Genomic DNA, 114,794 nt, shown 5'->3' on the forward strand with positions numbered 1-114,794 from the left:
AGCCGCCTGGCGCCGGCCTCGAGATGCTGTTCAGCGGTGGCGCGGTCCTTGAAGCTACCCGAACACTCCAGCACCAGGTCGATCTCAAGCGCTCGCCAGGGCAGGCGGGACGGGTCGGCTTCGCTGAGTACCTGAATGCGCCGCCCGCCCACCACCAGCGCCTCGCCGTCGCTCTCTACTGAGGCAGGAAAACGGCCATGCGTGGTATCGAAGCGGGTGAGATACGCAATCGTATCCAGATCCGACAGCTCGTTGATCGCGACGATCTCGAGGTCGGGGTCGTCGCGCTCGATGAGCGCGCGCAGCACGCACTGGCCGACGCGGCCATAGCCGTTGATGGCGATACGAAATGCAGGTGTGGACTCGGCCATAAGCGGCAGCTCTTTAGCGGGCGGTGGCGGCCAGGCGGCCGTAAACTCGCGTGATTCTAGCGTATTTCATGGCTTGGCTCCTACCAGGTGCCAGGCAAGCGGCAGCAAAAGCGCGGTGAAAATACCCGTAAGGCTCATGCCGAGCGACGCGAAGGCGCCGGCGGTGGGGCTTATTTCGAACGCCCGCACGGTGCCGATCGCGTGGCCGTTGAGTCCCAGGGTAAAGCCGATGACGCGCTCGTCCTCGATCTTCAAAAGTTTCGCCGCCGGGCCGGTGAACGCCGCCGTGGCCACGCCGGTCACCAGCAGCGCGCCGAGCATCAGCGCCACCGAGCCGCCAATTTGCTCGGTGATGCCGATGGCGATCGGCGCGGTGACCGATTTGGCGGCAAGCGAGGCGAGAATGTCCGGTGGCGCGCCCAGAAGCCAGGCAATGCCCAAGGCATAGCAGGCGGCCAGGGTGGCGGCGATGGGTAGGCAAACGGCCAGCTCGCGCCACAACGCGCGGATGTGCGGTAGCTGCTGATAAAGCGGCATGCCCAGCGCCACCGTGGCCGGGCCCAGCAGCAGGGTCAGCCACAGCGCCCCTTCGCGATAGCGCGGGTAGGGCAGATCGATCAGCGCAAGCGTGGCGGCGAGCAGGAGCGCGGCGATCAGCACCGCCGGCAGCCAGGCGGGCCGTTTCAGACGCACGAACAGGGCGTTGGCGACGATGAACGCCGCAAGCGTTAGAGCCACGGCGAACAGCGGCGACGCGGCGAGCGTCTCGAGCAAACCGTCAGCGTTCATGGCGACCTTCCATCATGATCTGTCCATCAGAGCCTTGAGCAGCCAGAGAGTGCTCGCCACGCTTGCCAGCGTGCCGAGCACCAGCGCGGCAAGAATTACCGACCACTGACCCTGGAGGTCGTCGATGATGAAGAACACCCCAACGACGCCGGGCATGATCAGCATCGCTAAAAGCGCGATCAGCGGCTGGGCCGCGGCGGCCAAAGGGGCCGGGACGCGGCGAAGAAGCATCAGCGTGGCGGTGAGCAACAGCATTCCCACCACGCCGGAGGAGACGGGCAGACCGGAGAGGCGAATGACCGCCTCCCCGATCAGGTAGTAGCCGACCAGCCACAAGAAACCGGTTAGTGCGGGCATCCGGGCGGCGGCTCCTTGCTGCGCGCGACGGGATCAGCCCAGCAGTTCACGGGCTTGGTCGACGATGTTGTCCACAGTGAAACCGAAGTGCTTGAACAGATCGCCGGCTGGCGCAGACTCACCAAAGGTGGTCATGCCGATCACGCGGCCATCGAGGCCCACGTACTTGTACCAGTAATCAGCGTGGGCGGCTTCGATCGCGATGCGCTTGCTCACCGCGCGTGGCAGGACGTGCTCCTTGTACTCGGCGTCCTGCTCGTCGAAGCGGTCGGTCGAGGGCATCGATACCACGCGCACCGCGCGGCCCTGGCCTTCGAGCGCGGCGGCCGCGTCCATGGCCAGCGCCACTTCCGAGCCGGTGGCGATCAGAATCAGCTCCGGAGTGCCCTCGGCATCCTTCAACACGTAGCCGCCGCGCTGAATCTCGGCAAGCTGCGACTGAGCGCGGGCCTGGTGCGGTAGGTTCTGGCGCGAGAGCACCAGCGCCGTGGGCCCTGAGCGGCGCTTGAGCGCGGCATCCCAGGACGCCATGGTCTCGACGGCATCGCAAGGGCGCCAGGTCGAGAGGTTCGGCGTGGTACGCAGGTTCGTGAGCTGCTCGATCGGCTGGTGGGTCGGGCCGTCTTCGCCAAGGCCAATGGAGTCGTGGGTGAAGACGTAGATCGCCTGATTACCGATCAGAGCGGCCATGCGTACGGCGTTGCGCATGTACTCCATGAAGATCAGGAACGTGGCGCCGTAGGGGACGAAGCCGCCGTGCAGAGCAATGCCGTTCATCACCGCGCCCATACCGAACTCGCGCACGCCGTAGTGCAGGTAGCTGCCGCTCGGGTCTTCTGCAGTGATTGCCTGGGTGCCTTCCCAGTAGGTCAGGTTCGACGGGGCCAGGTCGGCGCTGCCGCCCAGAAGCTCCGGCATCTGCGGGCCGATGGCGTTGAGCGCGGCAAGCGATGCCTTGCGCGAGGCGATGCTTTCGCCTTTCTCCTGCGCCTTTTCGATCAGCGCTTCGGTGCCGAGCTCGGCGGGCAGTTCGCCCTTCATGCGGCGCTTGAACTCGCGGGCGAGTTCCGGGTGGGCGTCAGCGTAGCGCGCGAAGCGCTCGTTCCAGGCATCCTGCTGCTTTTTACCCGCCTCACGGGCGTCCCAGGCGGTGTAGATCGGCTCGGGGATATAAAACGGCGCGTGCTCCCAGCCGAGCTGCTTGCGCGTTGCCGCCACTTCGTCGTCGCCGAGCGCGGCGCCGTGGGACTCTTCCTTGCCCTGCTTGTTGGGCGCGCCGAAGCCGATGATGGTCTTGCAGATGATCAAACTCGGCTTGTCACTCTGTTTGGCGAGTTCGATGGCGGCCTTGATCTCTTCCGGCTTGTGGCCGTCGACGTTGGGCACCACGTGCCAGCCGTAGGACTCGAAGCGCTTGGCGGTGTCGTCGGTGAACCAGCCCTCGACTTCGCCGTCGATGGAGATGCCGTTATCGTCATACAGCGCGATCAGCTTGCCAAGCTGCTGGGTGCCGGCAAACGAGGCCGCTTCGTGAGAGACGCCTTCCATCAGGCAGCCGTCGCCGAGGAAACACCAGGTGTGGTGGTCGACCACGGTGTGGCCCGGGCGGTTGAACTGTGCGGCCAACGTGCGCTCGGCCAGGGCAAAGCCCACGGCGTTGGCAAACCCCTGACCGAGCGGGCCGGTCGTGGTTTCGATGCCCGGCGCGTAGCCGAATTCCGGATGGCCGGCGGTGGGCGAGTGGAGCTTGCGAAATGACTGCAGGTGCTCGAGGCTCACGTCGTAGCCGGTGAGGTGCAACAGCGAATAGAGCAGCATCGAGCCGTGCCCGTTGGAGAGCACGAAGCGGTCGCGGTCGGCCCACTTCGGATCCTCGGGGTTGTGCTTCAAGTAGTCGTTCCACAGCACCTCGGCGATATCCGCCATGCCCATGGGGGCGCCGGGGTGGCCGGAATTGGCCTTCTGGACGGCATCCATGGAAAGGGCGCGAATGGCGTTGGCCAGCTCAAAACGGGACGGCATGGGGGGCTCCTCGCCTGAAGACGGAAAACAGGGATCAGAAAACATCGATATAACAGCGAGAATATCGATGCGAAAACCAGAAAGGGGGCTATTGTCGCTGACTTCAAGGGCCTCGGCAAATTATAGGCACGCCTTATGGGAACGCGCCTTGCTTGCGTGTAAACTCCACCGTTTGCGGCGGCGTCGCCGCGTTACCACTCCGGCAGGGTGCCTCCTGCCGCGATTTTTTTGATGCTGTCAGCCGGCAGCCGTCGTACGAGGGCCGAGCGCGTAATGAGCGAATATTCCCTGTTTACCTCCGAATCCGTTTCCGAGGGGCATCCCGATAAAATTGCCGACCAGATTTCCGATGCGGTGCTGGATGCGATCATCGCCCGGGACAAGCAGGCGCGCGTGGCCTGCGAAACCCTGGTCAAGACCGGTGTCGCGATCATCGCCGGCGAGATCACGACCTCCGCCTGGGTCGACCTGGAAACCCTGGTACGCGACGTGATCACCGATATCGGCTATACCTCGTCACAAGTGGGCTTCGACGGCGCGACCTGTGGCGTGGTGAACCTGATCGGCAAGCAGAGCGTGGAGATCGCTCAGGGCGTCGATCGCACCAAGCCCGAAGATCAGGGTGCCGGCGACCAGGGCCTGATGTTCGGCTACGCCACCAACGAAACCGACTCCTACATGCCGGCGCCGATTCATTACTCGCACCGCCTGGTGGAGCGCCAGGCGGAGCTGCGTAAAAACGGCATGCTGCCCTGGCTTCGCCCGGACGCCAAGAGTCAGGTGACCTTCCGCTACGACGCGCAGGGTCAGCCCTGCGGCGTCGATGCGGTGGTGCTCTCGACCCAGCACGACCCGGAGATCGCCCAGGAAGACCTGCGCCACATGGTGCTGCGCGAGATCATCGAAGAAGTGCTGCCCGCCGAGTGGCTCGACGAGAACACCCAATACCACATCAACCCGACGGGCAAGTTCGTCATCGGTGGCCCGGTGGGCGACTGCGGGTTGACCGGGCGTAAGATCATCGTCGACACCTACGGCGGCATGGCCCGCCACGGCGGCGGCGCGTTCTCGGGCAAGGACCCCTCAAAAGTGGACCGCAGTGCGGCCTACGCCGGTCGCTACGTGGCCAAGAACGTGGTCGCGGCGGGACTTGCCGACAAGTGCGAAATCCAGGTGTCGTATGCCATCGGCGTGGCCGAGCCGACCTCGGTCTCGATCGACACCTTCGGCACCGGCAAGATCGATGACGCTCGCATCGTCGAGCTGGTACGCGAGCACTTCGACCTGCGCCCCTACGCGATCACCACAATGCTCGATTTGCTGCACCCGATGTATCAGCTCACCGCCGCCTACGGCCACTTCGGCCGCGAGCCCTTCGAGCACCGCTATGAGTGGGTGGACGACAAGGGCGAGACGCAGGTCGAGACCTTCACCGCCTTCCCCTGGGAGAAGATCGACAAGGCGGACGCGCTCAAAAGCGCCGCCGGCCTCTAGGCCCGCCCCGCGTTCGATCCAGCGCCCTCGGCTTTGCCGGGGGCGTTTTTTTATGGGCGAAAGTCCCACGGCTGCCCTAGGCTTTTGATGAATAGTGAGCCTCGGGGCCGAGTCATGACGATCAAAAGGCGTACGCTTTCCTCTTTGTTGACGCTAGCCGTACTGTTCCTGCTGGCCTTTGGGGTTCGCGCCGATGACTGCCCGCCCTGGCCCGATGAGCGGCTCACACTCGAAACCCAGGCCCTGGCCGAGCAGATCGCGCTGTGGGATTTGAGCTACCACGGCGAAGGCGTGGCGCTGGTCAGCGATACGCTGTACGACCAGGCCGCGGCGCGTTTGGCGCAGTGGCAGCGCTGTCTTGGGCAAACGCCGCAGCACCGGCCGCTCGAAAACGTTCTGGAAACCGACGCTACACACGCTACTACCGCTCGTCCTGATTCCGCTCGCCCTGATTCCACTCGGACGAGCTCCACGCGTACCACGCCCACTCGCACGGTTTCCCCGCCTGCTCTGCCTGCGTCCGCTGAGCGTACCATTTCCACCCGCGCCCACCCGGCGGCGCAGACCGGGCTCGAAAAAACCGACGAGGAGGGCGTGCGCCGCTTCACTACCCGCCGCGACAATCTCTGGATTCAGCCCAAGGTCGACGGGGTGGCGGTCACGCTCCACTATGAGGCCGGCGAGCTGATCGATGCGGTCAGCCGCGGCGATGGCGAGCGCGGCCAGAACTGGACCCCGCGCGCGCTGGAGCTGCCCGCGGTGCCCAACCGGCTGCCCCGGCCCATCGACGCGATCCTCCAGGGGGAGCTCTATTGGCGCCTGAGTGACCACGTTCAGGCCCAGGCGCCGGAGAGCGGTGCCCGGGGGCGGGTGGCCGGCGTCATGGCCCAGCGCGCGCCGAGCGCGGAGACGCTCGAGCGTATCGGGCTCTTCGTCTGGGACTGGCCGGACGGCCCGACGGACATGGCCACTCGGCTTGACGCGCTTCGAGCGCTCGGCTTCGACACCGCGGCCTATACCCACCGCCTCGATGAGCAGCACGATGCCGCCTACTGGCGCGAGACCTGGTTCAACGCACCGCTGCCATTTGCCACCGACGGCGTGGTGATCAAGCAGGCCGAGCGCCCGGGCATCCAGAGCTGGTCGAGCTCGCCGCCGAGCTGGGCGGTGGCCTGGAAGTATCCGCCAAGCCAGGCGCTGGCGCAGGTGCGCGGCGTCGAGTTTCGCGTCGGCCGCACCGGGCGGGTGACGCCGCTTCTGCACCTCTACCCGGTCGAGCTCGACGGGCGGCGCATTGGCCGGGTGTCGCTGGGCTCGCTCGATCGCTGGCGCGAGTGGGACGTGCGCCCCGGCGACCAGGTCGCCGTCGAGCTCGCCGGGCTCACCATCCCTCAGGCGCGCGAGGTGGTCTGGCACACCCGCGAGCGCGCCGAGCTCACCCCGCCGGCGCCCGAGCGCTATCATCTCTTGAGCTGCTTTTCGCTGACGCCGGGCTGTTTCGACCAGCTGCTGGCACGGCTGACGTATCTTGGCGAGCGGCTCAACATGCGTGGGGTGGGTGAGGGCACCTGGCGCGCGCTGTTGGAGGCGGGGGCGGTGAACGAGCTTTTGGGCTGGCAGCAACTGAGCCGCGAGGCGCTCCTGCAGGTCTCCGGCATCGGGGAGGCGCGCGCCGAAGCGCTCTTGAGCGCGTTTCGCCAGGCGCGCGGCGCCTCCTTCGCGACGTGGCTGGACGCTCTCGGCGTGCCGCCGGGGGCAAACGCGCGCCTGCAGAATTGGGAAACGCTCAAGGCGTTGAGTGCCGACGAGTGGCAGGCCCGGCCCGGCGTCGGCCCCGTGCGCGGTGAGGCGCTGGCGGCGTTTTTCAGCCATCCCGAGCTTGCGCGCATGGCGATTCAGCTGCGCGCCGTCGGCGTAGCGGGTTTTTGAGCAGCGCCTTTCTAGCCGAGCCCGGTGAGTGACAGCATCACGCCCAGATAAAGCGGTATCAAAAGTGGGGCCAGCAGCGTGCTCGTCAGCACCGCAAGCGCCCCCTTTTGCGGCTCGATCCCAAGCTCCATGGCGACCACCACCACGTTGGAGGCCATCGGCACCACGCTCAACAGCAATAGCGCCAACGCCAGCGTCGGCGAAAGCCCCAGGAGCGCATCGAGTACCAGTACCCCAATGAGCATCAGCGTCGGCCACAGCACGTAGCGAAGACCCAGGCACGCCAGCACGAAGCGCGTATCCCAGGCCGCAAGCCGCGCCTGGCTCAAGGTCATGCCGATGATCATCATGCCCAGCAGCGTGTAGCTTGCCGGGAACACCGAAAGCGACTCCATCACCGGCGCGGGCAGGCGTATCGAGAGCGCGCCGAGCAAAAGCGCCAGGGCGAAGGCGTAAAGAAGCGGCAGGCGGCTGATCTTGATGAGGCTCTGGCGCACCGAGAACTGGCCGCGCGCGCTCAGGTAAAAGCCCACGGTGAACTCGTAAAGATTGATGCCCAACATGCAGAAGAGATAGAGCGTCACTCCCTCTGGCGGTAACAAAATCAACGCGATGGGCAGACCGAAGTAGCCGGTATTGCCGGTGCCCGAGGAGAACGCCAAAAGCGCCGCTTCATGAGCGCCGAAAACGCGCCGGCCAAGCGCGTTGACCGCCAGCGCCAGGGTGCTGGTGAAGAGAAAAAGCGCCAGCGTCAGCGTCAAATACTCGGCGGTCGGGTCACCGTTCATCAGCGCTCGAAAGACGGTGAACGGCGCGATCACGTAGACCAGCAGCGTGGCGATGGGCTGCGGATTCACCTTGAGCCGTTTGGCCGCAACGAAACCGAGTGCCACGAAGCTCAGAAGTGTCAGTAAAGGGCCCGCAAGCGTTGCAAAGGAGAGGTCCATGAGGTTTTCCAAAGGTTAAAGGCCGCGACTATGAATCAAATTAACGTAGCGCCGTGGAATCTTTCATTAGCCGCCCCCCGGCTCAGCGGCGACAATAGGCCACATTATCACCTTTATAGCCCCCGCGAGGCCCGTCATGAGCAGCCAGGAACATCCGTTAGGTATCAGCTTCGAGTTCTTTCCGCCGAGCACCGAGGCCGGGCGCGAGAAGCTGATTCACGTGCGCGATGCGCTGGCCGCCACCAACCCGCGCTTTTTCTCGGTCACCTACGGCGCCGGTGGCTCTACCCAGGCGCGCACCCAGGACATCGTTCGCCGGGTGAGCGAAAGCGGTATCACTACCGCGCCCCACCTCTCCTGCATCGGCAGTGAAAAGGCGCAGCTGCGCGATCTGCTGGCGCAGTACCGCGAAGAGGGCGTTGAGAGCCTGGTGGCGCTGCGCGGCGATCTGCCCTCGGGCATGGCGAGTATCGGCGAGCTGCGCTACGCCAACGAACTGGTCGAGTTCATCCGCGCGGAAACCGGCGATCACTTCAACATCGCCGTGGCCGCCTACCCGGAGTCGCATCCTCAGGCGGCCAACCTCGAGCGCGACGTGGAGAATTTCGCGCGCAAGATGAACGCTGGCGCCGACATGGCGATCACCCAGTACTTCTTCACCGCCGACGCCTACTTCCACTTCGTCGAGCGCGCCCGCGCCCACGGCGTCACCCAGCCGATCATTCCGGGCATCATGCCGATCACCAACTACACCAAGCTGGCGCGCTTTTCCGATGCCTGCGGCGCCGAGATCCCGCGCTGGATTCGCAAGCAGCTCGAATCCTTTGGTGACGACCACGAATCGATCGCCGCTTTCGGCACCGATGTCGTTACCCGGTTGTCGCAACGCCTGCTCGACGGCGGTGCGCCGGGCCTTCATTTCTACACCCTGAACCAATCCGCTCCGGTGCTGAAGGTCGTGAATAATCTGGTCGGCTAACGCGTATCGGAGAATATGTTGAGCAGGGGGGCGCCGTATCGAGTAACCCTCCGCGGGGCGCTATGAATACCTCCCTGTACGCTACTTTCGCCATCCCTGGCGAAAAACCCCCGCTACGGGTCACTCGATACGGCTACTCATAAAAAACGCCCGTCTGGCGAACCAGGCGGGCGTTGTCGTTTTACGCGATTCACTTTCTATGACGAAGCGCTGGTCGACGGTGTGTTGGCCCTCTGGCGCCGCTGCATCAAAAACAGCGCCGCGGCGATGGCAAGGCCCAACGCATCGGTATAGATGCCGCCGTAGATCAGAAAAATCGCCCCCACCAGCATCACCACCCGCGCCGCGCCGTTGACCGGCCCGAAGAACCACTTCTGCACCATGCCCGAGAGCAGCACGATACCGAGCGTGGCGGTCACGCCGACGCGCAGGATCTGTAGCGCCGAGCCTTCCATCAGCATCGCCGGGCTGTAGAAGAACATGAACGGCACGATAAACGCCGCCAGCCCGATCTTGAACGACGCCACCGAGGTACCCATCGGGTTATCGCCGGAGATGCCCGCCGCCGCGTAGGAGGCCAGCGCCACCGGCGGGGTGATTGCCGAGACCACCGCGAAGTAGAACACGAAGAAGTGTGCCACCAGCGGCTGGATGCCGATATTGATCAACCCGGGCGCCACCACGGACGCCGCGACCGCGTAGGCGGCGGTGGTCGGCATGCCCATGCCCAGCAAAATGCTGATCAGCATGGCGAACACCAGCGCCAAAAGCTGGCTGACGCCGGCAAGCCCCAATAAGAGCGAAGAGAAGCGCGCGCCGACGCCGGTCAGCGAAATGACGCCGACGATCAGCCCGGCGCAGGCGCACACGGCGATGATCTGGATCGACATGGTGCCGGCGAGCTGCAGCGCTTTCAAAATCGCTTTCGGCCCCATCTTGTTCGGTGAAATCCAGCTCACTACCGCCGCCGAGGCGGTCGCAAGCGTGCCCGCGCGAATCACCGAGTAGCCCATGAACAGCGCTGCGATCAAAATGATGATCGGCGCGAACAGGTACACCTGCTTTACCAGACGCGAGAAGCGCGGAATTTCGTCCTTACGCATGCCGCGCATGCCCTTGCGCGCCGCCTCGAAATCGACCATGAAGTAGATCGACGCGAAGTAGAGCACCGCGGGAATGATCGCGGCGATGGCGATCTCGGTATAGGGAATGCCGGTCACTTCCGCCATGATAAAGGCGCCCGCGCCCATGATCGGCGGCATGATCTGCCCGCCGGTAGAGGCCGCCGCCTCGATGGCGCCGGCGCTGCGCGCGGGATAACCCACTTTCTTCATCAGCGGAATGGTTAGCGAGCCCGTGGAGACCACGTTACCCGCCGAGGTGCCGTTGATCATGCCCATCAGGCCCGAGGCGAAGATCGAGACCTTGGCCGGGCCGCCGCGCGCGCGCCCGGCGGCGGCGAAAGCGAAGTTGACGAAGTAGTCGCCCACTTTGGAGGCCTGCAAAAACGCCGCGAAAATGATGAACAGGATGATGTAGGTCGAGGAGACCGCGGTGGTCGGGCCGAGAATCCCGGCGTCGGTGTAGACCTGGCTGAAAAAGCGCTGCACCGATAGCCCCGGATAGCCCAGAAAGCCCGGTAGATAGGGCCCGGCGAAAACGTAGACCAAAAAGACGGCGGAGATCACCACCAGCGCCAGGCCCGCCACACGCCGGGTCAGCTCCAGAATCAACAGCGAGCCGGCGATTGCCGCCCAGGAGATGCCGATTGGCGCAAAGGAGGTGCCGGTCGAGGCGCGCATGGGCGAGTTGTACATCAGCAGTAAATAGCCGGCGCTTGCCAGCGCGCACACCATCAGGACCAGATCCGCCGGGTTGAAGCGATCACGCTCCAGGCGAAAGCCCCAGGAGAGCACGATGGCAACGGCGGTGGTCGCCATCAGCGGATAGCCAAAGTGCCAGTTCTCCACGCCGGGGTCGATGCGCATGGCGCCGCCGGCCAGCGTCTGCTGCATCAAGAATACCTGCACCAGCGTATAGGCCGCCGGAATCAGCAGCGCGAACCCCAGCGCCTTGAGCCACGCGGGCGAGGCGTGGGTCCCGGCCTCGGCAAAGCGGGCGCCGGCGAAAAGCCCGTACCCGAGAATCAGGGCGCCGGCGATGTGGATGATACGAAACGACCAGGTTTCGATCGGGTAGACGTTCAGCGAGAACAGGTGAAAGCCCGAGTAGAGAATCGCGAGCGTCGCAAAGAGCAAAAACTGCCAGCCGGTAAAGACGCGCCGGTTGGCTTCGACCACTTCCTCGTCGACACCATCGGCGATCGTCGCGCTTGAGGCCGCGGTGACGTGACCTTCATCCTTGGCATCAAATGGGGGGGAGTCGGCGTTATGACTCATGCAAGGTCACCTTCAGTCATCGGTAAAAGGGAGAGGCAAAACGGCCCCGCGCGGCATCGCCGGCGGGGCAAAAAGCGAGCGGGTCGGCTTACTTGATCAGGCTGTCGTCGATCTCATAGCCGTTCTCTTCGAACCAGCGCGCCGCCCCCGGGTGGAAGGGCAGCACGGTGTTGTGCACGACGTTTTCCGGCACGGTGGTTTCGGCGCTACGGTGAATCGAGCGCATGCGGTCGTTGTTCTCCATGGTCACCTTGGTGACTTCGTAGATGAAGTCCTCGGGCAAATCGCAGCCCGCCATGGCGAAGTTCCACATGGAGACGACTGGGGAGTCCTCCTCGAGCGTGGTGTAGGTGCTCGCCGGAATGTCGTACTCCGCGACCGGGTAGTTGTCGAGCACGGTAGCGCGCTCTTCATCGGTGAAGGAGATGATGTTGACGTCGGTCTGCACTTCGAGCTGGCTCACCGCCGGAATCGGGATGCCTGCGGCGAAGGCGATGACGTCCAGCAGGCCGTCCTGGAGCTGGCCACCGAGATCCGACCAGCCGCCGTTACGGCGCTCGAAGTTCACGCCCAGGGTTTCCAGCATCGCCGGGAAGTAGGTGTCCGAGGTGGAGGCCGCCGGGCCAAAGCCGATGCGCGCGCCGTCGGGAATGTCGGAGATCGACTCGATGCCGGAGCTTGAAAGCGCGGTAATCGAGAACGGCGTTTCGTACATCGGGAACAGTGCGCAGACGTTATCCATCTTGAGCCCCGGCGCCAGCGGGCTTTCGCCGTTCACCGCATCAGCGGCCGGGCCCATGGTGGTCAGTCCGAAGGCCATGTCGCCGGAGTGCACCAGCGCCAGGTTTTGAGTCGGACCGCCGGTCACTTCGCCGCCGCCGGAAAGGCCCAGCTCATCGGCGATGAAGTTGGCCCAGCCGGAGCCGTAGACGAAGTAAGTGCCGCCCTGACTTGCGGTACCAACGGTGAAGTTGTCCGGCCAGCCGGCGCGGTCTTCCTCGGCGCTGGCGCTACCGGCAGCGGCAACGAGGGTGGCGCTTGCGAGCATAAGCGCGGTTTTGGGCATGAGTTGGCGCATGGCGAGAATTCCCTGGCGGTTATTGAGGTTTTTGTAAAACGGCTTTTGAAACAAGGCAGCAATGGCCCGGTTAAACAGCCTGTTTAGAGCGATCCTCGTGCCAGGTAATGTCCCTTTATTTGTTTTCAGTTAGTTACGACGTTTTCCTGCAACTTTGGTCGAAACCGAAGAAGCGGGATGTGGCTGGATATTCGCACAGACGCCGGGTTCAGACGTGCGAAAAGCCGCACACTCGGGTGCGAGGCCACTCGAATGCGAGGCCACTCGGATGCGAGGCGCGGTCGTCAAGGCGTTACTGGATGGCGTAAGCGCCAGTCAGGCAGGCTGGCGTCAGACAAAAGCTCGGGTCAGGATTTTCTTTTGGGGTCGAGAATCCGCACCGGCTGGACGTCCTGGCTCTTTTGCTCCTCGCGTACCTGGTTGACCCGGGTGGTCAGCTCCGAGGAGTTTTCGTCTTCAATGGGGAGCTGCTCGAAAAAATCGCAGCTCACGCACTCGCGATAGCGAATGCCGTTCTGCTCCCAGGCGCGGATGCGGTCCATGGCCGCGCAGCGCGGGCAGGTGACGCCAGCGATAAAGCGTTTCACACTCGACATGGTCTCTCCCGAGCGCGGCGGCTTGCCGCGCTCATTAGTCGTTGAAAAGAGGTCGTTGAAAAGAGGTCGTTGAAAGGGCGCGTCAGGCGGCGCGGATACCGCTATGGCGCAAAAGCGGCTCGACGCTTGGCTCGCGTCCGCGAAACGCCTCGAACAGTTCGGCGGCATCCACCGCGCCACCTTGTTCGAGAATCTGCTGGCGAAAGCGGGTGCCGGTGGCCGGATCGAAAATGCCCGCTTCCTCGAACGCACTCCAGGCGTCCGCCGAGAGCACTTCTGCCCACTTGTAGCTGTAGTAGCCCGCCGCGTAGCCGCCGGCGAAAATGTGGCTAAAGCTGTTCTGGAAGCGGTTAAAGTCGACCGTGGGTACGACCGAGGTTTGGCGGCGTACCTCGTCCAGAAGCGTCTGCACGTCATCGGCACTCGGCGCTTTGAGTTCGTGATGCAGGCGCAGGTCAAAAAGCGAGAACTCGAGCTGGCGCATCATGCCCATGGCGGACTGGAAGTTTTTCGCCGCCAACAGGCGCTCGAACAGCGTCTCGGGCAGCGGCTCGCCGCTCTCGACGTGGCCGGAAAGCAGGTCGATGCCCTCGCGCTCCCAGCAGTAGTTCTCCATGAACTGGCTGGGCAGCTCCACCGCGTCCCAGGCCACGCCGTTGATGCCGGAGATATCGGCGATCGACTGGCGGGTGAGCATGTGGTGCAGGCCGTGGCCAAACTCGTGAAACAGCGTGGTGACTTCGTCGTGGGTCAAAAGGGCGGGCTTGTCGCCGACCGGGGCGGTGAAGTTGCAGGTCAAAAACGCCACCGGCAGCTGCAGGCCGTCGGCGCCTTCGCGACGAACGCGGCAGTCGGCCATCCAGGCACCGCCGCGCTTGCCTTCGCGGGCGTAGAGGTCGAGATAGAAGCCGGCGATCGGCGTGCCGTTTTCCAGAATGTTGAAAAAGCGCACGTCCGGGTGATAGCGCGGCGCCTGCGTGTCCTCCTCGACCTGCAGGCCGTAAAGACGCTCGAGCACCTGGAAGAGCCCGTCGACCACGCGCGGGGCGGGGAAGTAGGGGCGAAGCTGCTCCTGGTTGATCGCATAGCGCGCCTCGCGAAGCTTTTCACTGGCGTAGCCGACATCCCAGGGCTTCAAGGTGTCGATGCCGAGCTCCTCGCGGGCAAAGCGGCCAAGCTCCTCGAACTCCTCCTCGGCCTGGGGTTTGGCACGGCGGGCCAGGTCGTTGAGAAATTCTTCTACCTGGGCCGGCGAGTCCGCCATTTTGGTCGCCAGCGACAGATCGGCGTAGGTATCGAAGCCGAGCAGCTGGGCCAGCTCCTGGCGCAGCGCGAGAATTTCCTCGATCAGCGCGGCGTTGTCGAAGCGTCCCGCGTTCGGGCCCTGGTTTGAGGCGCGGGTGACGAAGGCGGTGTACACCTCTTCGCGAAGCTCGCGGCGGTCGGCATAGCTGACCACCGGGAAAAAGCTCGGGAAATCGAGGGTGATGCGGTAGCCCTCGACGCCCTTCGCCTCAGCGATGGCTTTCAGCGTCTCGCGGGCGCTTTCCGGCACGCCGGCCAGTTCATCAACGCTTTCGATATCCTTGTGCCAGGCCTGAGTAGCGTCCAGCACGTGGTTGGAGTACTGGTTGGAAAGCTGTGAGAGCCGCGCCTGGATCTCGCCGTAGCGCGCCTTTTTATCCGCGGGCAGATCAACGCCTGCCAGGCGGAAATCGCGCAGGGCGTTGTCCACGGCGCGCTGTTGGCCGGCATCGAGGTTCGACCAGGTGGGCTCCTGCTTGAGCGCTTGCCAGGCGTGAAAGAGGCCTTCGTGCTGGCCTACCCACGTACCAAAGGCGGAGAGCTTTTCGATGCACGCCTCATAGGCCTCTCGAAGTTCCGGCGAGTTCATGGTGCTGTTGAGCTGGCTGACCGGCGACCACGCGCGGGAAAGGCGGTCGTTGACCTCCTCCAAGGGGGCTGCGAAGTTCGCCCAGGTCGGCGGCGTGTGACGTGCCTGGTCGACGAGGGACTCGATGGCCGCACGGCTTTCGTCCAAAAGCGTGTCGATCGCCGGGAGTACGTGCTCGGCGCGAATATCGGCGAAAGGGGGGAGCGTTTGTGTCTCAAGCAGGGGATTTTGGGACATGGACACCTCGTTGAAAATGAAAGGGCGCGATCAGAAAGCGATCATGACACAGTGCGGGCGATGCCCCGCGCTTTCAATGGCGGCGGCGCTATTAAGCGGCGGCTGCGCGGGCGCTCACAAAGCGCTCGAGGCGCTTCATGGCGGGTTTGACTGACCATTGGCCTTTACGTAGGCGCCTGCTAGGCTTGCCGACTTTCACTACGATCTTCGATACCCATTTTTCGAGTCCGCCAGGAGCAGGTGATGAACGACACGCTAGAGCGCTGGGGGTCCAAACGCGCCTTTATCCTCGCAATGACCGGGGCGGCGGTGGGACTTGGCAATATCTGGCGCTTTCCCTATATCGCCGGGGAAAACGGCGGCGCGGCGTTTTTATTGCTGTATATCGCCTTCGTGCTGCTGCTGGGCATTCCGGTGATGATGGCGGAAATTCTGATCGGCCGCGGCGGGCGCCAAAGCCCGATGCGCTCGCTGGCCACGCTCGCCAGGGCAAGCCAGGCGAGTCCGCGCTGGCGTTATCTGGGGCTTTTTGGCGCGCTGACCGTCTTCTGCATTCTGTCGTTTTACTCGGTGGTGTCCGGCTGGTCGATCGAATTTCTGGTGGCCTCGATCAACGGCACCTTCGAGGGCCAGTCGCCGCAGGCGATTGGCGCCGGCTTCGAGGCCTTTCTGGCCAACCCCTGGCTTCTGGTTTTCAACCACTCGCTGTTTCTGTTCATCACCATGACCGTGGTCGCCGCCGGCGTGGCCAAGGGTTTGGAGCGGCTGAACAACTTTCTGATGCCGCTTTTGTATCTCCTGCTGCTGGTGCTGGCGGGCTACGGGGCGAGCACCGACGGTTTCGGCCCGGCGCTTGGCTGGCTCTTTTTGCCCTCTTTTGAAGCAATCACGCCGACGGTGGTGTTTCACGCCATGGGCCACGCCTTCTTCACCCTGGCGGTGGGCGCCTGCGCGCTGATGGCCTATGGCGCTTACATGCCCGAAGAGCAGAGTCTGACCCGGGCGGCCTTCGCGGTGGCGCTGCTCGATATCTGCGTGGCGCTATTGGCCGGTATCGCGATTTTCTCCGTCGTGTTCGCCCAGGGGCTCGACCCGGCCCAGGGGCCGGGGCTGATGTTCGTCACCCTGCCCATCGCCTTCGCCGAGCTGCCTTTTGGCAGCCTCTGGCTCAGTGGCTTTTTCCTGCTGTTGCTGCTGGCGACCTGGACATCGGCGATCAATCTGGCCGAACCGATGGTCGCCACGCTCACCGGCATGGGCTGGCGGCGGAGTATCAGTACCGCGGCGGTGGCTGTGAGCGTCTGGCTACTCGGCGTGCTGGCCGCGCTCTCCTTCTCCACGCTTGGCGAGTTCCGCCCGCTTTGGGGGCGCAACGTGTTCGAGCTTTTAAGCTCGATTCCGCCGGATGTCTTTTTGCCGCTGGGCGGGCTCTTGATCGCCATCTTCGCGGCCTGGGTGTTGCCGGAATCCCTGGCGGTCGAGTCGCTGGGGGCGGGTAGTCGTGGCTACCGGCTCTGGCGTGCTACGCTTCGCTATATATCGATTCCGTTAACGTTGGTGGTGCTGGTCGGTGGCGTGCTGGCGCTGGGCTGACCGACCAGCTTGAAGGAGCACACATGAGCAAGGCGTTGAGAGCGTTCAAGGGGCAGAGCCCGCGGTTGGGTGAGCGGGTCTTCATCGACCCGGCGAGCGTCGTGATCGGCGATGTCGTGCTGGGTGATGACTGCTCGGTCTGGCCGATGACGGTGATTCGCGGCGATATGCACCGTATCCGTATCGGCGCGCGGGTCAGTATCCAGGATGGCAGCGTGCTGCATATCACCCATGCCAGCGACTTCAATCCGGACGGCTTTGCGCTCACCGTGGGCGATGACGTGACCATCGGCCACAAGGCGCTTTTGCACGGCGCCACCCTCGGCAGCCGCATTCTGGTGGGGATGGGCGCGATCGTCATGGACGGCGTGGTGGTCGAAGACGAAGTGATCATCGCCGCCGGCGCCGTGGTGACCCCGGGCAAAACGCTCGAAAGCGGTCATGTCTACGGCGGCAACCCGGCGAAGGCGCTGCGCCCGCTCAAGGAGAAGGAGCGGGCGTTTTTTACCTATACGGCAGGCAATTACGTGAAGCTGAAGGATCAGTTTTTGGCCGAACCGGATAACGAATCTGCCTAAACGGTTGCCCTGACACTCTTTTTTCTATTCTCAGCGTGTCGCGCGGGTCTATAATCTGTTAATTTATACAGTTTTATAGGGTGCCGCGGTATGGCGAATTTTCGCACGCACATTACGGTGGCGGCGGCGGGCGGCACGCTTTTCGCGTACGGGGGCTACCACGCGCAGTGGTGGTCGCCTTCCCAGGCGCTTTTGATGATTGCGCTGGTCGCCTTTGGCGGCATTTTGCCGGATATCGACGCCGACCGCTCCAAGTCCATCCGTTTGATTTTCAACCTGCTTTCGGTGCCCTCGCTGGTGCTCGGCGTACTGCTTTTGCAGCCGTGGCTGGCGCCGGGCATGCTGCTCGTTGCCTGCGGCGGCATCTATTTTGGCGTGCGCTATCTGGCGAGTATTCTGTTTTCCAAACTCACCGTGCACCGCGGTATCTGGCACTCCTTAATGGCCGCGGCGCTCTGCGCCGGCGCCACCGCCGCGCTCAGCTTTAATGCGCTGATGCAGCCGCCCTGGATCGCCTGGTCCCACGGCGCCTCGGTGCTGCTGGGGTTTCTCATCCATTTGGGGCTCGACGAGCTGTTTAGCGTCGATTTGGAAGGGGCGCGGCTCAAGCGCTCCTTCGGCACGGCGCTAAAACTCGGCGATAGCCGCCGGCCGGTCTCCAATCTGTTGATGCTGATCGCGCTGTTGACTCTGATGCCCTGGGTGCCGCCCTGGGGGGTGCTGGGCGAGCTTTTGCATCAGGGGTCGCTTTTGTGGCGGTAATCCTCGGCGCTCAGGCCGTGCTTTTTCAGCTTGTCGTAAAAGGTCTTGCGCGGCAGGCCCAGGTGCGTGCACACGTCGATGACGCGGCCCTGGTGGCGGGCCAAAGACTGGCTGATCAGGCTCTTTTCGAACAGCTCGACCTGGCGAGGTAGCGTGGGCTCTTCGACGCTTGCGGTTTCACCGGCGAGTAGCACATCGAGGCGGTAGTCGAAGGCCGCGCCGAGCAGCACGTAGCGCTCGGCGAGGTTTCTAAGCTCGCGCACGTTGCCCGGCCAGTCGTGGGCCAACAGCGTGGCCACGGCGTGGTTATCCAGCGTCGGCGCTTCCAGGCCGCTTCTGTTGGCGGCGACCACGGCGAAGTGCTGGAATAGAAGCGGGATGTCCTCACGGCGCTCGCGCAGAGCGGGCAGCGGCAGCGTCACCACGTTGAGCCGGTAGTAGAGATCCTCGCGAAAGCGGCCTTCGTCGGCGGCGACCTTGAGATCCACCTTGGTGGCGGCGATGACGCGGATGTCCAGCGCCACCGTCTCGTTGGCGCCCAAGCGCTCGACGCTGCGCTCCTGGAGCACGCGCAAGAGCTTCACCTGCAGCGCCGGCGGCATGGATTCGATCTCATCCAAAAACACCGTGCCGCCGTTGGCGTGCTCGAACTTGCCGATTCGTCGCTCCACCGCGCCGGTGAAGGCGCCTTTCTCGTGGCCGAAAAGCTCGGATTCGATGGTGTGCTCCGGCACCGCCCCGCAGTTGATCGCCATGAACGGATGGGCGCGCCGGGCGCTGCGCTCGTGGATCGCGCGGGCGACCAGATCCTTGCCCGTCCCGGTTTCGCCCAGCAGCAGCACATCGGCTTCGACCTGACTGATGCGCTGAATCATCGCCGCCAGGTGCGAGATCACCGGGGTGCGGCCGACCAGGCGCGGGCCGAGCGCGGCCTGCTGCGCCTCGAGCTCCGCCTTGAGGTGGGTGTTCTCCAGACTCAGCTGGCGCTTTTCGATGCCGCGGCGCACCACGTCGACGAGCTGCTCGCCGGCGAAGGGTTTCTCCAGAAAATCCCAGGCGCCGGCGCGCATGGCTTCCACGGCGGTAGAGATGTCGCCGTGACCGGTAATGAGAATGATCGGCAGCGTCGGGTCGCGCTTTTTTAACGCGTGTAGAAGCGCCATGCCGTCCATGCCCGGCATGCGCATGTCGCTGACGATGACGCCGGGAAAGTGCGGCGGAAGCTCAGCCAGCGCCTGCTCGGCAGAGGCGAAACAGTGCGGCGTGTAGCCGGCGAGTTCCAGCGTTTGGCTGGCCGTGATGCGCAGATGCGCCTCGTCGTCGATGACGATCACGGGCAGCGTCTCGGGCTCATGCATGGCGGCTCTCCAACGGTTGAGCGGGCGGTTCGACGGGCGGCTCACCGGCGGCGAGGGTAAGCGTAAAACACGCGCCGCGGTCGGTATTGCTGGCCACGAGGCTGCCGCCTAAATCCTTCATGATACGCGAAGAGATCGAAAGGCCGAGTCCCAAGCCACTGCCCGGCGCCCGGGTGGTGAAAAAGGGCTCGAAGATGTGCGTTAGGTGCTCTTCGTCGATACCGGGGCCGTTATCCTCGACGCGAATCTGCACGACGTCGCCTTCACTCCCGGCGCTGAGTATCAGCCTGGGCGCTGGCTGGCCGCTGGTGGCCTGCAGGGCGTTGCCGATCAGGTTGACCAGCACCTGCTCCAGACGTACCAGGTCTCCAACGACCCAGAGCGGTTCGGCGGGCATCGTCTGGATCACCTCGGTGTGGCTTTCGCGCAGGCGGTTTTGAAACAGGCGAAGCGCGTACTCGGCGCAGGTTTGAACGGCGATGCTTTCATGGCGCTCGCTGCTCTTGCGCGAGAACTGGCGCAACTGAGCGCTGATCTCCGCCATGCGCTCGGTCAGCTCGACGATCTGACCAAGGTTGGCATCGGCCTGCTCGGTGCGGGCCAGCTCGATGAAGCGCCGGGCGTTTTCGGCGTAGGCACGAATCGCCGCCAGCGGCTGGTTGAGTTCGTGGTTGATGCCGGCCGCCAGCTGGCCCAGAACGGCCAGCTTCGCGGCCTGCACCAGCTCGTCCTGAGTCTGGCGCAGGCTCGCTTCGGCGCGCAGACGCTCGTCGATCTCGCTGGAGAGGCGCTGGTTACTAGCCACCAGGTCGCGGGTACGCCGCGCCACGCTGACCTCGAGCTCGTCGCGCACCCGGGCAAGCGTCTGTCGCTCACGCTCGGCGAACGCCTCGCGCTCCCGGCGCAGCCGCCAGCGCTGCCAGCCCACGCCGCCGCCAAGCACCAGTAATCCATACAGCCCGCCCGCCATCAGCGCGGCGATCCACTGCGCGCGTGCAACCGGGGTCAGCGGTTTGAGGATATGCATCTGCCAGCCGAATTCGGCGATGGTGTGGGTCAGGCTCAGGTAGTGCTCGCCCGTCAGCGGGCCTTGCTCGAAGCTGACTTGCCGGCCGTTGGCGTTATCGTCAGCGTCCACGCGAATGCCAGAGTAGTTCAATGGCTCCATGGCGTAGCGTCGGGTGCGTCTTAGCATGCCTCGCTCGGCAACATCGAGCGGATAGAGCGCGCTCATGCGAAGCTCCGGGCGGCTGGCCATGAAGATGATGTCGTCGCCATCGGTGACGAAAAGCTCGGCATCCTGCTCCGCCCAGCTCTGCTCGACCTCGTCGAGCAGTACCTTGATCACGATCACTCCATCCGGGGTGGCGTCCGGGGCGGTATCGTCCAGCCAAACCGGCGCTGAAAAGAAGTAGCCGCGCTCGAGCGACTGGGTGCCCAGCCCGAAAAAGCGTCCGGGCTGGCCATTCATGGCTTGGGTGTAGTAGCTACGAAACGAATAGTTGTGGCCGATGAAGGTGTTGGGGCGGTGCCAGTTGCTGGCGGCCAGGGTGGTGCCTTCTCTATCCAGCAGATAGACGTCGGATACCCCCGCGGTAAAGCGAAACCGATCCAGCAGCATGTTGAGCGGCATGGGGTTCTGGCTTTGCGGCGAGGCGAGAAAGCGGCGCACGGCTTCACGGGTGGCCAGCATTGGAGGCAAATAGTCAAAGCGCAGCAGATAGCCTTGGAGGTTGGCTGCCGACAGGCGCAGCTCGTTTTCGGCGTCTTCTTCCAGCTCGCCGAGCGCGCGCACCCGGGCAAACTCGGCGGCCTGCCACATACCGACCACCAGCCCCAGCAGAAGCGCCAGAATCCAAACGAGGCGCCTGCGGCTCGAAGAAAAAAGCGGTGAGTGAGTCATGAGCCTCGCCTTTAACGGGAGAGCGCCAAGGTTATGGGGTTTAACCAGAGCGCTCAATACCATAAAGGTGGATACCGTTTGAGGGTGTAGAAGGGGGAAGTTGACGTCGTTTTCACCTGCAGTCGAAAAACCGCTTGCACTCGCCCCGGCAAATCCGTAAAGTACGCATCCGCTGCCGGGGACGCCAAGCGTTTCCAGCGGTGGATAAAGGTGAAAACCTTCGGTTTGTCAGGAAGTTAGAGCACTGTTCGGCAGGTTTGAATGGCTCGCTTCACTCGCTGAAATCAGCGGTTGACAAATTCACCGGAATGCGTAGAATACGCCTTCCTCGACGGGCAAGCGGTTCAGGTCATCGAACGGTTCGTCGAACAGCTCTTTAACAATTTGATCAGGCAATTCATGTGGGCGTTTGCCGATGAGGGTGACAAGTCACCTTATATCAAGGCAGACGAACACAGCGATACCTTTCGAGGTATCACGGTAAATTCGTTTGAACCTTGAGCCAGGATTGATTCGCCTCTGCGTCATGTCTTCGTATGTGGGGCAGGCAAGAATCACACTGATTTTAAACTGAAGAGTTTGATCATGGCTCAGATTGAACGCTGGCGGCAGGCTTAACACATGCAAGTCGAGCGGCAGCACGGGAAGCTTGCTTCCTGGTGGCGAGCGGCGGACGGGTGAGTAATGCATGGGAATCCACCCGATAGTGGGGGATAACCTGGGGAAACCCAGGCTAATACCGCATACGTCCTACGGGAGAAAGGGGGCTTCGGCTCCCGCTATCGGACGAGCCCATGTCGGATTAGCTAGCTGGTGAGGTAACGGCTCACCAGGGCGACGATCCGTAGCTGGTCTGAGAGGATGATCAGCCACATCGGGACTGAGACACGGCCCGAACTCCTACGGGAGGCAGCAGTGGGGAATATTGGACAATGGGCGCAAGCCTGATCCAGCCATGCCGCGTGTGTGAAGAAGGCCCTCGGGTTGTAAAGCACTTTCAGTGGGGAAGAAGGCCTGCCGGTTAATACCCGTCAGGAAGGACATCACCCACAGAAGAAGCACCGGCTAACTCCGTGCCAGCAGCCGCGGTAATACGGAGGGTGCAAGCGTTAATCGGAATTACTGGGCGTAAAGCGCGCGTAGGTGGCTTGACAAGCCGGTTGTGAAAGCCCCGGGCTCAACCTGGGAACGGCATCCGGAACTGTCAGGCTAGAGTGCAGGAGAGGAAGGTGGAATTCCCGGTGTAGCGGTGAAATGCGTAGAGATCGGGAGGAATACCAGTGGCGAAGGCGGCCTTCTGGACTGACACTGACACTGAGGTGCGAAAGCGTGGGTAGCAAACAGGATTAGATACCCTGGTAGTCCACGCCGTAAACGATGTCGACCAGCCGTTGGGTGCCTTGTGCACCTTGTGGCGAAGTTAACGCGATAAGTCGACCGCCTGGGGAGTACGGCCGCAAGGTTAAAACTCAAATGAATTGACGGGGGCCCGCACAAGCGGTGGAGCATGTGGTTTAATTCGATGCAACGCGAAGAACCTTACCTGCTCTTGACATCCTGCGAACCCGGAAGAGATTCCGGGGTGCCTTCGGGAACGCAGAGACAGGTGCTGCATGGCTGTCGTCAGCTCGTGTTGTGAAATGTTGGGTTAAGTCCCGTAACGAGCGCAACCCTTGTCCCTATTTGCCAGCGCGTAATGGCGGGAACTCTAGGGAGACTGCCGGTGACAAACCGGAGGAAGGTGGGGACGACGTCAAGTCATCATGGCCCTTACGAGCAGGGCTACACACGTGCTACAATGGCCGGTACAAAGGGCAGCGAACTCGCGAGAGCAAGCGAATCCCGAAAAGCCGGTCTCAGTCCGGATCGGAGTCTGCAACTCGACTCCGTGAAGTCGGAATCGCTAGTAATCGTGGATCAGAATGCCACGGTGAATACGTTCCCGGGCCTTGTACACACCGCCCGTCACACCATGGGAGTGGACTGCACCAGAAGTGGTTAGCTTAACCCTCGGGAAAGCGATCACCACGGTGTGGTTCATGACTGGGGTGAAGTCGTAACAAGGTAGCCGTAGGGGAACCTGCGGCTGGATCACCTCCTTAAACGATGCGTCATCCTCGCGGTAAACGTCCACAATGAATTGCCTGATCAGATGCTGTTGATGAGCAGTGACAAGCCAGACGCCACGCGTTGTCTTGTCACTGCTTATGGCAGTCGCTCTTTAACAATGTATATCATGCTGACAGTATCGAATGACGATACGGTGACATGAGCTTCGGCTCCTGTAATCGTGACGTGATCTCGATACGCAATTGTTTTGTGATACGTCTCAAGCGTATCCGGCAATCGTTGTCATTGCGGGCCCGGACTCCTTCGGGTTATAGGGTCAAGCAATGAAGCGCACACGGTGGATGCCTAGGCAGCCAGAGGCGATGAAAGACGTGGAAGCCTGCGATAAGGTTCGGTGAGGTGGCAAACGACCTGCGACCCGAACATCTCTGAATGGGGAAACCCACCGACCACAAGGTCGGTATCGTATCCTGAATACATAGGGATACGAGGCGAACCGGGGGAACTGAAACATCTAAGTACCCCGAGGAAAAGAAATCAACCGAGATTCCCCCAGTAGCGGCGAGCGAACGGGGACCAGCCCTTAAGTTGTGCAATCGATAGGCGAACAGTCTGGGAAGTCTGACCATAGCGGGTGATAGTCCCGTAGCCGAAATCCGAGCACAGTGAAATCGAGTAGGTCGGGGCACGAGAAACCCTGATTGAAGACGGGGGGACCATCCTCCAAGGCTAAATACTCCTGGCTGACCGATAGTGAACCAGTACCGTGAGGGAAAGGCGAAAAGAACCCCGGCGAGGGGAGTGAAATAGATCCTGAAACCGTGTGCGTACAAGCAGTGGGAGCAGACTTGTTCTGTGACTGCGTACCTTTTGTATAATGGGTCAGCGACTTATATTCAGTGGCGAGCTTAACCGAATAGGGGAGGCGTAGAGAAATCGAGTCTTAACTGGGCGACCAGTCGCTGGATATAGACCCGAAACCGGGCGATCTATCCATGAGCAGGGTGAAGGTTGAGTAACATCAACTGGAGGCCCGAACCAGGATCTGTTGAAAAAGATTTGGATGACTTGTGGATCGGAGTGAAAGGCTAATCAAGCCCGGAGATAGCTGGTTCTCCTCGAAAGCTATTTAGGTAGCGCCTCACGTATCACCACCGGGGGTAGAGCACTGTTTCGGCTAGGGGGTCATCCCGACTTACCAACCCGAGGCAAACTCCGAATACCGGTGAGTGCAGCGTGGGAGACACACGGCGGGTGCTAACGTCCGTCGTGAAAAGGGAAACAACCCGGACCGTCAGCTAAGGTCCCCAAATCCTGGTTAAGTGGGAAACGATGTGGGAAGGCTCAGACAGCCAGGAGGTTGGCTTAGAAGCAGCCATCCTTTAAAGAAAGCGTAATAGCTCACTGGTCGAGTCGGCCTGCGCGGAAGATGTAACGGGGCTAAACCAGGTACCGAAGCTACGGGTTCATCCTCTGGATGAGCGGTAGAGGAGCGTCGTGTACGCCGACGAAGGTGGATCGAGAGGTCTGCTGGAGGTATCACGAGTGCGAATGCTGACATGAGTAACGATAAGGGGAGTGAAAAACTCCCCCGCCGGAAGACCAAGGGTTTCTGTTCGATGCTAATCAGAGCAGAGTGAGTCGGCCCCTAAGGCGAGGCCGAAAGGCGTAGTCGATGGGAAACGGGTCAATATTCCCGTACCGGACATGATTGCGATGGGGGGACGGAGAAGGCTAGGTGAGCCGGGCGCTGGTTGTCCCGGTGAAAGCAGGTAGGCTGAATGCTCAGGCAAATCCGGGCGTTCAAGGCCGAGATGCGAGACGAACTGACCACGGTCAGGAAGTCACTGATGCCACGCTTCCAGGAAAAGCCTCTAAGCTTCAGATCATGTGCGACCGTACCCCAAACCGACACAGGTGGTCAGGGTGAGAATCCCAAGGCGCTTGAGAGAACTCGGGTGAAGGAACTAGGCAAAATGGTGCCGTAACTTCGGGAGAAGGCACGCCGGCGTAGGGTAGAGGGACTTGCTCCCCGAGCCCGAACCGGCCGAAGATACCAGGTGGCTGCAACTGTTTAGTAAAAACACAGCACTCTGCCAACGCGCAAGCGGACGTATAGGGTGTGACGCCTGCCCGGTGCCGGAAGGTTAAGTGATGGTGTTAGCCCTCGGGCGAAGCTCCTGATCGAAGCCCCGGTAAACGGCGGCCGTAACTATAACGGTCCTAAGGTAGCGAAATTCCTTGTCGGGTAAGTTCCGACCTGCACGAATGGCGTAATGATGGCCACGCTGTCTCCACCCGAGACTCAGTGAAATTGAAATCGCCGTGAAGATGCGGTGTACCCGCGGCTAGACGGAAAGACCCCGTGAACCTTTACTATAGCTTCACACTGGATACTGATGTTGCCTGTGTAGGATAGCCGGGAGGCTAGGAACTCCGGACGCCAGTTCGGAGGGAGCCACCCTTGAAATACCGGCCTGGCATCATTGGTGTTCTCACTCCGACCCGTCATCCGGGTCGAGGACAGTGTGTGGTGGGTAGTTTGACTGGGGCGGTCTCCTCCCAAAGAGTAACGGAGGAGCACGAAGGTACCCTCAGCACGGTCGGACATCGTGCAATGAGTGCAAGAGCATAAGGGTGCTTGACTGCGAGACAGACACGTCGAGCAGGTGCGAAAGCAGGTTCTAGTGATCCGGTGGTTCTGTATGGAAGGGCCATCGCTCAACGGATAAAAGGTACTCCGGGGATAACAGGCTGATACCGCCCAAGAGTTCACATCGACGGCGGTGTTTGGCACCTCGATGTCGGCTCATCACATCCTGGGGCTGAAGTCGGTCCCAAGGGTATGGCTGTTCGCCATTTAAAGTGGTACGCGAGCTGGGTTTAGAACGTCGTGAGACAGTTCGGTCCCTATCTGCCGTGGGCGTTGGATGTTTGAGAAGGGCTGCTCCTAGTACGAGAGGACCGGAGTGGACGCACCTCTGGTGTTCCGGTTGTCACGCCAGTGGCATTGCCGGGTAGCTATGTGCGGACGGGATAACCGCTGAAAGCATCTAAGCGGGAAGCCCCCTTCAAGATGAGACATCCCCGAGGCCTTGAGCCTCCTGAAGGGCCCAGCGAGACCAGCTGGTTGATAGGCACGGTGTGGACGCACCGCAAGGTGTTGAGCTAACGTGTACTAATGGCCCGTGAGGCTTGACCCTATAACACCCAAGGGGTTCGGCCCGCAGTGACAACGAAGCAAGAACCGGATACGCACGAGCATGAAGCGAAAGGCTTCATGTCGAACGGGACGATCACGAAACCGTCAGCCGATATACATTGAAAGTTACGCCTGACGACCATGGCTTGCGTGAACCACCCGATCCCTTGCCGAACTCGGAAGTGAAACCGCAACGCGCCGATGGTAGTGTGGGGTCTCCCCATGCGAGAGTAGGTTATCGTCAGGCACCTATTGTGCAGAGAACCCGGCCCCTGGCCGGGTTTTTTGTGTGCGCGAGAAAAGGGCAGCGGCGTATGAGGACCCCCGTGCGAGAGTACCGGGACGCCGGTCGCCGGGGCGCCGGTCGCCGGGACGCCGGTCGGGTTATCGTCAGGCACCCATCCCGAAACATCCCCCGTCTCCCCGAGGCGGGGGATTTTTTTATGCGCGAGAAAAATAAACCAGCCGATGGCGAGCAGTGGGACTCGTTGACTACCCTGGCGGCGTGGGTGCGCCGCATTGCTGGCTGACGCCTGCTTCTGCTGGAGGTAAGGCATACCATGCAGATTTCAGTCCTGCCATTGATTTTTCCCCTACTACCACTCGATGGGCTTTCCAGCCCAATCCCAAAAGCTGCCGGTGTCTTGGGGCGTGCGCTGATCGATGACCTTCAAAAGGCTTTCGGCGACGAAAGTGGGCGTAAAGAGTTTATCCTCGGGTACGCGTGCCTGAAATGGCTCGGAAAGCGACGTATCGGTCGTGCCAGGGTGCAGGCAGAGAACGATGGCCTGCTTGTTGAGCCGGCCCAGTTCGATGGAGGCGGTTTTCATCAGCATATTGTGCGCGGCCTTGCTGGCACGATAGCTGTACCAACCGCCGAAACCATTGTCGCTGATCGAGCCGACGCGTGCCGACAGGCTGGCCACGATGGTGGGGTGTGAGCCCTTGAGTGAATCGTTGAGTACCGACAACAGTCGGAGCGGGGTCGCGGCGTTGACGTGCATGACGTGAGCGAAGGCCTCGGCATCGAACTGCTCCAGCCGCTTTTCCGGCTGAACGCCGTGCTCATCATCGTGCAGTACGCCAACCGTATTGAAGAGAAGATGAAGCGGGCGCCCTTCGATCTCGGCGGCCAGCGCATCGAGTCCTGATTGAGTCGTGATATCGGCAGCGAGTGAGGTAACGCGCACATCGTCGATATCGGTATCGCGGCGGCTAACGGCAATGATGCTACCAACATGGGTCGAATCGAGAAGCGCTTTGATCAGCGCGTGACCGATCCCGCCATTGGCGCCGGTGATGACCGCAGTAAACTTTTCAGGTAGATGATCGAGCATTCGACACTTCCTTGTAGAATGTGAGCATTCTCATTGAAGCGTCTTGTACAGGATTTGTCTATTGACGGGCGCGTAGAGAAGGAGGGCTTGAAAACAGGAGCGTAGGAAAAAGTATCAGGCAGAGGTGTTGAGGCGACTCGACTGTGCCTGGTTGCGCCCATTGGGCTGGTAAAGCGTTTTCTCGGCAATTTGCTGAATGTAGTTCAACATGTCCTGGTTGTGCTTCATGCGTACCGTGAGCATCTGGCCCGTCAGCGCGTTCATGCGCCCGGCGCGCTCGCTTTTGTCCAGAAAGCGCTCCCAGCTGTCCTGACAGCCGGCATCCGACGCGGCCTTGAAGGCGCCGTTAGCATCATCGTCGTAACCCAAACGGTTCTGAGTCGTGCGACGCAGAGTTTCCATGCGCTCCAACGCACCCAACACCGTTTGCTTGGACTCGGCGAGCGTGGCAAGCGCTTCACCGTCGATATCCCCTTGTGTCAGCAGCTGCTGCTCTTTGGCGAGTAGCTCCAGAAGCTCGTCCAGACGCTGATGCTGATCGAAAAGCAAACGGGAAAGACTCATAAGCGATTACTCTTTGAGCTGAGCGATCAGGCCATCGGCAATACGGTCGGCGCGAATCTCGAGACGCCCTTCGCGAATAGCGTCGCGAATTTCATCCACTCGAGCCATATCGATGTCCTGGGAGTCGTCCATGTGCATCTGGCTTAAGCGCGTGGACTCGCGAGTGGTACTGCCTTCCGGCGACGACTGTGTGCCGCCGACTTTTTGCGTGTCGTCACGCTGCTGCGTCTGATTGGTGCGCAGCAGCGGATTCAGGTTATCAATTTTCACGTTGTGTGGCCCTCATCGTCAACGTTGAAGCGCTCTAAACGCCATCGCTCTATGCCGTTATAAAGAGTATCGGCGCGCTTGGAGAGGACTTTAGACATTGACTCAAAAATCTACGGTGACAGTGCCATCGCCGGTAATGCGGGCGGTCACGAGTTCGCGCGTATCGAAGCGCACACGTATCCGAGCATTCAGGGCGCCGCCTTCGAGCGCCTCGCCTTCACGTGAAATACGAAACCCCGAGCCCTGCGCTATGACCGTGACGCGCTCGCCGCGTTCCACCATTTCCGGTGCCTTTAACGCGTGCGCCTGAAAGGCGTCGCCGCTTCGGATAGGGCGCTGCGTTACCATGCCAATGATAGCATTTTCGTCGGTCAGTGCGTTGCCTGCAAGATCGCCCAGGCTGCCCTGGCGCTGAGTCACCATGGCGGGCGTGATCATGGTATTGCGCGCGATATCCTGAGCGGCCACCGTGTAGCTTCCCATGACGTCGACCTGAGCCTGCATGTAGCGTACCTGCCGGCGCGCTTCGCCGCAGCGCACCCCCACCGACACGCGCCCTAAAGGCGCCTGGCCTGCATTGGGCAGAAAGGGCTCTGGCGCAATGCAGGTCGCCAAGTGGGGCGAGGGTGGGGCCACATCGATCACCACTTCCTGGCCAAGCGTTTGCGCCTGCTGATAGAGAAAGTTCTGCACCGTTTCGACCAGCGCCTGGTCCTGCGCTCTGGCCAATCCTCCCCAAACGATGGAAAGAACGGCGATCAAGCAAAGCGCTAACGCGCGGGCCCACCGTGGGCGCGCCAGAGACGGCGAATAGGGCATGTGAGTCATCGCTCGAGCAGGAGAGTGGCTGGGCCTTCAGACAGTAGCCGGTAACCAAAAGCTTAATTCAAATGCTTTTCTCGAATCATGCGAAATGATGGGGTAAACGGCATTTGTTCCATGCTTTAGGCTGATGCTGCCTTCCCTATTATTCACCCTCAGAAATGTCCGAATTATCTTTGCCTCGCCAATGGGGGATGCATGTTCGATCACCTGGAGTCCGCCTTCAACTTTCACCAGCGCGCGCTTAGCCTTCGCCAGGCGCGCCACGACGTGCTGGCGGCCAACATCGCCAATGCCGACACGCCCAACTTCAAGGCGCGTGATATCGACTTCGCCAGCGAGCTAAAAAAGGCGGTCAGCACCGGAGCATCCGCCCAGCAAGGCGGTGGGGTAGCGCTTGCACGCACCTCCGAGCGCCATATCGAGGCGCAGGGGCGCGCTTGGCAAAGTACCAGTACGGACCTTCTTTACCGGGTGCCCGATCAGCCGAGCCTTGATGGTAACACCGTCGATATGGACCGGGAGCGTTCACAGTTCACCGACAATGCCCTTCGCTATCAGGCGGGGCTGACGATCATGAACCGCCGCATTCAGGGCCTCAAAAACGCGATGCAGCCGGAATAATCCGGCGCAAGGAGAGATAACCCCCGATGTCGATGTTCTCAGCCTTTGATATCGCAAGCTCAGCGCTTAGCGCCCAAGCGCAGCGGATGAACGTGACCGCCAGCAACATGGCCAACGCCGACAGTATCGCCGGCCCCGACGGTGAAACCTACCGCGCCAAGCAGGTGATGTTCGAAACCCAGGCCCAAAACAACCGTTATGGTGTCGGCGGTGTACGCGTCACCGAGGTCGTCGAAGACGAGTCGCCGCTGCCACTTGAGTATATGCCGAACCATCCGGCTGCCGACGAAGATGGATACGTTGCCAAGCCTAACGTCGAGCCGGTGCACGAAATGGTCAACATGATCTCCGCCTCGCGTTCGTATCAGGCCAATGTCGAAGTCTTCAACACGACCAAACAGATGATGGTTCAAACACTCTCGCTCGGTGAGGGCTAAACATGAATATCGATTCAAGCGTGATCAATAGCATCAACGGCGCTAACGGCAGCAGACCCAATCTCTCCGCCAGTCAGTCCCAGGAGATGCGCGACAGCTTCATGACGCTGTTGATTACTCAGCTGCAAAACCAGGACCCGATGAATCCGATGGATAACTCGGAGATGACCTCCCAGCTGGCCCAGATCAATACCGTCAGCGGAATCGAGCAGCTCAACGATACGTTGAACGGCATTACCCAACAGATGGACGCCGGGCGCGCGCTGCAGGCGGCGGGGCTGATCGACAAGGCGGTACTGGTGCCCGGCAATAACGTCATGGTCAGTGCCGATGCGGAAAACGGCAGCTATGCCACACCCTTTGGGATCGAGCTCGACAAACCCGCCGAGCAGGTAGTGGCTACCGTCACCGGCCAGTCTGGCGAGGTTGTATATACCCGCGAGCTGGGTCCGGTGAAAGCCGGCGTCGAGTCCTTTAGTTGGGGTGGTCTGACCAACGAGGGCGTGGCGGTTCCCGATGGCGCTTACAAGGTGAATTTCAGAGCGACCGATGCCGATGGTGAGCTTCTCGAGTCGCGCGCGCTGAATTACGCGCTGGTGCAGGGCGTGTCACCCGGTAACGGCGGCAGTGACGTTCGTCTGGATCTGGGCGCTATCTACGGCCAGGTAGGACTCGACCAGGTCAAGCAGATTCTTTGATCGTTCGCTTAACATTCATATTAGCAGGAGAGCATCATGAGCTTTTCTCAAGCACTTAGCGGTTTGAACGCCCAGCGCGAAAAACTCAGCGCTATTGGTAACAACATCGCCAACTCGCAAACCGTCGGATTCAAGAGCACTGACGTGCGGTTCGCTGACGTTTACGCTCAGTCGCGGATTGGCCTTGGGGTACGTACCGCAAGCGTATTACAGAACTTCAGTCAGGGCAGTATCGAGTCCTCATCGCGTAATCTCGACCTGGCGATTTCCGGTGACGGCTTTTTCCGTTTTCAGCAGTCCAATGGCAGCATCGGTTACTCGCGAAACGGTCAGCTCACCATGACGCCGACGGGTGAACTGGTGAACGCTCAGGGTGCGCAGATCATGGGCTATCCGGCTGATGCTGCTGGCAATGTTTTGTCTGGCGGTAATGTGGCGCCTTTGAGCGTGGACCCAGGCGACCTGGAAGCCAGCGCAACCAGCCAGCTCAACATGACGTTGAACCTGAATAGTGGCCAGCCCGCTATCACGGGCGCCGCTCCAACGGCAGCAGAGCTTGAAGAGGGCATTGGCGCCGATCGCTATACCTTCTCTTCCAATCCGACGATTTTCGACTCTCAGGGTAACGCGCGCAATTTAACGCTTTATTTCACAAAAACCGGCGATAACGCTTGGCGCGTAGATGGGCGCTTGTCCGGTGGCCCTGGCGATGCACAAACCTACGGTCTGCCGGGTCTAACGACGCTCACGTTCAACCAGAACGGTACGCTTCAGGGCGGCGGCGAAGCAGCGCTTGCCATCAACGGCGGTGAGTTCAACAACACCATTCTGGCTAATTTGGATATCGATCTCAATTTCGCGGGTACTACTCAGTTTGCCAATACTTCCACGGTAAATGATATCGCCCAGAACGGTTACACCTCGGGCTCGCTGGTGGGTATCAGCATCCAGCAGGACGGTACCGTACAACGTAACTACTCCAACGAGCAGTCGCGTGCGGCAGGCCAGGTATCGCTGGTGAGCTTTCGTAACCCGGAGGGCTTGCAACCCATCGGCGACAACCTCTGGAGTGCCACGTCATCTTCGGGCCAGGAGCTAATCGGCGCGCCAGGAACGGGTCAGCGTGGCTTGCTCCAACCAGGGGCGACTGAGAACTCCAATGTCGATCTGGCGCAGGAACTGGTCGACATGATCGTCTCCCAGCGCGCCTACCAGGCGAACTCGCAGACCATCAGTACTCAGGACGAGCTCCTGCAGACCATCATCAACCTGTAAGTGCGGGGCCGAGTAGAGGAGTAGCGCGTGGATAGAATGCTGTATACCGCCATGAGCGGTGCCAAAAACGCGATGGATCAGCAGTCGGTGATGAGCAACAACCTCTCGAACGTTGCCACCACCGGGTTTCGCGCGCAGCTTCAGGCCGCGCGTTCGGTACCCGTATTGGGCGCGGGCGCGCTCGACACCCGCGTTTCAGCGATGGCCACGACGCCGGGTAGCGACTTTTCCCAAGGGCCTGTCGAGCAAACCGGGCGTACCCTGGATGTCGCCATGCAAGATGGCGCCTGGCTTGCGGTATTGACCGACGATGGCACCGAAGCCTATACCCGGCGTGGTGATTTGCAGGTCGATAGTGACGGCGTGCTCTTGAACCTGGGTCGCCCGGTCGTGGGCGACGGTGGGCCGATCGCGCTACCCCAGGGGGCGCAGCTCTCCATGGGCGCCGACGGCACCATCAGCGCTATTCCGCCCGGAGAGGGGCCCAATGCACTGGTGGATGTGGGCCGTATCAAGCTGGTAACGCCGGACGTCGCCACACTGACCCGTGGAGATGACGGCCTTTTCCGTGCACCCTTGAATGACGAGGGAGCGCCCGGTGTCTTGGCTGCCGATGAGACGGCGCGGCTGGTAAGCGGGGCGCTCGAAGGCAGCAACGTCAGCGCAGTGGAGGCGATGGTCTCGATGATCGACGTACAGCGCCGCTACGACATGCAGATGCGTGTGCTCAGCAATGCCGACGAGAATGCCCAACGCGCCAACAGCATGCTTTCACTTCAAGGCTGACCCCAGCCGCCCGATTAAAGGATACCCATCATGATCAAATCGTTGTGGACGGCGAAAACGGGGCTCGAGTCGCAGCAGACCAAGCTCGACGTGATCTCCAACAACCTGGCCAACGTCAGCACTAACGGGTTCAAGCGTTCGCGCCCGGTATTCGAAGATCTTCTTTATCAGAACATGCGTCAGCCCGGCGCTCAGAACAACATTCAGGATCGGCTGCCCTCGGGCATGCAGGTCGGTACCGGCGTACGCGCCGTGGCCACCGAGCGCCTGCATACTCAGGGCGGGCTGGAGCGCACTGATAACTCACGCGATTTAGCCATCAGCGGCGACGGTTTTTTCCAGGTGCTACTACCCGACGGCACGATCGGCTATACCCGCGACGGTGGCTTTCAGCTCAACGAAAACGGCCAGATGGTCACTGCCAACGGCTACCCGCTTGAACCGGCGATCTTCGTGCCACCCAACGCGCTGTCGATCGGTATCGGCGAAGACGGCACGGTGAGTGTGCGCCAGCCGGGGGTCGCTCAGGATGCGGATATCGGCCAGATCACCGTGGCCTCCTTCATTAACCCGACGGGACTCGAGAGCATCGGCGGCAACCTTTATTTGGAAACCGGAGCATCCGGCGCGCCGAACCAGGATATTCCCGGTAACAACGGCGCCGGGCGTCTTTTCCAGGGCTTTGTCGAAACCTCCAACGTCAATGTAGTGGAGGAGATGGTCAACATGATCCAGACCCAGCGCGCCTATGAAATCAACAGCCGCGCGGTCTCCACCAGTGACGAGATGCTGGCGCGCTTGAGCCAGCTGTAATTGCGGAATTCCGGTCTTGAACACAGGGCGTTCGATGTATAAAAAAACCGCGCTTTCTCGCCGTTTTGCGCAGCTGGCCGTGGCGCTGTTGATCCTTCTAGCCGCCGGGTGCGCGCAGATTCCGCGCGCGTCGGTGGTCGGCGAGCAGGAGCAGATCAACATCATCGATCGGCCACCGGCAGTGGCCAACGGCTCGATCTATCAATCGCGGCGCGGCTACCATCCGCTGTTCGAAGACCGCCGCCCGCGGGCAATCGGCGATATTTTGACCATCGTGCTCAACGAGCAGGTCAGCGCCAGCCAGAACTCGCAGTCGAGTGCCAACCGCAGCGGCTCCGGCTCGCTTGATATCGCTCAGATTCCCGAGATCATCGACTTTCTGGAAGATTACGGCTTCGATGTCGCTGGCGACAACGTCTTTGCCGGCAGCGGCAGCACCCAAGCCAACAACACCATGACCGGCACGATCACCGTCTCGGTGTTGGAAGTGCTCAACAACGGCTATCTTCGCGTGCGTGGCGAAAAGCAGATCGCGATCAATCAGGGGACCGAGTTCATCCGTTTCTCCGGCGTGGTCAATCCACAAACGGTGACGGCGGCGAATACCGTCCCTTCCAATCAGGTTGCCGATGCGCGCATCGAGTACGTGGGCGATGGCTACATCAACGAAGCGCAGCACATGGGCTGGCTGCAGCGCTTCTTCCTCAACGTGTCGCCGTTCTAGGCGCTCGAGAAGAGAGTGATGATGACTTCATTGAACCTCAAGCGCCGCCTCAAAGCCGCCGTGCTGGTCGCTTTTTGCGTACTGGCGGGCAGCGCCCAAGCGGAAAGCGTACGTGAGCTGGCCAATTTTGCTGGTGTGCGCGACAACCAGCTCGTGGGCTACGGCCTGGTGGTCGGCCTCGACAGCACCGGTGACCAGACGACCCAAGCGCCGTTCACCAGCCAAAGCTTGACCAACATGCTCTCGCAGCTCGGCGTGAGCGTACCGCCGGGCACCAATTTACAGCTGCGCAACGTCGCCGCCGTCATGGTGACCGCGGATCTGCCGCCGTTTGCCCGCCCGGGCCAGCGCCTCGATATCGTCGTTTCGTCGATTGCCAACGCCCGTAGCCTGCGCGGCGGCACGCTCTTGATGACGCCGCTCAAGGGCGCCGACGGCGACACCTACGCCATCGCCCAGGGCAACATGCTGGTCGGTGGCGCCGGTGCCCAGGCTGGCGGTAGCAGCGTGCAGATCAACCAGCAGGCCGCCGGGCGTATTCCGGGCGGCGCACTGGTGGAGCGTGAAGTCGCGCTCAACCTGGGCGGCAACGGCGGCTTGCTCGAACTTCAGCTCAATCAACCGGATTTTGGCACCGCTCAACGGATGGTGAGCGCGATCAATACCGAGTTCGGCCAGTCGGTGGCCTACGCGCGCAACGGCGGCGTCATCGCGCTCGACGGGCCAATGGACGCGAATCTGCGGGTCAACTTCATGGCACGCGTCGAAAACGTTCAGCTCACCCCGATGGATGCGCCGGCACGCGTGGTGCTCAACTCGCGTACCGGCTCCGTGGTCATGAACAGCGCCGTGACGCTGCGCCAGGCCGCGGTCGCCCACGGCAACCTGTCGATCGTCATCGATAGTCAGTTCGGCGTCAGCCAGCCCGCGCCGCTGGGCCAGGGCGAGACCGTGGTGGTACCCAATGCGGATATCGACATCAATCAGCGCGAAGCTTTCCTGCAGATCGTCGAAGGCGCTCAGCTCAACGAGGTAGTCAACGCCTTGAACGCACTCGGCGCCACACCCCAGGATTTGATGTCGATTCTCGAAGCGCTCAAGGCGTCCGGGTCGCTGCGCGCCGAGCTCGAGGTGATCTGATGAGCATGACCAGCATGTCCAACCAGCTCGCCTTCGACATGAGCGGCTTTCAGCGCTTGCAGCACAACGCCCGTGTCGACCCGGAAGCCGGTGCTCAGGGCGCCGCCCAGCAGTTCGAGGCGCTGTTCGTGCAGATGATGATGAAGAGCATGCGCGACGCGACGCCTTCTGGTGGACTGTTGAACAGCAGTGCCGGCGACACCTACCAGCAGATGCTGGATCAGCAGTGGTCGCAGGTGATCGCCGAGAAGGGCGTAGGGCTTGCCGACGTGCTGGTCGAGCAGCTTACCCGCCAGGGTGCAATCAAGGGCGGCGGGAAAAACGACGACGAGATTCAGGCGCTGATTGCCGGCATTCCCCGCGGCACGCCGCGAGTACTCGACGACCCGCTACAGCCCGCTGGCCCCGGTGGCCAGGAGAGCGGTCGCTTTCTTAGAGAGCTCGAAGCGATTCGCCAGGGCAGGGCTGCACCGGAGCAGGCGAGCGTTGAGCGCTCGCCGACATCGGCTAATGCCGCCGCGCCCCTCATCAACGCCAACGCGCCGGATCACGTGAAGCGGTTTATGGCCACGCTCGCCGGCCCCGCCCAGGTGGCCAGTCAGGCAAGCGGTGTGCCCGCCGAGCTGATTTTGGCCCAGGCGGCGCTGGAAACCGGCTGGGGGCGTCACGAAATCCCCACTCACCAGGGTGGCAACAGCCACAATCTGTTCGGGATCAAGGCGGGCAGCCGTTGGCAGGGCGCGACGACCGATATCGTTACCCACGAATATCTCAACGGACAGCGCACGCGCATGGTGGATACCTTCCGCGTGTATGACTCCTTCGAGCACGCCTTCACCGACTACGCCAACCTGATCGGTCAGAACCCGCGCTACGCCGGAGTGGTCGAGGCGCAAAGCGCCGAGCAGGCCGCGCGCGCGCTGCAAAGCGGCGGCTACGCGACCGACCCGCGTTACGCCGAGAAGCTCGTTGCCATCATGAAGACCATGGGGCCGCTACCGGCCGGGCAGGAATTTTTGGCCGACGCGCGCTAACGCCGTTAAAGCTTTTTAACGAGCCGCCGATAAAAGAAGCATCGGCTTGAGGACTGAACCATGAGCATGTTTTCGACGGGCCTGAGCGGCCTGAACGCGGCGCAAAATGCGCTGAGCGCGACCAGCAACAACATCAGCAACCTGTTTACGCCAGGCTACAACCGCGAGTTGCCCAAACTAAGCGAAGCGGGCGTGGGTGGCGGCGTGCGCGTGGATGCCATCGAGCGTCAGTTCAATACATACGTAGCCAACCAGCTCAATAACGCTAAAACCCAATCGAGCGCGCTGGAAACCTATAACAATCAGATCACCCAGATCGATAATCTTCTGGCGGATCGTGAGGCAGGGCTTTCGCCGCTCATTCAGGACTTCTTCTCCTCGTTGGATGCGCTGGCAAGCTCCCCCTCCGACCCGGCCGCTCGTCAGGGCGTGCTCGGCGCAGCGGATACGTTGAGCGCACAGTTTCGCTCTTTTGATGGCTATCTGCAGGACATGCAGAACAACGTCAACAACCAGGTGCGCGACGAAGTCACTCAGATCAATAACACCCTCGAACAAATTGCCGATTTCAATCGCGAAATTTCGCTGGCCCGTGCGCGGACCGGCCAGGCGCCCAACGGTCTGCTCAACCAGCGCGACCAGCTGGTGTCCGATCTCAACGAGCGCATGGATCTGCGTCTCAACGTTCAGGACGGCAAGACGTACAACGTTAGCCTGCCCAACGGCCAGCCGCTGGTCACGGGGACATCGAGCTTCAAACTGGAAGCCGTGCAAGCCGACAGCGATCCTCAGCGCACCGTCGTGGGCTATCGCGACGGAGGCAATAACCTCATAAAACTCGACGAGTCCACCATCAAGGGCGGCTCGCTGGGCGGCTTGATGAGTTTTCGCGCTGAAACGCTGGACAAGACGCAGAACCAGATCGGCCAGCTGGCGGTATCGCTATCGGTCGCTTTCAATGAGCAGCACAAGCAGGGCATCGATCTCAACGGCGAGGGCGGTCAGGACTTTTTCAACATTGGCCAGCCGCAGGCGTACAGCTATCCAAACAACGACGCCGAGGTGACGTCCATCGCCTTCGATGTTGAGGCTACTGATGAGCTTCGGGCAACGGACTATACCGTCAGATTCGACGAGAGCGGTGAGCCCAGCGTTACCCGCAAGGACAATGGCCAAGCGGTCGATGTAAGTGAAGGCTGGGATAGCGCTACCAACACGCTCGCCTTCGGCGGCATACGAATGGAGTTTAGCGCCCAGCCCGCTAACGGCGATCGTTTCGACGTTCAGCCCGTGCGTCGCGCCGGGGCCGGTATGGAAACCGCCTTCAACGATCTGGACAAGATTGCGGCCGGCGAAGAGGCCGCGAGCGGCGACAACCGTAACGCGCGCAAGCTTCAGGACCTTCAGGGAGAAAACATCGTGGGCGGGCGCGCCTCGCTGAGCGGCGCCTACGGGGCGCTGGTATCGGATGTCGGTAACCGTACCAATATCACTCAGGTAAATTTGGAAGCGCGCCAGGGGCTGACCGACCAGCTTCGTGCCGTACAGCAGTCCGAGTCCGGCGTTAACCTCGACGAAGAGGCAGCCAATCTGATTCGCTACCAGCAGTTCTACGCGGCCAATGCGCGGGTGATCGATACCGCGGGCAGTTTGCTGGACACCATCCTGAATCTGCGCAGCTAAGGGAGGCATCTACCATGCGTATCAGCAGCGTTACCATGTACGAGCAAAGCTCTGCGTCCATTAACCGCCAGCAGGGTGACTTTTTAAGGATTGGCCAGCAGCTCTCCAGCGGGCGCAAGGTGGTGAATCCTTCGGACAACCCGCAGGCGGCCTCGCAGGCGGTAGGGGTGTCCCAGTCCATGGCGATGACCGAGCAGTACGGTAACTCGCGTGTCTCGGCACGTACATCGCTTGCTCAAAGCGAAAGCGTACTGAACAGCGTTAGCGACTCGATCACCAGCGCCAAGACACTGCTGATCCAGGCCTCCAGCGATACGCTCAGCAACGCCGATCGCGAGTCGATCGCCAGTGAGTTAAAAGGTGTCTACCAGACGCTGATCGGTCAGGCCAACACCGCCGACGGCAACGGCCGCTATCTCTTCGGTGGCCAAATCGATAACGCGCCGCCCTATGTTGCCAACGACCAGGGCGCCATGAAATACAACGGCAGTGACATCGTGCGCGAGCAGCGTATCGATAGTGCTCGCAACATGCCGGTGGCCGAAAGCGGCCGCTCGATTTTTCAGAAGGTCCCCAGTGGCGCAGGCTATATTGGTGAAGCAGTGCGTTCGGACGGTGCTCGTAACGCCGGTAGCGTGATCCTTGGTGGCCCGCAGGTGAGTGATGTCAACGGCGAAGGCTATGGTGACGATTATCGAATCACGTTTGGTGGTGACGCCGATACGCCCACGCTAAGCGTGCAGCGCCTGACCCAGGACGACGGCTGGCAGCCGGTCCCGGATATGACGGACATCGCCTATACCGGCGGTGACGCACCTCAACGCCTCGTGTTCGGCGGGCTTAGCGTATCGTTAAGCGGCGCCTCCGAGGCGGCTGATGAAGTCAACATCAGTCAGGCCAAAAACGGTCAGCGCGAGCCCGATCTATTCAAGGCCATGGAAGAGGCCATTCGTGTGCTCGAAAATCCAGCGACGACCAACGTCGAAAAAGCCGATTTTCGCAACACGTTGAATACCGCCATGCGCGACCTGGACAACGCGCTGGACAACGTACTGACCGTGCGCGCCTCGGCTGGCGCCAGGCTCAACGAGCTGGATGTGATCGACTCCATCGCCAGCAACCGTATGATGAGCTATACCCAAACGATGTCTGATCTCGTGGATCTGGACTACGTTGAGGCGATCTCGGAGTACAGCCTGCGTCAGGTCGGTCTGCAGGCCTCTCAGCGTACCTTTGTCGATATGGGCGGCATGTCGCTGTTCAACTATATGTAAGCCGTCCAACACCATCTTTTGCATTACCATTTGGCCACCGTTCGCGGTGGCTTTTTTATGGCGAACTCAGTTATCCGCCATCGTTTCGATCAGGCTCTGCATAAAGGCCAGCCCCTGGCTGAAAAGCGGCTGCAGGAAGCGCCCTATATCGGTGACCAGCACCATCAACAGCACCAGCCCTACGGTCAGCGAGGCAGGAAAGCCGATGTTGAACACGGTGAGCTGGGGTGCGGAGCGATTCAGAATGCCCAGCGACAGGCTAATGATGAGCAGTGAAGCGACCAGCGGCAGGGCCAGCAACAGCCCGGAGGCGAAGATGGTGCCAGCGTAGCGGGCCAGCAGCTCGAAGGCGTTGGGGTTGATGCCGGCAAATCCGACCGGCAGGGTCTGAAAGCTCATTACCAGGGTTTCCATCACCATCAAATGGCCGTTGAGCGCCAGAAACATCAGCAGCGTAATCATGTAGAGAATGCGCGAAAGCACCATGATATTGGTGCCGCTGGAGGGATCAAAAAAGCTGGCGAAGGCAAGCCCCATCTGCAGGCCGATGAACTCGCCCGCCGCCTGCACCACGGCAAAGACGATATGCATGACCAGCCCGATGGCCAGCCCGATCAGAAGCTGTTCGACCATGATGCCAAGGCTCGCCCAGGAGAGCATGGGGACTGCTGGCATAACGGGCAGAATCGGCGCAATGGCGACCACGATGATAACCGCTAGCCCCACCTTGGCCTGATTGGGAATGCTCGAGTGGCCCCAGAGCGGTGCCACCGCCATGAAAGCAGTGATGCGCACGAAGGGCCAGAAAAACGCTACCAGCCAGGTTTGAAGCTGGTCGAAGGTGACCTCGACCACGCTACATCACCATTTGCGGAATATTGACGAATAGCCGGTGGGTGAAATCGGTGATCAGGCCGATCAGCCAGGGGCCGGCGAGTACCAGCACGGCGAAGACCGCCAGAATCTTGGGAATGAAGGTCAACGTCATCTCGTTGATCTGGGTCGCCGCCTGAAACAGGCTGATGATCAGGCCGGTGAATAGCGCGGCCAGCAGTACCGGCGCGCCCATGAACAGGGTCAGCCGCATGCCCTGGTAGGCAATGCTCATTACGGTCTCGGGGGTCATGATCGCTCCTGTCGCCGAGGGTTACTCAGACGGCCTATAGCATGTAGAAGCTTTCGGCCAGTGAGCCGATCAAAAGCTGCCAGCCGTCGACCAGCACGAACAGCATCAGCTTGAAGGGCAGAGAAATAGTCACCGGCGGCACCATCATCATCCCCAGTGCCATTAGCGTGCTGGCGACCACCAGGTCGATGATCAAAAACGGAATGAAGATGGTAAAGCCGATCTGAAACGCGGTCTTGAGCTCGCTGGTGACAAACGACGGCAGCAGCACGCGCATCGGCAGATCCTCGGGGCCCTGCATGGGGCCGACGTCGGCCAGGCGTGCGAACATGGCCAGGTCCGGCTCGCGGGTTTGCGCCAGCATGAACTCACGAAACGGGATCTGGGCGCGTACCAGAAACTCCTCGAAGTTGATCGTCTCACTCGATAGCGGCTGCCAGGCGGTCTCGTAGACCTGGGAGATCACCGGTGACATGATGAAGAACGTCAAGAACAGCGCGATGCCCAGCAGTACCTGATTGGGCGGCGTGGCTTGGGTGCCCATGGCCGTTCTCAACAGGCTGAGCACGATGATGATGCGCGTAAAGCTGGTCATCATCAAAAGCATCGCGGGTAAAAACGCCAGCGAGCTCAACAGTAACAGCGTTTGCAGCGACAGCGACCACTGCTGGCCGCCGCCTTCCATCGGCTGCGACACAAGCCCGGGTGGCAGCTGCTGCGCTTGGGCCGGTGCACCGAGAGCGATAAGCGCCAGCGTCAGCAGCGTCAGTAGAACAAGTGTCGAAGGCAGCTGCTCGCGAAAGGGGAGCCGATAGCAGGGCATGGCATTTCTCATGACGATGAAGGAGGCTCTGAGGTAGCACCAGAGCGTTTCGACAGCGCCTTCGCCAGGCGTTTCGAGAAGCCAGTGGAAACGCTTACCTCGGGAGTCGGGCGGTCGATGGGGGCTGCTCGCTCGTGCAGCTTGGTGATTCGCCCGCCGCCCACGCCCACCACCAGCCAGGTATCCTCGAGCTCCACTACCACGATACGCTCGCGCGCGCCCACCGCGGTGGAGCCGACCACCTTGAGGCGCGCGCCGCTATCGAAGCGTTTTTGCTGAACGCGCTTTAAAAGCGCCGTGCAGAGCAAAATGATGGCGATGACCAGCGCCAGCGCCGCAGCGGTCTTGCCCAGGGTGGCCATGCCCATCAAGGCATCCGAGCCCAGCGCGTCGATCGAGCCGGCCTGGTGAGTGGAGGCGGCGACGCTCATCGGTTGAGCTTATGGATGCGCTCGGAGGGCGTGATGATTTCGGTAATACGGATACCGTACTTATCTTCCACCACGACGACCTCACCTTGAGCGATCAGATAGCCGTTGATCAGAATATCCATCGGCTCTCCGGCAAGTCCTTCGAGCTCGATGACCGACCCTTGAGCAAGCTCCAGAAGCTGCTTGATGGTCAGCTTGGCGCGGCCGAGCTCGACGGTGAGCTTGACCGGAATGTCCATGATCATTTCCAGATCGCGCGAAACGTTGCCACCGCTTTCACTGCTGAGCGGGCGGAAAATATCCTCGCTCGCCGCTTTGGCGGGCGGCGGCGCAGGCGCCGGCGGCTCGTCGGCGTCGGCCTCGGCGGCTTCCTGTTCGGCCATGGCCGCCGCCCAGGGGTCGTCGTCGCCGGCAGTATCGCTTTCGGCGTCCTGCTCCGACATGGCGCTTGCCCAGTCGTCGTCGGATACGGATTGATCGGGCTTTTTAGGATCAGTCATGCGTGGGTTCCTTGGCTTGGCGTCGCGGCGGGCTCTTGACGAAGTCCGGGGACGATGCGCTGTTCATGGCGCCGTGGTCGATCACGTGGAGCACACGCAGCGCACGATGCTGCTGCTGACTGCCGTACTCGCACTCCATGACCGGCACGCCGTCGACGCTGGCGGTGACGATGGAAGGGATCTCCATGGGCAGCACGTCGCCTTTTTTCAGTCCCATGACCTGCGCGATGCGGCTGGGAATTCGGGCAAACTCGGCAATCAGCTCCACTTCCGACTGGCGAAGCTCGGTGGCCATACGCCGAGACCAGGTACCGTCCTGGTCATGATTGCTGTCGTTGATCGGGTTGGCGAGCAGATCCCGTAGCGGCTCGATCATGGCGTAGGGCATGCAGATCTGAAAACTGCTGGAGAGGTTGCCCACCTCGATATTGAACTTGGTGTTCACCACGATCTCGTTGGGCGAGTTGGTGATGTTGGCGAACTTGGCCTGCACTTCCGAGCGCAGAAAGTTGACCTCCAGCGGATAGACCACCTTCCAGGCTTCCTGGTAGGCGTCGATCGCCAAATTGAGCAGGCGCTGAATGATTCGCTGCTCGGTGTTGGTGAACTCGCGGCCATCGGATTTGGTCACGAAGCGCCCGTCGCCGCCAAACAGGTTGTCCACCACCATGAACACCAGGTTGGGCGGAAAGACCACCAGCGCCGAGCCGCGCAGCGGCTTCATCGAGACGATGTTCAGGTTGGTGGGCACCGGCACGTTGCGCGAAAACTCGCTAAAGCTTTGGTAGCGCACCGACTCCACCGTGATATCGGCGCTGCGGCGAATCAGGTTGAACAGCCCGTTTCTAAAATAGCGGGCGAAACGCTCATTGATAAAGTCCAGCGCGTGCAGGCGCTCGCGAATCACCCGATGCTGAGTCGCCGGGTCGTACGGGCGAATACGCTCATTGCCCGTCGCGGCAGACGACGAGGCATTCGAGGGCTCATCGTCTCCGCTGACCCCTTTCAACAAGGCATCGATTTCTTCCTGGGACAGTAGATCGTCCTGTGACATGAACGGCTCCCGCGCCCGAGGTTATTGCACGATGAAATCGGTGAACAGCACTTCCTGAAGATCCAGCGGCGGCTGATTCTCAGTGAGTGGAACGCTGAGCCGGGTGATGATGGCCTGGGCGAGCGCTTCCTTTCCTTCGGTCGAGGTCAGCTCGCTGGCCTGCTTGCCGGAGAGCAGAATCAAAAGGCGGCTGCGAATCTGGGGCATGTGCTCTTCGATGATCGCCTTGCTCTGCTCGCCGCCGACGCGCAGCGTAATACCGGTGTACAAAAGGCGCGAGCCATAGCGGTCATCGGCCAGGTTCACGGTGAACGGCTCGATGCGCGTAAAGACCGGCGGCTCGGGCTCGGCGACGGTTTCCACCTCAGCCGATTCACCGTCGTTTGAGTGGCCCAGCACCATGTAGACCGCGGCTGCAGCACCCAGCGCCGACAAAGCGACCAGTACGATCATGATATAAAGCAGTTTTTTCGATCTACCGCTTGCTTCTGCCATTTGCTGTTCCCATGGTCCTTACGCATGACGAATGCCATGCATTATGCCTAATGAGCAGGCCGCTTAATAAATGAACAGGCTCATCTGGTGAGCCTATCTTTTGGCTTAGCTTTTTAAGGCGTTGGGTTGAAACGGTCGGGCCTATAACGCTAGGCGTAAAGATCGACCCGTCCATCGAGCGTGAGGCGCACCGGCGCGCTCACGCCGCTCTCGAGGCCCTCGCCCACGTCATCGGCCGTACCGCCGCCGGCTTGAGCACCGGTGCCGTTCGCCTGGGCAAAGGCTTGCTCTTTTGGCTGGCCGTGCTCGCCCACCGAGGTATTACCCAGCGCGATACCCTGTTCGGCAAGTGCCTCGCGCAGCTGGGGAATCGCCTGCTCGATGATCTGGCGCACCTGAGCGTGGGCGGAGAAGAACTGTGCCTGGGTGTGCTGCTCGCCCATCTTCAGCGTAATCGTCAGTGGGCCAAGCTCCGCCGGATGCAGTTCGAGCTTCACCTGCTGCTCGCCGCCACGTTGGGTCAACTGAATGAGCTGCTGGCCAAGCTTTTCGGCAAAGGCGGGGCTGGTCACCGGCGTGGCGATAGCGCCGGCCACGGGGCTTGGGGTGGTCGTCGGGGCGGGCGGTGCGCCGGTCAGCGTCGGTTCGCCGCCGGTCGGGCCGGCTGACGCAAGCGCGCCCTGCATCGCACTAGCGCTGGCGCTAGTGGGCAGCGATGCCGCTGTCGGTGCCGCGTCGGCATCGAGTGCGGTCGTGTCCACCGGGGTTGCCGCGCTATAAAGCGACGCCAGCGGCTGGCCGCTCCAGGCGGGGCGCGCATCGACGGTGGACCCCGTCCAGGATTTGGTGTTGGCGTCAGTACCCGATTGCAGGGCGTTGACCGCGCTCAGCACGCGTGCAGCGGCGTCGCTCAGTGCCGGCGCCGCGCTGGTGGTCGCTGTCTCGGTCAGGCCGGCCGCCGGGGAGGCCATTTTGGGCGTATCGGTAAACGAGGCCACCAGCGCCAGGCGCGCCTGAACCTCGTCCAGCGCATCGGCAGATGCTTGGCGCTGGGCGTTTTGCGTCGCGTCGAGCGGTAGTGCGGTATTCGCCGGGGCCGCAAAAACGGCGGACGCTTCGTTCAAGGCGGCCTTCAGCGTGTCGAGGTTTTCAACCGGCGCGATATCGGCGCTCTGTACCGGTGCCGCGTCGCTACCCTGTATCGGCGCGGTCACATCAGCGGCGCTGAGCACCTGAGCAAAAATGTCGATGCGAGCACCCTGCGAAAGCGCCTCGCTGGAGAGCGCCTGTTCGGTGGCGCTGAAAAGTGCGCCGAGCTCGGCGTCGTCGAGCGCTTCGACATCGGCGCCGAGCGCGGCCAGCGCATCGCGAAAGGCCTCGAGCGCGTCGTTCGTCGGCGTCTCGAGAGGTTCCGCGGCGCTACCCGTGCGGGTATCGAAGGCCTGGCGCAGTGCTGACTGAAAGCCCTCCGACGCGCCCGGGAGGCCTTGAGACGTTTGAGCGCCCGGCAGCGCAGACAGTGCGCCGCGCAGGCCCTGAGTGGTTTGAAGCAGTAACGACATGGTCATGACGGTTAACTCCTCTGTATTACTGCAAATAGTTACTGCAAACAGTTACTGCAAACAGTTACTTCGAACGGTTACTGCGAACGATCACTGCGCACGTCTATTGAGCGCCGTCCGGCGAGCGTCGTGCGGTCTGGGACGTTACGAACTCATCGTTGGCTTTTTGATCGGCGCGCTCCTGGCGGCGGTGCTCTTCGAGCGAGCGCCTGGAGGCCAGGGTATCAAATGAGGAGAGCTTGCGCTGCTCCTGCTGCCAGTGCTGCTGACTCTGCTGGACGCGTTTTTGCTGTGCGGTCAGCGCCTGCCGGGCGCGACTGAGCGCGGCGTCCAACGAGGCCAGAAACTGCTGGTAGTTGAACATGGTGGCCGGGTCGATGCCGTCGCGCATGGCACTTTGCAATCGCTCGGCATACTCGGCGCGGTAGCGGCTGAGCGAGTCGAGCTGGGCCTGGGTCTGATGCTGGCTTTGGCGCTCTTCGGCCAGAAGTTTACCGGCCTGGTCGCGGGCGTCCCGCGCCAGATCCGTGAGAATATCGAGCTGGGAATGCTGCATGTTAGCCTCCTACTACCTGCGCCAGCGCTTGGCGTGACTCTTCAAGCGTGGCGCGTTCGTCGATACGCTGCTGCAAAAAACGCTCCAGTTCTGGAAAAAGATTCACCGCCTCGTCCAGTCGAGGGTCGTGCCCGGGGCTGTAGGCCCCCACGCTGATCAAATCGCGGTTGCGCTGATAGCGTGAAAACAGTTGCTTGAACGTGCGTGCGCGGCTGATCTGCTCGTCGGTCGCCACCGCGTTCATCGCCCGGCTGATCGATGCTTCGATATCGATCGCCGGGTAGTGGCCCGCTTCGGCCAGGCTTCTCGACAGCACGATATGGCCATCCAGAATCGCCCGGGCGGAGTCGGCGATGGGGTCCTGCTGATCGTCGCCTTCGGTCAGCACCGTGTAGAACGCCGTGATCGAGCCGCCGCCGCGCTCGGCGTTACCGGCGCGCTCGACAAGCCCGGGTAGCTTGGCAAACACCGACGGCGGATAGCCCTTGGTCGCCGGCGGCTCGCCGATGGCCAGCGCAATCTCGCGCTGGGCCATGGCGTAACGCGTCAGCGAATCCATGATCAGCAGCACGTTGCGCCCGCTGTCGCGAAAGCCTTCGGCCAGACGGGTGGCGTAAGCCGCCCCCTGCAAGCGCTGCAGCGGCGAGGTGTCCGCGGGTGCTGCAACGACCACCGAGCGGCGCCGACCTTCCGGACCCAGAATGTTGTCGATGAAATCCTGTACCTCACGGCCGCGCTCGCCGATCAGGCCCACCACGATGACGTCGGCCTGGGTGTAGCGGGCCATCATGCCCAGTAGCACCGACTTGCCCACGCCAGAGCCGGCGAACAGCCCCATGCGCTGCCCCTTGCCAACGCTCAACAGCGCGTTGATCGCACGAATGCCGACGTCGATCGGTGTGTCGATCGGTGCCCGTGACAGCGGGTTGAGCGGCGCAGTATGAAGCGTCGCCCGGGGCACCTCCTCGGTGCCTTCGCGATCATCCAGCGGGTTGCCGTTGCCGTCGAGCACGCGCCCTAGAAGCTCCTCGCCGATGGGAAAGCGCCGGGCACTGTGGCCGACACCGTCGGACAGTGGCGATACTCGCGCGCCGGGCATCAGCCCCGAGATCTGCTCCAACGGCATCAAAAAGAGCTTGTCGCCGGAAAAGCCGACGACTTCGGCCTCGGCGTGAAGCGCGCTTTCGCCCAAGCGGCCGTCGGCGCCCGGCAATTCGATTCGACAGGCGCTGCCCACGGCGACCTGCAATCCCACGACCTCGATGACCATACCGGTGGCGCGCACGACTCGGCCGCTGCGGCGGTAGTTGGGCAGCTGACCCACCCGTTGGCCGGTGCGGGTGAGCGCCTTGCGCCAGCGCTGGGTATGACTCATCGAGGCGCTGTTCATGCGTTATCCTGACTCGGGGTGTCGGGCTTGTGGCGCTTGCGCATCTGCGCGGCCACGGCCTGCCAGCGACTCTCGAAGGTGGCGTCGAGCTCGCCCTGGGCGCTGGTTACCCGGCAGCCGCCGCGGGCGAGCTGATCGTCGGGCTGCAGTTTCCAGTTGGCCGCGCTCAGCTCACTACCCAGGTGCTCTTCGACCAATACGTGATCCTCCGGGTTGAGCCACAGCCGCTGCTGGCCGTTGAGCGGCGGCTCGGTATGCAAAAGCTCGCGTACCAGCTTGAGCACCTGCTCGGGCCGATCATTGAGCGTGTCGAGTGCGAGCTGGCGCCCGACCAGCATGGCGAGTTCGACCAGGTCGTCGGCGATGGTGTCGTCGAGACGCGAAAGGGCGCTGTCGAACTGTTTGGCCAGCGCCTCCATCGGCGCCACGACCTGATGTATCTGTTCGTCCAGCGTCTTTTGCGCCTGCTCGCGGGCCTCTTTCATGCCCTGCTCGAAACCTTCCGCGTGGCCCTTGGCCAGTCCCGCGTCAAAGCCCTGCTGCTCGGCGTCCTTGCGCACACGCGCAAAGAGCTCGTCGCGCTCTTGCTGCTCGCGCAGACGCGCCTGCTCGGCGGCCTTTTGTGCGGCGGCGACCCGGCGCTGGTGCGGGCTGGGCGCGCCGCTCTCATTATCGGCACCAAAGGCGTCGTGCTTTAATTCATCCATCTGCCAGCGCTGCCACTGGCCGTGACGATCGAACTCGCTGGTGGACGAATTAGACATACTCGTCGTCTCCGCCGGCCAGGACTATCTCGCCGGAGTCGGCCAGGCGGCGCACCACCTGCAAAATGGCTTTCTGCTCGGTTTCGACCTGCGAGACCCGGATCGGGCCGCGAGCTTCCATGTCTTCGCGCACCAGATCCGCGGCGCGTTGAGACATGTTGCGCAAAAACTTGTCCACCAGCGCTTCCGGTGCGCCCTTGAGGGCGATGACCAGCGAGTTGGTTTCGACCTCCTGAAGGACCATCTGGATCGCGCGGCTGTCCAGGTCGAGCAGGTTCTCGAACAGGAACATTTCGTCGATGATCTTCTGGGCCAGGTCCTCGTTGTGGGCGCGTACGGTATCGATGGCGCCCTCTTCCTGAGAGGAGTTCATCAGGTTGAGGATCTCGGCGGCAGTTCTCACGCCGCCCATCTTGCTGCGCTTGAGGTTCTGGCCGTCCAGCATGCTGGTCAGTACTTCGGTCAGCTCCTGAAGGGCGGCGGGCTGCACGCCGCTGAAGGTGGCGATACGCAGCACTACGTCGTTGCGCAGCTTTTCTTCGAACAACTCGAGAATGTTGGCGGCCTGGTGGCGCTCCAGATGGATCAGGATGGTGGCGATGATCTGCGGGTGCTCGTCGCGGATCAGCTCGGCGACCATCGAGGCCTCCATCAGGTTCAGCGAGTCGATACCGGAGTTGCTGCCGGTGCTCTCGAGGATGTCCTCGATCAAACTCGACGCGCGTTCGCTGCCCAGCGCCTTGGTCAATACCGAGCGGATGTGGTCGCTTGAGTTCAAATTGAGCGCCACGAAGTCTTCGGTTTCACGGTGGAAGGCATCGAGTACTGCCTTCATGTCCTCGTGCGATATTTGATCGAGCTTGGCCATCTCGAGACTGATCGCCTGTACCTCCGCGGCGTTCAGGTATTTGAACACCTCGGCGGCGCTGTCCTCGTCCAGCGTCAAGAGAAGGATGGCGCTTTTACGGGCGCCGCTCATCTGTGCGATGGCGCTACTCATTGGCATTCATCCAGCTGCGAATAATCATGGCGACCATACGGGGGTCGTCCTTGGCCATGTCCTGCAGATCCTTGAGATTGTTCTCGTAAAGCGAGGTCTTGCGCTGGCGCTTGGGCCGCTCGCCATAGGTGTCGCTATCCCCCGAGGCTTCACTGTTTTCATCGCTTTCGTTCTCGTCGTCGTCTCCAACGCTTGCGCGGAAGGTACCGTTTTGCGCGCCAGTCGCGGCGGCGGGCACCTGGGTGTAGCGCTTGATCAGCGGACGCAGAATCAGCAGATAGAGCAGTAGTGCGACGATGAACACCATCAGGTAGCGGCCCAGCGTCGATGCCAGCGCCAGCGTCTCGGGACGCTGCCACCAGGCGATATCTTCTTCGACGTCGCCGGCGGCGCGCACAAACGGCGTATTGACCACTTCGATCTGGTCGCCGCGCGCCTCTGAGAAGCCCATCGCCTGCTGGATCAGCCGCTCGAGCTGAGCGACCTCGTCCGGCGACAGGGCGACCTGCTCGGTCTCGCCATCACCGTTCACGACGCTTTTAAAATCGACCACCACCGCGGCGGAAAGACGCTGCACCTGGCCCAGACGCTGCTGAACGTGCTCGATGCTGCGATCCACTTCGTAGTTGACGACATCGTCCTGGCGCAGGTTGGAGAGCGGCGGCTCTTCTTCGGTGCCTTCGCCATCACCGCCATCCTCTTCGCCTTCGTCAGGCTGGTTGATCAGTGAGGCCGCCACGCCCGGCGGGGTGTTGCTCAGCGCACCGGGAATACCGTTGGCAAGCGGGTTTTCGCCATCGAAGGAGAGGCTAAGCTGGCGGCTTCTGACGGCGGCTTCGTTGGGTGGCTGGTTCGGTCCGTAGCGCTCCGAGGTTTGCTCGCGGCGTGAAAAGTCGATCTGTGCAGCGACCTGGGCGCGCACGTTGTCGCTGCCCAGAATGGGCGTCAGGATATTTTCGATGCGCTGTTGATAGGAGCGCTCGACCTCGGCGATGTACTCAAGCTGGGAACCGTCCAGATCGTTGCCCTGGGATACCTGGGCGGACAGCAGGCGTCCGCTTTGGTCGACCACGGTCACGTCCTGGGCGGCGAGCTCGGGTACGCTGCTCGAGACCATGTGCACGATGGCGCTGACCTGGCCTTCGCCAAGCACGCGGCCGGGCATCAGCGTCAACACGACCGATGCCTTGGCGGGCTCGCGATCGCGAATGAACACCGAAGGTTTGGCCATGGATAGGTGCACGCGCACGCGCTCGACCGGGCCCAGGGATTCGATGGAGCGAGCGAGTTCGCCTTCCAGGCCACGCTGAAAGTTGACCTGCTCGGCAAACTGGCTGATGCCGAATGCCTGGTTGTCCATGAGCTCAAGGCCCAGGTTGCCGCCGCGGGGAAGCCCCTGTTCGGCCAGCTGAAGGCGCAGCATGTGCACCTGGTCGGCGGGTACCAACAGGGCCTGACCGCTATCGCTGAAGCGGTAAGGAACCGCGCGGCTATCGAGTTCGGCAATGACGCGTCCGCCGTCGGCTTCGTCGAGATTGCTGTAAAGCACCCGATATTCCGGGCTGCCCGCCCACATGAACAGCGCAGCGACCAGGGCGATCGATGCCGCCCCGGCCACGAGAAGTACCACCAGGGGGCTTGCGCGCATTTGCTGCTTGAGTCGCGAAAGCGTGGTGTTGTCTTTAGCACTCTCTGCCGCCGTACCGCGAGCGGCGTTGGGGGAAGAGCTGGTTTGACGGCCTGCCGTAGCGCCGGTTTCGCTCATGAAAGCCTCCAGGGGGCTGAGCAAAACAGGTCACGGCCAGGGCGCATCATCAATGAAGGCATGGGCAATATCCGTCAATCGCGGTGAGTCGTGAACAGACGTCCAAATCGATGAAATGATGCGGAACTTTGATGTGCGCCATTATGCTTAGGCGGGTCGAGCATGAACGAAGGAAAAGCTCAGCTTTTATTACTTATTTGTTCGTATGAGGGATTTACTGCCGGTGGTAGGGTGTCGGTATTACTTTAACCGACTTCTCAATGAGGTATGCGTATGAGCTCACCTGCCATTCAGTCGGCGCTACAGCAGATGCAAGGGCTGGCCTCGCAAGCCGCAGCGCCCTTGAAAAACGATTCAGCGGCTCTGGGAGCCAACGGCGTCGGCCAAAGCGGTTTCGGTAGCGAGCTGCAGGCGTCGATTCGGCGTATCAATGAGTTACAGCAAAGCGCCAACTCAAAGGCGATGGCATTTCAGGCCGGCGAACCGAATCTTGAGCTTAACGACGTCATGGTCGATATGCAAAAGGCGAGTGTGGCCTTTCAAATGGGGATGCAGGTGCGCAATCGCATGGTCAGCGCCTACCGCGATGTCATGAACATGCAGGTATAGTGCAGCCAGGATAGCCACCTTTTTGGCCCTGTTTTCACTACAGCTTTAAATACAGCCGCGCAGGCCGATGCAAATGGCTTGATCAAGCGCCAGTTGCTGGTTTTATCGCCCGTTCGGCTGTTCTTTCTCTGAGCCTGGATTTACGCCTCAAGCGAAATCAACCCGCCCTGCATCTCCTCGATGTGCCTAAATACGGCCAGCACTTCCTCGTTGGGAATCTGGCGAATCACATCCCCTGTTTCTCGATCGATCACTCTCGTAATCAGCCGCGTTGGCTCTTCGCTAAGCTCGAATTCCAGCCCGCGTTGGCGCAGCATTTCGTTGATCCGCGCCATCGGCTCCTCGATTTCTTCGCGGGAAGGCGGCGAGCTGACGGCGGGTGCTCTTGAGAGCCCTTCCACGATCTGCTGACGTGGTGGGAGTGGGAGGTAAGATGTCGCGGCGTTATTGGAGGCAATCAGGGAACTATCCAGTGGTAAAGAGTCCATACGTAGATCCTTTTGTTGGGCTGCCAAGCGCTAAAAAGTCCGCTTTCGTCTAGCCGAAGCCCAGGCATATACGCACGGGCCTCGATAGTAGCTATCGGCCATGTATCGCATCACTTTAGCGCCCTCAGACGATTAACCTTAGCCGCTGCTTGAATGCCCAAAATAGCCATGAGCGCTGCGCCATATAAGGCAATAGCGCTTGATTAGCTTTGATATGCTAGCCGCAATGATACCGGCGCCAACCGCTAGCGCCGACCGTGACGAGGTGGGTAATGGAAGTTGAGCAGGACGGGTTTGAAAGCGTCGACGATCAGTCGGCGATGGGCGCTTTGCTGGATACGATGATCGAAACGGGAGGTGTGTCGATCTGTCTGTCGACGCCGGAGGCAGACCCCGAGCCAATCGTGTTGATGGAGCAGTATCCCGGCGAGGCGCTGGTCATGGACCTGTCGGCAGTGAGCCATCTTCTGCATCAACTGCAGGCCGGCGACTCCTTTTTTCTGCGCGGGCAGTCCCAGGGAAAGGTCATTCGCACCACGCTTTTGGAGCTTACCGAAACCCGCCACTCCGGCGGGCGCTTTCTTTGTACCAGCAGCTATCCCGATGCGCTTTGGGTGCTCCAGCGGCGTGAATCGTTTCGCGCGCAGCTACGTATTGGGATGTCGGTCGCGGTGCGGGTGATCGAGGAGCAGGGGGATAGCGTTTTAGGTGAGCTTCGCGATTTGTCACAAAGCGGCTGCCAGGTCGAGCTTCCGCTTAGCGCCAGTGGCCTTTTGACCCAGTCCAGCTCGCCGCTGCGTTTGGAGTTCACCTTTCCTGACGGCACGCACTTCGCGGTCGACGCCGAAGCGCGTCACCAGCAAACCGATGCCGAGCACCACCTGCTGCGCGTGGGCTTCGAGCTGGTCGATCATACCGTCGATCAGTCGCGCAAGATCTGGTATTTCGTGTGCGAAATCGAGCGCGAAGCGACGCGCTACGACAAGGAATCCGAGGTCGCCACGCGCCAGTCGTCGCCGCTGTTCACCGCACAGGGAATGGACAAGAGCGAGCAGGACCAGGTCGGCCGGCGTGAGCTCAAGCACTACGCCACGCCCGCTGCCCGGCGGCTGGTCAAGGTGGCGGCATACCTGGACGCCCAGCTTCTGCTGCTGACTCAGGGCAGTGATATCGACTCGCGTCAGCTATCGCTCAACGCCGATCGCATCATAAGTCTGCATGAAGAGGATCGACAGGCGCTTTTGTTCGCCTCTCGCTGCCTGTCGCTCGAGCCGGTACTCGTGCGGCACGGCATCGCGGTGGCGATTCACCTGCTCGACTGGATCGGAGGCGATTTGCCGGCGGATGTGCGCAAGGCATTGGTGGCGAGCTCGCTGGTGCACGATCTTGGCAAGGCGCTGATCCCCCAGGTGGTCTATACGGCGCCCCACTTCGAGGCGTCGCACCTCGAGGCGCTGAGTGAGCACCCGGGGCTTTTGCTCGAGCGGCTCAAAAGTTGTCAGTGGCTCTCCCAAAGCGTGGCGCACTCCGTCATCAAGGGTATCAACGAGCGTATGGACGGCAGTGGCTACCCCGATCGGCTGGGTGGCACAGAGCTGGGTGAGCTTGCGCGCGCCTGTGCGATTATCGACGTGGTGGAGGCGATGCGCCGTGACCGCCCCGACCGGCCCGCCAAAACGACTCAGGAGATCTATCGCTACCTGCTGAGTCACCCGGAGCAGTTCGATGCGCGCTGGGTCAAGCGCTACATCGACCATTTCAAGGCACTGCCGGTGGGCGCGCTGGTGCGTTTTTCGAGCGAACAGCTTGGCTGGATCGTTCGTCTTGACGGCGAGGGGGCGCCGGCCGAGGTCGTACTGACCGAGCAGGCCGTCGCGCCGCTGAGAGGAACGCTCAAGTACAGCGTTTCCGGCGATGTCACCGAGCGCCTTGGCGTGCCGAAACGCGAGCTGGCGGTGTCTACCTGACGCGCCGCATTCGCGTTTAAAAAGGACGCTAACGATTAAAGTCGCCGTTGGCGGCGCCGATAGACAAGGATAGGCCCGATAGCCTTTACAAGAGCATCGAACGGATCGCGGGCGGCGGGCATTTTTTCAATACAGGAGCATACTTATGACATATTCTCGCAGCGCCAGCGCTTACGGCCGGGGAGCGAATGCCTACGCCCGCGTCGGCGTAGAGAGTGGCGTCATGTCGGCCGACCCCCACCAGCTTATCGTTATGCTGTTCGACGGCGCTCAGGCCTCGATTCGCGCCGCGCGCATCCACATGCAGGCGGGTAACGTGAACGAAAAAGGCCGCGCGATTTCAAAAGCGCTGGATATCGTCAATAACGGCCTGGCCGCCGCGCTCGATCAGGAGAAGGGCGGCGAAATCGCCGAGCGACTGGGGTCGCTTTACGACTACATTGCGCGGCTGCTTTTGACCGCTAATTTGCGCAATGATGAAGAAAGCCTGAACCAGGCGGAGCGCCTACTAGAGGATGTGGCCTCGGCCTGGCGTGAAATCGGCCAACAACAAAGTGCGTGAGGCGCCCATGTCTGCTTTCGATACGGCATCCGACGATAGCCAGCAAGTTCTGCTCGACACCTACACCGAGCTTTTGACCCGCGCCGCGCAAATGCAGGTGCTGGCGAGCAGCGAGCAGTGGGCGGAACTTATCGAGGAGCGTACCCATTACGTCATGCTCGTCGACAAGCTGCGCGAGCTCGATGAACGCATTACGCTCGACGACACCGGCAAGGCACGCAAGGCCGAGCTTCTCGAGCGCATACTCGAGCACGATGTCGAGATTCGTCGGCGGCTGGTCACCCGGCGCGACGAGCTCGGGAAGCTGATTGGCGTGTCGCAAAAACAGCGTGATCTGCACCGCGCCTACGCTCCTCAGCAAGGCGGCTCTTATCAGGATGAGCCCTCGCCGTGAGCGGCATCACGCCGTTGATCGACACACTGATGCACCAGGTGTTGGGGCGTCAGGGCGAGTCATCGCTGCAGCGTTCGATCAATGCGCCCGTCCAGCCGGTCACTTACGGCGATGGGCCCCGCGCGCTTTCGCGCGATGCAGGCCTGGATGGCCGTCCTCCCGCGCAGCCGCTCATCGACGAGCTGCGCCGATTGCCCCCGTCGCTCGACCAGCGCGGTCGCGGCGCGATTGATGCCCGCGGCGACGCGCCGCCAGGCTCTACACAAACGCATTTTAGCCCCGCCGCGCGCAGTATCGCCGACGTGCTGCTGCGTTTTCCCGCCTCGCCCGCCGCGCTGCGGCCAGCCGCCCCTTTGATGCAGCCCGGTGAGCCGGTTAGCGCCGATACGCTCTCCAATCGCTTGAGTGCCAGCATCCGCGACAGCGGCCTTTTTTACGAGGCGCATCTCAAGCGCTGGTTTCAAGGCGACGTGCCCCGTTTGCAGCTGATGCGTGAGCCGCAGATGCAGCTTGCAAGGCCCCAGGCGGCCGGCCAGGCGCCAGCAATGGGGGCCTTTACTGGCCCTGGCGCACAGCCTTCTGCTTCCAGCGCCATTTTACCCAACACACCGCTTTTGTTCGTACAGGCGCCCACTGCGGGCAGCGGCCTGTCACTCCTCCCCGCGCCGCCGCTGGCAACACCGGCTCGACAGGGGGCGTTGACGCCAGGGGCGATGGCGCCGCTGCCCGGCGCCGTCCAGTCCGGCGCCCCGGCGACAACCAGTGAGCCCGGCGTTTATGAGCGGCCGACCACAGCGCTCTCGTCGACGCCGGCCCCGCTCACCGGGGGCGCACGGGGGGGCGGTGCATTCCCACAGGACATCGAGGCGCTGCGCGATATCGATACGGCCGCCACGTTCAAGCGTGAGATCGTTCATGAAAGTCTTCAGCCACTGGTACGCCAGCAGCTGGAGATGCTGGCGACGCCGGCTCTGCGTTGGGAGGGGGACGTCTGGGCGGGCATCTTCATGGCGCTGGTCATCAAGCTGCCCGGTAGCGGCCAATTCGGGGAGTCCGGCGGCGAAGAGGGGGAAGCCGATCAGCGGTGGCATTCGCAAATGCACCTCGATGTCCCCGCGGTCGGCGCCTTCGACGTCGCCCTCACCCTCGTTCAATCCACGCTGGGGGTCGATGTGACCGCCCAGAATGCGGAGACTCATCAGCGTCTGACGCCTGCCGTGGAGGACCTCCGTACCCGTCTTGGCGCGCTCGATTTCCAACATGTGCGCGTAACGCTTAAAGCAATGGCTGGCGACGCCTGATGGACGGTTCGAACGAGCGCCGCCGTCAGGCGGTTGCGCTGGCTTATCAGGAGGGCGAACAGGCGCCGCGCGTCGTTGCCAAGGGCTACGGTGAGCTTGCCGAGCGGATCATGGCCGAGGCCGAGCGCCAGGGCATTTATGTTCATGACGCCCCCGAACTCGTCGCGCTTTTAATGCAACTTAACCTGGACAGCGAAATTCCTGCTAGCCTGTATCAAGTGGTCGCCGAACTGCTGGTATGGGTATTCGAGCTCTCGGAGAATGAGCCGACTCATATAGAAAGGCGCAAGTAGCCAATACCGACGTTGTGTGCAACCATGATAATGGTCAAACATCCGCAATGTTTTCACGTCAGTATTACAATTCTTTATCGCCTGGACGTTCGATGGAACATTATGAGTCAAACAAGCTTCTTTGATGAAATACAAGAAATTAACCTCGCGTATCTGTTGTTGGCCCAGAGGCTTTTGAGCGAAGATCGTGAGGCGGCGATGCTGCGTTTGAAGGTAGATAACGAGCTTGCCGATCTGCTCGTCTCCATGAACGCGCGGCAACTCTCCAGACTCGCGCGTACCAATCAATTGGTGTGCCGTTTCAGCCAGATAAGCGCGGGCCAGCTGCGTCAGGTAATGGAAAACCCCAGAGATCAAGGGCTTTCAGGGCTTCATGCGTCGCTACTGATGGCCAGCGAGCCGTTCGATTCGCTACCCGAGGGGGAAAAAGAGTGAGCCAAAAAAGCCTGGTCGATGAAATGCACCAGGTGCAGCTGGCGATCGAGCTCATCGAGCTCGGGGCCCGCCTGCAGGTGCTGGAAACGGAAACCGAACTCAGCCGCACGCGACTGATCAAACTGTACAAGGAAGTGCGGGGTGTTTCACCGCCCAAGGGCATGCTGCCCTTTTCGACGGACTGGTTCGTCACCTGGCTTCCCAACGTCCATTCGTCGCTTTTCTACAACATCTATAAAAGCCTGAGAAAAAATACTGACTGCGAGCGCATCGATGCCTTCGTTAAGGCATACCGCATCTATGAAGAGCAGATCAAGATCGAAAACGTCGATCCGGTGTTGGGATTGACCCGCGCCTGGACGTTGGTACGTTTTTTCGAGAGCGATCTTTTACAGCTTACCCCCTGCACTCGCTGCGAAGGCCATTTCGTCGCCCACGCTCACAGCCCTACTCGCGACTACGTATGCGGTATTTGCCAGCCGCCCTCACGCGCCGGAAAGACGCGAAAATCGCTCTCCTGAGCGGCCCACCACGCCTTTTACGTTTTCCGCTATCGCGGCCCATTCGGTTTTAATCCTGGGATAAAGGTAAAAGGCGGCGGTACTTTATCATTAAGAATCGCCATTGCCCGGGTATGATAGCCCTAAGCGTTGCTTAGGCGGGAAGCGCTTACGTTCATCATCGATGACGACGCTGGCTTCTCGAGTTACTCACTGTTATCGCAAGGAATGTGCGCGTGCTGATTGCCTTAGGTTATCTGGTGGTACTGCTGTCGGTATTCGGCGGGTATATGTTGGCGGGGGGAAGCCTTGGGCCGATCTATCAGCCTCTCGAGCTATTGATCATCGGGGGAGCTGGCGTGGGCGCGTTCATTGCGGCCAATAACGGCAAAGCGATCAAGGCGACGTTCAAGATACTGCCCCGGCTCAAGCGGGCCAAAAAGTATGACAAGGCGCTCTACATGGAGCTCATGGCGCTGCAGTTCAAGATTCTGTCGAAGATTCGTCGCGAAGGGATGCTCGGCATCGAGCGCGATATCGACACGCCCGCAGAGAGTGCGCTGTTTCAGGAACACCCGACGGTGCTGGCCGACCCGCATATCATGAACTTTCTGACCGACTATCTGCGCCTGATGGTCAGCGGTGGCATGGAGCCCATGGAAATCGATGAGCTGATGCTGCACGAAATCGAAGTGTTCGAGCAGGAAATGCACGTGCCGATCGATGCGATCAGCAAGGTGGGCGACGCCATGCCGGCCTTCGGTATCGTGGCCGCGGTCATGGGCGTGGTCAAAGCGCTGACCTACGCCGATGCGAGCCCCGACGAGATGGGTGAAATGATCGCCCACGCGCTGGTCGGTACCTTTCTGGGCATTTTGATGGGCTACGGCTTCATTAGCCCGATCGCCAGCTACGCCGACCGTCAGGCCCGCGAGGCCGAGAAGATGCTTCAGTGTATTCGCGTAACGCTGTTGGCCAGCCTGCATGGCTACGCGCCGCAGTTGGCCGTGGAGTTTGGCCGCAAGGCGCTGCACACCGCCGAACGCCCGAGCTTTAGCGAGCTTGAAGAGTACGTCCGCGATGCCAAGAAGGGTGGCGCTGCATGAGTAAAGGGGCCGACAAGCGCCCGATCGTCATCCGGCGCAAAAAAGTGGTTCACGCCCACCACGGCGGTGCGTGGAAAATCGCTTTGGCAGATTTCATGACCGCGCTGATGGCGCTTTTTTTGGTGCTCTGGATTTTGAGCGTGGCCAGTGAAGAGCAGCGCCAGGGGGTAGCCGACTACTTTAGCGCGCCGCTGGCCACCGCGATCACCGGGGGCGATCGCTCCGGCAGCACCAACGTCATTCCCGGCGGCGGCCCTGACCCGACCCACACGGACGGCGAACGCGCGCGTATCGATACGCTCCAGCACACCCGCCCCAGCATGCAGGAGCGACGCTTTTTCGAGGATCTGCAGGCGCGTATCGAGCGCGCCATCGAGCAGGACCCGGAGCTTCGTCAGCTGCGCTCTCAGATGCGCTTCGACCTGACCCGAGAGGGGCTGCGTATTCAGCTTCTGGATACCGACCAGCGGCCGATGTTCGAACTCGGCAGCGACCAGGTCGCCTCCTACATGCGAAGCCTTCTACGTACCATGGCGCCGCTTTTGAACGAATTGCCCAACGAGCTCAGCATCAGTGGCCATACCGACAGCGTGCCCTACGCCGGCGGCTATCGTGGCTACAGCAACTGGGAGCTCTCCAACGACCGTGCCAACGCCTCGCGCCGCGAGCTCGTCGCGGGAGGGCTCGACCCGGACCAGCTTCTGCGCGTCTCCGGCTTTGCCGACCGCGTGCTGCTGCCGGATACCGACTCCGTCGACCCGCGTAACCGCCGGATCGAACTGGTCGTGCTGCTGCCCGAAATCGCCGAGGCGATCCGCAATCCGAGCATTTTGAGTCAGGGCGAGCCCGTGTCGAACGAAAATAGCCTCGAAGAGACTTTAGAAAATCTGCCGCAGGCCGATACAGCCCAATAAGCAAGGCTTGTCATAACAACTATGACGCTAATGTGGAGCAGTGCATGGATATAGCGGATTTTTTTGACACCTTTTTCGAGGAGGCGGAAGAGCTCCTGGCGGACATGGAACAGCACCTGCTGGAGCTGGATGTCGATGATCCGGATAGCGAGCAGCTAAACGCCATCTTTCGCGCCGCCCACTCGATCAAGGGCGGGGCGGGCACGTTCGGCTTTAGCGTGCTGCAGAAAACCACGCACATGCTGGAAAACCTGCTGGATTCTGCACGCAAGGGCGAGCTTTCGCTGCGAGCCGACCTCGTGGATACGTTTTTAGAGGCCAAGGACATCATGCACGAACAGCTCAACGCCTACCGCAGCGAGTCAGAACCCGATCAGCAGGCTTTCGAGCGTATTTGCCAAACGCTTCAGCAAATCGCGCTCGAAGAGATGGGCGAGCCGCTGGCGGTTGCGCCGGTCGTCGCCCCCGAACCCGCGACTGAACCCGTGCAGGCGCCGAGCGAGCCGGCCGCAAGCGGCCAGCTTCTCGTCGCGCTTTTGAACGTCAAGGAGAAGGATCGCACGCTGCTGGTCGAAGAGCTCGAGCAGCTCGGTGAGATCAAAAGCCAGTCTGGCGATGAGCAGCGCTTCGAGGTCGTGATGACGGCAAGCGTCAGCGCCGACGACATCGAGGCGGTGATGTGCTTCATCATCGAGCCCGAGCAGATCAGCATCAGCGCCGCCCCCACCAGTGCCGCCGCACCGGACAGCGCCGCCACCCCGGCGACGCCCCCGGCACCCAAGCCGTCGGCGCCGACTGAAAAGCCCGCAGCTGCGCCAGCTCCCGCCGCCAGTAAGCCGAATACGCCGAAAAGCGCCGGCGAAAAAGGCGGTGAGAAAGGCGGCAAGAAAGGCGCGTCGGAGTCGAGCTCGATTCGCGTGTCGGTAGACAAGGTCGACCAGATCATCAACCTGGTGGGCGAGCTGATCATCACCCAGTCCATGCTCGATCAAACGGTGAGCGATTTAAGCGACCAGTCGGCGTCAAGCGGCTCGCTGCAAAACGGCATGAGTCTTCTGCAGCGCAACGCCCGCGATCTGCAGGAAGCGGTGATGTCGATCCGCATGATTCCCATGGAGTTCGTCTTTAGCCGTTTCCCGCGCGTGGTGCGCGACACCGCCGGCAAGCTGGGTAAAGAGATCGAGCTGATCACCGAAGGCAAATCCACCGAGCTCGACAAGAGCCTGGTCGAGCGGATCACCGACCCGCTGACCCACCTGGTGCGCAACAGCCTCGATCACGGGATCGAGATGCCCGACAAACGCGAAGCGCTGGGCAAACCCCGCCAGGGCAAGCTGACGCTGGCCGCGCGTCACCAGGGCGGCAACATTTTGATCGAAGTGAAGGACGACGGCGCCGGCATGGACCGCGAGCGCCTGCTCGCCAAGGCGCGGGAAAACGGCCTGAACGTCTCCGACACCATGTCGGATGAAGAGGTGTATCAGCTCATTTTCGCGCCGGGCTTCTCCACTGCCGCCGAGGTGACCGATGTCTCCGGGCGTGGCGTCGGCATGGACGTGGTAAAGCGCAACATTCAGGGCATGGGCGGGCGCGTCGAGATCCAATCGAAGCTGGGTGAGGGCACCAATACGCGGATCGTGCTGCCGCTGACGCTGGCGATTCTCGACGGTATGTCGATCAAGGTGGGCAGCGAAACCTTCATTCTGCCGCTTTCCACGGTGCTCGAGTCGCTTCAGCCCGCGAAAGGCGACATGTACGCCATGGCCGGTGACGATGTCGTGCTCAAGGTGCGCGACGAGTATCTGCCGGTGATCGCCATTCACGAAGCGCTCGACGTGGCGGACGCCATCACTGACCCGACCCGCAGTATCGCCGTGATCGTACAGGGCGAAGGCCGGCGCTATGCGCTGCTGGTCGACGAGCTGGTCGGTCAGCAGCAGGTGGTGGTCAAGAACCTGGAAGACAACTACCGCAAGGTGCCAGGCGTTTCCGCTGCCACGATTCTGGGCGACGGAAGCGTCGCGCTGATTCTGGACATTACCGGGCTGCATCGCCTGAGCCGCGCCAAAAAGGAAGCGGGAAAGCCCGCTTACGCCCAACACCTCTCGTATGACAAGGAGATCGAACTGTCATGACCCAAGCCAATAGTGATGCGGTGCTGGCCGCCGCCGAAGCGGACAACAGCGAATTTCTGGTGTTCTCGCTAGGCGAGGAAGAGTACGCCATCGACATCCTGAAGGTTCAGGAGATCCGCGGTTACGAAAACGTCACCCGCATCGCCAACGCGCCGGACTTCATCAAGGGCGTGACCAATTTGCGCGGTGTGATCGTGCCGATCGTCGATCTGCGCATCAAGTTTCATCTCGATAACGTCGAGTACGGCGGCCAGACGGTGGTCATCGTCGTCAACGTGGCCGATCGCGTGGTGGGCATCGTGGTGGACGGCGTGTCGGACGTGATGACGCTGACGCCGGATCAGATCAAGCCGGCACCGGAGTTCGGCGTCACGCTCTCCTCGGATTTCTTGAGCGGGCTTGGCAGCCTCGAGGATCGCATGCTGGTGCTGGTGGACATCGACAAGCTTTTGACCAGCGAAGAGATGGCACTGGTCGATACTACCCGTCACGCCTGATAACCGCCGGCGCGAGAGCGCTCGGTCACGACCTGGATATTGAAAGCGCCGACGCGGCGAGTGCTGCGGGCGTAAAAGGGGCGACTGTCGATGCATACCCTGTTGAGCAACATGACCGTTCGGCTGAGCTGGACGCTGGTGCTGGTCACCTTTTCCGCTCTGACCGTTGCCGCCTGTGCCACCGGGCTCTACGCGCTGGATAAAAGCGGTGTGCTGGTGGCCAGCGCGGCCGATAGCGCCGCTCAACAGCGTTTCGACGCCTTCGCCGACCTTGCGCGCTGGGCCCTGATCGCCATTTTGGTGATCACGGCGCTGACCGTGGCGGTCGTGGCCTGGGGCGTGAGCGCCAACGTGTTGCGCCCGCTGAGCCGTTTGGTGGGCTACTTCGAACGCATGGCCGAGGGCGATTTGAACCAGTCGATCACCGCGCCCGGCAATAACGAAATCGGGCGGCTCTATCTCGCCATGGCGGCAATGCAAGGGTCGCTTTCGCAAACCGTGGGGGTGGTGCGCCGAAGCGGGGTGCTCATTGTCGAGCGTGCCCACGACATCGCCAGCAGCAACGGTGACCTGTCCGCGCGCACCGAGCAGCAGGCCTCGTCGCTCGAGGAGACCGCCTCCAGCATGGAGGAGCTCGCCTCGACGGTGAACCACAACGCGGACAACGCCCGCCAGGCCAGTAAGCTTGCCAGCGACGCCACGCTCACCGCGCGTCAAAGCGGCGAGGAGGTGAGCCGCATCGTCGAGACCATGGAAGAGATCAGCTCGAGCTCGCATCGAGTGGCCGACATTATCACGCTCATCGACACCATCGCCTTTCAAACCAACATTCTGGCGCTCAACGCCTCCGTCGAGGCGGCGCGCGCCGGCGAGCATGGCCGCGGTTTCGCCGTGGTCGCCCAGGAAGTGCGTAGCCTGGCCAGCCGCTCCGCCTCTGCCGCCCAGGAGATCCGCACGTTGATCGATACCTCGCTTGCCAAGGTGGACAGCGGCACAGCGCGGGTCAATCAGGCCGGGCAGACCATGCAGGGGCTGGTCAGCGCAGTGCAACGGGTGAGCGACATCATGGACGAAATCGCATCGGCCTCGTCTGAACAGAGCAATGGGATCGGCCAGGTCAACCAGGCGGTGACTCAAATGGACGACGTCGTGCAGCAAAACGCACGGCTCGTGCAGCAGGCCGCCGAACGCGCAAGGGAGCTCGAAGGCGATGCGGCGCGCCTGCGTGACGCGGTCGAGCGCTTCAAGGTCGCCGGGGGAGCGACTCAAGGCGCGTCGGCGCCGGTAGCCAGGCCGGCGCTGCCCGCCGCGCCCGTCGAGCGCGCCAGGCCGGTACGCTCGGCGCCGGCCGTCGAAGAGTGGGAGGCGTTTTAAACCGGCATCGTTCGGGCCGTCATCAGTACCCCTGGAGAACACGGTTTCGCCGTGCTCTGCATCGGGATCATTTTCAAAAAAAGAACAAGGTAGAGCATGCGCAATAACCAACCCGTCACGCAGCGCGAAATCGAACTGGGAAGCGACGATTTTCTGGTCTCGCGAACGGATCTTGAGGGCAACATTACTTATGCCAACCCGGCGTTCGTCGCGATCAGCGGCTATACGCGCGATGAGCTGATCGGCGCGCCGCACAACATCATTCGCCACCCGGACATGCCGCCGGTGGCGTTCAAGGATCTGTGGCAAACCGCCAGAGCGCAAAAGACCTGGCGTGGGCTGGTCAAGAACCGCTGCAAAAACGGCGATCACTACTGGGTCGAGGCCAGCGTCACGCCGATCATCGAAAACGACGAGGTGGTGGGCTACACCTCGGTGCGCATCCAGGCGAGCCGCGAGGCGATCGACCGCGCCCAGCGCGTTTACGCCGAGGTCAACGCCGGGGGGGGCAAGGCGATCTATCTCGACAAGGGCCGTATTCGCCGGCGCGGCGCGCTCCAGCGGCTAAAGCGCCTGCGTCTGACGACCATTCGCGCAAAGCTCGTCGGCATGGTGGTGATCGGCAGCGCGCTGTTGCTGTTGGGCGGCGGGCTTGGGCTTTTTGGTATCAACGCCGCCGGCGATCGGCTGACGCAGCTTCATCAAAACGGTTTGCGTGACGTCATTCGCTTGCAGCAGATCGACCAGGGCATTGCGCTGACGCGCCAGTCGCTGGTCGAGTCCGATCGGATGGAGCTGGTCGATCGCCGCTTCGATATCGGTGATGAGATCACTCAGCGTGCCGAGGAGATCAGTGCGACCTGGCAGGCCTTTTTCGATCGAGAGGAGAACGCGACCGGGCTTGCCACCGAGTTCGATGCGCAGCTTGAAACGTTTTTCGAAGGCGGCGTGACGAGCGCCGTTCAGGTACTGCAGTCCGACGACGCGCTGGACGTGTTTACCCAGCTGGGCGATATCACCACCCAAATCAACGAAGAAGGGCGGGCGCTGTCGCTGATGGTGAACGAGCTGATCGGTCAGGAGCAGCGCGCCGCCGAGGCGATGGCCGCCGACGGCGAACGGGCGCAGGCGAGCATGCTGACCACCCAGGCCATCGTCATGGTCGTTGGGCTGCTTGCACTGATTCTGCTGGGTGTCATGATTCTGCGCTCGATCGTCAGGCCGCTCAATGATGCCTCGCGCTTCACCCTGCAAATCGCCGGCGGCAACCTCGCAGCCCGCGCGCCCTCGACGCGGCGCGACGAGATCGGCCACCTGCTGGGCTCGCTGAACACCATGCGCAAGAGCCTTGGCAGCATCATCGGCGATGTCAAGGAGGGGATCGACGTGGTCACGCCGGCGGCGCGCAATATCGCCAGCGGCAATGAAGAGCTCTCGGCGCGCACCGAACAGCAGGCGGCGTCGCTGGCTCAAACCGCCTCCAGCATGGAGCAGATGACCGCGACCGTACGGCAAAACAGCGACAACGCTCAAAAAGCGCGCCGTCTGGCCGATAACAATGCCGAGCGGGTCAGTCAAACCGGCGACCTGATGACCGAGCTTGTCAGCAACATGCAGCGCATTACGCAAAGCTCGCAAAAGATGACCGACATCATCGATGTCATCGACGGTATCGCGTTTCAGACCAACATTCTGGCGCTGAATGCTTCCGTGGAGGCGGCGCGGGCCGGCGAGCACGGTCGCGGTTTCGCCGTGGTGGCCGAAGAGGTGAGAAATCTCGCCGGCCGTTCGTCCGCCGCCGCTCAGGAAATTCGCGGTCTGATCGACAGCTCGCACCAGGATGTCACCACCGGCGCCTCGCTGGTCGAGCAGGCCGAAGGTGCGATCAACGAGGTGGTCGACGCCGCGCGCAGCGTGACCGACATCATGCACCAGATTTCGTCGGCATCAGAAGAGCAGAGCAGCGGCATCAGTGAGGTCAACCAGTCGGTGACCGAAATGGATCAGGCCACGCAGCAAAACGCCGAGCGTGTGCAGCAAACGGCGCAGGCCGCTCTTGCGCTCGAGCACCAGGCAAGCCTTCTGTCGATGTCGGTCGAGGCGTTTCGACTGCAGCGGCAAACCCAACAAGCCCACGCGAGCGCGACTTATAAGACGCCTTCGCCGACGCTTTCCACCGGGAAGTCATCTTCCCTACCGCCGGCTGCCAGCCCCGCTAAGCGGCAGGTCGCGGTTGCAGAGGAGTGGCAGGAATTTTGAACGAATCATGCGTTGAGTCGGGAGAAAAAAGCCCCTGGACGACGGGCGGTCAGGTCGAGCGCGACCTGATTCTCACGGACGCCGACTTTTTGCGCGTTAGGGAGCTGATCTATCAGCGGGCCGGCATCGTGCTGGCCGAACACAAGCGGGAGATGGTTTATAGCCGGCTGGCACGGCGACTGCGTCATCACGGCCTGACGCGCTTCACCGATTACCTGTCGCGCCTCGAGCGTCAGCCGGACGCGAGTGAGTGGGAGGCGTTCACCAACGCGCTCACGACCAACCTGACCGCGTTCTTTCGTGAGGCGCACCATTTTCCGCTGCTGGCCCAGCACCTGAAGGACCGCACCGGCCCCGTCACCATCTGGTGCGCGGCGGCCTCCACCGGTGAGGAGCCCTACTCGATCGCCATGACGCTGCTGGAAGTGCTCGGTTCCCGGGTGTCGAACGCCAAGGTGATCGCCACTGATATCGACACCGATGCGCTGGCGAAGGCGCGCGCGGGGATCTACCCCCAGGAGCAGGTGCGCAAGCTCGACGAAGCGCGCGTAAAGCGCTTTTTCCAGAAGGGAACGGGCAGCCACGAGGGCCTTGCCCGGGTGCGCCCGGAAGTGGCGGCGCTGGTGGAGTTTCAGCCGCTCAACTTGCTGGCGCCCTCCTGGTCGGTAAAGGGGCCTTTTGACGCCATTTTTTGTCGCAACATCATGATCTATTTCGATAAAGAGACACAGTCCCGAATTTTGGCCCGCTTCGCCCCGGTGATTAAAAGCGACGGTCTGTTGTTCGCCGGCCACTCGGAGAATTTTTCCTACATCAGCGACGCCTTCAAGCTGCGTGGCCAAACGGTCTACACCCGGGCCGTGCGGTGAGCGCCGAGCCGAGACCCTGCTGGAAAGGCGTGTAGCGATGAATTCACTAACAGGAGGCGGACCTTGAGTACTGCCAAAATCAAAGTGCTGTGCGTCGACGACTCGGCGCTGATCCGTGATCTGCTCACCACGATCATCAACGAACAGCCGGATATGCAGGTGGTCGCCACCGCCCCGGACCCACTCGTGGCTCGCGATTTGATCAAGCAGCACAATCCGGACGTGCTGACCCTCGATGTCGAAATGCCGCGCATGGACGGGCTCGATTTTCTCGACCGGCTGATGCGCTTGCGCCCAATGCCGGTGCTAATGGTGTCGTCGCTGACCCAAAGCGGCTCGGAAATCACCCTGCGCGCGCTGGAGCTTGGGGCGCTTGATTTCGTCGCCAAACCGAGCATCGGGGTGCGCAGCGGCATGATGGAGTACGCCAACGAAATCGCCGAAAAGATTCGCGCCGCCGCGCGCTCGCGCCCGCGTCAGGCGCGTAAGCCCACGTCGGCGCCGGCGGCGCTGAGCGCGCCAATGATCACCAGCGAAAAGCTGATCATCATCGGCGCCTCGACCGGTGGCACCGAAGCGATTCGCGCCGTGCTCGAGCCGCTACCCGCCAATTCACCGGCCATTTTGATTACCCAGCACATGCCCGGCGGCTTTACCCGGTCGTTTGCCGAGCGCCTGAACAGACTTTGCCGTATCACCGTGAAGGAAGCCTCGGAAGGCGAGCGCGTGCTTCCCGGGCACGCCTATATCGCCCCCGGCGGCCAGCATTTGGAACTGGCCCGCAGCGGTGCCAACTACGTGGTGCGCCTGCACGATGGCGAGCCGGTCAACCGACACCGCCCCTCGGTCGACGTACTGTTTGACTCCGCCTCGAAGTATGCCGGCAAGAACGCCATCGGCGTCATTTTGACCGGCATGGGCAAGGATGGAGCCAACGGGCTTTTGAAGATGCGCCAGGCCGGCGCACCGACGATCGCCCAAAACGAGCAGAGCTGCGTGGTGTTCGGTATGCCCCGCGAAGCGATTGCAGTAGGCGGCGCCTGTGAGGTGCTGGCGCTGGATGACATTCCTGAACGTCTCATGGCGCTGGTGGCAGCGTCCGGTCGCGCGCAGCGGGTATAACTTTATATAAGGGGGTTGATAGGTCATGAAGCATATCGGGCGTAATTTGAGTATCCACGCGGCCGTCATCGCAGCGCTTGGCGGCTTTACGGTGTTGATACTGGCGTTGATCGCACTCAACGTGATGACGGATCGTTCTACCGCAAAGAGCGTGAATACGCTGACCACCATCAGCCGGGCGCAGCTCAACGAACTCAACCGGGGTGATTCGCTGCTCAACCAGGCACTGTTATCGCTCGAAACCGCGTCCAACTACCTCACAGGGAACCAGAGCGCGCTCGCCACTGAGTCGCTCAACACGGCGCTCGACCGCATCGAGCGCGCCGAAGCGCGCTTTAACAACTTCATCGCGACGCCGCGAACCCCTCAGGGCGAGGAGCTGGCACGAGAAATGATCGCAGACTATCAACGCCTGATGCCGGTCGTTAGACGCCAGCAAGAGGCGTTGCTAAACCGTGACATGGCGACTTTCAACCAGCTACGCACCGAAATGAAAGCGCCGCTGGCCACGATGGCAGAGAGTATCACCGCGTTCACCCAGTACGGCTTTTCACGGGTAGATGCGATTCACGATGAGCTTGAGTCGCAGCGCCATCTGTTCAACATGCTCTACGTCGCGGCGGTGATCATCTCGCTCATTCTCATCGTCGTGATTTACATCGGTCTGCGTCGCACCGTGACCTTGCCGCTCAACGACGCCGTGCGCCGGCTCAACAAGATCGCCGAGGCGGATCTGACCGAGCCGGTACCCCCCTCGGGCAAGAATGAAATCGGTCGCCTGTTCGCGGCCATGGGCACCATGCAGCAAAACCTGACCGGGCTGGTCGAGCGCGTACGCGGCGGCAGCAGTGAGATCCACCACGGCACCCGTGAAATTAGCCAGGGCAACACCGAACTCTCTTCGCGCACCGAGCAGCAGGCGGCCTCCATCGAGGAAACCGCGGCGAGCATGGAAGAGATGACCGCCACCGTGAAGCAGAACGCGGACAACGCGCGCCAGGCCAGCACCCTGGCCGGTGAAGCGTCTACCACGGCGGAGCATGGCGGCCAGGTCGTCGAGCAGGTGGTCCAAACCATGCACGGCATCTCGCAAAGCTCGCAGAAGGTCGCGGACATCACCAGCGTAATCGACTCGATCGCCTTTCAAACCAATATCCTGGCCTTGAACGCCTCGGTGGAAGCGGCGCGGGCCGGTGAGCAGGGCCGCGGCTTCGCCGTGGTCGCGGGCGAAGTGCGCAACCTGGCGAGCCGCAGTGCCGACGCCGCCAAGGAGATCAAGACGCTGATCGACAGCTCCGTCAAGCAGATCAGCGAAGGCTCGACCCTGGTCGAGCAGGCAGGCGCCACCATGACCGACGTGGTCAGCGCCGTGCGCCGGGTCGCAGACATCATGGACGAAATTTCCGCCGCTTCTCAGGAGCAGAGCGACGGCATCGAGCAGGTCAGCCAGGCGGTCGGTCAGATGGACGAAGTCACCCAGCAAAACGCGGCGCTGGTGCAGCAGGCTGCCGCCGCCGCGGCCTCGCTCGAAGAGCAGGCCAGCCGCCTCGAAGAGGCGGTCGCGGTGTTCAAGGTGCTGGACGGCGGGCGCGGCTACACATCGGCTGCCACCGCCAGTGCGCGCCCCAAACCGGCCGCAGCACCCCAGCCCGCCAAGCAGATCGCTCAACGACCCGAGCCCGCGCGAGCGCGTGAAAGCCAGGTCGAAGAGTGGGAATCCTTTTAATTCAACGCCCCCGACGCCGGTCGGGGGCCAATGCCCCCTATAGAGAGAGAACGAGCAATGGCCGACAAGAACATGAGCTTTCTGGTCGTGGACGATTTTCCGACCATGCGTCGCATCGTGCGCAGTTTGTTGAAGGAGCTGGGCTTCACCAACGTCGAGGAGGCCGAGGATGGTCAGGATGCCCTCAACAAGCTGCGCGCCGGTAGCTTCGAGTTCGTCGTCTCCGACTGGAACATGCCGAATCTGGATGGGCTCGAGATGCTCAAGGAGATTCGCCAGGATGCCGCGCTCAAGGAGCTGCCGGTACTGATGGTGACCGCCGAGGCGAAAAAGGAAAACATCATCGCGGCCGCCCAGGCCGGTGCCAACGGCTACGTGGTCAAGCCGTTCACCGCCGCGACCCTTGAGGAAAAACTCAATAAAATCTTTGAAAAAATGGGCAAATAAAGTGGTCGGGCTTTGCGCCTGGCGCACGAGGAGAGTGCCATGAGTCATAACGAGCAGGCAGACAACAAGACGCTGCCCGACGACGCCGCCGATGATTTGATTCATCGGATCGGCAAGCTCACCCGTATGCTGCGCGACAACATGCGCGAACTCGGGCTCGACAAGGAGATCGAAAAAGCAGCGGTGGCCATTCCCGATGCCCGCGACCGACTGCACTATGTCGCCACCATGACCGAGCAGGCGGCCGATCGCGCACTCAACGCCATCGACCGCGCCCAGCCGCTGCAGGATCAGCTCTCCGAGCGGGCCGAGGCGCTCGACAAGCGCTGGGCGGCCTGGTTCGAAGCGCCTCAGGAGCTCGATGAGGCGAAGGAGCTGGTCAAGCAGACGCGTGGCTACCTGGGTGACGTACCCGCGATGACCGCGGCCACCAACAAGGAGCTGATGGACATCATGATGGCCCAGGACTTTCAGGACCTGACCGGCCAGGTCATCAAGAAGATGATGGATGTAATCCGCGAAATCGAGCACCAGCTCGTGCAGGTACTGATCGACAACGTGCCCGGCGCCGAGGCGCGCGAAAGCATGCAGCGCAAGGCCCAGGATCAGTGGGAAAACGACAGCGTACGGCGCAAGGAAGAGCTGCTCAACGGCCCACAGATCCGCGATAACGCCCCGGATATCGTGACCGGCCAGGATCAGGTGGACGACTTATTGGACGAATTAGGCTTTTAATACCTTGTTATTGAGACATTGTTAAACGTCTCATCTGGCACACTAGGCACCTTACTCAGCCGTCCTTCGGGGCGGCTGACTTTTGGTGCGCCGTCCAGGATGAGCCGGATGACTCATGGCAGACAACGATAGCGATCAGGAAAAAACCGAAGAGGCCACGCCCAGGCGAAAGGAGAAAGCCCGTGAAGAGGGGCAGGTTCCCCGCTCGCGTGAGCTCACGACTTTTCTACTGCTGATGGCCGGCGTCATCGGGCTTTGGGGCATGGGCCAGATGCTCTACGACCAGCTCGGCATGGTGATGGAGCGGGCATTCTTGTTCGATCGCCACCAGGCCTTCGACCCCATGCCGATGCTGACCAACGCGCTCGATCTCGGTGAGCGCACGCTGATCGCGATGATCCCGCTGTTCGTACTGCTCGGCGCCGTGGCGCTGGTCGCACCCGCGTTGCTGGGCGGCTGGCTGGTCTCGGCCAAATCGATGCAGCCGAAGTTTTCCAAGCTCAACCCGATTTCGGGCGTCAAACGTATCTTCTCGAGCCAGGCGCTGATCGAGCTTGCCAAGGCGATCGCCAAATCGATTCTGGTCGGCGGCATCGCCAGCGCGTTCATCTATTTCAACATCGACCGGCTTTTGGGTCTGGCCGACCAGCCGGTGCAGCAGGCGCTGGCCAGTGCCCTGAATCTATCGGCGCTGGCGGCGGCTTTAGCGATCGCGTCGCTGGTGGTGGTGATTCTGATCGACGTGCCTTTTCAGCTTTGGAGCAACGCCAAGAAGCTTCGCATGAGCCAGGAAGAGGTCAAGCGCGAGCACAAGGAGTCCGAAGGCGACCCGCACGTGAAAGGGCGCATTCGCCAGCAGCAGCAGGCCATGGCGCGCGGGCGCATGATGAGCAAGGTACCCGAGGCCGACGTCATCATCACCAACCCCACGCACTACGCCGTCGCGCTCTCCTATCAGGAGGGCCAGATGGGCGCACCGCGCGTGGTGGCGAAAGGCGCCGACGCGGTGGCCGCGCGCATTCGCGATATTGCCCAGGAGGCGAGCGTGCCGCGGCTGGAGGCCGCGCCGCTGGCGCGGGCGCTCTATCACCACGTTGATCTCGACGGCGAAGTGCCGGCAGAGCTCTATACCGCCGTGGCCGAGGTCATGGCCTGGGCGTACCGCTTGAAAAGCGTGACGCAAGACGGTGGCGAAACGCCGCCAACCCCCGATAACTTACCGGTTCCCGACGAGATGACTTATCCCTCCCGAGGCCCCGGTGCTTTTGAGGCACGCTCATGAAGGCGTTTAGCCAGTTGATCAGTCGACGCAACCCCTTTGGCGATGTGCCGATCAAGCTGTTGGCCGGCCCGCTGCTGATTCTCATGATCCTTGGCATGATGATCGTGCCGCTGCCGCCGTTTGCGCTGGATCTGCTGTTCACCTTCAATATCGCGCTGTCCATCATGGTGCTGTTGGTGAGCATGTTCGCCGAAAAGCCGCTCGATTTCGCCGCGTTTCCCGCGGTGCTGTTGTTCACCACGCTGCTCCGGCTATCGCTCAACGTCGCCTCGACCCGCGTGGTGCTGATGGAGGGCCACCAGGGCGGCGCCTCGGCGGGCAAGGTGATCGAGGCTTTCGGCACGTTTCTGGTCGGCGGCAACTTCGCCGTGGGCCTGGTGGTGTTTCTGATCCTGGTGATCATCAACTTCATGGTCATCACCAAGGGCGCCGGGCGCATCGCCGAGGTCGGCGCGCGCTTCACTCTGGACGCCATGCCCGGCAAGCAGATGGCGATCGACGCCGATTTGAATGCGGGCCTGATCGGCGAGGAGGACGCCAAGAAGCGCCGCGCCGAGGTCGCTCAGGAGGCAGACTTCTACGGCTCCATGGACGGTGCCAGCAAGTTCGTGCGCGGTGACGCCATGGCGGGGCTGGTCATCATGGTGGTCAACATCATCGGCGGGCTGGTCATCGGCATGATGCAGCACGGCATGAGCTTCGCCGACGCCGGGCGCACCTATACGCTTTTGACCATCGGCGACGGCCTGGTCGCGCAGATCCCCGCGCTGGTGATCTCCACCGCCGCTGGTGTGACGGTATCGCGCGTCAACACCGAGCAGGACGTGGGCCAGCAGATGCTCAGCCAGCTCTTCGTCAATCCGCAGGTGATGATTCTCGCCGCCGCGGTGATGGGACTTCTGGGCATGGTGCCCGGCATGCCCAACCTGGTGTTCTTGATCTTCACCGCGCTGCTCGGCGGTCTCGCCTGGTATCTGAAGCGCCATCAGGAGAAGGTGCTGGTAAGCGAGGACATGGCCCAGGCGCCGGTGCCAATGCAGGAAACGCCGGAGGCGAGCTGGGAGGACGTGCAGCTGGTCGACACGCTGGGGCTCGAGGTTGGCCACCGCTTGATCCCGCTGGTCGACTCGCGCCAGAAGGGCGAGCTTTTGGCGCGAATCAAGAGCGTGCGCAAGAAGTTTGCCCAGGAGGTCGGCTTTCTGCCGCCGGTGGTGCACATTCGCGACAACCTCGAACTCTCCTCGAATGCCTACGTGCTCTCGCTCAAGGGCGCCGAGATCGGCCGCGCCGAGGCGCAGCCGGGCAAGTGGCTGGCGATCAACCCGGGCCAGGTCTCCGGCGAGCTGTCGGGTACGCCCACCGAGGACCCCGCCTTCGGCCTACCGGCGGTGTGGATCGATGCCAGCCAGCGCGAGCACGCCCAGGTATTTGGCTACACGGTGGTCGATGCCAGCACCGTGATCGCCACGCACTTGAACCACCTCTTGCACCGCCACTCGCCGGAAATGCTCGGCCGCCAGGAAGTGCAGAAGCTGCTCGACAAGCTCGGCGACGAGCAGAAATCCCTGGTCGAAGAGGTCGTGCCCAAGGCGATTTCGCTCACCATGCTCCAGCGCATCCTGCAGAACCTGCTCGAAGAGGACGTTTCGATTCGCGACATGCGCACGATTCTGGATACCCTGGCCGACGTCGCCGGCCAGCAGAAGGACGTGGGCGAGCTGACCGCTCAGGTGCGCATCAGTTTGGGGCGCTCGATTACCCAGCAGTGGTTCGCAGGCCAGGAGGCGCTTCACGTGATCGGCCTGGACGCCCAGCTCGAGCAGGTGTTGATCCAGGCCATGAACGGCAACGGCGCCATGGAGCCGGGGCTGGCCGATACGCTGATGAACCAGACCCAGCAGGCGCTGGAGCGCCAGGAAGCCAGCGGCGAGCCGCCGGTGCTGGTGGTTCAGCACTCGCTGCGCCCCATCGTCGCGCGCTTTTTGCGCCGCCGGCTGCGCCACCTGGTGGTGATGTCCCAGGCCGAAATTCCCGACGACCGCACGCTCAGAATCACCACGCTGGTGGGCGGGTCGCGATGAGACGTTGCGGGCGCGCTTTGAATAACGAAGGGGGAGAGCCATGAGCGTAAGACGCTTTATCGGTGCCAACAGCCGCGATGTCATGCGCCAGGTGCGCGCGGCGCTGGGCGACGAGGCGCTGATCGTCGCCAACCGGCGCACGGACACCGGTGTCGAAATCCTGGCCATGGCCGAGGACGCCGCGCTGGATCACACCGCGCCGCCAGCGCCTCAACCGGACATCGAGCCTTCAAGGGAGCGTTTAGCCGACGTCGATCGCCCCTACGCGCACGTTGCCGCGGCGCTCGAGGCGCCGCCCTCCACCGCGCCGGCAAGCGCGAGCCAGCCTTTCGAGGCGGTCAGCGAGCGTCTCTTGCAGGAGATGCAGGACATGCGCGCGCTGCTCGCCCGCACTCACGTGGCGAGTGCGCCGGCGCCGTCGACGGCGCAAACGCTCAACACGCTGCTCGCTCGCGTGGGGTTTGGCAACGAGCTTTGCGAGGAGATCAGCGCGGCACTGCCCGAATCGCTCGGCGCACTGTCGCCCCAGGACGAGCGGGTTCTCGCGTGGCTGCACCGCCAGCTCGTCGCGCGGCTCGAGGTACTCGACAGCGAAGAGGCGTTTTTCGACCAGACCGGCATCGTGGCGCTGGTCGGCCCTACCGGCGTGGGCAAGACCACCACCACCGCCAAGCTCGCCGCTCGCTTCGTCATGCGCCACGGCACGCGCCCGGTGGCACTGGTGACCACCGACAGCTTTCGTATCGGCGCCCACGAACAGCTGCGGATCTACGCCCGCCTGCTCGACACGCCGATGTACGCCCTCGATCACGAACAGCCGATCGACGACCTGCTCGGACGCCTTGGCGGCAAGCAGTGGGTGATCATCGACACCGTCGGCATGAGCCAGCGCGACCAGCGCGTCATCACCCAGATCGACCAGCTGCAGGGCGGCGGCTCTAGGGTGCGCCTGGTGCTGGTGCTCAACGCCGCCAGCCAGCCGGAAACCCTGGAAGAGGTAGTGCTGCGCTACCGCCAAGCGGCGCGGGCGGCCGGGGCGGAGCTCGACGACTGCATCATTACCAAGCAGGACGAGGCGGGCCGGCTGGCGCCGCTTCTGGATATCGTCATGCGCTTTGGCCTGCGCGTACTTTTCTGCTCCAACGGCCAGCGCGTACCGGAGGACATGCAGCTGGCCGAGCCGACGGCGCTGGTGGACCAGGCGCTCACCCACGCCATGACCGACGTGCGCGAGCGCGAACCCGCCCGCCCGGCCTGGTCGAGCGAGGCGCTGGCGCCGCGTTGGTCGCGGGAAGTGCTGGGCCAGGGGCGGCGCCTTGGCCTGCTGATGGCGAGCCTTCGCGAGCGCGTTGCCGGCTTCTCTCTGCTGGAGGCGAGCTGGGATATCGCCGCGCTGCCCGGCGTGCTCCACGACCAGCGTTTGGCAGCGCTTGCAGACCGCCATCATGAGCAGCGCGCGCTGGGGGTGGTGTGGTCGCCCCGGCGCGCCGAGCGCGGCATGGAGTGGTCGATGCCGGATCTGAATCTCGATGCCGACGGACGCCTCTGTGCGCTGACGCTTTTACAGCACCGCCAGAGCGCCGGCTGGCAGGCGCGCATCGACGCGCAGCGCCAGGCCGCGGTGCATCTGCTGCCCACCCTGGTCGAGGGCGAAACGCTTAATGCGCTGGAAGCCGAGCGCTTGACCTGGGTCAGCCGGGTCAGCGGAAGCCAGCGGGTATACTGGCAGGGCGAGCGCTACGCCATGGCCGCGCTGTTTGACGAGGCGACCCTGGGCCACCAGGTGCCCGTGCGCTTTCGCGGTCAGTCGCTTTCGCTCTACAGCGCCCACGCCGAGGTTACCGACGTCGCGGGCCGGCGGCTGCTCGCCTGGCGCGGCGAACTGCGCGACCCGGAAACATCGCGGCGGGTCGCCAAGCGCTATTGGCTCACGCCGGCGCGGCTGGGGAGCGAGGCGCTGTCGCTTTTGATCACCCAGCTGCAAAGTGAAGGCACGGTAGCGCTGACCAAACGCGTTTGGCGCGCGCTCAAGGAGTCGGACGGCGGCGAGGTCAGCGCTGAGCTACGGCTCTTGATGGCCAGCGGCGTAGCGTGCGTGGCCACCCACCTGGACAGCGCCGAGGACGAAGAGGCCCAGGCGTTGCAGCAGGATTTACTGCGCCTTTTGGGTAGCCCGCGCAAGCGCCGCGATAGCGCGCTGGCGGACGCGATCATGCACTTTCTAATGACCCGCGACGCGATCCGTCAGTTTGGCAGCGTCAGCCGCGAGACCTTTGCATGAGCGGCCAGGACCAGGCCGCGGGGCTGCGCCAGTGGGCGAACCTGCGCACCGGCCAGTCGGCCGGCGCGCAAGGCGACGACGATGTGCGGCAGGCTCAGGCGTTGGAGGCGAGCGAAGCCAACGCGCACACTGTCGATGCGCCCGTCGCGGACGCGCATGTCGCCAACGCGCACGTCGCAGACGCGCATGCCACCAACGCGCACGTCGCCAAAATACCGCTCGCCGTGGTCGGGCTTGGGTCGAAGCAGCGCGAGCCGGTGATCGCGCGCCTCGACGAGTGGTCGCGGCTTGGCCGGCGCTGGGCGGCAACGCCAGAGAGCTGGGAGGTCGTGCCGGTGGACGCCGATGCGCCGCTCCAGGCGCTCTGCGCGCGCTACTCGCGCTGGGCGCTGTGGGTGCGAAGCGACGCCGAGGCGTTCGCCGCCATGTACCGCACGCTGCGCCTGGTCAGCGAACACCAGGGGCCCAAACGGCTGTTGGCGCTGCATGAGCCGGGCCTGCCCCGCGCCGGGCTGCTCGAGAATCTGCGCGCGGCGGCGGCGGCGTACCTGGGGATCGAACTGCTGCTTTTGGCCAGGTAGGCCATACTGAGTGAGCCACTATGGTTAGGTTATGCTAATGAGAAACGTCATTCTCGCAGCGCTGAGTGGGGTGGTGGCCAGCGGGCTTTCGCTGTCGGCCCTGGCGGGCGGGGGCAGCTGGAGTGTCGATACGACCGGGCTGATGGTCGCGATGAGCGACCGGGCAAGTGCCAGCCAGGCGCTCGCGCCGCCGCCCAGTGCCGAGATTCATCAGGGGCGCATCGAGCGCGTCAACTGGCGCTTCGAAGCGCCGCCGGGGGCCGATATCCATGCCTGGCTTTGCCACCCGGAGCGCTGCGTCGCCCTCGACGGCCAGCGCGGCAGTGCCACCGGCCTTGCCGGGCTCAATGCCGGCGCGCCGCTCGAGTTTCGTTTCGCGTTGGGGCGTGGCCAGCCGCCGGTGAGGGTGAGAGGGCTTCAAGTGATTGTGAACTATCAGTGACCAGCGATTAGCCAGGGGCACGCCGATGTATACAGCAAAGGGAAGAATCCAACACAGCGATATGGTCAACCAGCACATGCCGCTGGTGCGTCGCCAGGCGCTGGCGTTGCAAGTTCGTTTGCCGGCCAGCATCGAGCTCGACGATCTGATCCAGGCCGGCATGGTAGGGCTTTTAGAGGCGCTGGGGCGTTTTGATGCCGCCCAGGGGGCGAGCTTCGCCACCTTTGCTAGCCAGCGAATTCGCGGCGCAATGGTCGATGAGCTGCGCACCCGGGACTGGCTGCCGCGCAGCGTACGCCGCTCGGCCCGGGCCATGGACGAGTCCGTGCGCCGGCTGGAGCAAAGCCTTGGCCGCCCCCCGGAAGAGAGCGAGATCGCCCGCGATTTGGACATGCCAATTAACGAGTACCAGCAGCTTCTGGCGGACACCAATAGTGGCCATCTGCTGCCTTTTGAGGAGCTTCTGGAGGAGGGCGGCGAGCCGATTCAGGAGTCGCTGAACGCGCCTTTCGAGGAGCTACTGGACGGCCAGCAGCGCGAAACCTTGATTGCCGCGATCGAGGCGCTGCCGGAGCGCGAAAAGCTGTTGATGGCGCTTTACTACCAGGAAGAGCTCAACCTCAAGGAGGTGGGCGCGGTGCTGGGCGTCACCGAGTCGCGCGTGTCGCAGCTACACAGCCAGGCCATCAGCCGTTTGCGGGCGCGTCTGCACGAGCCGGACTAAACCTTTTCACTGTCAACCCCAACCGGCGAGGAGCCGTCGATGAACCCCTCTACCCTGATTGGAATAGGCGCCAGCATCCTCTTGCTAGTGAGCGTGCTGTTCTTTACCGCAGAGTCCGCGGCAAGCTTCATCAACCTGCCCGGGCTTGCCATCGTCATCACCGGCACGCTGGCGGCGACCTTCATCAGCTATCCGCTCAAGGAAGTGGTGCGCGTGGTACGCCTGGTGGGGCTGGTATTTCGCCGCGAGAATACCTATGTGCGCGACGACATCGACGAGCTGGTCTCCATGGCCAGGCTCTGGTTCAAGGGCGACGTGCGCGCAGTGGAGCGCGAGCTCGAACACACCCGCAACCCGTTTTTGCGCACCGGCATCCAGCTCGTCATCGCCAACACCAAGGAAGACGAGATCTTTGACATGCTGCGCTGGCGTATCGCCAGGCTCAAGGCCCGCGAGCACGCCGAGGCGCAGATCTTTCGCACCATGGCGACCTACGCGCCGGCGTTTGGCATGATCGGTACCCTGGTGGGGCTGGTCAACATGCTCGAAGTCATGGACGCCGGGGATCTCGAGGTGATCGGCCCGCGCATGGCGGTGGCGCTTCTCACCACCTTCTACGGCATCCTGCTGGCGAACCTGGTGTTCAAGCCGGTGGCGGTGAAGCTCGAGCGGCGCACCGAGGAGCGCTTGATCACCATGAACATGGTGCTCGAAGGCATTTCGCTGATCACCAAGCGCCGGCTGCCGTCGTTCATCGAAGAGACGCTGAACTCGTTCGTGGCCAACTACCACGACGAGATCAACGATCCCCACGTGAAGCCGCGCCCGGGCAGCGGCGTCGCGGCGAAAGGCTAGCGCCATGCTCAATTGTGACGCCCGCCACGCGCTGGAATCGCCCTTTACCGGCGGCGAAGGCGAGGAGGGGTGGCTGACCAGCTACCTCGACGTATTGACGCTTCTGATCACGCTGTTCGTGCTGCTGCTGGCACTGACGCCGGCGGGTAGCGGCGGCGAGGCATCAAACGAAGGCCAGGGCCTTCAGCCGCTCTCCTCGGGAATCTTGCCGCGCGACAGCGGCCTATCGCCGGCCATGGCCGCGCTCGATATTCAGGGCGTAAGCGTCAGCCAGGGGCGCGAAGGCGTGACCCTGCGCATCGACGACAGCCTGCTGTTCGCCAGCGGCGCCGCCGAGTTGACCCCCCAGGGCGAAGGCGTGCTCGAGCGATTGAGCGAGGTGATCGACACCTTCGAGGGCGAGGTGTCGGTGGAAGGCCATACCGATAACGTGCCGATTTCGACCGCGGCGTTCGCCTCCAACTGGGAGCTTTCGACCGGGCGGGCGATCGCGGTGGTGCGCCATCTCGAGCAGGAGGGCGTGGCGCGGCAGCGGCTACGCGCCGTGGGCTACGCCGACACGCGCCCGCTCGCCGGCAACGACACGCGGGAAGGGCGCGCCGCCAACCGCCGCGTCGAATTCGTGCTGCGAACTCCCGCCCCGGAGCCGGCGCGGGTTACGCCTTAAGCCCCGGCGCAGCGCCGCTGCATCTCCTGAATCGCCTTGCCGGCGCCGTCGAGATCAAACGTCATGGTCCAGGGCGTGGCACTCCCCTGCTCGAAGCCGATGAACAGCTGCTCGCCTTCACTCATGCGCGCCAGTAGCGCGTCGAGCTCGCCCAGGTAGAAGTGGCTGTAGAAGCCGTCATCCCCCTCTTCGACGATGAACTCCGCCATGGTCTCCATGATCGGCGTCTGGTCGACGCGCAGCCGCGCCGGGACCAGGTTCACCGCGCGGCTCTCGGACTGCGTCTCTTTGAGGGTCACGCGTAGTTCGAGCCAGGGCAGGTGGCACACACCTTCGGTAGCGTTCACGCTCAAAATGGCGTCCGAATAGCTTTCGGCCTCCAGCGCGCGAAAGTGGCGCTGGCCGGCATCGGTGGTCGTCGCGGCGTGCCAGGCGCCGAAGGCGGTGTCATCGCTGACTGGATAGCGCGCCGCCTGGGCGGCGGTGGCGAAAACGAAGAGCCCGGCGACGCCGAGCGCGGCCGCGGCAACAGAGTGAGACGTCATGGGACGGTGCGCCGAGTATTGATGTCGAGAAAAGATACGCATCACTCCGACTGGCCGAGCAGCGGCCGCACGTTGTCGCTTAAGTAACAGTCGTCGAACTCGCCTTCGGCGGCAAGCGCCGCCAGGTCCGGGATGTTGATGTGATGGCGGTCGCGATAAATGAGCCCCGCCTCGCTAAGCGCGGTGAACGTGCGGCTGACGTGCACCGGGCTGAGTCCCAGTACGTCGGCGAGCTGCTCCTGGGAGAGCGGCAGGCGAAACTGCCCGGTCAAATCCGGGTTGGTCTGGCTCAGGCGGACGTACATCTCGTGGATGAAGTGGGCCATTTTTTGGCGGGCGGTGCGTCTTGCCAGGTTCACCAGCCGCTCGGTCAGAAGCGACTGCTGGCGGCTGCTGATGGCGAACATGACCGAGGTCAGCGGCAGCGACTGGCTGAACAGATCGATCATCCGCTTGTGCGGAAAACGGCACACCACGGCGTCGGTGATGAAGCGCACGTTTTCCAGCCGCTGGGAGAAGGCGAATTCGCGCAGGCCGATGATGTCACCGGGCAGGTACACCTCCATGATGTGACGATCGCCGTTTTCCAAATGGCGATAGGAGTAGGCCCAGCCGCTTCGCAGCGTGCAAAACTCCTGAGCGGGGTCCTTCAACTCCCACAGAAGTGACCCCGCCTTTTGATCGAGCGGGCTCTCTTCGAGCGAATCAAGCAGCTGCTCTTCGTCTTTTGACAACGAGTAATAATGGTTGAAGTGGCGAACAATACAGCTCTTTTCCTGACTCATGCTCGGTGTCTCCTTCTCTTGACTGCGTGCCCGGGCTGTGCCGCCGCTCAGGGCCGGCGGTGACGGCCAAAGGGGAACGATACGGCGGCTTGCCTGACATTGCCTTATCGTTTTTTTATTTTTTCACTTCTTTTTTTGCAATAGCGGCGCCAAAAATTGCCCGGTATGCGAGCCTTTTTTCTTCACCAGCTGCTCCGGGGTGCCCTCGGCGATGATCCGCCCGCCGCCGGAGCCGCCTTCCGGGCCCAGATCGACGATCCAGTCCGCAGTCTTGATCACATCGAGATTGTGCTCGATGACCACGATGGTGTTGCCGTGATCGCGCAGGCGATGGAGCACCGTCAAGAGCTGGCGAATATCCTCGAAGTGTAGACCGGTGGTCGGCTCATCCAGAATGTAGAGCGTCTGGCCGGTATCGCGTTTGGCAAGCTCGCGGGCAAGCTTCACCCGCTGGGCTTCGCCGCCGGAAAGCGTGGTCGCGCTCTGACCCAGGCGAATGTAGGAGAGCCCGACGTCCAGAAGCGTCTGCAGGCGCCGGGCGATGGCCGGTACCGGGCTGAAGAACTCGAGACCCTCCTCGACGGTCATTTCCAGCACGTCGTGAATGTTCTTGCCCTTGTAATGAATATCCAGGGTTTCGCGGTTGTAGCGCTTGCCCTTGCACACGTCGCAAGGCACGTAGATGTCCGGCAGAAAGTGCATTTCTACCTTGATCATGCCCTCGCCCTGGCACGCTTCGCAGCGTCCGCCCTTGACGTTGAAGCTGAAACGCCCGGGCTTGTAGCCTCGCGAGCGCGCCTCCTGGGTGCCGGCGAACAGCTCGCGGATCGGGGTAAAGATGCCCGTGTAGGTTGCCGGGTTGGAGCGCGGCGTGCGCCCGATCGGGCTTTGATCGATGTCGATGACCTTGTCGAGCTGGTCGAGCCCTTCGATGGCGCTGTAGGGCGCCGGTGTCATGGTGGTGGCCCGGTTGAGATCGCGGGCGGCGATCGGCATCAGGGTGCCGTTGATCAGCGTCGACTTGCCCGAACCCGATACCCCGGTGATGGCGATGAACAGCCCCAGCGGCAGCGTAAGCGTGACATTTTGCAGGTTGTTGCCCGTCGCCCCGCGCACCACCAGCTGCTTTTCCGGATTGCCGGGAATGCGATACGGCGGCACGGCGATTTCGCGAGTGCCGCAAAGGTACTGCCCGGTCAACGAGTTCTTGTTGTCCATGATGTCCTGGGGCGTGCCCTGGGCGACGATCTCACCACCGTGCACGCCGGCACCCGGACCGATATCGAGGACGTGATCGGCGGCGCGGATCGCATCCTCGTCGTGCTCGACGACGATCACGGTGTTGCCCAGGTCGCGAAGTCGCTCCAGCGTCTTTAACAGGCGATCATTGTCGCGCTGGTGCAGGCCGATCGAGGGTTCATCGAGAATGTACATGACCCCGACCAGCCCCGCGCCGATCTGGCTCGCCAAACGGATACGCTGCGCCTCGCCGCCGGAGAGCGTGTCGGCGCTGCGCTCGAGGTTCAGGTAGTCGAGCCCGACGTTGACCAGAAACTCCAGGCGCGAGTGGATCTCGTTGACGATCTTCTCGGCGATCTCGCCCTTGCGCCCGGGAAGCGCGAGGTTGGCAAAGTAGTCCCAGGCCTCGCCGATCGGCGTGCGCACGATGTCGGCGATGTTGCGATCGTCGACGAAGACGTGGCGCGACTCGCGACGCAATCGCGTGCCGTTACAGGCGGTACAGGGCTTCATGGCGATGTACTTGGCCAGATCGTCGCGCACCATGTTCGATTCGGTTTCCCGATAGCGGCGCTGCATGTTGGGCAGCACGCCTTCGAAGGCGTGCTCGCGGGTCACCTTGCGCCCGCGGTCGCTGACGTAGCTAAACGGCACGGGTTCGTTGCCGCTGCCGTTGAGAATGATGTCGCGCTGGCGTTTGGAGAGCTCGTTCCAGGGCGTTTCGAGGGCGAAATCGAAGTGGCTGGCCAGCGCCTGAAGCTGGGTGAAGTAGTAGATATTGCGCCGGTCCCAGCCCTTGATCACGCCTTCGGCAAGCGACAGCTCGTCGTGGCTGATCAGCTTCTCCGGGTCGAAATACTGCTGGATGCCGAGACCGTCGCAGGTGGGGCAGGCGCCGGCGGGGTTGTTGAACGAGAACATGCGCGGCTCGAGCTCGGAGAGCGAGTAGCCGCACACCGGGCAGGCGAAGCGCGAGGAGAACGCCAGGTCTTCGCGGTCGCCGTCCATGAAGTGGATCATCGCCGTGCCGTCGGCCAGGTTCAGCGCGGTCTCGAAGGACTCGGCCAAGCGCTGAGCGATATCGTCGCGCACCTTGAAGCGATCCACGACCACGCTGATGTCGTGTTTTTTACGCTTGTCGAGCGGGGCGATGTCGTCGAGTTCGAGGATCTGGCCGTCGATCTGCACGCGCACGAAGCCCTGGGCGCGAAGCTCGGCCAGAAGCTGCAGATGCTCGCCCTTGCGGCCCTTCACCACCGGCGCCAGCAGCATCAGTTTGGTGCCTTCCTCCAGGTTCATCACCTGGTCGACCATTTGCGAGATGGTCTGCGCTTCCAGGTCCTCGCCGTGCTCCGGGCAGCGCGGCGTGCCGGCGCGGGCAAACAGCAGGCGCAGGTAGTCGTAGATTTCGGTGATCGTGCCGACGGTGGAGCGCGGGTTGTGAGAGGTCGACTTCTGCTCGATGGAAATGGCCGGGGAGAGCCCCTCGATGTGGTCGACATCGGGCTTTTCCATCATGGAAAGAAACTGGCGCGCGTAGGTGGAGAGCGACTCCACGTAGCGGCGCTGCCCTTCGGCGTATAGCGTATCGAATGCAAGCGAGGATTTCCCCGAGCCGGAAAGGCCGGTAATCACGATCAGCTTGTCGCGCGGCAGCTCCACATCGATCTGCTTGAGGTTGTGAGTGCGTGCACCTCTGACCAGAATGCTGTCCATCAACACCTCGAATCGCGTGGCAAAAGCGTAATTATAAGTACTTATGCCCCATTACAGCAAAGCGGGCGGGACGCTTTGTCGCAAGGCGAGCGTTTCCAGCGCCGGCGCGAAGCGCTAGAATGGAGGGCTTTTCCAAATCGGCATTTCATCGTCGGTTGTCTTGAAGGCGCGCGTTTCAAAGGCGCCTCGACGGGTACCGCTCGTTCACCTGGTTCTAATTCAAAGGGCACTATGCGCAACCTCTCCACACTGCTGCTGGCTTCCGAGCGCCGCGCAATCAGTGGGCTGGCCGGGCTCTATGCCTCCCGCATGCTCGGGCTTTTCATGGTGCTGCCGGTGCTGGCGCTCTACGCCGACACGCTGTCCGGCGCCACGCCGTTGCTGGTCGGCGTGGCGCTGGGGGTCTACGGGCTCACCCAGGCCACACTGCAAATCCCCTTCGGCCTGCTGTCGGACCGTTTCGGGCGCAAACGCATCATCGCCCTTGGGCTTTTGATTTTTGCGCTTGGCAGTATCGTGGCCGCCAGCGCCGACTCCATTGGCGGCATCATCGCCGGCCGGGCACTACAGGGGGCCGGCGCCGTGGCGGCGGCGATCATGGCGCTGTTGGCGGATCAAACCCGCGAACAGGTGCGCACCGCCGCCATGGCTACCATTGGGCTCTCGATCGGCGTGTCGTTTGCCATCGCCATGGTGCTCGGCCCCTGGCTTGCAAGCCAGGCCGGGCTTGCCGGGGTATTCTGGGTCACGGCGGCGCTGACGCTGCTCGGGCTCTTCGTGCTGTGGCGCTGGGTGCCGCCGGCGCCGCGCCGGCTGCGCCACAAGGACGTGGGCATGGACCGTGCCCAGTTCAAGAGCGTGGCGGCCCGGTGGGATCTGTGGCGTTTGAACGCGTCGATCTTCTCGCTGCACCTGATCCTGATGGCGATTTTCGTCGCGATTCCGTTTCGCCTCGTCGAGGCGGGCGTGTCCATCGAGTACCACGGCCTTGCTTATCTGTCGATCATGGCGCTGTCGTTCGTCGCCATGGTGCCGCTGATGATCCTGGCCGAGAAGCGCCAGCAGATCAAAGCGGTGTGCCTGGTGGCGATCGGCGCGATCGGTCTGAGTTTGGTGGCGCTGGCGCTGCCGATCTCCCACGGCCACGCGCTGTTTGCCGGACTCTTCGTCTATTTCACCGGCTTCAATTTGCTCGAGGCGACGCTGCCGTCGATGCTGAGCAAGCTCGCCCCGGCGGGCGCCAAGGGCACCGCCATGGGGGTTTACTCCACCAGCCAGTTTCTCGGCGCCTTTCTGGGCGGCACGCTGGGCGGGGCGCTTTCCAGCGCCTTCGGTCTGGACGCGGTGTTCGTGGGCTGCGCGGTGCTGGCGCTTGGCTGGTGGCTGTTCATGTGGCGCCTGCCCTCGCCGCCGCCGCTTTCAAGCGAAGTGGTGGCGCTGGGCGACGACACCCATCCGGATACGCTGGAGCTTTTGATGCAGCGCCTCGCCGATGTGGTCGGCGTGGAGGATGTGATGGTGGTGCCGGAGGAGCGGCTGATGTATCTCAAGGTCAATCGCAAGGCGCTCGATCGCGGGGCGCTGGACAAGCTGATTCCCACGGACAAGCCCTGAGCGGCACACACAAACAGAGACATCGTCGCGGCGGGATTGGTGATACCCTTAACGCCTGCGAGGACACTGCGCGATCGCCGATGGGCGATCGACGAATACGAGAACCGAACTACCAGTACGGACTTACCAGATAGGAGCGAGCCATGGCGCGCGGGATTAACAAAGTCATTTTGATCGGTAACCTGGGTCAGGACCCGGAAGTACGTTTCACGCCGTCGGGCACGGCGGTAGCGAACCTGAATCTGGCGACCTCGGATACCTGGACCGACCGCCAAAGCGGCCAGCGCCAGGAGCGCACCGAGTGGCACCGCGTCGTGCTGTTCAACAAGACCGCCGAGATCGCCCAGCAGTACCTGAAAAAAGGCTCCAAGGTCTACGTCGAAGGACGCCTGCAAACCCGCAAGTGGCAGGACCAGAACGGCCAGGACCGCTACAGCACCGAGATCGTGGCCAACGACATGCAGATGCTCGATAGCCGCGGCGGCGATTTCCAGGGCGGCGGTGCGCCGCAGCAGAACTATCAGAACGGCGCCCCGCAGGGTGGCCAGAGCTATCCTGGCAATCAGCCCAACAACCAGCCCAGCCATCAGAACGCGCCGCCCCAGGGCAATCAGTACGGCGGCGGTCAGCAGAGTGCTCCCCAGCAGGGCGGTCAAGGCGCACCCAATCGCGGCGGCCAAAGCGCGCCGAACGATCAAAACGGCCGCTTCGGCGCGCCGGACCCGGGTAACTTCGACGATTTCGACGACGAAATTCCGTTCTGAACCCCGTCGCTCATGTGATCCACGTTTGGCGCAGTGAGAGAGGAGAGCGTCTGCCTTGAAGCTTTTGATACTGGATGCCGGGCACTGCTTGAGCCTGGCGCTGGCCCGCGAGGCCAGCCGCCGGGCGGATACCGAGCTGGTCATCGAGCAGGGCATGGGCGTGGACGCCCAGGAGCTTGGGGCGATCGCGCCTCATGCGGTGATCATTCCGCCGCTGGCCGAGCCTCACACCATGCCCCCGGCCGACGTGAAGGCCTACGCCGATGCGGTCGATGCGTGCATGGAGGCGTGCAAGGCGCACGGCGTGGCGCTGGTCTGGTGCGTATCGGATCAGCTCTACGAAGAGGGCTTCGAGATTCCGATCGACGAGCACGTGGTGCCCGCGCCGCGTGACGAAAGCCTGCGGCGTCTGGTCGCCACCGGCAATCGGATTCGCGCCGAGTACCACCGCCACTTGATCGTGCGGCTGGGGCCGCTGTTCGCGCTCGACGGCAGCCACGCCTGGCTTGGCGACATCATCGATAGTCTGGTAGCGGGCCAGAGCGTGCGCGCCGCCGAGGACGTGATCTGCTGCCCGACCTCGGCGGACTCCGTCGCCATGGCGCTGATTGGCATGCTCGCTCAGCAGGGATGCGGTGCCGAGGCCTGGGGGGCGTACCACCTGGCGGGCATCGAGCCGGTCAGCGCGTTCACCTTTACCTCGATGGTGCGCACACAGCTCGTCACGCACCTGGAAGGGCGTGGCGAGTCGGTGGCGCTGGGCGAGGTCACGGCGCTGAATCATCATCACGACGCCAAGCTCAGACGCGTACTCAACTGCCGCCGAGTGCTGGACGTGTTCGGCGTTCATCAAAAGCCCTGGCGGCTGGAAGTCGGTCGAATGCTGGATGCCTGGTGCCTGACCCGCGACCAGAGCCCTCCTGAGCAAGGCCTCGAACAAGGAGAGTCGGCTTGACCAACGTGTTGCGCAGCCTGGTCTTTTATCTGGGCTACTTTACGGTGATGCTCGCCTGCGGCGTGCTGTTCTTGCCACTCACGCCGTTTCTACCGCTGGCCTGGCGCTATCGGCTGCTCAATCTGTACAACTACTTCGTCATCTTCTGGTTCCAGTGCGTGTGCGATGTGCGCTACGACATCCAGGGGCGCGAACATATCCCTGACGGGCCCTGCGTCATTCAGGCCAATCACCAGAGCGAATGGGAAACCGTTTTTCTGCAGGTGATGAAGCCGCCGGTCTGTACCGTGCTCAAGCAGGAGCTTTTACGCATTCCGATATTTGGCTGGGCGCTTCGTTTGTTACGCCCGATCGGGCTCGACCGCTCCAAGCCAGCGCGGGCGATGAAGCAGGTGCTGACCCAGGGCGTGGCGCGGCTGCAAGGCGGGCTATCGGTGTTGATCTTTCCCGAGGGCACTCGGGTCGATCCGGGGCGCCGCAAGCGCTACAACAAGAGCGGCACGGTGGTGGCGTGTCGGGCTGGCGTGCCGGTGCTGCCGGTGGCGCACAACGCCGGCGAGCGCTGGCCCGGGCGCCACTGGGTCAAACAACCCGGCGAGCTGCGGGTCCGCATCGGCGAGCCGATCGAAACCGCCGGGCGCACCCCGGACGAGGTGCTCGCCGAGGTGGAGCGCTGGATCGAGTCCACCCTCGAGGAGATTTCTGACGTGCCCCGCGGCGACCCCGTGGCCATGAGCGTCGCGCCTCGGGCCCGGTAATACACTCGAGCCCAGCTTTTGCGCGGCCCTGGTGTGCTTTAAGTTAGCGGCGGCTGAGGCTGGCGCTGCCGGGTAACCCGTAGCGAGGGTCTTTCGCCAGGGAGGGCGAAAGTAGCGTACAGGGAGGTATTCACAGTGCCCTCGCGTAGGATTACCCGGCATCCCACAGAACAGACCAACAAAAACGGCGCCTCTAGGCGCCGTTTTTGTTGCTGCGTATCACTACTAGTCGGCGTAGCGCTGGAACACCAGACAGGCGTTGGTGCCGCCAAAGCCGAAGCTGTTGGAGAGCGCCCGCTCGATGGCGACGTTATCGCGCCGCTCGGTGACGATGTCGAAGCCGTCGGCCTGCTCGTCGAGCTTGGTGACGTTGGCCGAGGCGGCGACGAAGCCATGCTGCATCATCAAAAGCGAGTAGATCGCTTCCTGCACGCCGGTGGCGCCCAGCGAGTGTCCGGTCAGCGACTTGGTCGAACTCATCGCCGGGGTCGAGTCGCCGAAGACTTCGCGAATCGCTTTCAGCTCGGCGACATCGCCAACCGGCGTCGAAGTGCCGTGGGTATTGATGTAGTCGATATCGCCATCCACCGTGGCCATCGCCTGGCGCATGCAGCGCGTGGCGCCTTCACCCGAGGGGGCGACCATATCGACGCCGTCGGACGTGGCGCCGTAACCCACGACTTCGCCGTAGATCTTCGCACCGCGCGCTTTCGCGTGCTCGAGCTCTTCGAGCACGACCATGCCGCCGCCGCCGGCGATGACGAAACCATCGCGGGTCTGGTCATAAGGCCGCGAGGCGGTTTCCGGGGTATCGTTGTAGTGGGTCGAGAGCGCCCCCATGGCGTCGAACAGGCACGACAGTGTCCAGTGCTCCTCTTCACCGCCGCCGGCGAACACGACATCCTGCTTGCCCAGCTGGATCTGCTCCATGGCGCTGCCGATGCAGTGCGCCGAGGTCGCGCAGGCCGAGGAGATCGAGTAGTTCACGCCCTTGATCTGAAAGGGCGTGGCCAGGCACGCGGAGACGGTGCTGCCCATGGTGCGGGTGACGCGGTACGGCCCGACGCGACGCAGCCCCTTGTCGCGCAGCACATCGGCGGCTTCGACCTGGTTGGCGCTGGAGGCGCCGCCGGAGCCTGCGATCAGCCCGGTACGCTCGTTGGAGACCTGCTCTGGCGTTAGCCCCGCGTCCTCGATGGCCTGCGCCATCGACACATAGGCGTAGGCCGCGGCGTCGCCCATGAAGCGCAGAAGCTTACGGTCGATCAGCGCTTCAAGATCGATCTGTACGCTTCCGGCCACGTGGCTACGAAAACCGCGCTCGGCATACTCCTCTTTAAAGCGAATGCCGCTGCGCCCGTTTTTCAGCGCGTCCAGAACCTGGTGCTGGTCATTGCCAAGACAAGATACGATGCCCAGGCCGGTGACTACCACTCGTCGCATGGGAGCCTCCTGTTAAAAATTCGCAGTGGAGGTGAATAGGCCAACGCGCAAGTCGTTCGCCTGGTAGATGTCGCGTCCGTCCACGGACACCGTGCCATCGGCGATGCCGAGAATCAGCCGGCGCGTGATGACCCGCTTGATATTGATACGGTACGTGACCAGTTTCGCATCGGGCAGGATCTGCCCGCTGAACTTCACTTCGCCGCAGCCCAGCGCTCGACCGCGCCCGGGATGACCCAGCCAGCCCAAATGAAAACCGACCAGCTGCCACATGGCGTCCAGTCCCAGACAGCCCGGCATGACCGGATCCCCCGGGAAATGGCAGTCGAAGAACCAGAGATCCGGGGTGATGTCGAGCTCGGCGATCAGCTCGCCCTTGCCATGCTCACCGCCTTCTTCGTGAATGTGCGTGATGCGATCGAGCATCAGCATGTTGGGTGCCGGCAGCTGCGCATTGCCGGGGCCGAACAGCTCGCCGCGCGAGCACGCCAGCAGTTCTTCGCGATCAAAGGAATGTTGCTTGGTCACTGAATCGTTCCGAGGTTCAAGGTGGACGTTGGCCGTCCGTCGCACCGGCGTTACGCGCCGGGGATCGCGACGAACGGCTGGCAAGGCCATGCCTAGTCTACTTCCGGAAACCGCTGAATGCACGCCATCGTCGATCTATCGTTGAGTCGGCGCGGGCTGTCGGGCGTTCAAAGCGCCTTGAACGCCTCCAGCGCCCGCTGGCGCGCCGCCTTGTGATCGACGATCGGCTCGGGATAGTCGAGCTTCGTTAGCATGTCGCTCGGCGGGGCGTGGCGCGCCTTGGCGGGAAGCTCGGAAAGCTCGGGCAGCCACTCGGCGATGAACTCGCCGTCCGGGTCGAAGCGCGTCGATTGGGTGGTGGGGTTGAAGATACGAAAGTAGGGCGCGGCGTCGGTGCCGGTGGAGGCCGCCCACTGCCAGCCGCCGTTGTTGGAGCAGAACTCGCCGTCCACCAGGTGTTCGAGGAAAAACCGCTCGCCTCGGCGCCAGTCGATCAACAGGTGCTTGCTTAGAAACATCGCGGTGACCATGCGCAGGCGATTGTGCATCCAGCCGGTATTGACCAGCTGACGCATGGCGGCATCGACGATCGGGTAGCCGGTACGCCCTTCGCACCAGGCCTTGAAGCCCTCGTCGTCGTCGCGCCACTCAAGCGCTTTGGTGTGTTCCTGAAACGGCTCGTGGCGTACCACCCGGGGAAAGCCATAGGCCACGTGCTGATAAAACTCACGCCAGACCAGCTCGTTGACCCAAGTGGTCAGGCCCTTGTCACCATCGGCGAGATGGCCGCCGTTGTGGCTCATCACCGCCTGCATGCACTGGCGATACGACAGTACCCCGAGGGCGAGATAGGGCGAGAGCTCGCTGGTACCGGCGACGGCGGGGAAGTCGCGCTGCTCGTTATAGCGCTTGGCGCGTTTTTGCAAAAAGCGCGCGAGCGCGTCGCTCGCCGCGTCTTCACCGGGGGGCCACGCCGTCTGATTCACCGGCGTCTGATCGAGTTCGGGCAGCGCCGGGATCGCGTTGTTGCCAATGGAGAGCGCGGCCTGCTTTTTCGGCGCGTCCAGCACGTGCAGCTGCGAATCCTTCAGGTTCTTGTGCCAGGCCTTCGAGAACGGGGTGAACACGCTGTAGTACTCGTTCTTGCCGGTCAGAAGCGTACCCGGTGCAAACGCAACGGCGTCGTGGTAGCTGTGGGCGGGAATGCCTTCGTGCTTGAACGCCTCGAGTACCTGGGCGTCGCGGCGATGCTCGTTGAGTGGGTACTGGCGGTTGAAGTGCAGCCGCTCGATACCGTGCTCGCGGGCAATCTCTAAAAGCGCCTCGGCCGCCTCGTCATAGCGGCCGATATCGCGGTGCAGCAGCGGAATATTGAGCGCGTTCAGGCTCTCTTTCAGCGCGCGAACGCTTCTGTGCCAAAAGTCGATCTTGTTGGCGCCGTGGCCGTGTTCGCGCCACTGCTCGACACTGCGCAAAAACACCGCCACCACCGGGCCCTTCTCGGCGGCGGACGCCAGCGCCGAGTGATCGAAGGTGCGAAGGTCGGTTCGAAACCAGACAAGCTGAAGCGCCATGACTCCCTCCCTGGAGCGTCAAAAACGCCGGCGGTGAAAAGCCGGCGTCAACAAAGTAGTAAACCCGAATGGCAGGGCGTTACAGAATGCCGGATTCACGCAGCAGCGGGCGCAGCCGGGCGATTGCCTGAGGCAGGTCGTCGCCGAGCATATGAACATCGCTGTCGCGCAGATCGACATCGCGCTGGCGGGCGACTTCGCCGCACACGCCAATCGGCACGCTCAGCGACGTGGCGGCGCGCGGCAGTGCCTGGCGGATGAAGTCATCGTTTTCGCGCTGGCCGCTGGTCAATAGCACCATCGAGCAGTGCAGCCGCGTTACCGCCTGGGGCAGGTCCTCGAGCGCAAGCGAATGGTCGAGAAGCTGAACCCGATAGCCCTGTTCGCTCGCCATCAGCGCCGTCATCAGCACCCAAAGCGGACCCGGGTCGTCGGGCATGGCGTTGAGCAGAATCAGCGGACCGCGGGTGGCCTGGTTGGCGTAGTGAAGGCGAATGCCGACCTGGCTTCGCAGAAACGCCTCCAGCGAGCGGCGCACCAGGTCATCCGGTTCGATCGCCCACTTCGCCTCCAACGTTGAGATCACCGGCTGCCACAGCTCGTTGACCGCGGTGCTCAGCGGATAGAGCGCCAGGCTTTGCTGATAGAGCGACTCGAGTTTGGCCAGATCGATCGCCTCGATAGTGGCCAACAGCTGCTGGCGCTGGCTGGCCCAGTCGCCGGCATCCGGGGCTGGGGTCTCGACGGTTTCCGGCTGGTCGAGCAGATCCGCCACCTGGCTGACCGGCACCCCGCGATTGAGCCACTGCAAGATCCGCTCGATGCGGATGATGTCGTCCTGGGCGTAGAGCCTGTGGCCCTTGGGGGTGCGCTGCGGGCAGATCAGCCCGTAACGGCGCTCCCAGGCGCGCAGGGTGACCGAGTTTACTCCCGTCAGTCGGGAAACTTCCCGAATCGGGTAAAGTGGCGTATCGGGTGGGTGGGTCGCCTTCTTGCTCATGGGCGCCATTGCCTCTTGGTTGCCTCGGGCCGATGCCCCAGGGATCTTTCATGAATGGCGGCGGCGCGCAGCAAAGATGTGTCTGCTCGCCGTCTGGTATAACGTTAAAGCCTTTTTTGGTAGCGTACTTTGTACAACTTTTTGACGTTGGGTACAACCTTGCGCAGGCTAACGTTATACGGACGTTTGATTTCGGTAACTCTCTGGTAGCTCTGCCAATGCATTTCCAAGCTCCCGCCCGGAGAGCCAGGCATCCTCGACACGGCTGCCGCGAAAGCTCTCGCCACATAGCGCAAGGCCCTGTTCACTGTACAAGTATGACTCGTGACCGGGCGCGCTTGCCTGAGCGTAGCGCCAGCGGTGAGCGCCCAGCTCGACGATGTCGGGCAGCTCAATGTCGCGCGGTAAAAGCGAGCGAAAGGCGGCGTAGAGCGCGCAGGCGACTTCGCCCGCCGGGCGCTCGAGCATCTGCTCGCTCCAGTCGAGCTGGGCGAGCAGGCTGAGGCTTTCCGGCTGGTGCTCGCGGCCGGGCTTGGTGTGGTTGCGCGATACCAGTCTGAGCGCTGCGTGGCGCGCGTGCAGCGATTCCCAATGGATGACGCTATCGATCGGCGGCAGCGGCGTCTTGAACACCACGTAACCGGCCCAGCAGCTTCGCTGGGCGCGCGCGCTACACGCTTGTGCCAGCACAGGATCCCACTCGCCGATCAGCGCCTCGGCCTGGGGGGGCGGAGCGGTGATCACGACCGTATCGAAAGTGCCGAGCGGCTGATGGTGATCAGCACAAAGCGCCCAGCCGCGCTGGCCATCGCCTGGTTTCGTCAGCGCCTGAACGCGGGTGTCGAAGTGGGTCTTCACGTGTTTAAAACGCGTAAGGCGGTTGGCGAGTTCGCGGGTGATCGCGCTCATGCGTGGAGCGCCTGTATAGCGGCGCTGGTCGTCATCCAGCCTCGTCCAGCCGGCGTTGCCGGCCTCGAAACTGACGCCGGGCCAGCGGGCGACGACACCCTGGTTTTCGAGGGATTCGATCAGCTGCAAAAACCGCGCGTCGCGCACGGTAAAGGTCTGGGCGCCCAGATCAAGCGTGGCGCTCGGGCGGCGCTTGCTGGCCATGCGCCCGCCCGGGCCGCGCGCCTTGTCGAACAGAGTCACGTTGATGCCTCGTTCGGCCATCGTTTGAGCGCAGGCAAGGCCTGATATGCCGGCGCCGATCACGGCAACGCGTTCAGGGCGAGCGGCTCGGCGCGCTTTTTCGGGCATAAATCCTCGCGTGAATGGATGACACTCAATATACTTATCGTAGCATTTTAGTACAGCATTTGTGTAACTAACCGTCTGCGGGCTGAGCCTGCGGACGAAAGGAGGTTCTGGATGCGAATACTCGTCACCGGCGGCACGGGCTTTGTCGGCAAGCGTCTGTGTGAAAAGCTGATCGACGGCGGCCACCAGGTCGACGTCGTATCGCGCTCGCCCTCTCAGGCGGCTCGCGGGCTACCGCGGGCGTGCAACACCGGCAAGAGCGCGATGGCGTTCATCGATACCCCGCCGGACGCCATCGTCAATCTGGCCGGCGAGCCAATTGCCGGCAAGCGCTGGAGCGATGCGCAGAAAAAACGCCTGATCAGTTCGCGGGTCGAGGCCACTACGGCGCTGGTCGAGTTCTGCAAGGCGCTGCAAAAAGCGGACAAGCCGCTGCCTGCGGTGATGGTCAGCGGCTCGGCCATGGGGTACTACGGCGATCAGGGCCAAAAGAAGGTGGACGAAGAGACGCCGCCGCACCCTGAATTCGCCCATCGGCTCTGCGCCCAGTGGGAGGCGGCCGCCGAGCCCATCAAGGCGCTCGGGGTAAGGCTTGCGATCCTGCGCATTGGCCTGGTGCTCGACGAAGGTGGCGGCACGCTCGCCAAAATGCTGCCGCCATTCAAGCTGGGCCTGGGCGGGCGTTTCGGCGATGGCCGCCAGTTCATGCCCTGGGTGCACCGGGAAGACCTCGTCGAGGCGATTCTGTACTTGATCAACAAGTCCGGGCTCGAAGGGCCGTTCAATGCCGGCGCCCCGCACCCGGTCACCAACCGGGAGTTTAGCCAGACCCTGGCGCGGCACCTCAACCGCCCGGCGATCTTTCCGGTGCCCGCCTTCGTACTGAAGGCGGGGCTTGGAGAGATGTCGCGGCTGTTGCTGACCGGGGCGGACATGCGCCCGGAGCGCCTGCACGCGGCGGGCTTCAACTTCGGCTACCCGACCCTCGACAAGGCGCTGGCCGATATCCTCGACGACTGACCGCACCACGCACGGTGAGGTCTGCCCGGCGCCGATCAGGCGTTGGGGTCGACGGTGATCACCACCCGCACCGCGTCCAGACGCAGCCGGGTGGCGTCGATCGCTTCCATCAGCGCGTCGCGCTCGCGCTCAAGTGCCGCTAGCTCTTCGTCGCGCACCGCCGGGTTGTGCTGAGAGAGCGAGCGCAGCCGGTCGAGTTCGCCGTCCAATTGGGCGCGCATCTTCTCGCGCGCCTGCTCTAAAAGTCCCGGCAGCGCTTTTTCCGCCTCCGCTTCGCCCTGGCTCAACAGCGTGCGCAGCTCACTCACCCGGCTCTTGATCAGGTCGCGGGCCATCGACTTGTTGACCTTCTGGACGTTCTTCGAGAGCCCGGTGAAGGAGATGTTGGCGGTCAGGTTGGCGCCGGATTCGTCCATCAGTACGCGCACCGCCGTGGGCGGCAAAAAGCGATTGAGGTGCAGCGCCTTCGGCGCTGGGCAGTGGGTGCAGAACACCAGCTCCGCCATCAGCCGCCCGCTGGGGATGGCGGGGTGGCGCAGCAGCGCAAGCGCGGTGTTGCCCATGGTGCCGTCGATCACCCGGCCCATCATTTCGCGCACCAGCGGGTGCTCCCAGCCAAGCCGGTGCACGTCGTCGCGGGCCAGCGCTACGTCGCGCCGGTAGGTGGCGGAAAACCCTTCCTCGCCTTTCACCAGTCCCGGCAGGCCGTCGAGCATGTGCGAGCCTGGCGCCAGATAAAGCAGGTCGTTGCCGATCTCCTGGCTGTCGACGCCGAACACGTCCAGCGCCCGTTCGACATAGCGCGGCAGGGCAGTATCCTCGTCGAGCTCGCGCACCGCCTCGACCACCTGCTCGGCGCGCTCCGGGCGGCAGGCGTTGAGCTCCAGCAGGCGGTTACGCCCGGCTTCGCGCTCGGCCATCTTCTCGGTGAAGAAGGCGCGTGTGTCAGCGATGATCTCGTCGAGCGCCTCGTCGTCCAGAAGCGCATCGGCCAGCGCATCGCCGAAGGTCTCGAACAGCTCGCTGCCGACGCCGTGGGGGGCAGCGAAGGCACTCATGCCTTCGTGGTACCAGCGTAAAAGCCGCTCGCCGGGCGAGGCGCTGAAGGCGGGCACGTGCAGCTCGATGGCGTGGCGCTGGCCGATCCGGTCGAGGCGCCCGATACGCTGTTCGAGCTGATCCGGATGCTGGGGCATGTCGAACATCACCAGATGCCGGCAGAACTGGAAGTTACGCCCCTCGGAGCCGATCTCCGAGCACACCAGCACCTGGCAGCCCTCTTCCTCGTCGGCGAAGGCCGCCGCGGCGCGGTCGCGCTCGATCAGTGAGAGATCCTCGTGGAACACCGGCGCCTGATAGCCGCCGAGCACGCGCAGCGCCTCGGAAAGGCCTTCGGCGGTTTCGCGGTGGTGCGCGATCACCAGCACCTTGTCCCCGGCCAGGCCTTCCTCGCTGGTGTCGGCGAGCTTCTCGAGCAGCCAGTTCACCCGCGGGTCGATCTGCCACCAGGGCTCGCCATTGAGCGGGTCATCGGAGAGCGCGCGGTAGGTGGCGTCCGGGTAGATCAGCACGTCCGGGTGATCCATGCCGGTTTCGATCAGAAGCTCGTCGAAGTAGTCCTCGTCGCGCTCGACCCGGCGCAGCACGCGCCGGTAGGCCGAGGGCAACTCCAGCGTGCTCTGGTGCAGACGCCGCTCGGGAAAGCCGCCCACGTGGCGGCGGCTGTTGCGAAACATCACCCGGCCGGTGCCGTGACGGTCGAGCAGCGCGTCGCGAAGCTTCGTTTTGGCCTCTGCCTTGGCGTCGTCGCTTTCGCTTTCGCGGCACAATGTGTCCAGCAGCGCCTGGCCGTCGGCGTCATCGACCACCGCCGCCACCCGCTCGCGCTCGGAAGGCAGGGCGTCGAGCGCCTCGATGGCACCGGCCACCTCGACGTAGTGCGCCTCCTCCTGCTTGAAGCGCGCGATATCGTGGTAGCGCTCCGGGTCCAACAGGCGCAGGCGAGCAAAGTGGCTCTCCAGGCCCATCTGCTCCGGGGTGGCGGTCAACAGCAGAAGGCCGGGAATCTGGCCGGCGAGCTGCTCGACGCAGCGATAGCCCGGGCCGCTTTCGCCGTCGGCGTGCCAGTCGAGGTGGTGCGCTTCGTCGACGATCAACAGATCGAAGTCGCTCTCAAGCGCTTGGGCCTGGCGCGCCTCGTTGGCGAATAGCCACCCCTGGCTTGCCAGAATCAGCTGGGCGCTCTCGAACGGGTTGGCGCCGGCTTGAGCTTGGCTCTGGGTTTCGTCGAGCAGCGTGACGCTGAGCGAGAAGCGGCGCAGAAGCTCCACCAGCCACTGGTGGGTGAGGCTATCCGGCACCAGCACCAGCGCGCGGGAAACGCGCCCGGCCAGCAATAGCCGGTGCAGAATCAATCCGGCTTCGATGGTCTTGCCAAGGCCCACCTCGTCGGCGAGCAGTACCCGAGGGGCGTGGCGGCGCGCGACTTCGTCGGCGATATAGAGCTGGTGAGGGATCAGGTCGATGCGCGGGCCGCTAAAGCCGAGGGCTTCGTGCTGCTCGATACGCTGATGGTGGTGCAGCGTGCGAAAGCGCAGGTCGAACCAGTCGTTGCGATCCACCTGGCCGGTCAAGAGACGGTCGCGGGCCTGGTTGAATTGCATGGTGTCGGCCAGGCGCGTTTCGGGAAGCTCGCGGGCGACGCCGTCGTCGTCCAGGCCCTGGTAAATGATCAACCCCTGGCGCTCGCTGCTTTCGCTGACGGTGATCTGCCAGCCATCGGCGGCGATCACCCGGTCACCGCTACCGAATACCACCCGGGTCAGCGGCGCCTGACGGGTGTTGTAGGTGCGGGTTTCCTGACTGGCACTGAACAAGATGGTCACGCTGCGGGCGTCGCAGTTGAGTACGGTGCCCAGCCCAAGCTCGGCCTCACCGTCGCTGATAAAGCGCTGGCCGGGGGTAAAATCGCTCATGATGCCTCAAGGAAGTTCAAAACGGGGCGAGCCGCCTGCGTTCAGGCGGCGATAGGGCGGGGGATTCTAACGCAAAGGCGGGGCGGTATTAAGCGCCGAGTCGCTTAATTATCGAGCCAGCGGTCGAGCTCGGCGCGGGTCAGCTCGCCAACGTGGACTTCCTGAGTGCGGCCATCGGCGTCGAACAGCACGGTGGTGGGCAGACCCGGGGCTTCGAAACGCGCCATCAGCGTTTGGCTCGGGTCGCGCAGCGCCACCTCGAAGGAGAGCGCCTGCTCGTCGAGATAGCGCACCACCGGCAGCAGATCCTCGCCCTGATTGACGATGACGACGCTCACTCCCTCCAGGCCGTCGGCCTGCTCGAGAAGCGGCATTTCGCGCCGGCACGGCGGGCACCAGGTCGCCCATAGATTGACGATCAGCCGGTCGCCGCGCGCGGCCAGGTCCGGCAGGTAAACCGGTTCGCCGTCGAGGTTTTCAAGCGTCACCTCGGGTAGCGCGCTCACTGCAAAGCGCTGCTCGTCCACGCTCACCATGACCGCCACCAGCCAGAGCGCCGAGCTGAGAATCAGCAGGATGACGGCGATGCCTAGCGCCTTGAGGCTGTTGCGCAGCGACCAGGCGCACCACAAGAGCCCGGCCAGAAAACCGCCCAGCGGGTGATAGCCCGGCTGCCAGAGTTTGAGCGCCTCGAGCGGGGCCGCCATGAAGCTTTCGATATTGAGCAGCACGTAGCCCACCCGCGCGCCCACCAGCCAGCAAAGGATTAGCCCGCTGAACCAGCGGCTTTTTTGTCGCGCATTAAGCGGCAGACAGTAGCGGCTCGTCAGCAGCAGCAGAAGGGCGGCGCCCAGGGCGAACAGGCGAGGCAGCGAAAGAAGGAGCGGGCCGAGGGCAATCGCGTTCATGGTTTTCCCGTTGAGCAGTTACACTGGGGCACCATATCATGCACGCCACTGTTTACGGAGAACTCCATGTACCCGTCCGGCATCGACGTACTGCGGGCGCTGGCGATCGGCTCCCAGGCGCTGGGGCTTACGCTGATCATCGCGCTGGAAACCGTCATGGGCAACGCCGCCCGCCCCTGGCAAGGCGTGGTGCTGGCTTTCATGCTCGTTTCCGCGCTGTTAATTGCGCTGGCCAGGCTCTACCGGCGCAACCGCCAGCGTAAAGAGGCGGATGCGCGCCGCGCGCGCCTGGAGGCGGGCACTGACGATGGCTAGCCGCCGGCCGTGGCTGGCCGCGCTTTTGGTGGCGGCGCTGACGCTTGCCGGCTGCGTCGACGAGGACGTTCCCCGCGAGGCGCAGGTAGCGGTCGAGCGCGCCCAGGCCGAGGATACCTGGCTTGGCGAGCGGGTCGCCCACGCGCTAAAGGGGCAGAGCGCGCCGGACGGCTTTGCGCTTCTGGCCAACGGCCAGCAGGCGTTCGAGACCCGGGTGGAACTCATCCACCGCGCCGAGCGCTCGCTGGATATCCAGACCTATCTGTTCGGCGACGGCCAGACCACGCGGCTGATCATGGAAGAGCTGATCGAGGCCGCCGAGCGCGGCGTTCGGGTGCGCCTGCTGCTCGACGACATGGGGGCGATCGGCCAGGGCGAGCGGCTGGCCGCGCTTTCGAGCCATCCTCGTATCGAGGTGCGGGTGTTCAACCCGGTGGCCTTCGGCCGCGGCCATCTCGCCACTCGGGTGCTGGCCTCGTTCACCGCGCCCAAAACCCAGCACCGGCGCATGCACAACAAGCTCTGGATCGCCGACAACACCGTGGGCATCGTCGGCGGGCGCAACCTGGGCGACGAATACTTCGACGCCAACGAGTCGCTCAACTTCGCCGATCTGGACCTGGTCACGATCGGCCAGGTGGTGCCCGAGCTTTCGCAAAGCTTCGACGACTACTGGAATCACGCTCTCGCCCAGCCGATTGCCCGCTACCATTCGGTTGAGGCGAGCGCCTGGCAGCCCTTCGCCGATGAGCTCGACCGCTGGCTCGACGACAACGCCGAGGCCGACTACCTCGTCCGGCTGCGCGAGTCGCCTTCCGAGGCGCCGCCCTGGCGCACGCTTTTCTGGGGCAGCGCCCAGGCGTTCTGGGACAGCCCGGACAAGATCCACTCCGACGGCGCGCCCCACTGGCAGGCAACGCTCTTGGGCGAGCTTTTGCGCCACGCCGAAAGCCGCGAACGGCTGGTGATGATCTCGGCCTATTTCGTGCCCACGCGAGCCGGCGTCGAGCGGCTGGAGGCGCTGGCAGGCCAGGGCGTGGCCATCGACATTATCACCAATTCGCTTGCGTCCACGGATGCCGCCGTGGTGCACGGCGCTTACATGCCCTGGCGGGCGCGGCTCATCGAGAGCGGCGTGCGCCTTTTCGAGCTGCGCCCGGAGCAGGAGGCGAGCGGCAATGCCACCGCGGAGGAGATGCGCGTACCCGGCGCCTCCGCCTCGGCGCTGCACATCAAGGCGCTGGGTTTCGATGATCAGGTGTTTATCGGCTCGTTCAACGTCGACCCCCGCTCGGTGTTCTGGAATACCGAGGTGGGCGTGCTGGTCGAAAGCGACGGGCTACGAGAGGCTTTCGACGAACTGGTCGAGATTGGGCAGCAGCCAACGATCAGCTACCGCGTCACCCTCGAGGATGGCGCGCTGGGGTGGGCGTACGAGCACGAAGGCGAACGCCGGCGCGCTGTGGAGGAGCCCGGCAGTTGGTGGCGCCACGCCAACGCCTGGTTCAGTCGAACCTTCCATCTGGAACCCTTGCTGTAGCGCCAGCGCCTATACATGCGCCAGGCCCGCGCCGTTAAGAAGCGTTAGAAAAGGAGCTTGTATTTTCGACCCGGCGGTTTCAAATTGATACCAGCGCGAGCGACAGCCTGCGCGATTCAAATACCGGGAGCGACGAATAACATGATCAAAAAACGCACACTCGCCGCCGCTATCGCGGCGTCCTCTCTTGCCTTGACCGCCACCGCTCAGGCCGAGGTCAAAATCGGCTTTCTGGGCGGTTTCACCGGCGGTATCGAAAGCCTGACGCCGCCGATCTTCGAAGGCGCACAGCTGGCCGTGGCCCAGATCAACGAGCAGGGCGGCATTCTGGATGGCGAAACGCTTTCAATGCCGTCCGGCGATACCACCTGTTCTGACGCCTCGGCGGCCTCCAACGCCGCCGACCGCATGGTCAACTCCGAAAACGTCACGGCGATCGTCGGCGCGCTTTGCACCGGCGCGACCATCGCCGCGGCCAACAACGCCGCGATCCCGGGTGGGGTGGTGATGGTCTCGCCGGCCTCAACGGCGCCGGCGGTCACCGAGCTCGACGACAACGATCTGGTGTTCCGTACCGTGCCCTCGGACGCCTTCCAGGGTGAAATGCTCGCCAAGCTGCTGCTCGACAAGGGCATCGACGTGGTCGCGGTCACCTTCGTCAACAACGACTACGGCCAGGGGCTGTCCGACGCCTTCAGCACGGCGTTCGAAGCTGGCGGCGGCGAGATTACCGACAACCTCGCCCACGAAGACAACCGCGCCGACTACCGCTCTGAGCTCGGTGCGCTTTCCGCCGGCGGCGCCGACACGCTGGTCGTGCTGGCCTATGCCGATACCTCGGGCCAGACCGTACTGCGCCAGGCGTATGAAAGCGGCATGTTTACCCAGTACGTGGGCGCCGACGGCATGGTCGGCGATAGTCTGGTGGAAGCGATCGGTGCCGACGTGCTGGATGGCATGATCGCCACGCGCCCGGGCAGCCCGGATCTACCCGGCACCGAGATCTTCGAGAGCGCCGCTAATGATGCTGGCTTCGACCCCAGCGCCGTATTTGCCGCCCAGGCCTATGACGCCGCCTTCCTGCTGGCGCTGGCCATCGAGCAGAACGGCAGCGCCGAGCGCGAGGGGTTGAGTGATGCGCTGCGCAGCGTCTCGAGCGCCCCCGGCGAGGTCATCCTGCCCGGCGAGTGGGAGAAGGCCGTGGAGCTGATCGCCGCGGGCACCGAGATCAACTACGAAGGCGCCTCCGGCTCGCACGAGTTCGACGATAACGGCGACGTCCCTGGCGTGGTGGTCGAAATGGCGGTGGAAGACGGCAGCTTCGTGACCAAGGGTCAGCTCGACTTGTAAGCCGCAAAGCGTGGAAGCCTTGTAAAAAAACGCCCCGGGCCGAAAGCCCGGGGCGTTTTTCGTAGTGGCCGGTGCTTAGCCGTGGGTCTTGATGTTCTCCGGCAGCAGCCCCTTGGGGGCGAAGCGCAGCACGATCGTGATCAGCATGCCAATCACCAGTACGCGGGCCTGCAGCGCGCGGCTGTCCAGGTTGCTGGGCATCTCCCAGCCCGCACCTTCGCCGATACTCGTCACCAGCTCCATGACGTAGAGCGCCAGCGGCTCGGACATGATCCAGATGATGTACACCGCTACGGCGCCGAAGATCGTGCCCAGGTTGTTGCCGGGCCCGCCGAGAATCACCATTACCAGCACCAGAAAGGTGTGATTCAGCGGCAGATACCCCTGGGGGTCGAAGAGGCTGTTGAAGGTGCCCAGCACGCCGCCGCCCAGGCCCATCAGAATGCAGCCCAGCACGAAGATTTCGAGGCGGCGTTTGTTGATGTCCTTGCCCATGGCCGCCGCGGAGACTTCGTTGTCACGAATGGCGCGAATCATCCGTCCCCAGGGGGCGTGGTAGGCGCGGTGGAGCAAAAAGAAGATCGCCGCGATGATCACCGCGGTCAGCGATAGATAGATCGCCCGCGACAGCGTGAAGCCGAGCTCGGCAGGCCCCGGCGTCGGCCAGGGCAGCGGCGAGACCGTGGCGGTGCCGCGGGTCAGCCAGTCGGAGTTTTTCAAAAACGCCTTGATGATCTCGGCGATACCGAGGGTGGCGATCGCCAGGTAGTCGCTTCGAAGCCCGAGACAAATATGGCCGATGAAGTAGCCCACGCCGCCGGCAAGCGCGCCGCCGACGATCCAACCCGTCCAGGGCGGCAGGCCGAAACCGCCGACGAAGCCGGCGCGGGCCTGAATCTCGCCGGTCACCTCACGAAGCATGCTGATCACGGTGAGATAAAGCACTACCGCCACCACCACGGTGACCACGGTGCGCAGCCGTTTCGGCATGCCGAAACGGTCGAGCCGGCTCACGCCGACCACCACCAGCACCGCGGCGATGCCGTAAAGCAGCACGCGGCCAAGCTCGAAGGGAAGCTCCGTGCCCCAGAAAGCGTCGTTGACCGGTACGCTAAAGAGCATGGCGCTAAAGCCGCCAAGGGCCACGAAGCCCATGACGCCGGCGTTGAACTGCCCGGCGTAGCCCCACTGAATGGTCAGGCCGAGCGCCAGAATGGCGTAGCAGGCCGCCTCGACCAGCATGCGCGTACTGTAGGCCGCGCCCATCAGCGCGTAGACGCCGAGCACCGCGACCAAAAGCGCGGCGAACAGCACCACCTCGCGCAGCGGGAAGCGCCGCGTGACGGTGGCATCGCGGGGCGTATAGGAGGAGGTTTTATCGTTCATTAGATCACCTTGCCCTTGAAGAGCCCCGTGGGGCGCCAGATCAGAATCGCCACGAGAATGAAAAACGGCACCACGATCTTGTACTCAGTGCCCACGAAGGCGAGATTCGACGGAAGCTCCAGCCATTCGGGCAGGCGCTCCTGAAACGGGCGCAGCAGCACGTTCCAATTGAACACCGCCAGGGTCTCTGCAAAGCCCACCACGAAACCGCCGGCGATCGCCCCGTAGGGATGGCCCACCCCGCCGACGATGGCGGCGGCGAAGATCGGCAGCAGCAGAAAGAAGCTCAGATCCGGCTTGAAGGTCACATCCAGTGACAAAAGCGTGCCGGCAATCGCCGCCAAGCCCCCGGCGATCACCCAGGTCACGGCAACGATGGTGTTGGTGTTGATGCCCGAGGCCTGAGCGAGCTCCGGGTTGTCCGACATGGCGCGCATCGCCTTGCCTAGCCGCGAGCGGTTCAAGAACACCGCCAGCGCCACGACCGCCACCACCGTGATCACGAACAGATAGAGCTGCGGTTCGGTCACCACGATGGGGGCTCGGGCGCCTTCGAAAGGCAGCCCCAGCCGGAAAATCTCCTTACGGTCATCGACATACAGGCTCTGGCCGCCGGTGCCGGCGAACAGGCGGATCAATCCCTGCAGCATCAGCGTCACCCCGAGGGAGCCGATGACCATGACGATAGGCTTGACCCCGTGAGCGCGCAGTGGCTTGTAGAACGCCTTATCGATACCGACGGCGAGCAGGGCAGTGAGCGCCATGGCCAGCGGCAGCATGATCAGCGCGGTGGGCACGCCGATGCTGGCGCCCGCGGCGGGAAAGGCCGACGCGAGCAGCAGCACCATGAAGGCGCCGAAGGTCATCATGTCGGCGTGGGCGAAGTGAGCGAAGCGCATGATGCTGAAAATCAGCGTCACGCCGATCGCCCCAATGGCGTAGATCGACCCGGTGACGCTGCCGGCGATCAGGACGTTATTGATGAAAAAGACCAGTTCGTTCACGAGTATCTCCCCCGGGCTAGCCGCCCAAAAAGCTCTTGGCGACATCCGGGTCGGCCAAAAGCGCCGCCCCCGTATCGGTAAAGCGGTTCTGGCCGGCGGCCAGCACGAAGCCCTTGTCGGCGATGGCGAGCGCCTGCTTGGCGTTCTGCTCGACCATCAAAATGCCGACGCCGGCGGCGTTGATCTTCTTTACCCGATCGAAGATCTCGTTCATGTAGAGCGGTGAGAGCCCGGCGGTGGGCTCGTCGAGCAGCAGGAGTGTGGGCTCGGCCATCAGCGCGCGGCCCATGGCGACCATCTGGCGCTGGCCACCGGAGAGCTCGCCGGCGGGTTGGCGGCGCTTGTCCTTGAGCGGTGGGAAGAACTCATAGACCTGCTCGAGCATGCGCTTGACGTTGTGCGGCTTCAAATACGCGCCCATCTCCAGATTCTCCTGCACCGAGAGGCTCGGGAAGACGTTCTTCTCCTGGGGGACGAAGCCCATGCCGCGCTTGACCAGCTGGTTCGGCGCCAGGTTCTGGATCGGCTCGCCGCCCAGCAGGATCTCGCCCTGGTTGACGTTCAAAAGGCCGAACACCGCCTTCAACATGGTGGACTTGCCGGCGCCGTTGGGGCCGACGATCACGCCGACCTCATCGGCGTAGAGGGTCATGTCGACCCCGTTCAAGATGTTCATACTGCCGTAGCCGCCGTGCACGTCGCGCGCGTCCAGAAGCGGCGCGGCGCTGGCCGCCGGCGAGGGGGGTGACGCATCGTTGGACATGATCGAAAAGTCTCGAAAGAGTGTGTTGTTGTTGGCACCGCGCTAAGCGGCATCGCTGCCGAAATAGGCCTCGATCACTTCGGGATTTTGCTGGATCGCCTCGATCGAACCCTCGACCATGACGCTGCCCTGGGCCATCACGATGACCGGGTCGCACAGCCGGCTGATCATCTCCATGTCGTGCTCGATGACCAGAAAGGTGTAGCCCATTTCGCGGTTGAGCCGCTCGATGTTGCCCATCAGATCGCCCAGGAGCGTGCGGTTGACCCCGGCGGCGATCTCGTCGAGCAGCACCACTTTCGCGTCGGTCATCATGGTGCGGCCAAGCTCGAGAAGCTTTTTCTGCCCGCCGGAAAGGTTGCCCGCCAGCTCGTTTCTCACGTGATGCAGGCCCACAAACTCGATCACCTCCAGCGCCCGGCGGCGCACCTCGTCCTCCTCGTGGCGCACCAGCCCCGGCTTGAACCAGGTGTTGAACAAACGCTCGCCGGCCTGGCGCGGCGGCACCATCATCAGGTTCTCCAGCGCGCTCATCTGGCTGAACTCGTGGGCGATCTGGAAGGTGCGCAGTAATCCCTTGTGAAAGCGGGCGTCGGCGGGAAGCGGGGTGATCTCTTCGCCGTCGAGCAGGATACGGCCACTGTCCGGGACGAGAGAGCCCGCGATCAGGTTGAAAAGCGTCGATTTGCCCGCCCCGTTGGGGCCGATCATGCCGGTGATGGAGCCTTTTTCGACCTTGATCGAGCAGTCGTTGATGACGTGTAGCCCGCCGAAGGCCTTGTTGACGTGTTGTACTTCGATAATCGGGGTCATGGTGTCCTCTTGCCAGGGAAGGCAGCTGCCCGGCCATTGCCTGGCCCTTGAAAGGGCGGCGCCGGCGCGGCGACACGGCTTGTGTGCGGGAGCGTCCCTGTGGGTGTCGGCTCGGATCGCGATCCAAACACCTGTATGAATTGTAGGATAGCCGCGTTCTTGGGCGCGGTTCGCATCCTACTTTGCGACAGAACGGGTCCGCTTTCCAGCCCCCTTGCGTTTAGGCTGCGTTAATCAGGACGTTAAATGCGCGCGAGCCCAAACGCCGGGCACAAAAAAGCCCGCGCGGTGGCGGGCTTTTCAGACGAGCGGCGGGCTTATTTCTTGCCGGCGCGCTTACGCTCGTTTTCGGTCAGGTGCTTCTTGCGCAGGCGGATGTGCGACGGGGTCACTTCCACCAGTTCGTCGGAGTCGAGGAACTCGATCGCCTGCTCCAAGGTGAACTTGATCGGCGGCGTCAGCACGATGTTTTCATCGTTACCGGTAGAGCGCATGTTGTCGAGCTTCTTACCCTTGGTCGGGTTCACGACCATGTCGTTGGCACGGTTGTTGATACCGATCAGCATGCCTTCGTAAACTTCGGTGGCGTGATCGATGATCAGCTTGCCGCGCTCCTGCAGGGTGTAAAGCGCATAAGAAAGCGCCTTGCCGCCGACCATGGAGACCAGCACGCCGTTGCGACGCTCGATGGACGCGTCAGGCTTGAGCGGACCGTAGTGATCGAAGCGGCTGGTCAGGATGCCGGTGCCGGAGGTCAGGGTCAAAAACTGACCGCGGAAGCCGATCAGGCCACGCGCCGGGATGATGAAGTCCAGGCGCACACGGCCCTTGCCGTCCGGGTTCATGTTGGAGAGCTCGCCCTTGCGGTAGCCGAGCTCTTCCATGATCGCGCCCTGATGCTGCTCTTCGCAGTCGATGATGACTTCTTCGTAGGGCTCCTGCTTCTCGCCGTCGATCTCCTTGATGATGACCTCGGGGCGGCCAACGGCCAGCTCGAAGCCTTCACGGCGCATGGACTCGATCAGTACCGACAGGTGCAGCTCGCCACGACCGGAGACCTTGAACTTCTCCGGGGTTTCGCCCTGCTCGACGCGCAGCGCCACGTTGTGGATCAGCTCCTGCTCGAGGCGGTCACGAATGTTGCGGCTGGTAACGTACTTGCCGTCCTTACCGGCAAACGGCGAGTCGTTGACCTGGAAGGTCATGGAGACGGTCGGCTCGTCGACGGTCAGCGGCGGCAGCGCTTCGACAGCGTTCTGGTCGCACAGCGTATCGGAGATCGCCAGATTTTCGATACCGGTGATGCAGACGATGTCGCCGGCGGTGGCTTCGTCGGTCTGCACGCGCTCAAGACCCATGTGGGTCATCACCTGGCCGATCTTGCCCTTACGGGTATTGCCTTCCTTGGTGATCACGCTGATCTGCTGGCCGGGCTTGACGCTACCGCGCTTGATGCGGCCAAGACCGATGACGCCAACGTAGCTGTTGTAGTCGAGCGCGGAGATCTGCATCTGGAACGGACCGTCGATTTCGACCTTGGGCGGCTCGACGATGTTGACGATCGACTTGAACATCGGGTCCATGCTCTCTTCGAGCGCGTCCGGCTCCATGCCGGCGATGCCGTTGAGCGCCGAGCAGTAGATGATCGGGAAGTCGAGCTGCTCGTCCGAGGCGCCGAGGTTGTCGAACAGATCGAAGATCTGGTCGATGACCCAGTCCGGGCGCGCGCCGGGGCGGTCGATCTTGTTGACCACGACGATCGGCTTCAGGCCCTGGGCGAAGGCCTTCTGGGTCACGAAGCGGGTTTGCGGCATCGGGCCGTCGACGGCGTCGACCAGCAGCAGGACCGAGTCCACCATCGACATGACGCGCTCGACTTCGCCACCGAAGTCGGCGTGCCCGGGGGTGTCGACGATGTTGATGTGGTAGTCCGTACCCTTGTCATCCTGCCACTTGATAGCGGTGTTCTTGGCCAGGATGGTGATACCGCGCTCCTTCTCCTGGTCGTTCGAATCCATGATACGCTCCTGGCCTTCGGCCTTACGATCAAGCGTACCGGATTGACTCAACAGCTTGTCGACCAGGGTAGTCTTACCGTGGTCAACGTGGGCGATAATGGCAATGTTACGAAGATTCTCGATCACGACGCGATCCTGCTGGAAAAATAGGGCGGCATTATAGGGTCTGGGGTGGGGCGACTACCAGCGCTGTCTTAAATAAAGAGGCAAGTCAATAACCCAATGGCGGCAGTTTTCGCTGCCTGGGCGCATCCGGTAAGATAGGCGTTTTCCCAACCAGGGCAAGGACATGACCATCGGTAACCTGATGCGTTTGTTAAGCGATGGCGACGTCCATTCCGGTGAGGCGCTCGGCCAGGCGCTGGGCGTTTCCCGCGCCGCGGTATGGAAACAGCTCAAGAAGCTCGACGCCATGGGGGTAGAGCTGGTCGCAGTGAAAGGCCGCGGGTACCGCCTGGCCCAGCCGCTGGAGCCGCTGGACGGCAAGCGGGTGGTATCGGAGCTTCCCGCCGAGGCGCGCCATCTGCTGGCGCGCCTGTTCGTCGAGGACCAGCTTGCCTCGAGCAACGAGTATCTGCGCGCGCGCTTCGATCAGGGTGCCGGCCACGGCGAGGTGTGCCTGGTCGAGCTGCAAACCGCCGGGCGTGGGCGGCGCGGGCGGGTATGGTCCACGCCCTGGGGGCAGAGTCTGATGCTCTCGCTTGGCTGGCGCTTCGAGGCCGGGGTGGCCTCGCTTGAAGGGCTGAGCCTGGCGGTGGGCGTGGTGGTGGCTCAGGTGCTCGAGCGCCACGGGGTAACGCCCAAACTCAAATGGCCCAACGACGTGCTGCTTCCCGACAAGGGCGGCGAGCTCGGTAAGCTCGCCGGTATCCTGATCGAGGTGACCGGCGACGCCGCCGGCCCCTGCGAGGCCGTGATCGGCATGGGCATGAACCTCTTTTTGCCCCAAAGCCTGCGCGAGACGATCGACCAGCCGGTGGCTGCGCTTTTCGACGAGGTGCCGACGCTTTCACGCAATCAGCTCGCCGCCGAGGTCATCGCAGGGCTTCTGGCCATGCTTGCTGGCTTCGAGGAGCACGGCTTTGGCATCTGGCGCGACGAGTGGAACGCGCGCCATGCCTACAAGGGGCTTGGCGTGCGCGTCATCCAGGGCGCCCGAGAAAGCGAGGCGGTCGCCGGCGATGTCGACGACAGCGGCAATCTCTGGGTGAATGAAAGCGGCCAGACGCGGCGTTTGTCCGGCGGTGAGATCAGCGTGCGTAGGCGCCTATGATTCTGGATCTGGATATTGGTAACACGCTCTCCAAGTGGCGCCTTAAGGATGCCAATAGCAGCGAGATTCGCTCGCGCGGGGCCGTATGGACGCGCGAGGAGTGGCGCCCCGGCGCGGATATTCCGGATCTCGACGTGGTCGAGGCGGTGCGTATTTCAAGCGTCGCCCGCGCCGCAGTGCTCGACGACACGGTCAAGCTTTTGCGTCGCCAGGTGCGCCACGTCTTCGTCGCCAAATCGCTGCCCGAGTCGCTTGGGGTGATCAACGGCTACGACGAGCCGGGCAAGCTCGGGGTGGATCGCTGGATGGGGGCGCTGGCGGGCTACCAGCTCGCCGGCGGCTGCTGCGCGGTGGACTGCGGCAGCGCCATCACCGTGGATTTCGTGCTCCCCGGAGGGATGCATCTGGGCGGCTTTATCATCCCCGGGCTCAGGTTGATGAAAGAGAGCCTGCAGCTTGGCACGCGCAACGTGGCGATCGACCCGGACAGCGAAGCCGAGGCGCTGCTGGAGCCTGGCCGGCGCACGGTGGATGCGGTCAACCACGGCATTTATATGGCGGCGGTCAGCGCGATCAACCGGGTGTATAGCGAGGTGTGTGACCAGCAGGGCGTCACGCTGCCCATGCTTCTGACCGGCGGCGATGCGCGGGTGATCTCCCGCGGGGTGCGTGTGCCTCACGCGGTGTGGCCGGACATGGTGTATGGCGGGCTGGAGGCGAGTTTTCCGCTCACCTTTGCCGAGCGCGCTGGCCGCATGGCCGGGGCGCCAAGGGTGCCCGAGCCGGTGGCGTTGGAAAAAATTCGCGCGGCGCTTGCTTTTTCCATGCTGCTTTGACAGAATGCAGCGCGTTCCAAGGCAGTGCGGCCCGTGAAAGCGGCGTACGCTGAGTCAAAAGCTTTGATAAATTAAGTAGCTATCTGGCTTGACACTGTTTTGGAGGCTGGCATAATGTGCCGCCACAGCTGGAGAGGTTCCCGAGTGGCCAAAGGGAGCAGACTGTAAATCTGCCGCGAAAGCTTCGAAGGTTCGAATCCTTCCCTCTCCACCAGTTTTACGGCAGCGTTGATTTTGCTGCTGGAGTTGAAAGCCGCAAGGCGTATTTTTCGGTTGAACTTGCCGGTTTTTGATTCATGTTTGATCAAGCGGGCGTAGTTCAATGGTAGAACCTCAGCCTTCCAAGCTGATGGTGCGGGTTCGATTCCCGCCGCCCGCTCCAGTCAAGCGCTGTTGGTTGTAGTGCAAGTTAAGCTCATGTAGCTCAGGGGTAGAGCACACCCTTGGTAAGGGTGAGGTCGACGGTTCAATTCCGTCCATGAGCTCCATATTTCGAAAAAGCGGGCATTGCTCGCTTTTTTTGTCTTGTCGCCGCGCGATGCGGTAGACGACGTTTGGGGTTGTCACGGTGGCGGTTCTTCGCTATCATGCTGCCCGCTGTAGCGCAGGTGTGCAACTGCACACGATGATACAGGCCAGTGGCTCAATTGGCAGAGCAGCGGTCTCCAAAACCGCAGGTTGGGGGTTCGAGTCCCTCCTGGCCTGCCAACCTTCCCCAGGTTGGTATGTCTTTTTCAAGAATTCCAAGTCGCTTGCTGCACCCTGAGGAGTCTCGTTTTCATGAAGCCTAGTTCCGTAAAACCTGGCGCCGAGGTGCAACAATCACGTCACGATGGCCTCAAGTGGGTAGCCGTCGCGGCGCTGCTTGTCGTTGCCGTTGTGGGTAACACGTATTTTGCCGATGTCGCCTTGCTCTACCGAGTGCTGGGTGTCGTGCTTTTGTGCGCCGGCGCCGGCCTCATTGCGCTGACCACGACCAAGGGTCGCGCACTGGTCGAGCTTGCGGTTAGCGCCAAGAAAGAGATTCAGCGGGTCGTTTGGCCCACGCGCGCCGAAACCATTCAGACCACTGCCATCGTGCTGGTAGCCGTCATGGTCGTCGGTCTGATGCTCTGGTTGATCGACACGCTTCTTGGCTGGGCAATGTCCGGCGTCATTGGTTAGGAGTTTTCATGTCCAAACGTTGGTATGTCGTCCACGCCTATTCCGGCTTTGAAAAGCACGTGATGCGCTCGCTCATCGAGCGGGTGAAGATGTACGGCATGGAAGACCGCTTCGGCGAAATTTTGGTGCCAACGGAAGAAGTGGTCGAAATGCGCGACGGCAAGCGCCGCAAGAGTGAGCGCAAGTTCTATCCGGGCTACGTGCTGGTCGAGATGGAAATGGTCGACGAAACTTGGCATCTGGTCAACGAGACGCCTCGCGTGATGGGCTTCATCGGTGGCACCAAGGAGAAGCCGGCGCCGATTACCCCTCGCGAGGCGGACGCTATCCTGCATCGCGTCAAGGATGGCACCGACAAGCCGCGGCCGAAGACCATGTTCGAGCCGGGTCAGTCGGTTCGCGTTACCGACGGGCCGTTCGCCGACTTCAACGGCGTCGTCGAAGAAGTGAACTACGAAAAGAGCCGCCTGCAGGTCAGCGTGCTGATCTTCGGTCGCGCCACGCCCGTGGAGCTCGAGTTCTCCCAGGTCGAGAAGGACTAGCCAGATAAGGCTCGCTCTAAAAGACCCGGTCGAGATAACCGAGCAAGAAATAGCAGGGTGGAAGAGGCCGGTCGTAAAGGCCGCGCGATAAAACGATTTTCATGTAAAACGGCTTTGGCCGTTTTGCGTACACCGGGGAGCCGTCAGGCGTTATCACCCAACTGGAGTAATCACCATGGCCAAGAAAGTACAGGCTTATATCAAACTGCAGGTCGCTGCAGGTAAAGCCAATCCGAGTCCGCCCGTGGGCCCTGCACTGGGTCAGCACGGCGTCAACATCATGGAGTTCTGTAAAGCGTTCAACGCCGCGACTCAGGACATCGAGCCGGGCCTGCCGACGCCGGTCGTGATCACCGTTTATTCCGATCGTAGCTTCACGTTCGTCACCAAAACCGCGCCTGCCGCCGTGCTGCTGAAAAAAGCCGCTGGCATCAAGTCCGGTTCTGGCGTACCGAACAAGCAGAAGGTCGGTACCGTGACCCGCGAACAGCTCGAAGAGATCGCCCGCACCAAAGAGCCGGACATGACGGCTGCCGATCTTGACGCCGCCGTACGCACGATCGCTGGTAGCGCTCGTAGCATGGGCCTAAACGTGGAGGGTCTCTGATCATGGCTAAACTGTCCAAGCGCGCGCAGAACATTCGTGCCAAAGTAGACACCAAGAAAGCGTACTCTCTGGAAGAAGCGGTCAACCTGCTCTCCGAGCTCTCCACCGTGAAGTTCAAGGAGTCCGTGGACGTGGCGATCAACCTGGGCGTTGATCCGCGTAAATCCGACCAGGTCGTTCGTGGCGCCACCGTCATGCCCAACGGTACTGGCAAGGACGTACGCGTTGCCGTTTTCACCCAGGGTGCCAACGCCGATGCCGCTAAAGAAGCCGGCGCCGACATCGTGGGCATGGACGAGCTGGCCGAGCAGGTCAAAAAGGGCGTGATGGACTTTGACGTCGTCATCGCCTCGCCGGACGCCATGCGCGTCGTGGGCCAGCTGGGTCAGATCCTCGGTCCGCGCGGTCTGATGCCGAACCCGAAAGTCGGCACCGTGACCCCGGACGTCGCCACCGCGGTGAAGAACGCCAAGGCCGGTCAGGTACGCTTCCGTACCGACAAAAACGGTATTATCCACACCACGCTGGGTAAGATCGATTTTGAAGCGAGCGCCGTTGCCGGCAACCTGGAAGCGCTGGTCGCCGACCTCAAGCGTCTCAAGCCGAGCACGTCCAAGGGTATCTACTTCAAGAAAATGACCCTGTCCACTACCATGGGCCCGGGTATCACCATCGACCACTCTGCCTACGTCTAAGCGTCGTCGGAGTTCGATGGAAGGCGCGCCGGGCACTGCCCGGCGCGCCTGACAGAAGTAAGGCAAGAACTTTGCGGTCCCCCACGCACGCGTGGGGCGCCGTCAAAGACCGCAGGTGCCACACGGGGCAACGCCTCGATGGCTTAATCGCTCAAAGCGCCTGCGCAGATGGTGTGGCCGCCAGTTGGTTGATGCTTTTAAGCAGCGCTTGTCTGGTGAGCACCATCCCTACGGCTTTCGGGGAGCGGTTGGCTCCGGAAGAGATGGTAACCACCGGGCCTTGAAGGTCCGGCACGAAGGAGTGATCACTGTGCCACTAGCACTTGAAGGCAAGAAAGCGATTGTTGCCGAGGTGAGTGAAGCGGCCAAGGACGCACTCTCCGTCGTAGTTGCCGATTCTCGCGGCGTGACGGTCGGCAAAATGACCGACCTGCGCAAGCAAGCGCGCGAGAATGGCGTCCAGATCCGTGTTGTCCGCAACACGCTGGCACGCCGCGCCCTCGAGGGCACTCAGTGGGAGTGCCTGACCGAGAGCTTCGTTGGCCCGACTCTGTTGGCCTTCTCCACCGATCATCCGGGCGCTGCCGCTCGTTTGTTCAAGGAGTTCGCCAAGACCGAGCAGAACTTCGAAGTAAAAGCGCTGGCCTACGAAGGTGAGCTGATTCCGGCTGCCGACATCGACCGTCTGGCAACCCTGCCGACTTACGACGAGGCAATCGCCAAGTTGATGTCGGTCATGAAAGAAGCCTCCGCTGGCAAGCTGGTTCGTACTCTGGCCGCTCTGCGCGACCAGAAGCAGGAAGCCGAAGCGGCGTAAACCGCTTCACCTGTTGGCAGCGTGAAGGCGCTGCGTGAACCGAGCAACGAATCCCGAGTCGCAAGACTCCCGCAAAGTTAGGAATGAAACAATGGCACTGTCCAAAGACGATATCATCAATGCTGTAGCCGACATGTCCGTAATGGAAGTTGTCGAGCTGATCGAAGCGATGGAAGAGAAATTCGGCGTATCAGCTGCTGCAGCTGTTATGGCTGGCCCGGCTGCTGGCGGCGAAGCTGCTGCTGAAGAGCAGACCGAGTTCGACCTGGTTCTGACCTCTGCTGGTGACAAGAAAGTCAACGTCATCAAGGCCGTTCGCGAAATCACCGGTCTTGGCCTGAAAGAAGCCAAGGGTGCCGTCGACGGCGCACCGGCCACGCTGAAAGAAGGCATGTCCAAGGACGACGCAGAAGCTGCGAAGACCAAGCTGGAAGAA

General features: G+C 62.7%; 104 protein-coding genes, 4 tRNA genes and 3 rRNA genes (2 of these 111 running past the window's edge). 67 read left to right on the top strand and 44 right to left on the bottom strand.

The features are described from left to right. The 4 genes from OCT39_RS00255 to tkt form a co-directional block, all read right to left on the bottom strand. Positions 1–371, bottom strand: partial view of a type I glyceraldehyde-3-phosphate dehydrogenase gene (locus OCT39_RS00255; protein ID WP_263585736.1) — the 5' portion only. Its footprint begins 673 nt before the window's first position; only the first 371 of its 1,044 coding nucleotides appear in the window; it begins with the start codon at positions 369–371; the stop codon falls past the left edge of the window. Positions 372–437: 66 nt separating this feature from the next. Then, on the bottom strand, positions 438–1,160 hold the full coding sequence (locus OCT39_RS00260; protein WP_263585737.1) for an LrgB family protein: 723 nt from the start codon (positions 1,158–1,160) through the stop codon (positions 438–440). Between the two features lie 12 nt (positions 1,161–1,172). Beyond that, positions 1,173–1,517 carry a CidA/LrgA family protein gene (locus OCT39_RS00265; protein WP_263585738.1) on the bottom strand — a complete coding sequence of 115 codons (345 nt, stop codon included), beginning with the start codon at positions 1,515–1,517 and terminating at the stop codon, positions 1,173–1,175. Between the two features lie 33 nt (positions 1,518–1,550). Continuing rightward, complete coding sequence (tkt, locus tag OCT39_RS00270) at positions 1,551–3,539, bottom strand: transketolase (protein ID WP_263585739.1); 1,989 nt, start codon at positions 3,537–3,539, stop codon at positions 1,551–1,553. A gap of 273 nt (positions 3,540–3,812) precedes the next feature. Here tkt and metK point away from each other — a divergent pair, with 273 nt between their 5' ends. After that, a complete protein-coding gene (gene metK, locus OCT39_RS00275) occupies positions 3,813–5,033 on the top strand; it encodes a methionine adenosyltransferase (RefSeq protein WP_263585740.1) in 1,221 nt (406 codons plus the stop codon). A 114-nt stretch (positions 5,034–5,147) separates the two neighbouring features. Then, positions 5,148–6,962, top strand: a complete 1,815-nt coding sequence (gene ligB, locus OCT39_RS00280) for an NAD-dependent DNA ligase LigB (protein WP_263585741.1) — start codon at positions 5,148–5,150, stop codon at positions 6,960–6,962. Between the two features lie 11 nt (positions 6,963–6,973). Here the strand turns inward: ligB and OCT39_RS00285 are convergent, their stop codons facing one another. After that, positions 6,974–7,909, bottom strand: coding sequence for an AEC family transporter (locus OCT39_RS00285; RefSeq protein ID WP_263585742.1), 936 nt, complete (start codon positions 7,907–7,909; stop codon positions 6,974–6,976). A 136-nt stretch (positions 7,910–8,045) separates the two neighbouring features. Between OCT39_RS00285 and metF the strand changes: the two genes are divergently transcribed. Next, positions 8,046–8,888: a methylenetetrahydrofolate reductase [NAD(P)H] gene (metF, locus tag OCT39_RS00290; protein ID WP_263585743.1), complete on the top strand. Its 843-nt coding sequence runs from the start codon at positions 8,046–8,048 to the stop codon at positions 8,886–8,888. Between the two features lie 197 nt (positions 8,889–9,085). Here the strand turns inward: metF and OCT39_RS00295 are convergent, their stop codons facing one another. The 4 genes from OCT39_RS00295 to prlC all read right to left on the bottom strand — a co-directional run bounded on the left by OCT39_RS00295 (position 9,086) and on the right by prlC (position 15,092). Then, on the bottom strand, positions 9,086–11,287 hold the full coding sequence (locus tag OCT39_RS00295; protein WP_263585744.1) for a TRAP transporter permease: 2,202 nt from the start codon (positions 11,285–11,287) through the stop codon (positions 9,086–9,088). Positions 11,288–11,375: 88 nt separating this feature from the next. Next, positions 11,376–12,365, bottom strand: a complete 990-nt coding sequence (locus OCT39_RS00300; RefSeq protein WP_263585745.1) for a TAXI family TRAP transporter solute-binding subunit — start codon at positions 12,363–12,365, stop codon at positions 11,376–11,378. A gap of 347 nt (positions 12,366–12,712) precedes the next feature. Continuing rightward, positions 12,713–12,961, bottom strand: coding sequence for a YheV family putative zinc ribbon protein (locus OCT39_RS00305; RefSeq protein ID WP_263585746.1), 249 nt, complete (start codon positions 12,959–12,961; stop codon positions 12,713–12,715). An 82-nt stretch (positions 12,962–13,043) separates the two neighbouring features. Further along, on the bottom strand, positions 13,044–15,092 hold the full coding sequence (prlC, locus tag OCT39_RS00310) for an oligopeptidase A (RefSeq protein WP_263585747.1): 2,049 nt from the start codon (positions 15,090–15,092) through the stop codon (positions 13,044–13,046). 243 nt (positions 15,093–15,335) lie between these two features. On the opposite strand from prlC, the gene OCT39_RS00315 reads away from it, so the two are divergent. The 3 genes from OCT39_RS00315 to OCT39_RS00325 all read left to right on the top strand — a co-directional run bounded on the left by OCT39_RS00315 (position 15,336) and on the right by OCT39_RS00325 (position 18,025). Next, the gene (locus OCT39_RS00315; RefSeq protein ID WP_263585748.1) at positions 15,336–16,685 is read left to right on the top strand and encodes a sodium-dependent transporter; all 1,350 of its coding nucleotides are present in this window, start codon (positions 15,336–15,338) and stop codon (positions 16,683–16,685) included. Between the two features lie 23 nt (positions 16,686–16,708). Beyond that, entirely contained in the window at positions 16,709–17,263 is a 555-nt protein-coding gene (locus tag OCT39_RS00320) for a gamma carbonic anhydrase family protein (protein ID WP_263585749.1), read from the top strand. 90 nt (positions 17,264–17,353) lie between these two features. Then, entirely contained in the window at positions 17,354–18,025 is a 672-nt protein-coding gene (locus OCT39_RS00325) for a metal-dependent hydrolase (RefSeq protein WP_263585750.1), read from the top strand. Here OCT39_RS00325 and OCT39_RS00330 read toward each other — a convergent pair. Together OCT39_RS00330 and OCT39_RS00335 are read right to left on the bottom strand one after the other, a co-directional pair. Further along, entirely contained in the window at positions 18,001–19,383 is a 1,383-nt protein-coding gene (locus tag OCT39_RS00330) for a sigma-54-dependent transcriptional regulator (protein ID WP_263585751.1), read from the bottom strand. The genes OCT39_RS00325 and OCT39_RS00330 overlap by 25 nt on opposite strands. After that, on the bottom strand, positions 19,376–21,286 hold the full coding sequence (locus OCT39_RS00335; protein WP_263585752.1) for a sensor histidine kinase: 1,911 nt from the start codon (positions 21,284–21,286) through the stop codon (positions 19,376–19,378). The genes OCT39_RS00330 and OCT39_RS00335 overlap by 8 nt, the downstream gene beginning before the upstream one ends. 567 nt (positions 21,287–21,853) lie before the next feature. On the opposite strand from OCT39_RS00335, the gene OCT39_RS00340 reads away from it, so the two are divergent. The 3 genes from OCT39_RS00340 (at position 21,854) to rrf (ending at position 26,805) form a co-directional block, all read left to right on the top strand. After that, a 16S ribosomal RNA gene (locus OCT39_RS00340) occupies positions 21,854–23,388 on the top strand. A 282-nt stretch (positions 23,389–23,670) separates the two neighbouring features. Then, positions 23,671–26,559, top strand: a 23S ribosomal RNA gene (locus tag OCT39_RS00345). Between the two features lie 130 nt (positions 26,560–26,689). Beyond that, positions 26,690–26,805, top strand: a 5S ribosomal RNA gene (gene rrf / locus OCT39_RS00350). The 16S, 23S and 5S rRNA genes sit together here, the layout of an rRNA operon. Positions 26,806–27,154: 349 nt before the next feature. Here rrf and OCT39_RS00355 read toward each other — a convergent pair. The 4 genes from OCT39_RS00355 to flgA form a co-directional block, all read right to left on the bottom strand. Next, the gene (locus OCT39_RS00355; RefSeq protein WP_263585753.1) at positions 27,155–27,895 is read right to left on the bottom strand and encodes an SDR family NAD(P)-dependent oxidoreductase; all 741 of its coding nucleotides are present in this window, start codon (positions 27,893–27,895) and stop codon (positions 27,155–27,157) included. 114 nt (positions 27,896–28,009) lie between these two features. Further along, entirely contained in the window at positions 28,010–28,459 is a 450-nt protein-coding gene (locus tag OCT39_RS00360) for a flagella synthesis protein FlgN (protein ID WP_263585754.1), read from the bottom strand. Positions 28,460–28,465: 6 nt separating this feature from the next. Further along, positions 28,466–28,729, bottom strand: a complete 264-nt coding sequence (gene flgM / locus OCT39_RS00365) for a flagellar biosynthesis anti-sigma factor FlgM (RefSeq protein ID WP_252105771.1) — start codon at positions 28,727–28,729, stop codon at positions 28,466–28,468. A gap of 102 nt (positions 28,730–28,831) precedes the next feature. Continuing rightward, a complete protein-coding gene (gene flgA, locus OCT39_RS00370) occupies positions 28,832–29,548 on the bottom strand; it encodes a flagellar basal body P-ring formation chaperone FlgA (RefSeq protein WP_263585755.1) in 717 nt (238 codons plus the stop codon). Positions 29,549–29,749: 201 nt separating this feature from the next. On the opposite strand from flgA, the gene flgB reads away from it, so the two are divergent. The 11 genes from flgB to flgL are packed head-to-tail and all read left to right on the top strand — an operon-like array spanning position 29,750 to position 40,039. Beyond that, positions 29,750–30,175: a flagellar basal body rod protein FlgB gene (flgB, locus tag OCT39_RS00375; protein WP_263585756.1), complete on the top strand. Its 426-nt coding sequence runs from the start codon at positions 29,750–29,752 to the stop codon at positions 30,173–30,175. A gap of 26 nt (positions 30,176–30,201) precedes the next feature. Then, positions 30,202–30,612 (top strand): flagellar basal body rod protein FlgC, encoded by a 411-nt coding sequence (flgC, locus tag OCT39_RS00380; protein WP_263585757.1) that lies wholly within the window; start codon positions 30,202–30,204, stop codon positions 30,610–30,612. A gap of 2 nt (positions 30,613–30,614) precedes the next feature. Next, positions 30,615–31,310 carry a flagellar hook assembly protein FlgD gene (locus tag OCT39_RS00385; protein ID WP_263585758.1) on the top strand — a complete coding sequence of 232 codons (696 nt, stop codon included), beginning with the start codon at positions 30,615–30,617 and terminating at the stop codon, positions 31,308–31,310. Positions 31,311–31,346: 36 nt separating this feature from the next. Next, complete coding sequence (flgE, locus tag OCT39_RS00390) at positions 31,347–32,585, top strand: flagellar hook protein FlgE (RefSeq protein ID WP_263585759.1); 1,239 nt, start codon at positions 31,347–31,349, stop codon at positions 32,583–32,585. A gap of 27 nt (positions 32,586–32,612) precedes the next feature. After that, positions 32,613–33,371, top strand: coding sequence for a flagellar basal body rod protein FlgF (locus OCT39_RS00395; RefSeq protein WP_263585760.1), 759 nt, complete (start codon positions 32,613–32,615; stop codon positions 33,369–33,371). Between the two features lie 30 nt (positions 33,372–33,401). Beyond that, positions 33,402–34,184 (top strand): flagellar basal-body rod protein FlgG, encoded by a 783-nt coding sequence (flgG, locus tag OCT39_RS00400; RefSeq protein WP_263585761.1) that lies wholly within the window; start codon positions 33,402–33,404, stop codon positions 34,182–34,184. Positions 34,185–34,218: 34 nt separating this feature from the next. Continuing rightward, a complete protein-coding gene (locus OCT39_RS00405) occupies positions 34,219–34,908 on the top strand; it encodes a flagellar basal body L-ring protein FlgH (RefSeq protein WP_263585762.1) in 690 nt (229 codons plus the stop codon). 21 nt (positions 34,909–34,929) lie between these two features. Next, positions 34,930–36,048 carry a flagellar basal body P-ring protein FlgI gene (locus OCT39_RS00410; RefSeq protein ID WP_263585763.1) on the top strand — a complete coding sequence of 373 codons (1,119 nt, stop codon included), beginning with the start codon at positions 34,930–34,932 and terminating at the stop codon, positions 36,046–36,048. Then, entirely contained in the window at positions 36,048–37,082 is a 1,035-nt protein-coding gene (gene flgJ, locus OCT39_RS00415) for a flagellar assembly peptidoglycan hydrolase FlgJ (protein WP_263585764.1), read from the top strand. Before OCT39_RS00410 ends, flgJ begins: the two co-directional genes overlap by 1 nt. A gap of 60 nt (positions 37,083–37,142) precedes the next feature. Then, the gene (flgK, locus tag OCT39_RS00420; protein WP_263585765.1) at positions 37,143–38,765 is read left to right on the top strand and encodes a flagellar hook-associated protein FlgK; all 1,623 of its coding nucleotides are present in this window, start codon (positions 37,143–37,145) and stop codon (positions 38,763–38,765) included. Positions 38,766–38,779: 14 nt separating this feature from the next. Then, the gene (gene flgL, locus OCT39_RS00425; RefSeq protein ID WP_263585766.1) at positions 38,780–40,039 is read left to right on the top strand and encodes a flagellar hook-associated protein FlgL; all 1,260 of its coding nucleotides are present in this window, start codon (positions 38,780–38,782) and stop codon (positions 40,037–40,039) included. Between the two features lie 66 nt (positions 40,040–40,105). On the opposite strand, the gene fliR is transcribed toward flgL, so the two are convergent. The 13 genes from fliR to fliF all read right to left on the bottom strand — a co-directional run bounded on the left by fliR (position 40,106) and on the right by fliF (position 51,505). Then, the gene (gene fliR, locus OCT39_RS00430; protein ID WP_263585767.1) at positions 40,106–40,894 is read right to left on the bottom strand and encodes a flagellar biosynthetic protein FliR; all 789 of its coding nucleotides are present in this window, start codon (positions 40,892–40,894) and stop codon (positions 40,106–40,108) included. A gap of 1 nt (position 40,895) precedes the next feature. After that, complete coding sequence (gene fliQ / locus OCT39_RS00435) at positions 40,896–41,165, bottom strand: flagellar biosynthesis protein FliQ (RefSeq protein ID WP_263585768.1); 270 nt, start codon at positions 41,163–41,165, stop codon at positions 40,896–40,898. A 34-nt stretch (positions 41,166–41,199) separates the two neighbouring features. Next, positions 41,200–41,988: a flagellar type III secretion system pore protein FliP gene (gene fliP / locus OCT39_RS00440; RefSeq protein ID WP_263585769.1), complete on the bottom strand. Its 789-nt coding sequence runs from the start codon at positions 41,986–41,988 to the stop codon at positions 41,200–41,202. Between the two features lie 8 nt (positions 41,989–41,996). Further along, a complete protein-coding gene (fliO, locus tag OCT39_RS00445) occupies positions 41,997–42,419 on the bottom strand; it encodes a flagellar biosynthetic protein FliO (protein WP_263585770.1) in 423 nt (140 codons plus the stop codon). Beyond that, positions 42,416–42,919, bottom strand: coding sequence for a flagellar motor switch protein FliN (gene fliN / locus OCT39_RS00450; protein ID WP_263585771.1), 504 nt, complete (start codon positions 42,917–42,919; stop codon positions 42,416–42,418). The genes fliO and fliN overlap by 4 nt, the downstream gene beginning before the upstream one ends. Further along, on the bottom strand, positions 42,912–43,973 hold the full coding sequence (gene fliM / locus OCT39_RS00455) for a flagellar motor switch protein FliM (RefSeq protein ID WP_263585772.1): 1,062 nt from the start codon (positions 43,971–43,973) through the stop codon (positions 42,912–42,914). Before fliM ends, fliN begins: the two co-directional genes overlap by 8 nt. A 21-nt stretch (positions 43,974–43,994) precedes the next feature. Continuing rightward, positions 43,995–44,468, bottom strand: coding sequence for a flagellar basal body-associated protein FliL (gene fliL, locus OCT39_RS00460; protein ID WP_263585773.1), 474 nt, complete (start codon positions 44,466–44,468; stop codon positions 43,995–43,997). Between the two features lie 149 nt (positions 44,469–44,617). Continuing rightward, positions 44,618–46,036, bottom strand: a complete 1,419-nt coding sequence (locus tag OCT39_RS00465; protein ID WP_263585774.1) for a flagellar hook-length control protein FliK — start codon at positions 46,034–46,036, stop codon at positions 44,618–44,620. A 97-nt stretch (positions 46,037–46,133) separates the two neighbouring features. After that, on the bottom strand, positions 46,134–46,586 hold the full coding sequence (fliJ, locus tag OCT39_RS00470) for a flagellar export protein FliJ (protein ID WP_263585775.1): 453 nt from the start codon (positions 46,584–46,586) through the stop codon (positions 46,134–46,136). A 1-nt stretch (position 46,587) separates the two neighbouring features. Further along, positions 46,588–47,976, bottom strand: coding sequence for a flagellar protein export ATPase FliI (fliI, locus tag OCT39_RS00475; protein ID WP_311958947.1), 1,389 nt, complete (start codon positions 47,974–47,976; stop codon positions 46,588–46,590). Then, positions 47,973–48,740: a flagellar assembly protein FliH gene (locus OCT39_RS00480; protein WP_263585776.1), complete on the bottom strand. Its 768-nt coding sequence runs from the start codon at positions 48,738–48,740 to the stop codon at positions 47,973–47,975. The genes fliI and OCT39_RS00480 overlap by 4 nt, the downstream gene beginning before the upstream one ends. Next, entirely contained in the window at positions 48,733–49,740 is a 1,008-nt protein-coding gene (gene fliG / locus OCT39_RS00485; RefSeq protein WP_263585777.1) for a flagellar motor switch protein FliG, read from the bottom strand. Before fliG ends, OCT39_RS00480 begins: the two co-directional genes overlap by 8 nt. Then, entirely contained in the window at positions 49,733–51,505 is a 1,773-nt protein-coding gene (gene fliF, locus OCT39_RS00490; RefSeq protein ID WP_263585778.1) for a flagellar basal-body MS-ring/collar protein FliF, read from the bottom strand. Before fliF ends, fliG begins: the two co-directional genes overlap by 8 nt. A gap of 273 nt (positions 51,506–51,778) precedes the next feature. Between fliF and fliE the strand changes: the two genes are divergently transcribed. Further along, the gene (gene fliE / locus OCT39_RS00495; protein WP_263585779.1) at positions 51,779–52,114 is read left to right on the top strand and encodes a flagellar hook-basal body complex protein FliE; all 336 of its coding nucleotides are present in this window, start codon (positions 51,779–51,781) and stop codon (positions 52,112–52,114) included. A gap of 140 nt (positions 52,115–52,254) precedes the next feature. Here fliE and OCT39_RS00500 read toward each other — a convergent pair whose 3' ends face one another. After that, a complete protein-coding gene (locus tag OCT39_RS00500) occupies positions 52,255–52,602 on the bottom strand; it encodes a flagellar protein FlaG (protein ID WP_263585780.1) in 348 nt (115 codons plus the stop codon). Positions 52,603–52,874: 272 nt separating this feature from the next. Here OCT39_RS00500 and OCT39_RS00505 point away from each other — a divergent pair, with 272 nt between their 5' ends. The 26 genes from OCT39_RS00505 (at position 52,875) to OCT39_RS00630 (ending at position 80,151) form a co-directional block, all read left to right on the top strand. Continuing rightward, complete coding sequence (locus OCT39_RS00505) at positions 52,875–54,569, top strand: HD domain-containing phosphohydrolase (protein WP_263585781.1); 1,695 nt, start codon at positions 52,875–52,877, stop codon at positions 54,567–54,569. 145 nt (positions 54,570–54,714) lie between these two features. Continuing rightward, a complete protein-coding gene (gene fliS / locus OCT39_RS00510; RefSeq protein WP_263585782.1) occupies positions 54,715–55,131 on the top strand; it encodes a flagellar export chaperone FliS in 417 nt (138 codons plus the stop codon). A 7-nt stretch (positions 55,132–55,138) separates the two neighbouring features. Next, positions 55,139–55,525 carry a flagellar protein FliT gene (fliT, locus tag OCT39_RS00515; RefSeq protein ID WP_263585783.1) on the top strand — a complete coding sequence of 129 codons (387 nt, stop codon included), beginning with the start codon at positions 55,139–55,141 and terminating at the stop codon, positions 55,523–55,525. After that, on the top strand, positions 55,522–56,826 hold the full coding sequence (locus OCT39_RS00520; protein ID WP_263585784.1) for a flagellar hook-length control protein FliK: 1,305 nt from the start codon (positions 55,522–55,524) through the stop codon (positions 56,824–56,826). The genes fliT and OCT39_RS00520 overlap by 4 nt, the downstream gene beginning before the upstream one ends. Continuing rightward, entirely contained in the window at positions 56,826–57,119 is a 294-nt protein-coding gene (locus tag OCT39_RS00525) for an EscU/YscU/HrcU family type III secretion system export apparatus switch protein (protein WP_263585785.1), read from the top strand. Before OCT39_RS00520 ends, OCT39_RS00525 begins: the two co-directional genes overlap by 1 nt. A 102-nt stretch (positions 57,120–57,221) precedes the next feature. Next, the gene (gene flhD / locus OCT39_RS00530) at positions 57,222–57,554 is read left to right on the top strand and encodes a flagellar transcriptional regulator FlhD (RefSeq protein ID WP_263587271.1); all 333 of its coding nucleotides are present in this window, start codon (positions 57,222–57,224) and stop codon (positions 57,552–57,554) included. Further along, positions 57,551–58,075, top strand: coding sequence for a flagellar transcriptional regulator FlhC (gene flhC, locus OCT39_RS00535; protein WP_263585786.1), 525 nt, complete (start codon positions 57,551–57,553; stop codon positions 58,073–58,075). The genes flhD and flhC overlap by 4 nt, the downstream gene beginning before the upstream one ends. Positions 58,076–58,290: 215 nt before the next feature. Further along, on the top strand, positions 58,291–59,160 hold the full coding sequence (gene motA, locus OCT39_RS00540; RefSeq protein ID WP_263585787.1) for a flagellar motor stator protein MotA: 870 nt from the start codon (positions 58,291–58,293) through the stop codon (positions 59,158–59,160). After that, positions 59,157–60,074, top strand: a complete 918-nt coding sequence (gene motB / locus OCT39_RS00545) for a flagellar motor protein MotB (RefSeq protein WP_263585788.1) — start codon at positions 59,157–59,159, stop codon at positions 60,072–60,074. Before motA ends, motB begins: the two co-directional genes overlap by 4 nt. Positions 60,075–60,118: 44 nt before the next feature. Further along, positions 60,119–62,209: a chemotaxis protein CheA gene (gene cheA / locus OCT39_RS00550; RefSeq protein WP_263585789.1), complete on the top strand. Its 2,091-nt coding sequence runs from the start codon at positions 60,119–60,121 to the stop codon at positions 62,207–62,209. Next, entirely contained in the window at positions 62,206–62,706 is a 501-nt protein-coding gene (gene cheW, locus OCT39_RS00555) for a chemotaxis protein CheW (protein ID WP_263585790.1), read from the top strand. Before cheA ends, cheW begins: the two co-directional genes overlap by 4 nt. 90 nt (positions 62,707–62,796) lie before the next feature. Beyond that, positions 62,797–64,080, top strand: a complete 1,284-nt coding sequence (locus OCT39_RS00560; RefSeq protein WP_263585791.1) for a methyl-accepting chemotaxis protein — start codon at positions 62,797–62,799, stop codon at positions 64,078–64,080. A gap of 96 nt (positions 64,081–64,176) precedes the next feature. After that, positions 64,177–66,339, top strand: coding sequence for a PAS domain-containing methyl-accepting chemotaxis protein (locus OCT39_RS00565; RefSeq protein WP_263585792.1), 2,163 nt, complete (start codon positions 64,177–64,179; stop codon positions 66,337–66,339). Beyond that, positions 66,336–67,208: a CheR family methyltransferase gene (locus OCT39_RS00570; RefSeq protein WP_263585793.1), complete on the top strand. Its 873-nt coding sequence runs from the start codon at positions 66,336–66,338 to the stop codon at positions 67,206–67,208. The genes OCT39_RS00565 and OCT39_RS00570 overlap by 4 nt, the downstream gene beginning before the upstream one ends. A 63-nt stretch (positions 67,209–67,271) precedes the next feature. Continuing rightward, a complete protein-coding gene (locus OCT39_RS00575) occupies positions 67,272–68,330 on the top strand; it encodes a protein-glutamate methylesterase/protein-glutamine glutaminase (protein ID WP_263585794.1) in 1,059 nt (352 codons plus the stop codon). A 25-nt stretch (positions 68,331–68,355) separates the two neighbouring features. Then, on the top strand, positions 68,356–70,056 hold the full coding sequence (locus tag OCT39_RS00580; RefSeq protein WP_263585795.1) for a methyl-accepting chemotaxis protein: 1,701 nt from the start codon (positions 68,356–68,358) through the stop codon (positions 70,054–70,056). A gap of 57 nt (positions 70,057–70,113) precedes the next feature. After that, a complete protein-coding gene (cheY, locus tag OCT39_RS00585; RefSeq protein ID WP_263585796.1) occupies positions 70,114–70,503 on the top strand; it encodes a chemotaxis response regulator CheY in 390 nt (129 codons plus the stop codon). 39 nt (positions 70,504–70,542) lie between these two features. Then, positions 70,543–71,238 carry a protein phosphatase CheZ gene (gene cheZ, locus OCT39_RS00590; RefSeq protein WP_263585797.1) on the top strand — a complete coding sequence of 232 codons (696 nt, stop codon included), beginning with the start codon at positions 70,543–70,545 and terminating at the stop codon, positions 71,236–71,238. A gap of 115 nt (positions 71,239–71,353) precedes the next feature. Beyond that, the gene (flhB, locus tag OCT39_RS00595; protein WP_263585798.1) at positions 71,354–72,520 is read left to right on the top strand and encodes a flagellar biosynthesis protein FlhB; all 1,167 of its coding nucleotides are present in this window, start codon (positions 71,354–71,356) and stop codon (positions 72,518–72,520) included. Then, complete coding sequence (flhA, locus tag OCT39_RS00600; protein WP_263585799.1) at positions 72,517–74,601, top strand: flagellar biosynthesis protein FlhA; 2,085 nt, start codon at positions 72,517–72,519, stop codon at positions 74,599–74,601. The genes flhB and flhA overlap by 4 nt, the downstream gene beginning before the upstream one ends. A gap of 40 nt (positions 74,602–74,641) precedes the next feature. Continuing rightward, positions 74,642–76,882 (top strand): flagellar biosynthesis protein FlhF, encoded by a 2,241-nt coding sequence (gene flhF, locus OCT39_RS00605; protein WP_263585800.1) that lies wholly within the window; start codon positions 74,642–74,644, stop codon positions 76,880–76,882. Positions 76,883–76,965: 83 nt separating this feature from the next. Then, complete coding sequence (locus OCT39_RS00610) at positions 76,966–77,463, top strand: hypothetical protein (RefSeq protein WP_263585801.1); 498 nt, start codon at positions 76,966–76,968, stop codon at positions 77,461–77,463. Between the two features lie 37 nt (positions 77,464–77,500). Then, positions 77,501–77,905 carry a flagellar protein FlhE gene (locus tag OCT39_RS00615; RefSeq protein ID WP_263585802.1) on the top strand — a complete coding sequence of 135 codons (405 nt, stop codon included), beginning with the start codon at positions 77,501–77,503 and terminating at the stop codon, positions 77,903–77,905. A 25-nt stretch (positions 77,906–77,930) separates the two neighbouring features. Next, positions 77,931–78,629: an RNA polymerase sigma factor FliA gene (locus OCT39_RS00620; protein WP_263585803.1), complete on the top strand. Its 699-nt coding sequence runs from the start codon at positions 77,931–77,933 to the stop codon at positions 78,627–78,629. Positions 78,630–78,668: 39 nt separating this feature from the next. Continuing rightward, the gene (locus tag OCT39_RS00625; protein ID WP_263585804.1) at positions 78,669–79,484 is read left to right on the top strand and encodes a motility protein A; all 816 of its coding nucleotides are present in this window, start codon (positions 78,669–78,671) and stop codon (positions 79,482–79,484) included. 4 nt (positions 79,485–79,488) lie between these two features. Beyond that, entirely contained in the window at positions 79,489–80,151 is a 663-nt protein-coding gene (locus OCT39_RS00630) for a flagellar motor protein MotB (RefSeq protein WP_263585805.1), read from the top strand. Here the strand turns inward: OCT39_RS00630 and OCT39_RS00635 are convergent. From OCT39_RS00635 to uvrA, 3 genes are all read right to left on the bottom strand, one after another. Then, entirely contained in the window at positions 80,148–80,696 is a 549-nt protein-coding gene (locus OCT39_RS00635; protein ID WP_263585806.1) for a hypothetical protein, read from the bottom strand. The genes OCT39_RS00630 and OCT39_RS00635 overlap by 4 nt on opposite strands. A gap of 41 nt (positions 80,697–80,737) precedes the next feature. After that, positions 80,738–81,481 carry a Crp/Fnr family transcriptional regulator gene (locus OCT39_RS00640; protein WP_263585807.1) on the bottom strand — a complete coding sequence of 248 codons (744 nt, stop codon included), beginning with the start codon at positions 81,479–81,481 and terminating at the stop codon, positions 80,738–80,740. Positions 81,482–81,604: 123 nt separating this feature from the next. Further along, positions 81,605–84,436, bottom strand: coding sequence for an excinuclease ABC subunit UvrA (uvrA, locus tag OCT39_RS00645; RefSeq protein WP_263585808.1), 2,832 nt, complete (start codon positions 84,434–84,436; stop codon positions 81,605–81,607). 231 nt (positions 84,437–84,667) lie between these two features. Between uvrA and OCT39_RS00650 the strand changes: the two genes are divergently transcribed. The 4 genes from OCT39_RS00650 to OCT39_RS00665 all read left to right on the top strand — a co-directional run bounded on the left by OCT39_RS00650 (position 84,668) and on the right by OCT39_RS00665 (position 88,527). Further along, positions 84,668–86,050 (top strand): MFS transporter, encoded by a 1,383-nt coding sequence (locus tag OCT39_RS00650; protein ID WP_263585809.1) that lies wholly within the window; start codon positions 84,668–84,670, stop codon positions 86,048–86,050. 143 nt (positions 86,051–86,193) lie between these two features. After that, positions 86,194–86,814 carry a single-stranded DNA-binding protein gene (locus OCT39_RS00655; protein ID WP_263585810.1) on the top strand — a complete coding sequence of 207 codons (621 nt, stop codon included), beginning with the start codon at positions 86,194–86,196 and terminating at the stop codon, positions 86,812–86,814. A 55-nt stretch (positions 86,815–86,869) separates the two neighbouring features. After that, positions 86,870–87,769 carry an NAD(P)-dependent oxidoreductase gene (locus tag OCT39_RS00660; RefSeq protein WP_263585811.1) on the top strand — a complete coding sequence of 300 codons (900 nt, stop codon included), beginning with the start codon at positions 86,870–86,872 and terminating at the stop codon, positions 87,767–87,769. Beyond that, positions 87,766–88,527 (top strand): lysophospholipid acyltransferase family protein, encoded by a 762-nt coding sequence (locus OCT39_RS00665; RefSeq protein ID WP_263585812.1) that lies wholly within the window; start codon positions 87,766–87,768, stop codon positions 88,525–88,527. The genes OCT39_RS00660 and OCT39_RS00665 overlap by 4 nt, the downstream gene beginning before the upstream one ends. A 225-nt stretch (positions 88,528–88,752) precedes the next feature. On the opposite strand, the gene fabB is transcribed toward OCT39_RS00665, so the two are convergent. The 5 genes from fabB to OCT39_RS00690 form a co-directional block, all read right to left on the bottom strand. Then, on the bottom strand, positions 88,753–89,970 hold the full coding sequence (gene fabB / locus OCT39_RS00670) for a beta-ketoacyl-ACP synthase I (RefSeq protein ID WP_263585813.1): 1,218 nt from the start codon (positions 89,968–89,970) through the stop codon (positions 88,753–88,755). A 12-nt stretch (positions 89,971–89,982) separates the two neighbouring features. Continuing rightward, positions 89,983–90,498: a 3-hydroxyacyl-[acyl-carrier-protein] dehydratase FabA gene (fabA, locus tag OCT39_RS00675; protein ID WP_252105831.1), complete on the bottom strand. Its 516-nt coding sequence runs from the start codon at positions 90,496–90,498 to the stop codon at positions 89,983–89,985. Positions 90,499–90,665: 167 nt separating this feature from the next. Continuing rightward, entirely contained in the window at positions 90,666–92,072 is a 1,407-nt protein-coding gene (phrB, locus tag OCT39_RS00680; RefSeq protein ID WP_263585814.1) for a deoxyribodipyrimidine photo-lyase, read from the bottom strand. Positions 92,073–92,151: 79 nt separating this feature from the next. Then, complete coding sequence (locus OCT39_RS00685) at positions 92,152–93,072, bottom strand: MerR family transcriptional regulator (RefSeq protein ID WP_263585815.1); 921 nt, start codon at positions 93,070–93,072, stop codon at positions 92,152–92,154. Between the two features lie 174 nt (positions 93,073–93,246). Beyond that, a complete protein-coding gene (locus tag OCT39_RS00690; RefSeq protein ID WP_263585816.1) occupies positions 93,247–94,332 on the bottom strand; it encodes an NAD(P)/FAD-dependent oxidoreductase in 1,086 nt (361 codons plus the stop codon). Positions 94,333–94,443: 111 nt separating this feature from the next. Here OCT39_RS00690 and OCT39_RS00695 point away from each other — a divergent pair, with 111 nt between their 5' ends. After that, the gene (locus OCT39_RS00695) at positions 94,444–95,352 is read left to right on the top strand and encodes a TIGR01777 family oxidoreductase (protein WP_263585817.1); all 909 of its coding nucleotides are present in this window, start codon (positions 94,444–94,446) and stop codon (positions 95,350–95,352) included. A 35-nt stretch (positions 95,353–95,387) separates the two neighbouring features. Here the strand turns inward: OCT39_RS00695 and rapA are convergent, their stop codons facing one another. Both rapA and OCT39_RS00705 read right to left on the bottom strand, forming a co-directional pair. Next, positions 95,388–98,327: an RNA polymerase-associated protein RapA gene (gene rapA, locus OCT39_RS00700; protein ID WP_263585818.1), complete on the bottom strand. Its 2,940-nt coding sequence runs from the start codon at positions 98,325–98,327 to the stop codon at positions 95,388–95,390. Positions 98,328–98,431: 104 nt separating this feature from the next. Further along, complete coding sequence (locus OCT39_RS00705; protein WP_263585819.1) at positions 98,432–99,235, bottom strand: TlpA disulfide reductase family protein; 804 nt, start codon at positions 99,233–99,235, stop codon at positions 98,432–98,434. 66 nt (positions 99,236–99,301) lie between these two features. Here OCT39_RS00705 and OCT39_RS00710 point away from each other — a divergent pair, with 66 nt between their 5' ends. The 3 genes from OCT39_RS00710 (at position 99,302) to OCT39_RS00720 (ending at position 102,440) form a co-directional block, all read left to right on the top strand. Continuing rightward, positions 99,302–99,550 carry a hypothetical protein gene (locus OCT39_RS00710; RefSeq protein ID WP_263585820.1) on the top strand — a complete coding sequence of 83 codons (249 nt, stop codon included), beginning with the start codon at positions 99,302–99,304 and terminating at the stop codon, positions 99,548–99,550. Beyond that, positions 99,543–101,090 (top strand): phospholipase D family protein, encoded by a 1,548-nt coding sequence (locus tag OCT39_RS00715; RefSeq protein WP_263585821.1) that lies wholly within the window; start codon positions 99,543–99,545, stop codon positions 101,088–101,090. The genes OCT39_RS00710 and OCT39_RS00715 overlap by 8 nt, the downstream gene beginning before the upstream one ends. 141 nt (positions 101,091–101,231) lie before the next feature. After that, entirely contained in the window at positions 101,232–102,440 is a 1,209-nt protein-coding gene (locus OCT39_RS00720; RefSeq protein ID WP_263585822.1) for an ABC transporter substrate-binding protein, read from the top strand. Between the two features lie 75 nt (positions 102,441–102,515). Here OCT39_RS00720 and OCT39_RS00725 read toward each other — a convergent pair whose 3' ends face one another. The 5 genes from OCT39_RS00725 to typA form a co-directional block, all read right to left on the bottom strand. Next, positions 102,516–103,826, bottom strand: coding sequence for a branched-chain amino acid ABC transporter permease (locus OCT39_RS00725; RefSeq protein WP_263585823.1), 1,311 nt, complete (start codon positions 103,824–103,826; stop codon positions 102,516–102,518). Then, on the bottom strand, positions 103,826–104,830 hold the full coding sequence (locus OCT39_RS00730) for a branched-chain amino acid ABC transporter permease (RefSeq protein ID WP_263585824.1): 1,005 nt from the start codon (positions 104,828–104,830) through the stop codon (positions 103,826–103,828). Before OCT39_RS00730 ends, OCT39_RS00725 begins: the two co-directional genes overlap by 1 nt. 16 nt (positions 104,831–104,846) lie before the next feature. Beyond that, complete coding sequence (locus OCT39_RS00735; protein WP_263585825.1) at positions 104,847–105,593, bottom strand: ABC transporter ATP-binding protein; 747 nt, start codon at positions 105,591–105,593, stop codon at positions 104,847–104,849. 42 nt (positions 105,594–105,635) lie between these two features. Further along, positions 105,636–106,406, bottom strand: a complete 771-nt coding sequence (locus tag OCT39_RS00740) for an ABC transporter ATP-binding protein (protein ID WP_263585826.1) — start codon at positions 106,404–106,406, stop codon at positions 105,636–105,638. 317 nt (positions 106,407–106,723) lie between these two features. After that, complete coding sequence (typA, locus tag OCT39_RS00745; protein WP_263585827.1) at positions 106,724–108,550, bottom strand: translational GTPase TypA; 1,827 nt, start codon at positions 108,548–108,550, stop codon at positions 106,724–106,726. A 163-nt stretch (positions 108,551–108,713) separates the two neighbouring features. On the opposite strand from typA, the gene OCT39_RS00750 reads away from it, so the two are divergent. From OCT39_RS00750 to rplL, 12 genes are all read left to right on the top strand, one after another. Continuing rightward, complete coding sequence (locus OCT39_RS00750) at positions 108,714–109,697, top strand: biotin--[acetyl-CoA-carboxylase] ligase (RefSeq protein WP_263585828.1); 984 nt, start codon at positions 108,714–108,716, stop codon at positions 109,695–109,697. Continuing rightward, positions 109,694–110,533, top strand: a complete 840-nt coding sequence (locus tag OCT39_RS00755) for a type III pantothenate kinase (RefSeq protein ID WP_263585829.1) — start codon at positions 109,694–109,696, stop codon at positions 110,531–110,533. The genes OCT39_RS00750 and OCT39_RS00755 overlap by 4 nt, the downstream gene beginning before the upstream one ends. 130 nt (positions 110,534–110,663) lie before the next feature. After that, positions 110,664–110,747, top strand: a tRNA-Tyr gene (locus OCT39_RS00760). Between the two features lie 94 nt (positions 110,748–110,841). Beyond that, positions 110,842–110,915, top strand: a tRNA-Gly gene (locus tag OCT39_RS00765). A gap of 31 nt (positions 110,916–110,946) precedes the next feature. Beyond that, a tRNA-Thr gene (locus OCT39_RS00770) sits at positions 110,947–111,021 on the top strand. Positions 111,022–111,165: 144 nt separating this feature from the next. Next, a tRNA-Trp gene (locus tag OCT39_RS00775) sits at positions 111,166–111,241 on the top strand. 72 nt (positions 111,242–111,313) lie between these two features. After that, a complete protein-coding gene (gene secE, locus OCT39_RS00780; protein ID WP_263585830.1) occupies positions 111,314–111,697 on the top strand; it encodes a preprotein translocase subunit SecE in 384 nt (127 codons plus the stop codon). 8 nt (positions 111,698–111,705) lie between these two features. Next, on the top strand, positions 111,706–112,239 hold the full coding sequence (gene nusG, locus OCT39_RS00785) for a transcription termination/antitermination protein NusG (protein WP_263585831.1): 534 nt from the start codon (positions 111,706–111,708) through the stop codon (positions 112,237–112,239). Between the two features lie 175 nt (positions 112,240–112,414). Further along, positions 112,415–112,846, top strand: a complete 432-nt coding sequence (gene rplK, locus OCT39_RS00790; RefSeq protein ID WP_263585832.1) for a 50S ribosomal protein L11 — start codon at positions 112,415–112,417, stop codon at positions 112,844–112,846. A 2-nt stretch (positions 112,847–112,848) separates the two neighbouring features. Beyond that, positions 112,849–113,541, top strand: coding sequence for a 50S ribosomal protein L1 (rplA, locus tag OCT39_RS00795; RefSeq protein ID WP_252105851.1), 693 nt, complete (start codon positions 112,849–112,851; stop codon positions 113,539–113,541). Positions 113,542–113,851: 310 nt separating this feature from the next. After that, positions 113,852–114,358 carry a 50S ribosomal protein L10 gene (gene rplJ / locus OCT39_RS00800; RefSeq protein ID WP_263585833.1) on the top strand — a complete coding sequence of 169 codons (507 nt, stop codon included), beginning with the start codon at positions 113,852–113,854 and terminating at the stop codon, positions 114,356–114,358. 91 nt (positions 114,359–114,449) lie between these two features. Beyond that, positions 114,450–114,794, top strand: partial view of a 50S ribosomal protein L7/L12 gene (gene rplL / locus OCT39_RS00805; RefSeq protein ID WP_263585834.1) — the 5' portion only. The gene runs 27 nt beyond the window's last position; only the first 345 of its 372 coding nucleotides appear in the window; it begins with the start codon at positions 114,450–114,452; its stop codon lies off the right edge, out of view.

It is taken from the genome of Halomonas sp. GD1P12, from assembly GCF_025725645.1.
Lineage (GTDB): Bacteria > Pseudomonadota > Gammaproteobacteria > Pseudomonadales > Halomonadaceae > Vreelandella.

Bases quoted from the DNA above. Each gene is read 5' to 3' on its own strand.
- OCT39_RS00620 (WP_263585803.1), top strand. From the start codon at position 77,931: ATGTATACAGCAAAGGGAAGAATCCAACACAGCGATATGGTCAACCAG.
- flhD (WP_263587271.1), top strand. From the start codon at position 57,222: ATGAGTCAAACAAGCTTCTTTGATGAAATACAAGAAATTAACCTCGCG.
- fliN (WP_263585771.1), bottom strand. From the start codon at position 42,919: ATGACTGATCCTAAAAAGCCCGATCAATCCGTATCCGACGACGACTGG.
- metK (WP_263585740.1), top strand. From the start codon at position 3,813: ATGAGCGAATATTCCCTGTTTACCTCCGAATCCGTTTCCGAGGGGCAT.
- motB (WP_263585788.1), top strand. From the start codon at position 59,157: ATGAGTAAAGGGGCCGACAAGCGCCCGATCGTCATCCGGCGCAAAAAA.
- fliS (WP_263585782.1), top strand. From the start codon at position 54,715: ATGACATATTCTCGCAGCGCCAGCGCTTACGGCCGGGGAGCGAATGCC.
- fliO (WP_263585770.1), bottom strand. From the start codon at position 42,419: ATGAGCGTCGCCGCCTCCACTCACCAGGCCGGCTCGATCGACGCGCTG.
- fliI (WP_311958947.1), bottom strand. From the start codon at position 47,976: ATGAACAGCGCCTCGATGAGTCATACCCAGCGCTGGCGCAAGGCGCTC.
- OCT39_RS00300 (WP_263585745.1), bottom strand. From the start codon at position 12,365: ATGCGCCAACTCATGCCCAAAACCGCGCTTATGCTCGCAAGCGCCACC.
- OCT39_RS00630 (WP_263585805.1), top strand. From the start codon at position 79,489: ATGCTCAATTGTGACGCCCGCCACGCGCTGGAATCGCCCTTTACCGGC.
- flgL (WP_263585766.1), top strand. From the start codon at position 38,780: ATGCGTATCAGCAGCGTTACCATGTACGAGCAAAGCTCTGCGTCCATT.
- OCT39_RS00750 (WP_263585828.1), top strand. From the start codon at position 108,714: ATGACCATCGGTAACCTGATGCGTTTGTTAAGCGATGGCGACGTCCAT.
- OCT39_RS00480 (WP_263585776.1), bottom strand. From the start codon at position 48,740: ATGTCTAATTCGTCCACCAGCGAGTTCGATCGTCACGGCCAGTGGCAG.
- flgK (WP_263585765.1), top strand. From the start codon at position 37,143: ATGAGCATGTTTTCGACGGGCCTGAGCGGCCTGAACGCGGCGCAAAAT.
- OCT39_RS00725 (WP_263585823.1), bottom strand. From the start codon at position 103,826: ATGAACGATAAAACCTCCTCCTATACGCCCCGCGATGCCACCGTCACG.
- OCT39_RS00265 (WP_263585738.1), bottom strand. From the start codon at position 1,517: ATGCCCGCACTAACCGGTTTCTTGTGGCTGGTCGGCTACTACCTGATC.
- fliM (WP_263585772.1), bottom strand. From the start codon at position 43,973: ATGTCACAGGACGATCTACTGTCCCAGGAAGAAATCGATGCCTTGTTG.
- OCT39_RS00385 (WP_263585758.1), top strand. From the start codon at position 30,615: ATGAATATCGATTCAAGCGTGATCAATAGCATCAACGGCGCTAACGGC.
- OCT39_RS00525 (WP_263585785.1), top strand. From the start codon at position 56,826: ATGGACGGTTCGAACGAGCGCCGCCGTCAGGCGGTTGCGCTGGCTTAT.
- flgE (WP_263585759.1), top strand. From the start codon at position 31,347: ATGAGCTTTTCTCAAGCACTTAGCGGTTTGAACGCCCAGCGCGAAAAA.
- OCT39_RS00650 (WP_263585809.1), top strand. From the start codon at position 84,668: ATGCGCAACCTCTCCACACTGCTGCTGGCTTCCGAGCGCCGCGCAATC.
- OCT39_RS00330 (WP_263585751.1), bottom strand. From the start codon at position 19,383: ATGCATGAGCCCGAGACGCTGCCCGTGATCGTCATCGACGACGAGGCG.
- flgB (WP_263585756.1), top strand. From the start codon at position 29,750: ATGTTCGATCACCTGGAGTCCGCCTTCAACTTTCACCAGCGCGCGCTT.
- OCT39_RS00315 (WP_263585748.1), top strand. From the start codon at position 15,336: ATGAACGACACGCTAGAGCGCTGGGGGTCCAAACGCGCCTTTATCCTC.
- OCT39_RS00335 (WP_263585752.1), bottom strand. From the start codon at position 21,286: ATGACTCACTCACCGCTTTTTTCTTCGAGCCGCAGGCGCCTCGTTTGG.
- cheY (WP_263585796.1), top strand. From the start codon at position 70,114: ATGGCCGACAAGAACATGAGCTTTCTGGTCGTGGACGATTTTCCGACC.
- OCT39_RS00710 (WP_263585820.1), top strand. From the start codon at position 99,302: ATGTACCCGTCCGGCATCGACGTACTGCGGGCGCTGGCGATCGGCTCC.
- flgA (WP_263585755.1), bottom strand. From the start codon at position 29,548: ATGCCCTATTCGCCGTCTCTGGCGCGCCCACGGTGGGCCCGCGCGTTA.
- tkt (WP_263585739.1), bottom strand. From the start codon at position 3,539: ATGCCGTCCCGTTTTGAGCTGGCCAACGCCATTCGCGCCCTTTCCATG.
- OCT39_RS00705 (WP_263585819.1), bottom strand. From the start codon at position 99,235: ATGAACGCGATTGCCCTCGGCCCGCTCCTTCTTTCGCTGCCTCGCCTG.
- OCT39_RS00615 (WP_263585802.1), top strand. From the start codon at position 77,501: ATGAGAAACGTCATTCTCGCAGCGCTGAGTGGGGTGGTGGCCAGCGGG.
- OCT39_RS00305 (WP_263585746.1), bottom strand. From the start codon at position 12,961: ATGTCGAGTGTGAAACGCTTTATCGCTGGCGTCACCTGCCCGCGCTGC.
- cheW (WP_263585790.1), top strand. From the start codon at position 62,206: ATGACCCAAGCCAATAGTGATGCGGTGCTGGCCGCCGCCGAAGCGGAC.
- OCT39_RS00580 (WP_263585795.1), top strand. From the start codon at position 68,356: ATGAAGCATATCGGGCGTAATTTGAGTATCCACGCGGCCGTCATCGCA.
- fliF (WP_263585778.1), bottom strand. From the start codon at position 51,505: ATGAGCGAAACCGGCGCTACGGCAGGCCGTCAAACCAGCTCTTCCCCC.
- ligB (WP_263585741.1), top strand. From the start codon at position 5,148: ATGACGATCAAAAGGCGTACGCTTTCCTCTTTGTTGACGCTAGCCGTA.
- fliE (WP_263585779.1), top strand. From the start codon at position 51,779: ATGAGCTCACCTGCCATTCAGTCGGCGCTACAGCAGATGCAAGGGCTG.
- OCT39_RS00410 (WP_263585763.1), top strand. From the start codon at position 34,930: ATGACTTCATTGAACCTCAAGCGCCGCCTCAAAGCCGCCGTGCTGGTC.
- OCT39_RS00690 (WP_263585816.1), bottom strand. From the start codon at position 94,332: ATGCCCGAAAAAGCGCGCCGAGCCGCTCGCCCTGAACGCGTTGCCGTG.
- secE (WP_263585830.1), top strand. From the start codon at position 111,314: ATGAAGCCTAGTTCCGTAAAACCTGGCGCCGAGGTGCAACAATCACGT.
- fliP (WP_263585769.1), bottom strand. From the start codon at position 41,988: ATGCCCTGCTATCGGCTCCCCTTTCGCGAGCAGCTGCCTTCGACACTT.
- OCT39_RS00655 (WP_263585810.1), top strand. From the start codon at position 86,194: ATGGCGCGCGGGATTAACAAAGTCATTTTGATCGGTAACCTGGGTCAG.
- rplA (WP_252105851.1), top strand. From the start codon at position 112,849: ATGGCTAAACTGTCCAAGCGCGCGCAGAACATTCGTGCCAAAGTAGAC.
- rplK (WP_263585832.1), top strand. From the start codon at position 112,415: ATGGCCAAGAAAGTACAGGCTTATATCAAACTGCAGGTCGCTGCAGGT.
- rapA (WP_263585818.1), bottom strand. From the start codon at position 98,327: ATGAGCGATTTTACCCCCGGCCAGCGCTTTATCAGCGACGGTGAGGCC.
- OCT39_RS00755 (WP_263585829.1), top strand. From the start codon at position 109,694: ATGATTCTGGATCTGGATATTGGTAACACGCTCTCCAAGTGGCGCCTT.
- cheZ (WP_263585797.1), top strand. From the start codon at position 70,543: ATGAGTCATAACGAGCAGGCAGACAACAAGACGCTGCCCGACGACGCC.
- fliL (WP_263585773.1), bottom strand. From the start codon at position 44,468: ATGGCAGAAGCAAGCGGTAGATCGAAAAAACTGCTTTATATCATGATC.
- OCT39_RS00295 (WP_263585744.1), bottom strand. From the start codon at position 11,287: ATGAGTCATAACGCCGACTCCCCCCCATTTGATGCCAAGGATGAAGGT.
- uvrA (WP_263585808.1), bottom strand. From the start codon at position 84,436: ATGGACAGCATTCTGGTCAGAGGTGCACGCACTCACAACCTCAAGCAG.
- flhF (WP_263585800.1), top strand. From the start codon at position 74,642: ATGAGCGTAAGACGCTTTATCGGTGCCAACAGCCGCGATGTCATGCGC.
- metF (WP_263585743.1), top strand. From the start codon at position 8,046: ATGAGCAGCCAGGAACATCCGTTAGGTATCAGCTTCGAGTTCTTTCCG.
- OCT39_RS00695 (WP_263585817.1), top strand. From the start codon at position 94,444: ATGCGAATACTCGTCACCGGCGGCACGGGCTTTGTCGGCAAGCGTCTG.
- OCT39_RS00355 (WP_263585753.1), bottom strand. From the start codon at position 27,895: ATGCTCGATCATCTACCTGAAAAGTTTACTGCGGTCATCACCGGCGCC.
- fliJ (WP_263585775.1), bottom strand. From the start codon at position 46,586: ATGCAGCATTCCCAGCTCGATATTCTCACGGATCTGGCGCGGGACGCC.
- nusG (WP_263585831.1), top strand. From the start codon at position 111,706: ATGTCCAAACGTTGGTATGTCGTCCACGCCTATTCCGGCTTTGAAAAG.
- OCT39_RS00325 (WP_263585750.1), top strand. From the start codon at position 17,354: ATGGCGAATTTTCGCACGCACATTACGGTGGCGGCGGCGGGCGGCACG.
- fliG (WP_263585777.1), bottom strand. From the start codon at position 49,740: ATGAGTAGCGCCATCGCACAGATGAGCGGCGCCCGTAAAAGCGCCATC.
- OCT39_RS00465 (WP_263585774.1), bottom strand. From the start codon at position 46,036: ATGACCATGTCGTTACTGCTTCAAACCACTCAGGGCCTGCGCGGCGCA.
- OCT39_RS00565 (WP_263585792.1), top strand. From the start codon at position 64,177: ATGCGCAATAACCAACCCGTCACGCAGCGCGAAATCGAACTGGGAAGC.
- OCT39_RS00735 (WP_263585825.1), bottom strand. From the start codon at position 105,593: ATGTCCAACGATGCGTCACCCCCCTCGCCGGCGGCCAGCGCCGCGCCG.
- OCT39_RS00640 (WP_263585807.1), bottom strand. From the start codon at position 81,481: ATGAGTCAGGAAAAGAGCTGTATTGTTCGCCACTTCAACCATTATTAC.
- OCT39_RS00360 (WP_263585754.1), bottom strand. From the start codon at position 28,459: ATGAGTCTTTCCCGTTTGCTTTTCGATCAGCATCAGCGTCTGGACGAG.
- OCT39_RS00500 (WP_263585780.1), bottom strand. From the start codon at position 52,602: ATGGACTCTTTACCACTGGATAGTTCCCTGATTGCCTCCAATAACGCC.
- OCT39_RS00740 (WP_263585826.1), bottom strand. From the start codon at position 106,406: ATGACCCCGATTATCGAAGTACAACACGTCAACAAGGCCTTCGGCGGG.
- OCT39_RS00715 (WP_263585821.1), top strand. From the start codon at position 99,543: ATGGCTAGCCGCCGGCCGTGGCTGGCCGCGCTTTTGGTGGCGGCGCTG.
- cheA (WP_263585789.1), top strand. From the start codon at position 60,119: ATGGATATAGCGGATTTTTTTGACACCTTTTTCGAGGAGGCGGAAGAG.
- OCT39_RS00685 (WP_263585815.1), bottom strand. From the start codon at position 93,072: ATGAGCAAGAAGGCGACCCACCCACCCGATACGCCACTTTACCCGATT.
- phrB (WP_263585814.1), bottom strand. From the start codon at position 92,072: ATGGCGCTTCAGCTTGTCTGGTTTCGAACCGACCTTCGCACCTTCGAT.
- OCT39_RS00405 (WP_263585762.1), top strand. From the start codon at position 34,219: ATGTATAAAAAAACCGCGCTTTCTCGCCGTTTTGCGCAGCTGGCCGTG.
- OCT39_RS00320 (WP_263585749.1), top strand. From the start codon at position 16,709: ATGAGCAAGGCGTTGAGAGCGTTCAAGGGGCAGAGCCCGCGGTTGGGT.
- flgJ (WP_263585764.1), top strand. From the start codon at position 36,048: ATGAGCATGACCAGCATGTCCAACCAGCTCGCCTTCGACATGAGCGGC.
- flhA (WP_263585799.1), top strand. From the start codon at position 72,517: ATGAAGGCGTTTAGCCAGTTGATCAGTCGACGCAACCCCTTTGGCGAT.
- fliT (WP_263585783.1), top strand. From the start codon at position 55,139: ATGTCTGCTTTCGATACGGCATCCGACGATAGCCAGCAAGTTCTGCTC.
- flhB (WP_263585798.1), top strand. From the start codon at position 71,354: ATGGCAGACAACGATAGCGATCAGGAAAAAACCGAAGAGGCCACGCCC.
- OCT39_RS00260 (WP_263585737.1), bottom strand. From the start codon at position 1,160: ATGAACGCTGACGGTTTGCTCGAGACGCTCGCCGCGTCGCCGCTGTTC.
- fliQ (WP_263585768.1), bottom strand. From the start codon at position 41,165: ATGACCCCCGAGACCGTAATGAGCATTGCCTACCAGGGCATGCGGCTG.
- prlC (WP_263585747.1), bottom strand. From the start codon at position 15,092: ATGTCCCAAAATCCCCTGCTTGAGACACAAACGCTCCCCCCTTTCGCC.
- flgG (WP_263585761.1), top strand. From the start codon at position 33,402: ATGATCAAATCGTTGTGGACGGCGAAAACGGGGCTCGAGTCGCAGCAG.
- OCT39_RS00285 (WP_263585742.1), bottom strand. From the start codon at position 7,909: ATGGACCTCTCCTTTGCAACGCTTGCGGGCCCTTTACTGACACTTCTG.
- OCT39_RS00635 (WP_263585806.1), bottom strand. From the start codon at position 80,696: ATGACGTCTCACTCTGTTGCCGCGGCCGCGCTCGGCGTCGCCGGGCTC.
- OCT39_RS00720 (WP_263585822.1), top strand. From the start codon at position 101,232: ATGATCAAAAAACGCACACTCGCCGCCGCTATCGCGGCGTCCTCTCTT.
- OCT39_RS00625 (WP_263585804.1), top strand. From the start codon at position 78,669: ATGAACCCCTCTACCCTGATTGGAATAGGCGCCAGCATCCTCTTGCTA.
- OCT39_RS00560 (WP_263585791.1), top strand. From the start codon at position 62,797: ATGCATACCCTGTTGAGCAACATGACCGTTCGGCTGAGCTGGACGCTG.
- OCT39_RS00505 (WP_263585781.1), top strand. From the start codon at position 52,875: ATGGAAGTTGAGCAGGACGGGTTTGAAAGCGTCGACGATCAGTCGGCG.
- fabB (WP_263585813.1), bottom strand. From the start codon at position 89,970: ATGCGACGAGTGGTAGTCACCGGCCTGGGCATCGTATCTTGTCTTGGC.
- flgC (WP_263585757.1), top strand. From the start codon at position 30,202: ATGTCGATGTTCTCAGCCTTTGATATCGCAAGCTCAGCGCTTAGCGCC.